The sequence below is a fragment of the Flavobacterium sharifuzzamanii genome (assembly GCF_003254585.1).
Taxonomy (GTDB): domain Bacteria; phylum Bacteroidota; class Bacteroidia; order Flavobacteriales; family Flavobacteriaceae; genus Flavobacterium; species Flavobacterium sharifuzzamanii.
Map to the genome: position 1 here is coordinate 1 of NZ_QJGZ01000037.1, position 115,343 is coordinate 115,343.

The 115,343-nt window shown below is 33.0% G+C and carries 115 protein-coding genes and 1 tRNA gene (1 of these 116 running past the window's edge); 75 read left to right on the top strand and 41 right to left on the bottom strand.

All coding sequences use genetic code 11. From position 1 onward, the window contains the following. The first annotated feature begins 296 nt into the window (after window positions 1–296). The 3 genes from DMA14_RS08540 (at window position 297) to DMA14_RS08550 (ending at window position 2,341) form a co-directional block, all read left to right on the top strand. The gene (locus DMA14_RS08540; protein ID WP_111424324.1) at window positions 297–860 is read left to right on the top strand and encodes a Crp/Fnr family transcriptional regulator; all 564 of its coding nucleotides are present in this window, start codon (window positions 297–299) and stop codon (window positions 858–860) included. Between the two features lie 65 nt (window positions 861–925). Further along, on the top strand, window positions 926–1,699 hold the full coding sequence (lpxA, locus tag DMA14_RS08545; RefSeq protein WP_111424325.1) for an acyl-ACP--UDP-N-acetylglucosamine O-acyltransferase: 774 nt from the start codon (window positions 926–928) through the stop codon (window positions 1,697–1,699). A gap of 48 nt (window positions 1,700–1,747) precedes the next feature. Further along, on the top strand, window positions 1,748–2,341 hold the full coding sequence (locus tag DMA14_RS08550) for a YdeI/OmpD-associated family protein (protein WP_111424326.1): 594 nt from the start codon (window positions 1,748–1,750) through the stop codon (window positions 2,339–2,341). A gap of 59 nt (window positions 2,342–2,400) precedes the next feature. Here the strand turns inward: DMA14_RS08550 and DMA14_RS08555 are convergent, their stop codons facing one another. After that, window positions 2,401–3,291 (bottom strand): DMT family transporter, encoded by an 891-nt coding sequence (locus tag DMA14_RS08555; RefSeq protein ID WP_111424327.1) that lies wholly within the window; start codon window positions 3,289–3,291, stop codon window positions 2,401–2,403. Between the two features lie 344 nt (window positions 3,292–3,635). Here DMA14_RS08555 and DMA14_RS08560 point away from each other — a divergent pair, with 344 nt between their 5' ends. The 4 genes from DMA14_RS08560 to DMA14_RS08575 all read left to right on the top strand — a co-directional run bounded on the left by DMA14_RS08560 (window position 3,636) and on the right by DMA14_RS08575 (window position 8,660). Beyond that, the gene (locus DMA14_RS08560; protein ID WP_111424328.1) at window positions 3,636–4,721 is read left to right on the top strand and encodes an acyltransferase family protein; all 1,086 of its coding nucleotides are present in this window, start codon (window positions 3,636–3,638) and stop codon (window positions 4,719–4,721) included. Window positions 4,722–4,855: 134 nt separating this feature from the next. Next, window positions 4,856–6,232, top strand: a complete 1,377-nt coding sequence (locus DMA14_RS08565) for a hypothetical protein (RefSeq protein ID WP_238989934.1) — start codon at window positions 4,856–4,858, stop codon at window positions 6,230–6,232. A 66-nt stretch (window positions 6,233–6,298) separates the two neighbouring features. Next, on the top strand, window positions 6,299–7,438 hold the full coding sequence (locus DMA14_RS08570) for a helix-turn-helix domain-containing protein (protein ID WP_111424329.1): 1,140 nt from the start codon (window positions 6,299–6,301) through the stop codon (window positions 7,436–7,438). A gap of 136 nt (window positions 7,439–7,574) precedes the next feature. Next, entirely contained in the window at window positions 7,575–8,660 is a 1,086-nt protein-coding gene (locus DMA14_RS08575) for a serine hydrolase domain-containing protein (protein WP_111424330.1), read from the top strand. Between the two features lie 58 nt (window positions 8,661–8,718). Here DMA14_RS08575 and DMA14_RS08580 read toward each other — a convergent pair whose 3' ends face one another. Both DMA14_RS08580 and DMA14_RS08585 read right to left on the bottom strand, forming a co-directional pair. Then, a complete protein-coding gene (locus tag DMA14_RS08580) occupies window positions 8,719–9,282 on the bottom strand; it encodes an adenylate kinase family protein (protein WP_111424331.1) in 564 nt (187 codons plus the stop codon). A 166-nt stretch (window positions 9,283–9,448) separates the two neighbouring features. After that, window positions 9,449–10,576, bottom strand: coding sequence for a DUF4932 domain-containing protein (locus tag DMA14_RS08585; protein WP_111424332.1), 1,128 nt, complete (start codon window positions 10,574–10,576; stop codon window positions 9,449–9,451). 315 nt (window positions 10,577–10,891) lie between these two features. Between DMA14_RS08585 and DMA14_RS08590 the strand changes: the two genes are divergently transcribed. The 3 genes from DMA14_RS08590 (at window position 10,892) to DMA14_RS08600 (ending at window position 13,407) form a co-directional block, all read left to right on the top strand. After that, entirely contained in the window at window positions 10,892–11,947 is a 1,056-nt protein-coding gene (locus DMA14_RS08590) for a hypothetical protein (RefSeq protein ID WP_111424333.1), read from the top strand. A gap of 170 nt (window positions 11,948–12,117) precedes the next feature. Beyond that, a complete protein-coding gene (locus DMA14_RS08595; RefSeq protein ID WP_111424642.1) occupies window positions 12,118–12,480 on the top strand; it encodes a MerR family transcriptional regulator in 363 nt (120 codons plus the stop codon). 219 nt (window positions 12,481–12,699) lie between these two features. After that, window positions 12,700–13,407 carry a DUF6090 family protein gene (locus tag DMA14_RS08600; RefSeq protein ID WP_111424334.1) on the top strand — a complete coding sequence of 236 codons (708 nt, stop codon included), beginning with the start codon at window positions 12,700–12,702 and terminating at the stop codon, window positions 13,405–13,407. A gap of 50 nt (window positions 13,408–13,457) precedes the next feature. On the opposite strand, the gene DMA14_RS08605 is transcribed toward DMA14_RS08600, so the two are convergent. From DMA14_RS08605 to DMA14_RS08615, 3 genes are all read right to left on the bottom strand, one after another. After that, entirely contained in the window at window positions 13,458–13,853 is a 396-nt protein-coding gene (locus DMA14_RS08605) for a helix-turn-helix domain-containing protein (protein ID WP_111424335.1), read from the bottom strand. Window positions 13,854–14,184: 331 nt separating this feature from the next. After that, window positions 14,185–14,262, bottom strand: a tRNA-Val gene (locus DMA14_RS08610). 178 nt (window positions 14,263–14,440) lie between these two features. After that, complete coding sequence (locus tag DMA14_RS08615; RefSeq protein ID WP_111424643.1) at window positions 14,441–15,667, bottom strand: bifunctional folylpolyglutamate synthase/dihydrofolate synthase; 1,227 nt, start codon at window positions 15,665–15,667, stop codon at window positions 14,441–14,443. Window positions 15,668–15,797: 130 nt separating this feature from the next. On the opposite strand from DMA14_RS08615, the gene DMA14_RS08620 reads away from it, so the two are divergent. Next, the gene (locus tag DMA14_RS08620; protein WP_008464191.1) at window positions 15,798–16,493 is read left to right on the top strand and encodes a MotA/TolQ/ExbB proton channel family protein; all 696 of its coding nucleotides are present in this window, start codon (window positions 15,798–15,800) and stop codon (window positions 16,491–16,493) included. Between the two features lie 3 nt (window positions 16,494–16,496). Beyond that, entirely contained in the window at window positions 16,497–16,892 is a 396-nt protein-coding gene (locus tag DMA14_RS08625; RefSeq protein ID WP_008464192.1) for an ExbD/TolR family protein, read from the top strand. Window positions 16,893–17,208: 316 nt separating this feature from the next. On the opposite strand, the gene DMA14_RS08630 is transcribed toward DMA14_RS08625, so the two are convergent. The 3 genes from DMA14_RS08630 to DMA14_RS08640 all read right to left on the bottom strand — a co-directional run bounded on the left by DMA14_RS08630 (window position 17,209) and on the right by DMA14_RS08640 (window position 20,599). Further along, window positions 17,209–18,114, bottom strand: a complete 906-nt coding sequence (locus DMA14_RS08630; RefSeq protein ID WP_111424336.1) for an energy transducer TonB — start codon at window positions 18,112–18,114, stop codon at window positions 17,209–17,211. A gap of 540 nt (window positions 18,115–18,654) precedes the next feature. Beyond that, window positions 18,655–19,881, bottom strand: a complete 1,227-nt coding sequence (locus DMA14_RS08635) for a Glu/Leu/Phe/Val dehydrogenase dimerization domain-containing protein (RefSeq protein WP_111379674.1) — start codon at window positions 19,879–19,881, stop codon at window positions 18,655–18,657. A gap of 142 nt (window positions 19,882–20,023) precedes the next feature. Continuing rightward, the gene (locus tag DMA14_RS08640; protein WP_111424337.1) at window positions 20,024–20,599 is read right to left on the bottom strand and encodes a chalcone isomerase family protein; all 576 of its coding nucleotides are present in this window, start codon (window positions 20,597–20,599) and stop codon (window positions 20,024–20,026) included. Between the two features lie 496 nt (window positions 20,600–21,095). On the opposite strand from DMA14_RS08640, the gene DMA14_RS08645 reads away from it, so the two are divergent. The 5 genes from DMA14_RS08645 to DMA14_RS08665 all read left to right on the top strand — a co-directional run bounded on the left by DMA14_RS08645 (window position 21,096) and on the right by DMA14_RS08665 (window position 25,065). Beyond that, window positions 21,096–22,238, top strand: a complete 1,143-nt coding sequence (locus DMA14_RS08645; RefSeq protein ID WP_111424338.1) for an acyl-CoA dehydrogenase — start codon at window positions 21,096–21,098, stop codon at window positions 22,236–22,238. A 131-nt stretch (window positions 22,239–22,369) separates the two neighbouring features. Then, complete coding sequence (locus tag DMA14_RS08650; RefSeq protein ID WP_111424339.1) at window positions 22,370–23,347, top strand: M20/M25/M40 family metallo-hydrolase; 978 nt, start codon at window positions 22,370–22,372, stop codon at window positions 23,345–23,347. Between the two features lie 35 nt (window positions 23,348–23,382). Next, entirely contained in the window at window positions 23,383–24,060 is a 678-nt protein-coding gene (locus tag DMA14_RS08655) for an SDR family NAD(P)-dependent oxidoreductase (RefSeq protein ID WP_111424340.1), read from the top strand. A 27-nt stretch (window positions 24,061–24,087) separates the two neighbouring features. Beyond that, window positions 24,088–24,456, top strand: a complete 369-nt coding sequence (locus tag DMA14_RS08660; protein WP_111424341.1) for a four helix bundle protein — start codon at window positions 24,088–24,090, stop codon at window positions 24,454–24,456. 12 nt (window positions 24,457–24,468) lie between these two features. Then, window positions 24,469–25,065: a SprT-like domain-containing protein gene (locus tag DMA14_RS08665; RefSeq protein ID WP_111424342.1), complete on the top strand. Its 597-nt coding sequence runs from the start codon at window positions 24,469–24,471 to the stop codon at window positions 25,063–25,065. A 108-nt stretch (window positions 25,066–25,173) separates the two neighbouring features. Here DMA14_RS08665 and DMA14_RS08670 read toward each other — a convergent pair whose 3' ends face one another. From DMA14_RS08670 to gcvP, 6 genes are all read right to left on the bottom strand, one after another. Continuing rightward, window positions 25,174–25,938 (bottom strand): ABC transporter ATP-binding protein, encoded by a 765-nt coding sequence (locus DMA14_RS08670; protein WP_111364526.1) that lies wholly within the window; start codon window positions 25,936–25,938, stop codon window positions 25,174–25,176. Next, complete coding sequence (locus DMA14_RS08675; protein ID WP_008464210.1) at window positions 25,938–26,684, bottom strand: MlaE family ABC transporter permease; 747 nt, start codon at window positions 26,682–26,684, stop codon at window positions 25,938–25,940. Before DMA14_RS08675 ends, DMA14_RS08670 begins: the two co-directional genes overlap by 1 nt. A gap of 79 nt (window positions 26,685–26,763) precedes the next feature. Continuing rightward, window positions 26,764–27,612 (bottom strand): glycosyltransferase, encoded by an 849-nt coding sequence (locus tag DMA14_RS08680; protein WP_111424644.1) that lies wholly within the window; start codon window positions 27,610–27,612, stop codon window positions 26,764–26,766. 120 nt (window positions 27,613–27,732) lie between these two features. Then, entirely contained in the window at window positions 27,733–28,257 is a 525-nt protein-coding gene (locus DMA14_RS08685) for a methyltransferase (RefSeq protein WP_111424343.1), read from the bottom strand. 289 nt (window positions 28,258–28,546) lie between these two features. Next, window positions 28,547–29,605, bottom strand: coding sequence for a 3-oxoacyl-ACP synthase III family protein (locus DMA14_RS08690; RefSeq protein ID WP_111424344.1), 1,059 nt, complete (start codon window positions 29,603–29,605; stop codon window positions 28,547–28,549). Window positions 29,606–30,026: 421 nt separating this feature from the next. After that, window positions 30,027–32,876, bottom strand: a complete 2,850-nt coding sequence (gene gcvP / locus DMA14_RS08695; protein WP_111424345.1) for an aminomethyl-transferring glycine dehydrogenase — start codon at window positions 32,874–32,876, stop codon at window positions 30,027–30,029. 196 nt (window positions 32,877–33,072) lie between these two features. Here gcvP and DMA14_RS08700 point away from each other — a divergent pair, with 196 nt between their 5' ends. Continuing rightward, on the top strand, window positions 33,073–33,885 hold the full coding sequence (locus tag DMA14_RS08700) for a UbiA prenyltransferase family protein (protein WP_111424346.1): 813 nt from the start codon (window positions 33,073–33,075) through the stop codon (window positions 33,883–33,885). A gap of 160 nt (window positions 33,886–34,045) precedes the next feature. On the opposite strand, the gene DMA14_RS08705 is transcribed toward DMA14_RS08700, so the two are convergent. The 6 genes from DMA14_RS08705 to DMA14_RS08730 all read right to left on the bottom strand — a co-directional run bounded on the left by DMA14_RS08705 (window position 34,046) and on the right by DMA14_RS08730 (window position 37,201). After that, a complete protein-coding gene (locus DMA14_RS08705; protein WP_111424645.1) occupies window positions 34,046–34,501 on the bottom strand; it encodes an SRPBCC family protein in 456 nt (151 codons plus the stop codon). A 142-nt stretch (window positions 34,502–34,643) separates the two neighbouring features. Next, on the bottom strand, window positions 34,644–35,552 hold the full coding sequence (locus tag DMA14_RS08710) for a TIGR01777 family oxidoreductase (RefSeq protein WP_111424347.1): 909 nt from the start codon (window positions 35,550–35,552) through the stop codon (window positions 34,644–34,646). A gap of 59 nt (window positions 35,553–35,611) precedes the next feature. Then, window positions 35,612–35,998 (bottom strand): hypothetical protein, encoded by a 387-nt coding sequence (locus tag DMA14_RS08715; protein ID WP_111424348.1) that lies wholly within the window; start codon window positions 35,996–35,998, stop codon window positions 35,612–35,614. Window positions 35,999–36,010: 12 nt separating this feature from the next. After that, window positions 36,011–36,364: a hypothetical protein gene (locus tag DMA14_RS08720; protein WP_111424349.1), complete on the bottom strand. Its 354-nt coding sequence runs from the start codon at window positions 36,362–36,364 to the stop codon at window positions 36,011–36,013. Then, window positions 36,361–36,642 carry a hypothetical protein gene (locus tag DMA14_RS08725; protein WP_111424350.1) on the bottom strand — a complete coding sequence of 94 codons (282 nt, stop codon included), beginning with the start codon at window positions 36,640–36,642 and terminating at the stop codon, window positions 36,361–36,363. The genes DMA14_RS08720 and DMA14_RS08725 overlap by 4 nt, the downstream gene beginning before the upstream one ends. 55 nt (window positions 36,643–36,697) lie before the next feature. Continuing rightward, the gene (locus DMA14_RS08730; RefSeq protein ID WP_035650528.1) at window positions 36,698–37,201 is read right to left on the bottom strand and encodes a GbsR/MarR family transcriptional regulator; all 504 of its coding nucleotides are present in this window, start codon (window positions 37,199–37,201) and stop codon (window positions 36,698–36,700) included. Window positions 37,202–37,339: 138 nt separating this feature from the next. Here DMA14_RS08730 and DMA14_RS08735 point away from each other — a divergent pair, with 138 nt between their 5' ends. Then, window positions 37,340–38,602: a cation:proton antiporter gene (locus DMA14_RS08735; RefSeq protein WP_111424351.1), complete on the top strand. Its 1,263-nt coding sequence runs from the start codon at window positions 37,340–37,342 to the stop codon at window positions 38,600–38,602. 101 nt (window positions 38,603–38,703) lie between these two features. On the opposite strand, the gene DMA14_RS08740 is transcribed toward DMA14_RS08735, so the two are convergent. From DMA14_RS08740 to DMA14_RS08770, 7 genes are all read right to left on the bottom strand, one after another. Beyond that, the gene (locus DMA14_RS08740; protein ID WP_111424352.1) at window positions 38,704–39,363 is read right to left on the bottom strand and encodes a SanA/YdcF family protein; all 660 of its coding nucleotides are present in this window, start codon (window positions 39,361–39,363) and stop codon (window positions 38,704–38,706) included. 144 nt (window positions 39,364–39,507) lie between these two features. Further along, a complete protein-coding gene (locus tag DMA14_RS08745) occupies window positions 39,508–41,535 on the bottom strand; it encodes a M3 family metallopeptidase (protein ID WP_111424353.1) in 2,028 nt (675 codons plus the stop codon). Between the two features lie 101 nt (window positions 41,536–41,636). Beyond that, the gene (gene purE, locus DMA14_RS08750; RefSeq protein ID WP_111424354.1) at window positions 41,637–42,122 is read right to left on the bottom strand and encodes a 5-(carboxyamino)imidazole ribonucleotide mutase; all 486 of its coding nucleotides are present in this window, start codon (window positions 42,120–42,122) and stop codon (window positions 41,637–41,639) included. 100 nt (window positions 42,123–42,222) lie between these two features. Beyond that, on the bottom strand, window positions 42,223–43,383 hold the full coding sequence (locus DMA14_RS08755; RefSeq protein WP_111424355.1) for a 5-(carboxyamino)imidazole ribonucleotide synthase: 1,161 nt from the start codon (window positions 43,381–43,383) through the stop codon (window positions 42,223–42,225). A gap of 273 nt (window positions 43,384–43,656) precedes the next feature. Further along, on the bottom strand, window positions 43,657–44,208 hold the full coding sequence (locus tag DMA14_RS08760) for a hypothetical protein (RefSeq protein ID WP_111424356.1): 552 nt from the start codon (window positions 44,206–44,208) through the stop codon (window positions 43,657–43,659). 23 nt (window positions 44,209–44,231) lie between these two features. Then, window positions 44,232–46,334, bottom strand: a complete 2,103-nt coding sequence (locus DMA14_RS08765; RefSeq protein WP_111424646.1) for a TonB-dependent receptor — start codon at window positions 46,332–46,334, stop codon at window positions 44,232–44,234. A gap of 196 nt (window positions 46,335–46,530) precedes the next feature. Next, window positions 46,531–47,805: a PQQ-dependent sugar dehydrogenase gene (locus DMA14_RS08770; protein WP_111424357.1), complete on the bottom strand. Its 1,275-nt coding sequence runs from the start codon at window positions 47,803–47,805 to the stop codon at window positions 46,531–46,533. Window positions 47,806–47,989: 184 nt separating this feature from the next. Here DMA14_RS08770 and hpt point away from each other — a divergent pair, with 184 nt between their 5' ends. The 4 genes from hpt (at window position 47,990) to obgE (ending at window position 51,740) form a co-directional block, all read left to right on the top strand. After that, window positions 47,990–48,520 carry a hypoxanthine phosphoribosyltransferase gene (gene hpt, locus DMA14_RS08775; RefSeq protein WP_111379706.1) on the top strand — a complete coding sequence of 177 codons (531 nt, stop codon included), beginning with the start codon at window positions 47,990–47,992 and terminating at the stop codon, window positions 48,518–48,520. A gap of 66 nt (window positions 48,521–48,586) precedes the next feature. Continuing rightward, window positions 48,587–49,159 carry an adenylate kinase gene (locus tag DMA14_RS08780; protein WP_111424358.1) on the top strand — a complete coding sequence of 191 codons (573 nt, stop codon included), beginning with the start codon at window positions 48,587–48,589 and terminating at the stop codon, window positions 49,157–49,159. A 202-nt stretch (window positions 49,160–49,361) separates the two neighbouring features. Beyond that, window positions 49,362–50,636, top strand: coding sequence for a hemolysin family protein (locus tag DMA14_RS08785; RefSeq protein ID WP_111379710.1), 1,275 nt, complete (start codon window positions 49,362–49,364; stop codon window positions 50,634–50,636). Between the two features lie 102 nt (window positions 50,637–50,738). Further along, entirely contained in the window at window positions 50,739–51,740 is a 1,002-nt protein-coding gene (gene obgE / locus DMA14_RS08790) for a GTPase ObgE (RefSeq protein WP_111424359.1), read from the top strand. A 114-nt stretch (window positions 51,741–51,854) separates the two neighbouring features. On the opposite strand, the gene DMA14_RS08795 is transcribed toward obgE, so the two are convergent. Continuing rightward, a complete protein-coding gene (locus DMA14_RS08795; protein ID WP_111424647.1) occupies window positions 51,855–52,385 on the bottom strand; it encodes an outer membrane beta-barrel protein in 531 nt (176 codons plus the stop codon). Between the two features lie 315 nt (window positions 52,386–52,700). Here DMA14_RS08795 and DMA14_RS08800 point away from each other — a divergent pair, with 315 nt between their 5' ends. Continuing rightward, window positions 52,701–54,845, top strand: coding sequence for a S46 family peptidase (locus DMA14_RS08800; protein ID WP_111424360.1), 2,145 nt, complete (start codon window positions 52,701–52,703; stop codon window positions 54,843–54,845). Window positions 54,846–54,984: 139 nt separating this feature from the next. On the opposite strand, the gene DMA14_RS08805 is transcribed toward DMA14_RS08800, so the two are convergent. Then, complete coding sequence (locus DMA14_RS08805; protein ID WP_111424361.1) at window positions 54,985–61,266, bottom strand: alpha-2-macroglobulin family protein; 6,282 nt, start codon at window positions 61,264–61,266, stop codon at window positions 54,985–54,987. Between the two features lie 214 nt (window positions 61,267–61,480). Between DMA14_RS08805 and DMA14_RS08810 the strand changes: the two genes are divergently transcribed. The 4 genes from DMA14_RS08810 to DMA14_RS08825 all read left to right on the top strand — a co-directional run bounded on the left by DMA14_RS08810 (window position 61,481) and on the right by DMA14_RS08825 (window position 65,099). Then, a complete protein-coding gene (locus tag DMA14_RS08810; RefSeq protein ID WP_111424362.1) occupies window positions 61,481–62,836 on the top strand; it encodes a UDP-N-acetylmuramate--L-alanine ligase in 1,356 nt (451 codons plus the stop codon). A 122-nt stretch (window positions 62,837–62,958) separates the two neighbouring features. Further along, the gene (gene radC / locus DMA14_RS08815) at window positions 62,959–63,648 is read left to right on the top strand and encodes a RadC family protein (RefSeq protein ID WP_111424363.1); all 690 of its coding nucleotides are present in this window, start codon (window positions 62,959–62,961) and stop codon (window positions 63,646–63,648) included. A gap of 3 nt (window positions 63,649–63,651) precedes the next feature. Further along, a complete protein-coding gene (locus tag DMA14_RS08820; RefSeq protein WP_111424364.1) occupies window positions 63,652–64,338 on the top strand; it encodes a YjjG family noncanonical pyrimidine nucleotidase in 687 nt (228 codons plus the stop codon). Next, window positions 64,338–65,099 carry a hypothetical protein gene (locus DMA14_RS08825; protein ID WP_111424365.1) on the top strand — a complete coding sequence of 254 codons (762 nt, stop codon included), beginning with the start codon at window positions 64,338–64,340 and terminating at the stop codon, window positions 65,097–65,099. Before DMA14_RS08820 ends, DMA14_RS08825 begins: the two co-directional genes overlap by 1 nt. A 14-nt stretch (window positions 65,100–65,113) precedes the next feature. Here the strand turns inward: DMA14_RS08825 and DMA14_RS08830 are convergent, their stop codons facing one another. Next, a complete protein-coding gene (locus DMA14_RS08830) occupies window positions 65,114–66,391 on the bottom strand; it encodes a replication-associated recombination protein A (protein WP_111424366.1) in 1,278 nt (425 codons plus the stop codon). A gap of 173 nt (window positions 66,392–66,564) precedes the next feature. Between DMA14_RS08830 and DMA14_RS08835 the strand changes: the two genes are divergently transcribed. Both DMA14_RS08835 and DMA14_RS08840 read left to right on the top strand, forming a co-directional pair. Further along, window positions 66,565–67,329 carry a rhomboid family intramembrane serine protease gene (locus DMA14_RS08835; RefSeq protein WP_111424367.1) on the top strand — a complete coding sequence of 255 codons (765 nt, stop codon included), beginning with the start codon at window positions 66,565–66,567 and terminating at the stop codon, window positions 67,327–67,329. A gap of 63 nt (window positions 67,330–67,392) precedes the next feature. Next, window positions 67,393–67,899: a hypothetical protein gene (locus DMA14_RS08840; protein ID WP_238989936.1), complete on the top strand. Its 507-nt coding sequence runs from the start codon at window positions 67,393–67,395 to the stop codon at window positions 67,897–67,899. Between the two features lies 1 nt (window position 67,900). Here the strand turns inward: DMA14_RS08840 and DMA14_RS08845 are convergent, their stop codons facing one another. From DMA14_RS08845 to DMA14_RS08885, 9 genes are all read right to left on the bottom strand, one after another. Then, window positions 67,901–68,704: a DUF2490 domain-containing protein gene (locus tag DMA14_RS08845; protein WP_111424368.1), complete on the bottom strand. Its 804-nt coding sequence runs from the start codon at window positions 68,702–68,704 to the stop codon at window positions 67,901–67,903. Window positions 68,705–68,755: 51 nt separating this feature from the next. Further along, entirely contained in the window at window positions 68,756–69,490 is a 735-nt protein-coding gene (gene rlmB, locus DMA14_RS08850; protein ID WP_111424369.1) for a 23S rRNA (guanosine(2251)-2'-O)-methyltransferase RlmB, read from the bottom strand. Between the two features lie 89 nt (window positions 69,491–69,579). Beyond that, window positions 69,580–70,077 carry a lipid-binding protein gene (locus DMA14_RS08855; protein ID WP_111424370.1) on the bottom strand — a complete coding sequence of 166 codons (498 nt, stop codon included), beginning with the start codon at window positions 70,075–70,077 and terminating at the stop codon, window positions 69,580–69,582. Between the two features lie 15 nt (window positions 70,078–70,092). Beyond that, the gene (locus tag DMA14_RS08860; RefSeq protein WP_111424371.1) at window positions 70,093–70,728 is read right to left on the bottom strand and encodes a DUF5011 domain-containing protein; all 636 of its coding nucleotides are present in this window, start codon (window positions 70,726–70,728) and stop codon (window positions 70,093–70,095) included. A gap of 13 nt (window positions 70,729–70,741) precedes the next feature. Then, the gene (locus DMA14_RS08865; protein ID WP_111424372.1) at window positions 70,742–72,178 is read right to left on the bottom strand and encodes a SusD/RagB family nutrient-binding outer membrane lipoprotein; all 1,437 of its coding nucleotides are present in this window, start codon (window positions 72,176–72,178) and stop codon (window positions 70,742–70,744) included. A 16-nt stretch (window positions 72,179–72,194) separates the two neighbouring features. Then, window positions 72,195–75,386: a SusC/RagA family TonB-linked outer membrane protein gene (locus DMA14_RS08870; protein WP_111424373.1), complete on the bottom strand. Its 3,192-nt coding sequence runs from the start codon at window positions 75,384–75,386 to the stop codon at window positions 72,195–72,197. A gap of 552 nt (window positions 75,387–75,938) precedes the next feature. Next, window positions 75,939–77,399 (bottom strand): SusD/RagB family nutrient-binding outer membrane lipoprotein, encoded by a 1,461-nt coding sequence (locus DMA14_RS08875; RefSeq protein WP_111424374.1) that lies wholly within the window; start codon window positions 77,397–77,399, stop codon window positions 75,939–75,941. A gap of 11 nt (window positions 77,400–77,410) precedes the next feature. Further along, the gene (locus DMA14_RS08880) at window positions 77,411–80,689 is read right to left on the bottom strand and encodes a SusC/RagA family TonB-linked outer membrane protein (protein WP_111424375.1); all 3,279 of its coding nucleotides are present in this window, start codon (window positions 80,687–80,689) and stop codon (window positions 77,411–77,413) included. A gap of 87 nt (window positions 80,690–80,776) precedes the next feature. After that, window positions 80,777–82,408 carry a BamA/TamA family outer membrane protein gene (locus tag DMA14_RS08885; protein WP_238989937.1) on the bottom strand — a complete coding sequence of 544 codons (1,632 nt, stop codon included), beginning with the start codon at window positions 82,406–82,408 and terminating at the stop codon, window positions 80,777–80,779. A gap of 248 nt (window positions 82,409–82,656) precedes the next feature. Between DMA14_RS08885 and rpsL the strand changes: the two genes are divergently transcribed. From rpsL to ctlX, 37 genes are all read left to right on the top strand, one after another. Continuing rightward, entirely contained in the window at window positions 82,657–83,040 is a 384-nt protein-coding gene (gene rpsL, locus DMA14_RS08890) for a 30S ribosomal protein S12 (protein WP_007136570.1), read from the top strand. A gap of 24 nt (window positions 83,041–83,064) precedes the next feature. After that, window positions 83,065–83,541 carry a 30S ribosomal protein S7 gene (gene rpsG / locus DMA14_RS08895; RefSeq protein ID WP_026727879.1) on the top strand — a complete coding sequence of 159 codons (477 nt, stop codon included), beginning with the start codon at window positions 83,065–83,067 and terminating at the stop codon, window positions 83,539–83,541. A gap of 10 nt (window positions 83,542–83,551) precedes the next feature. After that, the gene (gene fusA, locus DMA14_RS08900) at window positions 83,552–85,708 is read left to right on the top strand and encodes an elongation factor G (protein WP_111364460.1); all 2,157 of its coding nucleotides are present in this window, start codon (window positions 83,552–83,554) and stop codon (window positions 85,706–85,708) included. 10 nt (window positions 85,709–85,718) lie between these two features. Next, window positions 85,719–86,024, top strand: a complete 306-nt coding sequence (gene rpsJ, locus DMA14_RS08905) for a 30S ribosomal protein S10 (protein WP_007803605.1) — start codon at window positions 85,719–85,721, stop codon at window positions 86,022–86,024. 405 nt (window positions 86,025–86,429) lie between these two features. After that, the gene (gene rplC, locus DMA14_RS08910) at window positions 86,430–87,047 is read left to right on the top strand and encodes a 50S ribosomal protein L3 (RefSeq protein WP_008464284.1); all 618 of its coding nucleotides are present in this window, start codon (window positions 86,430–86,432) and stop codon (window positions 87,045–87,047) included. Continuing rightward, window positions 87,047–87,676, top strand: a complete 630-nt coding sequence (gene rplD / locus DMA14_RS08915) for a 50S ribosomal protein L4 (protein WP_111424376.1) — start codon at window positions 87,047–87,049, stop codon at window positions 87,674–87,676. The genes rplC and rplD overlap by 1 nt, the downstream gene beginning before the upstream one ends. Window positions 87,677–87,683: 7 nt before the next feature. Further along, the gene (rplW, locus tag DMA14_RS08920; RefSeq protein ID WP_008464286.1) at window positions 87,684–87,974 is read left to right on the top strand and encodes a 50S ribosomal protein L23; all 291 of its coding nucleotides are present in this window, start codon (window positions 87,684–87,686) and stop codon (window positions 87,972–87,974) included. Between the two features lie 9 nt (window positions 87,975–87,983). Beyond that, window positions 87,984–88,808, top strand: coding sequence for a 50S ribosomal protein L2 (rplB, locus tag DMA14_RS08925; protein WP_008464287.1), 825 nt, complete (start codon window positions 87,984–87,986; stop codon window positions 88,806–88,808). A 6-nt stretch (window positions 88,809–88,814) separates the two neighbouring features. Then, window positions 88,815–89,093 carry a 30S ribosomal protein S19 gene (gene rpsS / locus DMA14_RS08930; RefSeq protein WP_008464288.1) on the top strand — a complete coding sequence of 93 codons (279 nt, stop codon included), beginning with the start codon at window positions 88,815–88,817 and terminating at the stop codon, window positions 89,091–89,093. An 8-nt stretch (window positions 89,094–89,101) separates the two neighbouring features. Further along, window positions 89,102–89,515, top strand: coding sequence for a 50S ribosomal protein L22 (gene rplV / locus DMA14_RS08935; RefSeq protein ID WP_007803631.1), 414 nt, complete (start codon window positions 89,102–89,104; stop codon window positions 89,513–89,515). A gap of 5 nt (window positions 89,516–89,520) precedes the next feature. After that, a complete protein-coding gene (gene rpsC, locus DMA14_RS08940) occupies window positions 89,521–90,279 on the top strand; it encodes a 30S ribosomal protein S3 (protein ID WP_008464292.1) in 759 nt (252 codons plus the stop codon). Window positions 90,280–90,298: 19 nt separating this feature from the next. Beyond that, entirely contained in the window at window positions 90,299–90,724 is a 426-nt protein-coding gene (gene rplP, locus DMA14_RS08945) for a 50S ribosomal protein L16 (RefSeq protein ID WP_008464295.1), read from the top strand. A 12-nt stretch (window positions 90,725–90,736) separates the two neighbouring features. Continuing rightward, window positions 90,737–90,928, top strand: a complete 192-nt coding sequence (gene rpmC, locus DMA14_RS08950; protein ID WP_008464297.1) for a 50S ribosomal protein L29 — start codon at window positions 90,737–90,739, stop codon at window positions 90,926–90,928. A 17-nt stretch (window positions 90,929–90,945) separates the two neighbouring features. Beyond that, window positions 90,946–91,206 (top strand): 30S ribosomal protein S17, encoded by a 261-nt coding sequence (rpsQ, locus tag DMA14_RS08955; protein ID WP_012022485.1) that lies wholly within the window; start codon window positions 90,946–90,948, stop codon window positions 91,204–91,206. A 2-nt stretch (window positions 91,207–91,208) separates the two neighbouring features. Further along, complete coding sequence (rplN, locus tag DMA14_RS08960; protein WP_007803649.1) at window positions 91,209–91,577, top strand: 50S ribosomal protein L14; 369 nt, start codon at window positions 91,209–91,211, stop codon at window positions 91,575–91,577. Between the two features lie 12 nt (window positions 91,578–91,589). Next, window positions 91,590–91,904: a 50S ribosomal protein L24 gene (gene rplX, locus DMA14_RS08965; protein ID WP_007803650.1), complete on the top strand. Its 315-nt coding sequence runs from the start codon at window positions 91,590–91,592 to the stop codon at window positions 91,902–91,904. 2 nt (window positions 91,905–91,906) lie between these two features. Further along, the gene (gene rplE, locus DMA14_RS08970; RefSeq protein ID WP_017495015.1) at window positions 91,907–92,458 is read left to right on the top strand and encodes a 50S ribosomal protein L5; all 552 of its coding nucleotides are present in this window, start codon (window positions 91,907–91,909) and stop codon (window positions 92,456–92,458) included. 3 nt (window positions 92,459–92,461) lie between these two features. Then, window positions 92,462–92,731 carry a 30S ribosomal protein S14 gene (rpsN, locus tag DMA14_RS08975; RefSeq protein WP_008464305.1) on the top strand — a complete coding sequence of 90 codons (270 nt, stop codon included), beginning with the start codon at window positions 92,462–92,464 and terminating at the stop codon, window positions 92,729–92,731. A 104-nt stretch (window positions 92,732–92,835) separates the two neighbouring features. Continuing rightward, the gene (gene rpsH / locus DMA14_RS08980; RefSeq protein WP_008464306.1) at window positions 92,836–93,234 is read left to right on the top strand and encodes a 30S ribosomal protein S8; all 399 of its coding nucleotides are present in this window, start codon (window positions 92,836–92,838) and stop codon (window positions 93,232–93,234) included. Between the two features lie 18 nt (window positions 93,235–93,252). Further along, on the top strand, window positions 93,253–93,795 hold the full coding sequence (gene rplF / locus DMA14_RS08985; protein WP_111424377.1) for a 50S ribosomal protein L6: 543 nt from the start codon (window positions 93,253–93,255) through the stop codon (window positions 93,793–93,795). A gap of 11 nt (window positions 93,796–93,806) precedes the next feature. Further along, complete coding sequence (rplR, locus tag DMA14_RS08990; protein ID WP_008464310.1) at window positions 93,807–94,157, top strand: 50S ribosomal protein L18; 351 nt, start codon at window positions 93,807–93,809, stop codon at window positions 94,155–94,157. Window positions 94,158–94,160: 3 nt separating this feature from the next. Then, window positions 94,161–94,685: a 30S ribosomal protein S5 gene (gene rpsE, locus DMA14_RS08995; protein WP_085949269.1), complete on the top strand. Its 525-nt coding sequence runs from the start codon at window positions 94,161–94,163 to the stop codon at window positions 94,683–94,685. Between the two features lie 11 nt (window positions 94,686–94,696). Beyond that, window positions 94,697–94,879: a 50S ribosomal protein L30 gene (gene rpmD / locus DMA14_RS09000; protein WP_008464315.1), complete on the top strand. Its 183-nt coding sequence runs from the start codon at window positions 94,697–94,699 to the stop codon at window positions 94,877–94,879. Window positions 94,880–94,890: 11 nt separating this feature from the next. Beyond that, the gene (rplO, locus tag DMA14_RS09005) at window positions 94,891–95,343 is read left to right on the top strand and encodes a 50S ribosomal protein L15 (RefSeq protein ID WP_109190654.1); all 453 of its coding nucleotides are present in this window, start codon (window positions 94,891–94,893) and stop codon (window positions 95,341–95,343) included. Between the two features lie 13 nt (window positions 95,344–95,356). Next, on the top strand, window positions 95,357–96,703 hold the full coding sequence (gene secY, locus DMA14_RS09010; protein ID WP_007803669.1) for a preprotein translocase subunit SecY: 1,347 nt from the start codon (window positions 95,357–95,359) through the stop codon (window positions 96,701–96,703). Window positions 96,704–96,710: 7 nt separating this feature from the next. Next, entirely contained in the window at window positions 96,711–96,926 is a 216-nt protein-coding gene (gene infA / locus DMA14_RS09015; RefSeq protein WP_007136545.1) for a translation initiation factor IF-1, read from the top strand. Window positions 96,927–96,938: 12 nt separating this feature from the next. Further along, window positions 96,939–97,055 (top strand): type B 50S ribosomal protein L36, encoded by a 117-nt coding sequence (gene ykgO, locus DMA14_RS09020; protein WP_002987490.1) that lies wholly within the window; start codon window positions 96,939–96,941, stop codon window positions 97,053–97,055. Window positions 97,056–97,057: 2 nt separating this feature from the next. After that, window positions 97,058–97,432 (top strand): 30S ribosomal protein S13, encoded by a 375-nt coding sequence (rpsM, locus tag DMA14_RS09025; protein ID WP_008464322.1) that lies wholly within the window; start codon window positions 97,058–97,060, stop codon window positions 97,430–97,432. 8 nt (window positions 97,433–97,440) lie between these two features. Next, window positions 97,441–97,824: a 30S ribosomal protein S11 gene (gene rpsK, locus DMA14_RS09030; RefSeq protein WP_026727866.1), complete on the top strand. Its 384-nt coding sequence runs from the start codon at window positions 97,441–97,443 to the stop codon at window positions 97,822–97,824. Window positions 97,825–97,915: 91 nt separating this feature from the next. Then, a complete protein-coding gene (gene rpsD / locus DMA14_RS09035; RefSeq protein WP_095931494.1) occupies window positions 97,916–98,521 on the top strand; it encodes a 30S ribosomal protein S4 in 606 nt (201 codons plus the stop codon). A gap of 21 nt (window positions 98,522–98,542) precedes the next feature. Further along, complete coding sequence (locus DMA14_RS09040) at window positions 98,543–99,535, top strand: DNA-directed RNA polymerase subunit alpha (protein ID WP_008464329.1); 993 nt, start codon at window positions 98,543–98,545, stop codon at window positions 99,533–99,535. A gap of 62 nt (window positions 99,536–99,597) precedes the next feature. Then, window positions 99,598–100,089, top strand: a complete 492-nt coding sequence (rplQ, locus tag DMA14_RS09045; RefSeq protein WP_008464331.1) for a 50S ribosomal protein L17 — start codon at window positions 99,598–99,600, stop codon at window positions 100,087–100,089. A 247-nt stretch (window positions 100,090–100,336) separates the two neighbouring features. Continuing rightward, window positions 100,337–101,446 carry a glutamine-hydrolyzing carbamoyl-phosphate synthase small subunit gene (carA, locus tag DMA14_RS09050; RefSeq protein ID WP_111424378.1) on the top strand — a complete coding sequence of 370 codons (1,110 nt, stop codon included), beginning with the start codon at window positions 100,337–100,339 and terminating at the stop codon, window positions 101,444–101,446. Between the two features lie 111 nt (window positions 101,447–101,557). After that, a complete protein-coding gene (eno, locus tag DMA14_RS09055) occupies window positions 101,558–102,850 on the top strand; it encodes a phosphopyruvate hydratase (RefSeq protein WP_008464336.1) in 1,293 nt (430 codons plus the stop codon). Window positions 102,851–103,003: 153 nt separating this feature from the next. After that, window positions 103,004–104,281, top strand: a complete 1,278-nt coding sequence (locus DMA14_RS09060; RefSeq protein WP_111424379.1) for a citrate synthase — start codon at window positions 103,004–103,006, stop codon at window positions 104,279–104,281. A gap of 63 nt (window positions 104,282–104,344) precedes the next feature. After that, the gene (locus DMA14_RS09065; RefSeq protein WP_111424380.1) at window positions 104,345–105,259 is read left to right on the top strand and encodes a dimethylarginine dimethylaminohydrolase family protein; all 915 of its coding nucleotides are present in this window, start codon (window positions 104,345–104,347) and stop codon (window positions 105,257–105,259) included. 91 nt (window positions 105,260–105,350) lie between these two features. Beyond that, window positions 105,351–106,286, top strand: coding sequence for a citrulline utilization hydrolase CtlX (gene ctlX / locus DMA14_RS09070; protein ID WP_111424381.1), 936 nt, complete (start codon window positions 105,351–105,353; stop codon window positions 106,284–106,286). Between the two features lie 82 nt (window positions 106,287–106,368). Here the strand turns inward: ctlX and DMA14_RS09075 are convergent, their stop codons facing one another. Beyond that, on the bottom strand, window positions 106,369–106,995 hold the full coding sequence (locus DMA14_RS09075; protein ID WP_111424382.1) for a MarC family NAAT transporter: 627 nt from the start codon (window positions 106,993–106,995) through the stop codon (window positions 106,369–106,371). A 152-nt stretch (window positions 106,996–107,147) separates the two neighbouring features. On the opposite strand from DMA14_RS09075, the gene DMA14_RS09080 reads away from it, so the two are divergent. The 8 genes from DMA14_RS09080 to DMA14_RS09115 all read left to right on the top strand — a co-directional run. After that, the gene (locus tag DMA14_RS09080) at window positions 107,148–107,513 is read left to right on the top strand and encodes a CoA-binding protein (RefSeq protein WP_111424383.1); all 366 of its coding nucleotides are present in this window, start codon (window positions 107,148–107,150) and stop codon (window positions 107,511–107,513) included. A 130-nt stretch (window positions 107,514–107,643) separates the two neighbouring features. Beyond that, window positions 107,644–108,264, top strand: coding sequence for a recombination mediator RecR (recR, locus tag DMA14_RS09085; RefSeq protein WP_111424384.1), 621 nt, complete (start codon window positions 107,644–107,646; stop codon window positions 108,262–108,264). Between the two features lie 71 nt (window positions 108,265–108,335). After that, complete coding sequence (locus tag DMA14_RS09090) at window positions 108,336–109,127, top strand: polysaccharide biosynthesis/export family protein (protein WP_111424385.1); 792 nt, start codon at window positions 108,336–108,338, stop codon at window positions 109,125–109,127. Window positions 109,128–109,142: 15 nt separating this feature from the next. Next, window positions 109,143–111,590, top strand: a complete 2,448-nt coding sequence (locus tag DMA14_RS09095; protein ID WP_111424386.1) for a polysaccharide biosynthesis tyrosine autokinase — start codon at window positions 109,143–109,145, stop codon at window positions 111,588–111,590. A gap of 10 nt (window positions 111,591–111,600) precedes the next feature. Beyond that, entirely contained in the window at window positions 111,601–112,584 is a 984-nt protein-coding gene (locus tag DMA14_RS09100) for an SDR family oxidoreductase (protein ID WP_111424387.1), read from the top strand. A gap of 24 nt (window positions 112,585–112,608) precedes the next feature. Then, window positions 112,609–114,000, top strand: coding sequence for a UDP-glucose 6-dehydrogenase (locus DMA14_RS09105; protein WP_111424388.1), 1,392 nt, complete (start codon window positions 112,609–112,611; stop codon window positions 113,998–114,000). A gap of 75 nt (window positions 114,001–114,075) precedes the next feature. Further along, on the top strand, window positions 114,076–114,540 hold the full coding sequence (locus DMA14_RS09110) for a UpxY family transcription antiterminator (RefSeq protein ID WP_111424389.1): 465 nt from the start codon (window positions 114,076–114,078) through the stop codon (window positions 114,538–114,540). Window positions 114,541–114,822: 282 nt separating this feature from the next. Then, window positions 114,823–115,343, top strand: the 5' end (the start) of a protein-coding gene (locus DMA14_RS09115; protein WP_111424390.1) for a nucleotide sugar dehydrogenase. It continues 769 nt past the right edge of the window; the window shows 521 of its 1,290 coding nt (coding positions 1–521); its start codon is at window positions 114,823–114,825; its stop codon lies off the right edge, out of view.

The window sequence follows — 115,343 nt, forward strand, 5'->3', positions numbered from 1 at the left end:
CTTTCTTTTGAAAAACCCTATCCAATTCGGATAGGGTTTTTCTGTTTTGTAGAATTTTGAATGCTGGATTGAAATTAATTTTAAGATACTTAAAAGATTCTCTTTGGGAAAACCTCTTAAAAATAATGTCTTTTTATAGCGATATTTTATTTTGTGATCGAGACGTCGTAATTTTAATAATTTAGCTTCAAAAAGCAGAAAAAGAGGCTTTGAACAGATATTTTTATTTACGGGTTATATTGCTTTATAATTTTCAAATTAAAACTTTAAATTTGAAAATATAATATACAAAATATATGGTAGAGCTAATTCAAGTCATTAATAGTTTTCAGGAATTGGATTCGGAGACAGAACTTGCGCTGAAAAAGTATTTTGTAGAAGAAAGTTTTAAAAAGAATGATTTTATTATTAAAGGTGGAAAAATCTGTGATAAGATTTATTTTATAAAATCTGGTGCAGTAAGACGATTTTGCATTGAAGATGATATAGAAGTTACGAAGTGGATTTATACCGATAATCAGTTTATAACTTCGATGAGTAGTTTTTTTGAACAAAAACCATCTTTTGAGAATTTTCAAACTTGTGAAGAAACAGTTGTTTATTCGTTATCTTATTTGGATGAACAGGCTTTGCTAGAATATCCTTTATTTGTGAAGTTTCATATTAAACAGCTTCGACATTATCTTTCCAAAATAAACGAATTCAATCATTTATTTCGTTTAATGACTGCTGAGAAAAAATATTTATTTCTGTTAGAATCATTTCCTCAAATTATTAAAAAAGCCAAATTGAAACACGTTGCATCATTAATCGGCGTAAGCCAAGAAACATTGAGCAGGATTCGGGCATCAATTATTTGATATTGCATCAAAAAAAATGATTTAAATTTTTTCAACTTTTGTGTTTTACTTTAAAATACTAAAAATTGAAAAATACTTTCATTCATAAACAAGCTGTAATTGGGGTTAATGTCAATATTGGAAACTGCGTTACTATAGAAGACGACGTAATAATTGGTAAAAACTGTCAAATTGGAAATAACGTTTCAATTTTAAGAGGAACAAGAATCGGACAAAATTGCCAGATACATTCTAATGCCGTTTTAGGTGGAATTCCGCAAGATCTTAAATACAAGGGAGAATATACCTTTTTAGAAATAGGTCATAACAATATAATCAGAGAATTTGTTACGATAAACAAGGGAACCATTTCCAAAGGCACAACTAGTATCGGAAATTCTAATTTGATTATGTCCAATGCCCATATTGGTCATGATTGCGTTATTGGCAGTAATTGTATAATTGGCTTTAGCGTTGGAATGGCAGGTGAAGTAACTGTCGAAGATTGGTCTAATATTAGCGGATTAACAGCTATTCATCAGTTTTCATCGATTGGTGAAAATACTATGATTAGTGGTTTAAGTCGGGTTGTAAAAGATATTCCTCCTTATATTATGGTTGCGCACGAACCTTTACGTTTTGCTGGGTTAAATACAGTAGGATTAAAAAGACGTGAATTTGACTCTTGTAAAATTGATGAGCTAAAAGCCATTTATAAAATTATATTTCAAGAAAAAAGAAATACAAAATTTGCGTTAGAATTAGTGAAAAGAGAATTTAAGCAGACTTTGGAAAGAGATAAAATCATAAATTTTATTCATAACTCAAAAAGAGGAATTCTTAAAGGGGTTGAATTTTAATTAAATGATTTATTATCTTTAGTAAACTATTTTTTAATGAAATTGTATATGACAAAATATAGTACAAACTCTAAAGTTGATTTTTATTTTGAAAAAGCAGAAAAATGGAAAGCAGAAATAGAACAAATGAGAGAAATTGTTTTAGACTGTCATTTATCTGAAGAATTGAAATGGGGATCTCCTTGTTATACTTTTGAAAAAGCAAATATTGTATTGATCCATTATTTTAAAGAATATTGCGCTTTTTTGTTTTTTAAAGGCGCTTTAATGAAAGATCCAGATAATATTCTGATTCAACAATCAGATAATGTTCAGGCAGCGCGTCAAGTTCGATTTACGAATGTTCAAGATATTTTGGCTAAGAAAGAAATTTTGAAAAAGTATATTTTTGAAGCGGCTGAAATTGAAAAATCAGGAAGGAAGGTAGAGTTGAAAAAAGTTTCTGAGTTTGAAATTGCAGAAGAGCTTAAATATAAATTTGATTCTGATGCTGATTTTAAAACGGCTTTTTATGCTTTAACTCCTGGAAGACAACGAGCATATTTACTTCATTTTTCTCAGCCTAAACAATCTAAAACAAGAGAAGCGAGAGTGGAAAAAAATATTCCGCGAATTTTAGATGGAAAGGGATTGAATGATTAAAAAATATCAATAAATAGAAAAACTCCTTTTGTACAAAGGAGTTTTTTTGTTTTATACTACTAATAGATTGGTTGTTCTACCGTGCTTTTCTTTCGGATAGAAATTATAGATTGCAGTAGAACGGAAATCATAACCAAACTTATTCCAATGTAAAATGAGAAATTGACTGATTGGCCTTCATTAAAAAATAAAAAAGCTAATATTATTGAATAAATTGGCTCTAGGTTAAAAGTTAGATTTATGGTGAAAGCCGGAATTTTTTTAAGTGATTCTGCAAACATAACATAAAGCGCAACGGTACAACATGACGCTAAGATTAATAAATAAAAAGTATCTGTTAAGCTTGGAATGAAAGTTTGGTCTGGAAAATTATAAAAATAAAATGGTAGAATTAGTCCTAACAATAAAGTTCCGCCGAGCATCTGATAAAAATTAATGAGTTTACTGTCATAAGATTGTACAAGTCTTTCATTGTAAATGGTATACAAAGCAGCAAATGCTGAAGAAATTACTCCAAGTAAAATTCCGAGCTGATAAGAAGAATCAAAATGGAAAATTAAACTTATCCCTAATAGAGTTAGCATACTTAATAAAACCTGAACAAGATTGAATCTTTTTTTATTGAGTATAGGTTCAAAAAAAGCTGTAAAAAAACTAGTTAGACAATAACAGACCACACCAATTGATATGTTAGAATATTTAATGCTGGCATAGAAGAAAATCCAGTGAATGGTTATCAATACTCCAGCTTTAGAAATTTTTACTGCTTCAGAAAAAGATTTCAGCGTTTCGAGCTTATATATTTTTAGAATAAAAAATAGAATAAGAGAAGCAAATAATACTCTATACCAAACTAAAGTAATTTCGTTAAGAGAAATAAGTTTTCCGAAAACGCCAGTAAAACCAGCCAATAAAACTGCAGTATGCAGTATCAAATAAGATTTTTTCATAAGAAGTTGTCTATCCTTTTTTGGAGGATATATTTTTGAATATTAATAATGTGATTGAGGTAAAGACACAAAGCATCAGACTGAAGATTCAGTCAAGTGCCAATACTAAAGAAGTGTATTAATATTATGGAGGAGGAAGACAACCTTTAAAAGTCATAATAAAATTTGATTTTCAACAAAATTAAAAAAAAAGCATTCTTAGAAAAAATGTAAAAAGTTATTTAAATGTGAAACTTCAAACATTTTAACAGTTGAATTGAATAAATCTAATTTTGATTTCAGTATTAATTTGTAGAACTTGCAACGATACCAAATTACCTAATTTATAAGTTTATTGCAATCTAATGAGTACAAGCCAGTCAACTACAGCAGTTCTTGAAACAAAACAGCATTTTGAAATTTTAGACGGATTAAGAGGTATCGCAGCTTTTGCTGTTGTTGTTTTTCATTTTATGGAATGGATTTTTACTGATCCAAGTAAGAATTTTATTGGACACGGATTTTTGGCTGTAGATTTTTTCTTTTGCCTTTCGGGATTTGTTATAGGATATGCGTACGATGATCGTATTGCAAAAATGGGACTTCGCAATTTCTTTATATCGAGAATTATCAGATTACATCCTTTAGTCATAGCAGGATCAATATTAGGATTACTGGCTTTTTTGTTTGATCCGTTTGGGGGACATTTGGAATTGTATAGTACTGGAAAAATTATTTTGACATTTATTTGTTCTCTTTTTCTTATTCCCTTTCCTGTTATTGCTGATCGCGGATTTAATTTATTTAGTTTTAATGCACCTGCTTGGTCATTGTTTTGGGAATATATTGCCAATATCGTTTATGCATTTGTCCTTTATAGAATTAGAAAAAGCTTTCTGTTAATGTTAACTATATTATCTGCAATTGCAATTTGTTATGTTGGATATAATTCGGGAAATTTATTAGGAGGTTGGAGCGGACCAACTTTTTGGGATGGATGTGCTAGAATCTCATATTCTTTTTTAGCAGGATTACTTATTTACAGATCCAATTGGATTATTAAAAATAAGCTCGGTTTTGGCGGGTTAACCTTTTTATTGCTTTTAGTTTTTATTATGCCATTTTCAGAATGGAATTGGATTTCGGAACCATTAGTTGTATTGATTTATTTCCCATTGTTAATTTCTTTGGGAGCTGGAGCTGTCTTAAGACCTGGATTAAAAAAAGCCTGTGTTTTTTCTGGAAAAATATCTTATCCATTGTATATGACGCATTATGCAGTCTTATGGATGTTTGGAAATTATTATACCAAATATAAACCAGATACAACACAATTGACTTTAATTGTAGTAACTTCTGTGATTTTGCTGGTTGGATTTGCATATTTAGTAATGGTTATATATGATATTCCTTTACGAAATTATTTGAACGATAAAAGAAAGAAAAGGTAACAGTAAATTCTTAAATATAAATGTTCAATATAAGCTTCTTGTTATTTCTGTTAATTACGATATCAGAATTAATAAACATAGTATATTAGCTTTATAATCTTACAAATGGTTTAACAACTTAAAAATAAGTCAGCTTGAAAATTAATATTGTAACAAAGTATTTGTTTCTTCTTTTAGCAGTACAGGCGTTTGGGCAAAATGCCACTTTTAAAATTAAATATTCAGAACAGCTGGCTGTTTTCGTTTTTTTAGAAAATTTATCTGATTATTATCCAGACAATACTTTTAAAACAGAATTTCAAAACTCAAAATACAATATTGAGAAGTATAAAAATATAATCTCAAAATTTGATCAATTGTCTATTTCTTATAGTTTTCGATTTGAAGATTTTCCGTACGGATCGAAGAAAACAATGCAGACGCAGGATATTTTGAAAAAGAATTTGATTGAAACTGACAATTTAAATGATTTCAAAGTTCGTTCTATGGGAATGATTCCTAATAAAACTTTGAGCGATTTAGGAGAATGTATTTCAGAATTTACCCCGATTTACAATGAATTGATCTATAATCCGAATAGAGAAAAGTTCGAAAAGCAGCTGGATGAAATTAAAAAATATTCTGAAGAACATCAGATAGAAAATTATTTTAAAACAGGATTAGTATTTTATAATTCCAGTTGGGATAATTCAATTCCGTTTGAGGCTGCTTTTTATCCGTTGCCCAATTCAAAAGGATTTACGGCTTCTGCGTTTTGTAATAATTTCGTGAGTGCTATTCAAACGGATTTAAAATCGCATAAAGATTTGTTTAGTGTAATGATGCATGAAACTTATCATATTGTTTATGACGAAGAATCACTCGAAGTTAAAAGAGAAATTGATACTTATTTCAAGGAAAACAAATCAAAATGCAGCAATTATGCTTATCAATTATTGAATGAAGTTTTGGCGACCGTATTGGGAAACGGATATGTTTATGAAAAATTGGATGGAAAAGTAGATGCTGGAGAATGGTACAATAATAATTATATCAATTTGATGGCAAAACAAATTTATCCATTAACCAAAGAATATATTGAACAAAAGAAGCCAATTGATAAAAATTTCATAGATCAGTACATTCAGCTTTATGAAACCAATTTTCCAGATTGGATAAGTGAATTAAGTAATATCATGACGTATCGTTATGTGATTACAGAAAATGAAAAAGATTTTAGTACTATAAACAAGATGTTCCGCTATCGTTCTAGGACAGAATACGAAGATCAAATTACGGAAAATAGTATCGAAAAAATGAAGCAGACACCATTAACTAAAATGGTAATTATTTCAAAAGACAGCAAGGAAAAAATTAAAATGCTAAAGAATAAGTTTAATGAATTGAAAAATTGGAAAGCAAATCCTGATAAAGAATTTGCAGACAAGATTTTTTTGGCTGATAAAAGTCAGTTGATAATCGTGAATCAGAAAAAATCTGATTTACAAGTATTAATTAATTCTATAAAATAAGCACGGCGATAATATTTCTTATATTCGTCTGATTAAAAAAAATAAAACCAAAAAATAAAATAGTGAATGGATAAGATTAATGTATTAATTATTGCAACCGTAATTACTTTGTTCATTTCATTATTGCTAATATTTTTTCTGCTTACTGTTAAAACAAAAGACAAAACAAGTAATATTCTTTTTGCTGTTTTTCTTTTTATAAATGCAATAGATTTAACAGATCCTCTCTTGGGATTAATGTTTGATGGGCCTTCAAATCTGGGAATGTTCAAAACTACAATTGCTTTTTTTCAGATTCCAGTATTTTACCTTTATGTATTATCGGTTTCTTATTCTGACTTTAAATTTAAGCCGAAATATTTCATACATGCAATTCCTTTTTTAATAGTAAATGCTGTTTTAGTGCCACGCTTTTATGCCGTAGACGCCGCAGCAAAAATGGATTTTATTATAAATCGCAGAAATATGATCGAACTGCAGTTTACTCATATTTTAATACATATTCAGATCATTGTTTATTTTACAGCCATTTTTATGCTACTAAAAAAAGCGAAAAAGCTGTATCTCGAGAATAATGCTGGTACTAATATTAATTCCTATAATTGGTTATTTCAGTTTACAACCGTTCTCGCGATTCTGTATTTGATTGTCATTGTAAAAAATATTTTCAAATTTTCAGAATATCCATATATCTCAGAATGGATAAAAGTTGGAATTATGGTATTACAGCTCTTTATAATTTGCTGGTATTTATTTAAAGCTTTAAATAATCCTGATCTATTCAGGAATATCGATTCAAAACTTAAACTGGTAAAAGATATCGTTTCTGAAGAAAAAACTAATACACCTACAGTAGTAGGCGAAAAAGAGTACAATGAGGAGCTATTGAAACTGCAGCGTTATATGAATGAAAAAAAGCCATTTCTTAATCCTTCTCTAACAATTCAAGATGTCTCAAATGAAATTCAAATTCCTGTTCGAGATTTATCTCTTTTGATCAATCATAAACTAGAGCAGCACTTTTATGATTTTATTAATGCCTATCGCATAGAAGATGCAAAGAATATTTTAAAAGATATTACAAAAAGTAAAGTAACTATTTTAGAAATTTTGTACGAAGTAGGCTTTAATTCGAAATCTTCTTTCAATACTGCTTTTAAAAAGCATACTGGTTTTACCCCTACTGATTTTCGTAAATCATTGTAGATTATGGTTTTGTAATTATTCGTACTTGTTTTTTTTTTTAAGAAATGCGTACGAGTAGTTTTATTCGGTCGCGTACCATAAGTTTCTTTCGCAAGTTTGTATCGAAATAAATTTATAACCATAAAAAAACGATACGATGAAAACTTCAGTAAAACTTTTAGCAGCACTTTTATTAGTAACTAATTTTTCTTTTGGACAAGGAATTTCTCAAAAGATTGATTCGATAATAAAAGATAATCACCAAAAAAATCCCAATGTAGGCATTAGTGTAGGCTTTGTTTTAAACAATGAAGAATATTATACAGCATACGGAAATTTGAATGCTGAGAGTCAAATTAAAATTGACAAAAATTCAATATTTGAAATTGCATCTATTACTAAAATTTTAACCTCGAACTTAATTGCACAAGCTGTTATTGAGAAAAAATTAAAACTAGAAGATTATATAGACAGCTATCTGCCAAAAGAATATGTGCTGCAAAACAATCTTAAAAACAAAATTAAAATTTCAGACTTAGCATCTCATCAATCAGGTCTGCCAGATATAGACTTTGGGAAATTAATAGAACTAAATCCACAACAGCCCGTAAGTAGTGTAACTAAAGAATCATTGGCTGCAATTGTAAATAACTGCACAGAATTAAAAGATTATGGAAAATACCGTTATTCTACAATCGGATATACTTTGCTTGGACAAATACTGGAGAAAGTGTATAATAAGAGTTATGATGAAATTATAACAAGCAAAATCATTAAACCGTTAAAACTGACCAATACTTTAACTAAGGATTTTAATGTGAAAAACTGTACAGTTGGCCATAATCCTGAAGGAGGCATTCAAGAGTTTTTTAATTGGAATGTTACGGCAGCTGCAGGATTAGTAAAATCTGATGCCTCTGATATGATCGCATTTTTAAGAGCGGTTTTAAACAAAGAAACCAAAGTCGGCAAAGCTGCTACAATTACAGAGAAAATATTCTATAAAGATGAAAAGAGAGAATTGGGGCTAGGAATCAATATTGTGACAGATGATAAAAATACAATTTATATGAAATCTGGCGATTCAATGGGGCAGTCTTCAATAATATGTTATGACAGAACTAAAAATTGGGGAATTATAATATTGTTAAATTATAGAAATTCAAAAATGAGACAAAACATGTTGAATGAAATTTATGAAACAGTTTTGAAAAATTCAGAATTAGATAAGGCAGATTTATAATATTTGCAAGAAGCTCCAAAATCAAATGACTTTGGAGCTTTTTTAAATTTAACCTCTTTTACAAATTATCCTTAATACGTTTTGTTATTTCTTCAATTGTCCCCATTCCGTCAAAAGTCAAAACTTTAATTTTTGACTTCATGTATTCGATTGCTGGTCTGGTAGAACTTTCAAAAACATCAATTCTTTTAAGATGAATATTAACATCTTTATCATCTTTTCTGTTAGAAGTTTCAGCTCTTTTTTGTGCTCTTTTTAAAAGTTCTTCTTTGGGAACATCAATATTGATTACTTTTCCAATTTCTAGATTTTTAGATTTTACGAGTTCCAATAAATCATTTACTTGCGGTTTAGTTCTTGGGTAACCATCAAGAATAATTCCTTTAGCATTTCTGTTTTCATCCAATATTTTACTGAAAAGATCTTTCATTATAGAATCAGGAACCAAATCTCCTTTTTCTTCATATTGAGACATGATTTTTCCAATCTCGGTTTCATTTTGTTTTTCCAAACGGCATCTGTCTCCAGTTGAAATATGCTCAAATTTAAGTTCGTCTTTTAAAATCTCGCACTGTGTGCCTTTTCCTGAGTATGGAGGTCCTGTAATTATTAATATTTCCATTTATTTGTGATGTTTATAATTCTATAACGTTCATCAAGATTATGAATGTTTTTTTTCTTTCTCATAGAAGTAACTAATTTACAAGAAAAACTATAGCTTCTTTCAAAGTCTAAAAAATAAAAAACTCCATTTAACAAAATGGAGTTTTTTATTCAAATATTTGCAATTACTGTAAACTGCACCATTTGATTAATTCAGGATACAACTGATCTATTTTCTTTTTCTTGTTTTTGTTTCTAAGACTTTTCAATTCTTCATTGAATTCTTTCATTTTTATAAACCCTCTTTCAATCATTACAGAATTTACCTCATTGTTGATTTCTTGAAGGAGTTTTGTGTCGCTTTTGTAAATTTCTTCAGCATATAATATAAAGACACCATAAGTCATATATTCATTAAAAACTTTAAAACCATCAGGATAATATTCAGTTCCATATGTTTTTGTATTCACCCATTTTTCTCTTTCTCTTAGCGCTATATTTAATTCTTCCTTATACTTTACACTTGGTTTTTCGACATAATTATGATCAATTTCGGTAAACATACTTCGTGTATTAAAAGCTTCGCTATTTTTTTCTGATCGGCCTTCTACTTTTTGTATAGTTGGTAAAACCATTTCTATAAGATGAAAATTGTTGTTTTCATAGCCTCCAGTATAATTAAGGCCATTTATTAATGCAGAAGTATAGACAATATAACTATTGATTTTTGTGTCGAAATTCTTTTCTAGCCAATTCCATTGTTTGCGAAGATTTGAATATTTTTCATAATCAGAAATTATCTTGTCATAAAAAGGTTTTTCAGATTTATAGAATTCAATAAAATGAGATTTTTTAGCAAAATCTTCAATCTCTTTTTTATAAGTCGTAATCGGATTTACTTCAATCTTAACATTGGCTACTTTATTAGCGGGTAAAATGTAAGCATTGTTTGGAACAAGAACATCATTTTTTAAAAAATAGGTTTGAGCATTTCCAGTAAAGAAAATATACTCAAGCGGATTTTTCATTAAAAGAGAATTCATCGTTTTGATAATTTCTTCCTCTTTATAAGGTTTGAAATGTTTTAGAACTCGTTGGTAATAATCACCTTTTTGTTCAAACATATCGTCGTTTTCCAAACCAAAATCAGTAATAGCCAACATGATTGTTAGAAGCTCTTTTACTTCGTTGATTTCAACAGTAGACTTTCCTTGGTTTTCTTTCTTGAATTCTTCTGTGAAATTTACTTTTTCTTGAGCGAATGCGGTAATTGATAAAATTAAAAAGAAGGCAGATAAAATTTTTGTTTTCATAAAATGGTATTTTGTTTTTTGGATTCAATTAATTTACATTTTTAATGATGTTAATCAAAAGGATAAAAAAATAGTGCTGTAAATGTCTTATAAAAACTGGTGTTATTCAATATATTTTTTGTGTTTTTGATGTGAGATTTGTAAGTTTTTGATTTTAAGTGGTTTTGTTTGTTTCTTCGAAAAATGAATTCCATTATTTTTTAAAACCTAAAACAATTCATCTATTAGAAACAACAATTCGGTCAATAAAAATTGAATGTTGTATTGAATAAAAATACTTTTACATCAAAATCAAAACAACCATAATTCAAAACCATGAAGAAAATTTTAAAATTTATCAAAATCACATTTGTAAGCCTTTTGAGTATTATTTTACTTTTTATGGCCTATTTATTTATCAGCAACAAATTATTTTTAGAATCTAAAGATGATAATAATGTAAAGTATTTGGCAGAAAATAATGTTCAGATTGGAGCTTCTATCAACGAAAAGTTGTTTGATTCAGATTTTTATAAGTCACAAGTTTTTTTACTAGGAGAAATTCATGGTTATGCAGATAATCAGAAAATAGATCAGGAAATGCTTTTTTTCTTGAATAAGAAAGTGGGAATCAAATATTATATTGCCGAAATGGATAGTTTGACAGCTAAAAAGTTGAATGTTTTTTTGTCTGAGAAGCAAAAGAATAAAGCAATTTTGAAAGAAGTTGTTGAGTCTATTAAGAGAAGAATTCCGCAGCAAGCCAGCCAGGAATTATTTGATAAATGGAGCGCGGTGCATGATTACAATCGAAATTTGGCTGATTCTCTTAAAATTACGGTAATCGGAGTTGATAAAAATTTTGATGATGAATCTAAAGGTTCTAGAGATGAAGCAATGGTGAGTAATTTTAAAAATGCAATTCAGAAGAAGCATCTTGAAAATGAAAAATTCTATGGACTTTTCGGATATTTTCATACGTTGCAAAAGAAAACAGAATCGGGCAGAGCAACTTTTGCTGCAGGATTAAAAGACTCGGGAGTAAAAGTGACAAGTTTTGTAAGTTATACAATTGACAGCGAAATGTATCTTCCAAAAAATCCTCAATTTCCAACTCCTAAAGATGAAAAAGTAAATTGGATAAATGCCGACGGACCATTAATGCTTGTAAAAGGTATTAATGATATAAAAGAATTGAGCAAACCAGAATCAATCACACTTTTTAAACTTAACTCAAAAAATTCGCCTTACTTGAAATCGCAAAATTTGATAACAGTAAAATCTAGAGCTTTTGGAGAGAATATTGTGCCTCTAAAAGATGCTTCTGCAACGGATTATTTTCAATATGTGTTTTTACTGAGAAATTCTAAAGCGTTGACGAAATTGAAATAAAAAACCTCTCAATAAAAAAAGCTCCATTATTTCTAATGGAGCTTTTTTTATTTAAAATCTCATTTCTCGTCTTTTAAAACTTTAAAAGTAAAAACAATTAGTATATTTGCAACTAAAAAGTATAGACTATACTCTACGCTTTATTGTTTTTTCATCAAAAAAATAAAATTATGCTTGTAAACGAATTGTCAAAAAAAACCGGATTGTCAATCCACACTATTAGATATTATGAGAATTTAGGAATGATCAAGGGGGAGACTGATGAAAATGTGACTTCTAATAATTATAAGCATTACGATGCTAATACTATTGAGCGTTTAGAAATTATTATAGAAGCAAGAGAAGTTGGATTTACTTTAGCAGAAATAAAAAAAATATTGATAAGCTGGTTCGAGACAACTGACTCTAAACCAGAAACACTAGAACTTTTTCAAGCGAAAATAAAAGAGATCGATGATAAAATGAAATATTTTAAACAAACCAAAAGTCTTCTTGAAAAAGTATGCGAGAAAATACAAAGTAATAATGATTGATTATTAAAGCTTAAAAGCGTGTAGAGGACTCCTTAAGAAATTAAGGAGTTTTTTTATGATTCTTATTTTAACTATTTAAGAAAAGTTTTATGTGGAATTTAAGAAATTAACAAGAGATTTTACAAATAGTCTTATATTCGCTTTTGAACTTATAGAATTAAATACCGCAATAAAAGAAACTACAAATAACAACCAGAATTAAAATTTCAAAATTAAATTATGCAAGAAGAAATAACCAAGCATTCAAACAAAATTTATAAAACTGTGAAAAATTCAGAACATACATTAGGAGAGAAAGTAAAAGAAATCATAATAGAAATATTCATAATCGTTTTTGCAGTGACGCTTTCAATATGGCTACACGGATGGAGTGAGCATAGACACCAACAAGAAGAAGTATCTGTTTTTCTTGCTAATATGAAGAATGATTTAAAGAATGATATAGAAAGTATCGACAGAGAAATACACGCATACCAAAAGACAAACGCAGATTACGAAAAAATTTTGGCATTAACGCCTTCTCAACTAGATAGTATTTATAAATCTAAAGGCAAAGTAAACTTTCCAATTCATTCGCACGGACAAACATTGACTATAGGTAACTATGAAAGTTTTAAATCAAGCGGTAAACTTGGCTACATTGAAGACGAAAAATTAAAACAGAAAATCTTAAACTATTATCAAATATTTGTTCCGGCAGCTAACGAAGTTGATAAAATGTACACTGAATTTTTGTTTAAGTGTTTTGATAAAGAAATAGAAAATGCAGATAAGCCAGAGAAAGAATTATATTCTGATCCAAAATATAAAAAGACACTTTCATATCTTGTTAAACTAGGTAAAAATAACATAAGGGTTTATAAAGAAAACACAAAACCACTTGCAGTTGAACTTATTAAAGAAATTGAAAAAGAGTTAGGCAAATAAAAAGAAAAACTCCATTAGAAATAATGGAGTTTTTTTTATGCTTTAAAAGGTTATTTACCTTTTGCTATTTTTTCGAGATATTCAACTTTGTCTTTTTCGGCTTGAACCAAACGCTCATAAAGTTCTACAATTTTATCAAGTGGATTAAAAGTAGGTTGAAAATTGACGGCATTTAATGTTGAACTGTCGTGACTATTGAATGTATTGTTAATGATGCTTAGTATGTTTTCGTCGCTATAATTTTTAATACCTTCGGCTGTAACCCCAAGTGCTTTTGCAACTGCTATAAGTTTTTCTTCATCAATAGTTTCACTATTTTCCATCACGGAAATAGCTTGTTGATTTGTTCCTAAAGCTTGTGCCAAAGCTTCTTGTTTCATGTCACGAAGTTCACGAATACGGCTAATATTTCTTCCGATATGTTTTGGTCTTGATAGTGTGCTCATAATTCAAAGATAATAATTAAGTGAATAAACCAGAACTGTAAAAAACAGATTTTAAATGTATGTTACAGATTTTCTTGGGGAGCGGTAAACAAAAATACAATTTTTATGGAAAGAATTTTGAATTCTGTTCTCAGGCTTAATTTTAGGCGAAGATTTGTCATCCTGAGGAACGAAGGATCACACTAGAAATTCCGTAAAGTATATCGCCAATCTTTGTCGATTACCGAATGTGATCCTTCGTTCCTCAGGATGACAATACTTTACGTTTATAAAAAGTTATGATGATAAAAATAGACATAAAAAAAACTCCTTAATTTCTTAAGGAGTTTCTTGGTGGGCGATGAGGGGTTCGAACCCCCGACCCCCTCGGTGTAAACGAGGTGCTCTGAACCAGCTGAGCTAATCGCCCTATTTTACTACGTTGCTATCGTTTGTGATTGCGAGTGCAAATATACGCTAGTTTTTGAGTTCTGCAAAGAAATTCGAATAAAAAATAAAACTTTTTTAAAAATAGTTTATATCTCCTTGTTTATGAATTTGTTATTAAAATGATTTTTTTGAAGTTTTTTCTACATCAAAAGTATATTTTAGTTCAAAGGCAATTCGGCAACAACAAAAGTGCTTCCGCCAACGTAAATAAAATCATTTTCCAACGCATTTTTCTTCGCTTCCGCGAAAGCGATAACAACAGAATCGTATTTTTCTCCTATTAAACTGAATTTTTCAGCCGCATTTTTTAAAGTTTCAGTAGGCAAAGCTCGTGACGAATCTGGATTGCAGAAATAATATTGCGCATCTTTTGGGAAAAGTGGCAAGATAGAATCCAGATCTTTATCATTCACAACGCCCAAAACAATATGAAGTTTCTCGTATTTTTCGTTTTTAAGCTGATTCATTACAACCGATAATCCATGTTTATTGTGAGCCGTGTCGCAAATGATTTTTGGATTTTCTCCCAATTGTTGCCATCTGCCTTGTAAACCCGTATTTTTTACAACATGCAATAAACCTTCTTTTAACTGTTCAGTCGAAATCTTAAAATCGGTTTCATTATTCAAAATTGAAATCGTTTGTTGAACCGTTTTTTTATTGTGAAACTGATAATCTCCAATCAAATCAGACAAATAAATCTGATCGATTAAATCTGAAGCAAAATAAATAGGCGCGTTGTTTTCTTCGGCTTTAGCCAAAAATACAGGTTTAGTTTCATCGGTATATTCGCCAATTACTACAGGAACGTTTGGTTTTATAATTCCCGCTTTTTCACTAGCAATTGCTTCTAGAGTATTTCCTAAAAATTGAGTATGGTCTAAACCAATATTGGTAATCACCGAAACCAAAGGCGTGATAATATTAGTAGCGTCCAATCTTCCGCCCAAACCAACTTCGATAACGGCAATGTCTACTTTTTCTGCAGCAAAATAATCAAACGCCAAACCAACCGACATTTCGAAGAAACTCATATCATTAGCTTCAAAAAAAGATTTATGTTTGGCAATGAATTCGATCACAAACTCTTCTGAGATTTCTTTTCCATTTATTTTAATTCTTTCTCTAAAATCTTTTAAGTGCGGAGAAGTATATAAACCTACTTTGTAACCCGCTTCTTGAAGAACAGAAGAAAGCATGTGAGAAGTAGAACCTTTTCCGTTTGTTCCCGCAACATGAATGCATCGTAATCTGTCTTGCGGATTATCAAGATGAGCTGCCAACAATTTGATATTCGTTAAATCTTCTTTATAAGCAGAAGCACCTTGCAATTGGTACATTGGAAGCTGATTAAACATCCAATTGGTAGTCTCTTGATAGTTCATTTGTTTAGATAAAATGGTTGTTGATTGAAATAAATTTCGATTTTTGTAGTTTAATATTACAGCGAAAATTATCTTTATTGCAAATTTCAAATATTTTTTAGAATTAATTATTAAAAACCAGAATTAATATATGTTTACTTTTATTCAGTTACAAACAGATACAATCGCAAATGCTTCAAATGTAGTGGTCGAGAAGATCGCAGCACCGCAAAATGAAATTTCAATGTTTGGTTTCATTATGAAAGGGGGAGTGTTCTTAATTCCAATCGCGTTGTTGTTGTTTTATACTATCTACCTGATTTTTGAACGTTATATGTACATTAGCCGCGCGTCTAAAATTGACAGCAGATTAATGCAAGATATTGGTGAAAAATTACATTCTGGAAATATCGAATTGGCAAGAACAATTGTAGAAAGAAACAATACTGCAGCCGGAAATATTTTAAAAGAAGGTGTTTTGGTAATTGGAAGACCAATTGCAGAAATTGAAGCCAACATGGACCGTGCTGCCGATATCGAGATTGGTGAAATGGAAAGACATTTAGGTCACCTTGGACTTATTGCTGGTATCGCGCCAACTTTAGGTTTCATCGGAACGATTTCTGGAGTTATCAAGATTTTCTACAGTATTTCGGTTACTGAAAACATCAGTATCGGAAATATTTCTGGAGGTTTATACGAAAAAATGATCAGTTCAGGATCTGGATTAATTGTGGGTATTATTGCTTATAGCGCGTACCACTTATTAAACGGAAAGATTGATAATTTTGCTTTAAAAATTCAGAAGCAGATTTTAGAATTTGTCAATATAATTCAAAGAGCATAAGCCATGTCTATTAAAAGAAAAAGAAGATTTCACGCCGAAGTTGCGACTTCATCTTTGAGCGATATCATGTTTTTCCTGCTGTTGTTTTTCTTGATTATCTCAACACTGGCAAATCCGAACGTGATTAAGATGACATTGCCAAAAGCTAAAGCGAATGAAAAAACCAATAAACAGCTAATTAGTTTATCGGTTACAGAAGATAAAAAGTTTTACATTGACAAACAGGAAGTAGATTTCGAAAATCTAGAAACCAGTTTAATGTCTAAAATAGGAACAGATAAAGAACAAACTGTCGTAGTTCGAATTCCGTTTAATCTGCAAGTTCAAGACTTAGTAGATGTTTTACAGATAGGAGTGAAGAACAATTTGAAGTTTGTTATTGCAACTAGTCCGAAGTAGATTTTATATTAGGGCGTGACCACAATAAAAAAATGGGACAATCAGCATAACGTTGATTTGCCCATTTTTTTATTGCGGTCGTCCCGATAGCTATCGGGAGCGCTACTTCGGTAGCCAGCTCCTATCCCTCACGCGAAAAACGTTATATTGTGTCATTCTGAGGAACGAAGAATCACACTAGAAACTCGCCAAAGATTGGAGACTTAGTGTGCGGAATTACTTGTGTGATTCTTCGTTCCTCAGAATGACAAACTGGACGGAAATAAAAAAAGGCTTTCAGAATTTCTGAAAGCCTTTTTTTATGTGTTTTAAGTTTTTAATCCAAACTAAAATTATAAATAATTTTCCCAACTTGTTTTGCAGGAGCATCGCTGTCAGATTCCCATTTGGTATTCATTGCTGCAATTCTTGCTTGATCTAGCAAACATTTTGCAGTATTGGTAGTTCCTTTAATTCCAGCTGTTGCGCTTATCGTTTTTCCGTTTTGGTCAACGGTAACTTCAACCACAACTTTACCTTCTTCATTACAAGTGTATTTTGGAGCTGGTTTAGATAATGCTTTTCTGTTTCCTAGAGAATATCCAGTTCCTCCACCAGAACCTCCACCAGTTCCTGCTCCGTAACCGCTTCCGGTTCCTATGCCATTTCCAGTTCCGTTACCGCCTCCAGTTCCTCCTCCAGAACCACCACTTCCGTAGTAACCGTTAGAGTTTAAGCTTCCGTTAGATTTTCCTTTATTTCCTGCTGCTTTATCGTCTCCGTCTCCACCTTTGTTCGAACCTTTCATAATGCTTGCTAATGCATCATTTGTTGAGTTAGAAACTTTTGGTTTTTCTGGTACAGGTTTTTGTATAGGTTTTTCAACAGGCACAGGTTTCTTCGGTTTCTCTTTGGTCGGAATAACAACATCATTATCGGCAGTTGTATTTTCCTGTGTAATTATGGCTTCTTCTTCTGGAGTTGCTTTTGCTGACGCTTGTTTTACATTGTTTTTTACATCCAGAACTTCGCTTTTATAATTGGCGCCAGAGCCTAAATCGCTATCTCCAAAATTTATGGTCACGCCTCCACCGCCACCTCCGCCATCAGCAAGAGCTACGTTATTTTCTGGATTGTATGGTGGCCAGAAACGTATAAAGAACAGCAATAGAATTATTACTGCATATATAGCTGTTGTGAATAGCAATGATTTCTTTTGATCTGAAGAAATAGAGGAACTCATTTAAATTCTGAATTTTGAAATGTATTATTTTAAAAACGTTTAAAAGTAGTAAAAATTGTTTAGAATGAAAGAGAGAATTTAACCGCAAAGGGCGCTAAGTTTTTTTTTAATTTTTAACGCAAAGTACGCTAAGATTTACGCAAAGAAACGCAAAGTTTCAATTGACTTAAATTTGAGTGAATCTTAAGATTAAAAGTTCGCAAAGCATGATCTAGGCAAAGCTTTGCGAACTTAATATTTAGATATTGCTTGCGTTTCAAATTAAAATGCCTTAGCGTACTTTGCGTTAAAAAAATGCTTGTAATTATAACGCAAAGATTTACGCAAAGAAACGCAAAGTTTTATTTGTCTTAAATTTGAGTGAATCTTAAGATTAAAAGTTCACAAAGCATGGTCTAGGCAAAGCTTTGCGAACTTAATATTTAGATATTGCTTGCGTTTCAAATTAAAATACCTTAGCGTACTTTGCGTTAAAAAATCTATGACAAAAAAAACGAGCCAAACAATAATGTGGCTCGTTTAGAATAAAGTATAAAAAAATTACACTAACTGTTTCAATGCAATCTCAAAAGCAGTTGCACTAATATTTGTTTTAGACGAACTCAAAGCATGAGCTTTAACGATTGCATTTTTAATCGTGTCTGATGTATCATTAAAAATAGCCTCGTCTGTCATTTGAACTTTTTTCTCCATGAAATAAGCAAAAACTCTTGCCATTCCGCAGTTTGAAATAAAATCAGGAATCAAACTTACTTTGCTATCTACTTCTTCCATAATAGAACCAAAGAAAATTTCTTTGTCAGCAAAAGGAACATTCGCTCCACAAGAGATTACTTCTAATCCGTTTGCAACTAAACTGTCAATTTGAGCTTGTGTTACCAATCTTGAAGCGGCACAAGGAGTGAAGATCTCAGCACCAATAGTCCAGATTTTAGAATTGATTTCCTCAAACGGAATCATGTTATCGGCAACCAATTTATTTCCGTCTTTATTTAAGAACAAAGTTCTGATTTCTTCAAAAGAAAAACCTTCTTCTTTTATTAATCCGCCATCACGGTCAATAATTCCGATTACTTTCGCACCCATTTCGGCTAAATAGAAAGCAGCAGCAGAACCTACGTTTCCAAAACCTTGCACGATTGCTTTTTTACCTTTAATGTCTCCGCCATAAGTTGCATAAAAATGACGAACTGCTTCTGCTACACCATATCCGGTAATCATATCAGCAACAGTATATTTTCTAGTAACGTCTGGTGAGAATTTTGGGTTTTCGATAACCTTAATAACACCTTGACGCAATTGCCCGATTCTATTAATTTTATCAGCTTCTGTTGGTTTAAAGTGTCCGTTGAAAACACCTTCCTGCGGATGCCAAACACCACATTCTTCTGTCATTGGAATTACTTCGTGAATCTCATCAACATTCAAATCTCCCCCAGTTCCATAGTAGCTTTTCAATAACGGAGAAACGGCTTTGTACCAACGCTGCAAAACACCTTTTTTGCGAGGATCGTTCGGATCAAAATTTATTCCAGATTTAGCTCCTCCAATTGCAGGACCAGAAACTGAGAATTTAACTTCCATAGTTTTAGCCAAAGACAAAACTTCATTCATGTCTAAGCCTTTTCTCATTCTTGTTCCTCCACCTGCAGCTCCTCCACGAAGTGAATTAATAACAGTCCACCCTTCGGCTTCTGTTTCTGAATCTTTCCAATTGAAAACAATTTCAGGTGCTTTGTTTTCAAATTGTTGTAATAAATCTTTCATTTTGTTGTGATATGTTTATTTTGCGTAAATGTATAAAATAGAATAATGCGAATAATGTATTTTGCATCAAATTTATAAAACAAAAAAGAAAAGCCGAAAACTATTTGGTTTTCGGCTTTCAGAATATTTAAAAAATTAAGATTTATTGTCCTAATAAGTGTTTTTTCAAAGTTTCGTCAACTGGTTTGTCAGAAAGCCAGATTCCGAATAATGCTTTTTTGAAATCGAATCCAGGAATTTTTCCTTTTAGAACTTCATTTTTACTCACGTAAACATTTTGGTCTAACGGATTGTATGCTAAAATGAAAACATCTTTTTCTGTAATGGCATCACTTAGATAACTTTTTAACTGCTCAATTCTTGGACGCAATTGCTCAAGATTTGCTCCCGCAGATTTTTCAAAACCTGTGTTCATTGCTTTTGTCAGTTTACTTGAAGAAACCATAGAAGAAGTAATTTCAATTCTAACAGCCATCTCAGTATCACTATCAATAATGAATTGCGGATCTTGAGTTAATTGCGATAAATAAAGTGCTTGAACATAAACTTCCAACCACATTTTTGATCTTCCGCCTGCTCCGTTTAATTGTAATGGTTTGCCTTGAAATTCTATTTTTCTAGGAACTGTAACACCATTAACATCAATTTGAGTTTGGGCTGAAACAGTAGAAAATTGCAAGCTTAAAAGGAATGCCAGTAAAAGTAAAATCTTTTTCATATTCTATCAAATTTTTATTTTTAAGGCAAAAATAATAGTAATTTATTAATATTTAGGTCATATTGGAAATGTTTTTTTACTAAAATTTTCATGTTTAATAGTTGTATTGCATTAACAATCAATTTAGTAAGAGTAGGTTTACGTACTTTTACTGATTTTAAGAATTGTCTAACGTTTTAGGTGATTTAAAATGGTTTTTTTTGGATTTAAAAAACACTTTCAGCCCTAATTTTTCAATCAAAACTTTTATAGAAATTGTTATCAAATTAATGCTCTTTTCAAAAAAAAGTTAAATAATAACGAAAACGTTATCGTAATCTTTGCTGATCTATTAATTTTGTATGCGCGCATTGTAATTTAAACATTTAAAAAGTATCTTTGGAAGCCTTTGCATAAAAAAATAAGGCAACGAAAAATCACAAAAAAACATAAAAAATCATCAACTAAAGAAATCTGTTTGAAATCTGGTTGAGAAAAACATTTAAAGTAAACTACTATGGATTTTAATCTTACCGAAGAACATTTAATGATTCAGCAGGCAGCAAGAGATTTTGCTCAAAATGAATTATTGCCGGGAGTTATTGAACGTGACGAAAAACAAATTTTTCCAACTGAGCAAATCAAGAAAATGGGTGAGCTTGGATTTCTTGGAATGATGGTTGATCCTAAATATGGAGGAAGCGGTCTTGACGCTATTTCTTATGTTATTGCAATGGAAGAAATTTCTAAAGTTGATGCTTCTGCTTCTGTTGTTATGTCAGTAAACAATTCATTAGTTTGCTGGGGATTGCAAGAGTTTGGAACTGAAGAGCAAAAACAAAAATACTTGCCAGGTTTAGCTTCTGGAGAAATTCACGGAGCGTTTTGTTTAAGCGAGCCTGAAGCAGGAAGTGATGCAACTTCACAAAAAACGACAGCAATTGATATGGGAGACCATTATTTAGTTAATGGTACAAAAAACTGGATTACAAACGGAAATACAGCATCTGTATATTTAGTAATTGCACAAACTCATCCAGAATTGAAGCATAAAGGAATCAATGCTTTGATTATGACGAAAGATATGCCAGGTTTCTCAGTTGGTCCAAAAGAGCAAAAAATGGGAATTCGCGGTTCTGATACGCACTCTTTAATGTTTTCTGATGTAAAAGTTCCAAAAGAAAATAGAATTGGTGAGGATGGTTTCGGATTTAAATTTGCAATGAAAACTCTTGCTGGAGGTAGAATCGGTATTGCATCTCAAGCTTTAGGAATTGCTTCTGGAGCTTATGAGTTGGCTCTAAAATATTCAAAAGAGCGTAAAGCTTTTGGAACTGAAATCTGCAATCATCAGGCAATTGCTTTTAAATTGGCAGATATGGCTGTTAATATTGAAGCAGCGCGTCATTTGTGTATGAAAGCAGCTTGGGATAAAGACAATCATAAAAATTACGACGTGAGCGGTGCGATGGCAAAATTATTTGCTTCGCAAGTTGCCATGGACACTGCAGTTGAAGCGGTTCAAATTCACGGAGGTAACGGATACGTAAAAGAATATCATGTAGAGCGTTTAATGCGTGATGCAAAAATTACTCAGATTTACGAAGGAACTTCTGAAATTCAGAAAATCGTAATTTCTAGAGCGGTTATTGCTGGATAAATAATCTTAGAATTTTTTTTATACCCTTTCGGCTTTTAGTTGAAAGGGTTTTTTTATGAATATTCTATTACTTTTCATAAGTTTATGCTCCAATAAATTTTATTATCAATCATCAATAAAAACAGAAAACCATGAGAAAGCTATACTTTTTGCTTCCAGTTATTTTTTTAGCCTGTAAATCGGGAACTTCAACGACAAAGGAAAATGAAGTAAAAATAAATGCAAAGCCACTAGAAATCAGTTATAAAGTAAGAGAAAATGAAATCTCAGATTTCCTGAAGTATCTTTCTTCTGATGAATTGGAAGGACGTGAAACTGGAACAAAAGGAATTGAAAAAGCGGCTGTTTTCTTGGAGGATTTTTTAAAGAAAAATAAAATCAAACCATATTTTAAGACCTATCGTGATACTTTAACCAATTTTGAGTCTCCAGCTTTTAATATTGTTGGAGTTATTGAAGGAACTGATCCTCAATTAAAAAAAGAATTTGTCGTATTAAGTGCACATTATGATCATATTGGTTTGGAGAAAAAAGAACAAGCCGATAAAATAAATAATGGTGCGAATGATGATGCTTCGGGGGTAACTTCTGTTGCGGCGATGGCAAAATATTTTAGCGAAACAAAATCGAATAAGAGAAGTATTTTGATAGTATTCTTTGCTGGAGAAGAAAAAGGATTATTAGGGTCTAAAAGTTTAGTAGAGAAATTAAAAAAACAAAACTTCAACCTTTATACACAATTAAATATCGAAATGATTGGTGTGCCAATGAAGCGTGATTATTTAGCATACATTACAGGTTTTGATAAATCGAACATGGCGCAAAAAATAAACGAATATACAGGGAAAAAGACTATCGGATTTTTGCCAAAAGAAGCAGAATATCAATTGTTCTATCGTTCAGATAATTATTCGTTCTTTCAAGCTTTTGGCAAACCATGTCAATCTGTAAGTACTTTTGACTTTGAAAATTTTGATTTTTATCACCATGTTTCAGATGAATTTAAAGTAATGGATATTCCGCATATCACTGCATTCACTCAGGAATTATTGCCAGCCGTGACAAAAATTGCTGTTTCGCCTACGCAAGAAATAACCATGAATAAATAAGAGGCTGTTTTACAGCATTTGATTATTTTTGCTCCATGAAAAATATTATTGTTACAGGAACAAGCAGAGGAATTGGTTATGAATTAGCCTTGAAATTTGCTGAAGCTGGCCATCAGGTTTTGGCCATTTCCAGAAAAATACCGCAAGCACTTTTAGAACATCAAAACATAACTTGTCTGTCTGTTGATTTGGCAGATGAAACGGCTTTAGGTCAAGTCGAAAATTTCCTTTCTTCAACTTGGAAAAAAGTTGATGCAGTAGTTCATAATGCAGGAGCTTTGCTTTTAAAACCTTTTGCAGAAACTACTCAGGCAGATTTTGAAAGTATTTATAAAGTGAATGTTTTTGCAGTAGCGAATTTGACTCGTATCTGTATTCCGTATTTAGAAAAAGGAAGCCATGTTGTTACTATAAGTTCGATTGGCGGAGTTCGCGGAAGTTTGAAGTTTGCCGGATTGGCGGCGTATAGTTCGAGTAAAGGCGCTGTGATTACTTTAAGCGAATTATTAGCAGAAGAATATAAAGAAAAAGGAATTTCATTTAATGTTCTGGCTTTAGGATCTGTTCAGACCGAAATGCTAAACGAAGCTTTCCCTGGATACCAAGCGCCAATTTCAGCAGAAGGAATGGCAACTTATATTTATGATTTCACATTAAACGGAAATAAATATTTTAACGGAAAAGTGTTAGAAGTTTCTTCAACGAATCCGTAAATAGTTATGAATTATGAGTTTTGAATTATGAGTGAGAGTATTGTGAAAACTAAAAGTTTTGAGTTAGCTGTAAGAGGAGTTAATTTTTATAAATGGCTAGTTTCAGAAAGGAAAGAATTTGTAATGAGTAAGCAGTTTTTGCGTTCGGTTACTTCAGTTGGTGCCAATGTTCGGGAAGCTGTGAATGCTCAAAGCAAACCTGATTTTATTCATAAATTATCGATTTCTCAAAAAGAATGTGATGAATCAATGTATTGGTTGGAAATATTGATTGCTACGAATTATATTTCTAATGCGGAATTTGAATCAATGCACAAGCAATTTGAAGAAGTGCTAAAAATCATAAAAAGTATAATTTTAACAACAAAGAAAAAACTCATAACTCAAAACTCATAATTCATAATTAAATTGAGCGAAACTTTAGCTAAATATATTCCAGAACATGCGGTAAAACCCGTTTTTGATTTGATAGTGGCCAATCAGGTTCATTTGAAAATCGTAAACGAACGTCAGACGCGTCATGGAGATTATAGACGCGGACCAAGCGGGAAGCACGAAATTACGGTTAATGCAAGTTTGAATAAGTACAGGTTTTTAATCACGTTGATTCATGAAATTGCACATTTGGTTGCTTTTGAGAAGTTTGGACGAAATATAAAACCGCATGGAAATGAATGGAAATATACTTTTCAGCGTTTGATGGTTCCGTTTATTCGGCCAGAAATATTTCCTGGACAGATTTTGCCTTTGCTTGCGAGGCATTTTAAAAATCCTTCAGCGAGTAGTGATACCGATACGACTTTATCTTTGGCTTTAAAACAATATGACAAAGACAGCGATAAGAATTATGTTTTTGAGATTCCGTATGGAAGTGTTTTTAGAATCAAAAACGGTAAAGTATTCAAGAAATTGGCTGTTAGAACCAAACGTTTTGAATGCATCGAAATTAGCTCTGGAAAAACCTATCTTTTTAATCCAAATGCTGAGGTTGAGTTAATTCATTGAAAATTCCAATATCTAAATTCCAAATTCCAAAAACCAATAAAGAAATCCCAAATTCCTAAGTGTACTACAATTGGAATTTGGGATTTTACTATTTTGAAATTAAAAATTCTAAAGCCCTTTCAAATAAGCTTCACGTACTTTCTTGAATAAGTTTGAAGAATAGACAAATTTAACGATTGCTTCATTATCGGTTCTAAAGATTTCTTCTTTAGTTCCCTGCCAAGCTTTTAGTCCTTTTTTTAAGAAAACAATATTTTCACCGATTTCCATTACAGAATTCATATCGTGTGTATTGATTACGGTCGTGATATTGTATTCTTTTGTAATTTCCTGAATCAAGTTATCAATCAAAATCGAAGTATTCGGATCTAAACCTGAGTTTGGTTCGTCACAAAACAAATATTTCGGATTGTTTACAATAGCACGTGCAATTGCCACACGTTTCTGCATACCTCCAGAAATTTCAGAAGGTAATTTTTTATGTGCGTCAACCAGATTTACTCTTTCTAAAACAAAATCAACACGTTCTTTGATTTGTGCTTTACTATTGTTAGTAAACATTTTTAATGGGAAAGCCACATTTTCTTCAACAGTCATAGAGTCAAATAAAGCACTTCCTTGAAATACCATTCCGATTTCAGTTCTCAAGTCACGTTTTTCGTCTTTGTCCAAATCAGAATAAACTCTTCCGTCAAATTCAATTGTTCCTGAGTCTGGTGTGTGAATTCCTAACAATGTCTTTAGTAAAACTGTTTTTCCAGATCCACTTTGTCCAATAATCAAGTTGGTTTTTCCAGTTTCAAATACGGTCGATACGCCTTTTAAAACCTTGCTGTCGCCAAATGATTTTTCTATATTTTTTACTTCTATCATTATCCTAGTAATAATTGAGTTAATATATAATTTAGAAGGATAATAGTAACAGATGTCCATACAAACGATGTTGTACTTGCTTTACCAACTTCTAATGCGCCACCTTTCATGTAATAACCATGAAAAGATGGGATTGTTGCCAATAACATGGCGAAGATTAAAGTTTTGATAAAGGCATACGTAATATGAAATGGTATGAAATCTTTCTGAGCTCCCATAATAAAATCTGCGCCTGTCGAGAATCCTCCGTAAGCACAAGCAAGCCATCCTCCAAAAATTCCTAAAAACATACTAATTCCGATTACAAAAGGGTACATTAATAAAGCTATAATTTTTGGGAAAACAAGGTAGTTTACTGAGTTAACTCCCATAACTTCTAAAGCATCAATTTGCTCCGTAACACGCATTGTTCCGATACTTGAAGTAATGTAAGATCCCATTTTTCCAGCCATAATTACTGAAATAAAAGTAGGGGCAAACTCCAAAACTACAGATTGACGTGTTGCAAAACCAATTAAATATTTTGGGATTAATGGATTAGTTAAGTTTAAAGCTGTTTGAATGGCAACAACTCCTCCAATGAAAAAAGATATAAAGCAGACAATTCCAAGGGAATCAATAATCAAATCATCAATTTCTTTGAAAATTAAATTTTTCATAACCGACCATTTGGTCTGTTTATTGAAAATTTCTTTCAGCATTAAAAAATATTTTCCTATTTGGGATAAATAACGAATTAGCATCATAAGTTTTAAATATTGGCTAAGGTAAAAAGAAGTTATGAGTTATGAGTTATGAGTTCAGTTTTTTCGAGTGTTTTACTACTCAAATTAACTTTTCTTTCATTTTTTTTAAACGATAATTTCTAATAAACTTAGCTTGTTCGGGAGTTACTAATAAAGGAGTTTTGGCGCTTTTAGCTTTCATAAATCCTTTAATGTAATCTAAAAATAGAAATGGTTTTTTCTTCATCATTGCCAGTTTTGCTGAAGCAATAGCAGTAATCCAAAAACCATAACCTAAAGTGTAAAAAGCTTCGCCTTGTTTATAACGAGCTGTCTTGTTATAGTTTGCGCCAGTTGGTTTTAGATGTTTTACATGCAAAGATTGGTCAGTAACTATTTTCCAATCGTAATATTTACAAAGTAATTCATCAACTGTGTCCCAACCCATCGCTGGTCGTAAGCCACCAATTTGTTGAAACGTTTCTTTTCTATAGGCTTTTAAGGCGCCTCGAATATGATCTTTATCGGTTAGATTTTCCAGAACCCATTCGCCGTTTTTATCAATATAGCAGAATCCGCCAGCCATTCCGATTTTAGCATCAGATTCGAAATGTTTAATTATAGTTTCGAAATAGTTTGGAGGAAAAATTAAATCGCCGTCTATTTTTACAATAATATCATAATCAGAATCCAGAGTTTCAAAACCTTTCTGAAAAGCCTGAATTACTTTGCTTCCCGGTAAATGAATTGCATCTGAAGTTTTGTTTACAACAGAAATGTATGGGTTTTCTTTTGCGAATCCCAAAACAACTTCTTCAGTTTTATCTGTAGAATTATCATTTACAACCACAACTTTAGAAGGCAGGACAGTTTGAGTAACTAGAGACTGTAATGTTAAGCCAATTAGATTTTCTTCGTTGTGTGCGGGAATGACGATGTAGTACTTCATATTAAATTCCAATTTTTTAAATTCCAAATCTTGGGAATTAATCCCAATTTTCTAAAATTCCAAATTCCAATCTTACCGTTAAGGTTAAAGTTGGAATTTGGAATTTATATATTGGAATTTTTATTTTATCCTTTCCGCTACCACGATATAATATCTTGGAGTAAAATATCTCAATAATGGTCTGATTCCAAGCTTTTTTACTGGATGCGTAAATTGAAGGCGGTCAGTTATTTTCCAACCTGTTTTTTCCAAAAGCCAATCCAACTGCCAATCCTCAAATTCGTGGTAATGTCTATCCCACATATCTGTTTTAGAACGATAAGCTGGCGAAAACCATAAACGTAACGGAATTGAAATTAACAATTTATCACATTTTACATTTTGTAAAATTGTGTATGGATTTAGTAAATGTTCGAAAATTTCAAAAGCTGTAAAAACGGTATAATCTTCTGTTTGTAAAGCTGTTTGATCGTTATCTAAATCTTCGCCTTTTGTGTTTTTTACAGTATAGCCGTTTTCTTCCATTATTTTTGAAAACGGATTTGGCACGCCAAAATCAAAAATAGTTTCAGATGTGCTAACATGTTTTTTTAAAAACTCTAAAGTAAGTTTGAATCTTTTATTCGGAAACGTTTTTTCGTACATAGTCATTGCGAACGAACTAATCTCTCGTTCATGAATTGTTAATTAGGTCGCAAATATACTAAAAAAGTAATCAGTGTTCAGTTTTTAGTATTCAGTTGAGGTGCTAAGTTTTAAAATGAATTTCTTGCAATCCCGATAGCTATCGGGAGTGAAGTCGCAAAGTTTTGATAAAAAAATAAACCATATAAGTAATACAAGTTCAATTAAGAGAAAACTTAATATATCTTATATTACTTATATGGTTAAAAAACTTTCGCAACTTCGCGAGATTATTTCCTCGACTTTAAATTTAATATCTATAGACAAAAGCATTAATGTTCATTCCAGCTCCAACTGAAGCAAAAATAAGAACATCACCTTTATTGATTTCGTGACCTTCAACTTTTTTCTGAAGAATTAAATCGTACAAAGTAGGAACGGTTGCAACACTGCTGTTTCCTAAATCATGAATGCTCATTGGCATAATGTCTTTAGGAGCTGTTTTGTCGTATAATTTGTAGAAACGTTCGATAATCGCTTCATCCATTTTTTCGTTTGCTTGATGGATAAGGATTTTTTTCACTTCGTCAATTCCGATGCCGCTTTTATCCAAACAGCTTTTCATTGCGCAAGGAACATTGCTTAAAGCGAATTCGTAGATTTTACGTCCATACATTTTAATATATTTCGTATCTGGATCTAAATCTTTGTTATATGATTTTCCGAAGAAAAGGTAGCCAGCTTCGTCAGTTGCATAAGTTGCACTTTCGTAAGCTAATAATCCTGTTTCGTCAGTTGAAGCTTCTAAGATTGAAGCACCTGCACCATCAGAATAAATCATCGAATCACGATCGTGATCATCAACAACTCTTGATAGCGTTTCAGCTCCAATTACCATTACTCTTTTTGCCATTCCAGATTTGATGAAAGCATTGGCTTGCAAAACGCCTTCGATCCATCCTGGACATCCAAAAATAATATCATAAGCCACACACTTAGGGTTTTTAATTCCTAGTTTGTTTTTCACTCGTGTTGCTAAACTCGGTAAAATATCAGACTGAGTAGTTCCTGGTTTTACATCTCCAAAATTATGAGCGATGATAATATAGTCTAAAGTTTCAGCATCAATTTCAGCATTTGCAATTGCTTTTTCAGCAGCAAAGAAAGCTAAATCAGAGGCATTGTATTGTGGTTCGGCATAACGGCGATTTTCAATTCCCGTAATGCCTTTGAATTTTTTAATAACAACTTCGTTCGGATAACCAAAAGGAGTTCCATCCTCATTTAAAAAAACATGTTTATCAAAATCTGTGTTTTTTACTTCTAGATTAGGAATATAGCTCCCAATGCCAATAATTTTTATTTTCATTTTTCCCTTAATTATCCGATAAATTTAGTGCTAATGTATAAATAATATTATGATAACAATCATAAAAAATAGTATGCATGCATATAATTATGAAATAACTATTTTTCGCTTGATATATTGTTTTTCTTCTAATGATTTTTTAATATTTCCTAGATTTCAAACGATTGAAGACGATTTTGAACGTAAAGTTTTTTTGCTTTAATTTTAATTTAGCGACAATAATTTCACAAAAGATTAGCAGAAAGTTATGTTTCTTTAAATCAGATTTCTTCTTTGGTGTTTTTGTTTGATAAAAGTTTCAAGTTTCAGGTTTCAAGTTATGTTAGAACCTGAAACCTGAAACTTGAAACCTGAAATAAAAAATAAAACCCGACAAATTTTAAAATCTGTCGGGTTTGGATATTTATAAGAAAACTAAATTTTAGCTTTCCATATAAGCTTCGATTGGAGCACAGCTACAAACTAAATTTCTGTCACCGTAAGCATCATCTACACGACGAACTGATGGCCAGAATTTATTGTCAGCGATGTAATCTAATGGATAAGCTGCTTTTTCTCTTGAATAAGGGAAATCCCAAGAATCAGAAGTTAACATAGCTAATGTATGAGGTGCATTTTTTAATACATTGTTTGTGTCATCAGCTGTCGCAGTTTCGATCTCTTTTCTAATTGAGATAAGAGCATCGCAGAAACGATCTAATTCAGCTAAATCCTCAGATTCCGTAGGTTCGATCATTAAAGTTCCTGCTACTGGGAAAGAAACCGTAGGAGCGTGGAAACCGTAATCCATCAAACGTTTAGCGATATCACCAACTTCGATTCCGTTTTCTTTAAATGAACGGCAATCTAAAATCATTTCGTGAGCAGCTCTTCCGCATTCTCCTGTATAAAGAATTGGGTAGTGCCCTTCGAAACGCGCTTTCATGTAGTTAGCATTCAAGATTGCGTGTTCTGTAGCACTTTTTAATCCTTCAGCACCCATCATTGTGATGTAACCGTAAGAGATTAAACATACTAAAGCAGATCCGTAAGGTGCAGATGAAATAGCAGTAATTGCTTGTTCACCACCAACTTTTAAGATTGGATTTGTTGGCAAGAACGGAACTAATTTTTCGTTCACACAAATTGGTCCAACTCCAGGTCCACCACCTCCGTGAGGAATAGCAAATGTTTTGTGTAAGTTTAAGTGACAAACGTCAGCACCAATAGTAGCAGGATTTGTTAATCCAACTTGTGCATTCATGTTTGCACCATCCATATATACTAATCCGCCGTTTTCGTGGATTAATTTAGTGATTTCAATAATTGAAGATTCGTAAACTCCGTGAGTAGAAGGATATGTTACCATTAAACAAGATAAGTCATCTTTGTGTTCAATAGCTTTTGCTCTTAAATCTTCTACGTCGATATTTCCTTCTGGAGTTGTTTTAGTAACAATGATTTTCATTCCAGCCATAGCAGCAGAAGCAGGATTTGTTCCGTGAGCTGATGAAGGAATTAAACATACATTACGGTGACCTTCGTTTCTTGACATGTGGTAAGCACGAATAGCCATTAAACCAGCGTATTCTCCTTGAGCTCCTGAGTTTGGCTGTAAAGTTGTTCCAGCAAATCCAGTGATAACATTTAATTGCTGCTCTAATTTTTTAAGCATCGTGATGTAACCTTCAGCTTGTTCAACTGGTGCAAACGGGTGAATGCTGTTCCAGTTTGGCATTGAAAGAGGCAACATTTCAGAAGCAGCGTTTAATTTCATTGTACAAGAACCTAATGAAATCATTGAGTGATTCAACGATAAATCTTTACGCTCTAATTTTTTGATGTAACGCATTAACTGGCTTTCTGAATGATGATTATTAAATACATCATGTGTTAAGAAAGAAGATGTTCTTTCTAACGAAGCTGGTAATTGACTAGTTTCAGTTAATTCAGAAACTGTGAAAGTTTCTTTTCCTAAAGCTTCAGCAAAAATCGCAATGATTTGGTTGATGTCAGCAATCGAAGTCGTTTCGTTGAATGAAATTGAAACTGATTCAGCATCTGGATAGAAGAAGTTTACTTCGTTTTTCTCAGCAACTGCTTTTACTTTTTGAGCGTCTGCTTTTACTAAGATTGTATCAAAGTAAGCTGAGTTAGTTTGGTAAACTCCAATTTTATTTAAAGCTTCAGCAGTAGTAACCGCCGATGCATGAACTTTGTTTGCAATGTATTTCAAACCTTCTGGTCCGTGGTAAACAGCGTACATTCCAGCCATAACTGCTAGTAAAACCTGAGCAGTACAAATGTTTGAAGTAGCTTTTTCACGTTTGATGTGCTGTTCACGAGTTCCTAAAGCCATACGTAAAGCACGGTTTCCATTTGTGTCAACAGAAACTCCGATAATACGACCCGGCATAGAACGTTTGTATTCGTCTTTAGTTGCAAAGTAAGCCGCGTGAGGACCACCGTAACCCATTGGTACGCCAAAACGTTGAGTAGTTCCAACAACAACTGCAGCTCCCATTTCTCCTGGAGAAGTTAAAGTTGCTAACGATAAAATATCAGCTGCAAAGGCAACTTTGATTTCATTTTCTTTTGCTTTAGCAACAAAAGCGCTGTAATCATTTACCTGACCATATTTTCCTGGGTACTGTAAAATAGCACCAAAGAATTCATTTGAAAAATCAAAAGTTTCATGATTTCCAACAACTAATTCAATTCCGATTGGAGTTGAACGTGTTTGAAGTACAGATAAAGTTTGTGGTAAAATTTCTTCAGAAACGAAGAATTTATGTGTATTGTTTTTCTTTTGATCTCTTGTACGAACATCAAATAATAAAGCCATCGCTTCTGCAGCAGCAGTTCCTTCATCAAGTAAAGATGCGTTTGCAATTTCCATTCCTGTTAATTCGATAACCGTAGTTTGGAAATTTAAGATAGCTTCTAGACGACCTTGAGCAATTTCTGCCTGATAAGGTGTGTAAGCTGTGTACCATCCTGGGTTTTCAAAAATATTTCTTTGAATTGGAGCAGGAACGATAGTTGGGTGATAACCCAAACCAATGTAAGATTTGAATACTTTATTTTTCTTTCCTAATTCCTGAATGTGATTTGCGAATTCATATTCAGTCATCGCAGGATCTAAATTCAAAGGTGCTTTTAAACGAATGTCGTCTGGAAGGGTTTCATAAATAAGTCGCTCGATAGAGTCAACTCCAATAGTTTTCAGCATATGCTGAAGATCAGTTTCTCTTGGACCAATGTGTCTTAAAGCAAAAGCATCTGTTTTCATGTAGCTATCTAAGTTTTTTTAATTAATGTGTTCGTACACCATTTTATGGTACGAATCACATTTAAAAGTAAATGTGTTGTTTTTTTGTGGCGCAAAATTAAGTATTATTAATAATTTAATAGGTATTTTTAACTTCATTTTTTATCAAATTTATAATCAAAGACTTGGTTTGTTAATAAATGATTAGATTTGAGGTATGATAGTATCAAAACGCATCTTAGATTTTTATCTAAATAGCAGTATTCATGTGGCTTTATCGTGTTACGCTCTTGTGCGAATCACGTTTCATGTATTTCATATTCAGTATGATGAGCCAATGGCGCTTTTTGTTTTTTTTGGCACAATTGTAGGATATAATTTTGTAAAATATGATGCTTTAGTTCGTGTTAAGAAAAATCCAATTGGAATTCAGCTAAAAATTATCGCTGTTTTGAGTTTTATTTCGCTGATTTTGGTTGGGTATTATTTTTTCCATTTAAAGCGAGTCACCCAAATTGTTTCGGTAGTAATTTTTCTGATAACGGCACTTTACACGCTTCCATTTTTCCCAAACCGAAGAAATGCCAGAAACTGGGCAGGCGTAAAAATTTATATTGTTGCACTTTGCTGGGTTGGTGCCACTTTGGTATTGCCTTTAATAAATGCCGAAATTCCGTTTACAACAGATTTCTTTATCAAATGCATTCAGCGATTTATATTGGTTTTCGTATTGATTTTGGTTTTCGAAATTTTAGATTTAGCCAACGACGATCCACATTTACAAACCGTTCCGCAGACAATAGGAGTAAAGAAGACCAAACTTTTGGGGTTTCTATTATTGATTCCGTTTTGGTTTTTAGAAGTTTTTATCACAACTTTCAATTATCATGATGCCATAATAAATTTGATTATGGTTGTCATGCTGATGCTGTTTATCGCTTTTGCGAATCCAAATCGTTCCAAATATTATACTTCGTTTTGGGTAGAAAGTGTTCCGATTTTTTGGTGGCTAATGGTGGTTTTTCTTTAGGGTAAATTATGTCCAAGTATGTAAATGATTTGGGCGTGCCCCTCCGGGTCGGGCTATCCGTTACAAGTCCTCGCTCTTCCTTCGTCAGGCTGTGGGCTTTCCACTTCTATCCCTCACGCAAAACGTAAAAGAGGAAAATTTATTTTTAAAAGAGATCTTATTAATTATAACTTTCAGATACTTCTTTCAAAACTTTATTTCTTTCCAAAAGGAAATTAGTAAGATGCTTTTCCAAAAACAAAATATCAAGAAGTTCTCCTAAAATCCCAAACGGAGTTTCATATTGCAATTTGTCTTTCATGATAGTTACTCTATTTTCTTCCTCAAAAAAATGTTCATGTTTAAACGATTTGAATTTGCCATTTTCCATTTCATCTACAAAGTAATCATAGAAATTCATTGCAGTAATTCGGCTTTTGTGAGTGAGATAAAATCCAAAATGCTTTCCTCGCCAGGTTACCGTTTCGTCTAAATTAATTAAACCAGAAGTTACGCCAGCAATTGCTTTTTCTTTTGAAGGACTTGCAGATTTTTGATGAATGTCAATGTTTCTTGAGGCATCGAAAACGATTTGTTTTGGTGCTTTTATTTTGGTTGTGAGGTTTATTGTTGTCATTGGTTTAAATTTTTCTTTACGTAATCTTGTCATTTCGACGAAGGAGAAATCTCCACAAGCAGCTCCGCAATCAAAATCGTCAATCTTTGTCAATTCTCTAGTGTGATCCCTCGTTCCTCGGGATGACAAAAATGACGTAATATTATTTTAATAAATCTTCAAAAGCATCATCAATCTCCTCAAACTTAAATTGAAACCCATTTTCCAAAAGTCGTTTTGGAACTACATTCCTGCTTTTTAAAACCAATTCTGTTTCTGTGCGAATAACAAAAGAACCAATTTCAAGGAAGAATTTATTTAATGGAATCCCAAAAGGAAAACCAATAGATTTTCTCAGTCCTTGCATAAAATCACTATTTCGGATTGGCGTTGGAGAAACAATATTGATAACGCCTGTAATTTCTTTTTCAATAATAAAATCAACTGCACTTGCAAAATCCTCTTCATGGATCCAACTTACAAACTGATTGCCACTTCCTTGTTTTCCTCCAAAACCCATTTTTGCCAAAGTTTTTAAGGGAACAAATGCACCGCCATTTTTTCCAAAAACGATAGAAGTTCGCAAAGCAGTTTTTAAAGTTTTAGGAGTTTCGGTTTTAAAAAATGCTTTTTCCCAAGAAAGCGCCACATTTATAGAGAAATCATTCCCGATTTCGCCATCAACTTCATCCATTTGCTTGTCTAAAGAAAACCGATAGATAGTTGCTGTTGATGAATTCAACCAATGTTTCGGCGGATTTTTGCAACTCAAAACTGCTTTATTTAAGATTTTTGTGCTTTCAATTCTAGACCAAAGAATTTCTTTTTTATTAGCTTTCGTATATCGGCAATCAACAGATTTTCCTGCAAGATTTATTAGAATAGAAGCATTTTCTAATTCTTTTTCCCAGCCTGTAAAAGTTCGGGCATTCCAGTTTACATATTTAATTCCGTCAATTGTTTGAGATTTTCCACGAGTCAGAATTACAATTTCTTCAAATTTATTTTTGAAATGATTCACTAAAACTTGTCCAAGAAAACCTGTTCCGGCTGCGATTATAAGTTTTTTCATTTGTTTTCAAGTATTAAACCCTACAGGTTTTTAAAACCTGTAGGGTTTCGTTAGGTTGATTAAGCTTTAAAAACTAATCTCTCTTCTCGCTGAGCTTCTTTAGCTTTTCTTTTTCCTCTAAAAAAGAAATATAAATTGAAGAATAGCATTATACCAAGATAAATAGAAAATCCGCCAATTTTATAACTTAGTCTTTCAATTAATTCCTGATAGCTGTCATTGCTTAATTGCAGTTCCAAAATCATTAATGCAAAACCAATATTTAAAAGATAAAATCCGGTTTCAAAAAGTTTGTTGGTTGCTTCAGCTATTTCTTCGCGTCCTTTAAAAATGTCAAGCATAAATATTTTTCCATTTTTGAAAAGCGTTTTAGAAACATAGTAAGTTAGAAATAAAGCAACTGGTAAATAAATTCCATAACCGATTAAGATTTTTGTAGTTTCCATGATATTTGAATTTTAGTTGTTGTGAATTAATTTTTGAACGTATTTGGTTATAATTAAAATGTTGAGGTAATGCAGAATTGAAATAATAAAAACGATGACAGCTGTTTTTACACAAATTGTTTCGATCAATTGAGTTGATGAAACGATTTTTTGCCAGGAGATTAAAGTCATCGCACAATAGCCAATGTTTAAAAGATAATAGGCCAAAAGCAAAACCTGATTAATTTTCTGGCAGAGATCGGTGTGGTTTGGAATTAATTCTAAAACAAAAATGTTTCCGTTTCTGTAGCAGATTTTGCCAACTTTTAGGATAATGAAAGTTGTAATGCCGAGATACATTAAATATCCAATAATGTTGAGGTTCATAATTTCTTTTTTTGATTATAGATAATAAACGTTAGAAAGAATATTAAGGAAATTGGTAATAAGAAAAGCCAAGTAAATTCTCCGTCCCAGATCAAAAAGAAAAAAATTACCAATGAGAAATAAATGTATATGAATTTGTTTTTCGGAAATAAAACAAGAAATAGAAATGCAGCTAAAACCTGCAATGCTCCTGTAATTGCTATTCCGTAAGCCCCTGCCAGTAAAAACGTTAATGCACAAATATTGATGATTTCCAGTATTTTAAAAGTTGTTTTCATAATTACTGTTATTTTTAAACTTTCAGAAAAAAATGAAAGTTTTGATTAAATTTTTTTATTTCATCATTTTGATAACCAATTTTCCTAGCCAGTTTTCGTTGAATTCAGTCATTTTGTCCAACATATTGTCAGCTTTTAAAACGAAATCATACAATTTAGTTGTTTGATCTACAAAATGTTTTTCTTCTGCAGAATCTTTAGCTTCGATTGTCGAAACTTCTTTTAAGATTTTAAGAGCTGGTTTTATTTCTCTTTTGCTTCTTTCTCTGGAGATTTTTGCAGCCAATTCGTCTAAATCTTTTTCAGCTGTGAAAAATTCTTTTCTTTCTCCAGCTTTAAATTCTTTATAAACAATTCCCCAATCCATTAATGCACGTAGGTTCATGCTGGCGTTTCCGCGAGAAATTTGCAATTCTTCCATAATGTCTTCCATAGAAACAGCCTCGTTTGAGACCATTAATAAAGCGTGGATCTGTGCCATCGTTTTATTAATTCCCCACTGAGAACCTAATGCTCCCCAGGTTTGTACAAACTTATTTTTTGCTTCTTTGAATTCCATGGATCAAATGTAAGTAAAAGTTTTTAAACTTTCAAAAATAATTGAAACATATTTAGCAAATTATAAAGTTGTGTTAATTCGACCCTTGAAATTTTTGATTAAATAATGATGCAGCTATTTTTGTAAAAATCACATTTTATGGAATTATACTACACATTTTCGGTGCTAATTGTATTGGCATCATTCTTCGCCTATTTGAATTTAAGATTTTTAAAACTTCCTGGAACCATCGGAATCATGATCATTGCAATGTTGGTTTCAGTAGGAATTCGTCTTTTGGGAGATTCTTATTTTCCTGCAACGACAAAACACTTTTTTGACCTGATAAAAGAATTTGATTTCAACGAAATCCTAATGGGAGCGATGCTAAATTTCCTTTTATTCGCGGGAGCTTTACACGTAAACATGTTTGACCTAAAGGAGCAAAAGGTTCCAATTATGATTTATTCGACAGTGAGTGTCGTTTTATCAGCCTTAATTATTTCTGTTCTACTTTATTATATCGCGCCGCTTCTCGGAATTACTATTCCTTATATATTTTGCTTGGTTTTCGGAACCTTAATTTCTCCGACCGATCCAATTGTGGTTTTGGGAGTTTTAAAAGAAGCTAAAGTTCCTAAAAGAATCGAAACAAAAATTGTTGGTGAATCCTTGTTTAATGATGGAGTTGCGGTTGTAATGTTTGCGGTTGTCCTAAAAATGGCAACAGACCCAACATTTGATGCTACTTTTAGTTCAATTAGCTGGTTATTTATCAAAGAAGGAATTGGTGGACTTTTATTAGGAGCTGTTTTCGGATTTACAGCATCTAAGGTGATGAAGAAAATAGACGATTATAAAGTTTCTGTTCTTATAACACTTTCTATAGTTATGGGAGGATTTTTGATTGCTCAAAGCCTGCACGTTTCTAGTCCGTTGGCAATGGTAGTAGCTGGATTGATTATTGGTAATTATGGTAAAAAAGTCGCAATGAGTGAAGTAACCAAAGATTATCTAGGAAAGTTTTGGGAACTTATCGATGAGATCTTAAATGCTATTCTGTTCTTATTTATTGGTTTCGAATTATTATTACTGCCAGATTTGAACAAACAATTGCTTACAGGTTTTGTAGCTATTTTTATTGTACTTTTTTCAAGACTAACCTCGATCGTTTTACCATGGAAATTCTTCGATATATTTAAGTTCTTCGGAATCAAATCAGCTTACAACAAAGGTTCTCTGATGGTTTTAGTTTGGGGCGGAATTCGTGGTGGAGTTTCTATTGCCTTGGTGCTTTCTATGCCTGAAGGAGAATATAAAAACCTGCTTTTGGAAGTAACTTATATTGTAGTTTTATTTTCTATTGTGGTTCAAGGATTGACAGTTGGGAAATTAGCGAATAGAGTTTTGGAGAAAGAGTAAAGATTTAGAAATAGATACAAGAGCAAAGAAACAAGACTTATGTTCTTTGTCATTAAATTTTTAATTAAAAACCCTGCAAGTTCTTTGCAGGGTTTTGTTTTTTATCGTTTATCCTCTTTAGAATAATTAGATTCTCCATTAATATTAATTTCTCCACCTAAAAAGCGAGGTTCTCGATTTCTTAAAACATCGAAAAAAGATTTAAAAATCGAACCATATTCTCTAAAGCGAACATAATTATATCCAAGATATTCTCCTTTATTGGCAGAATATCCAGAAGATTTAATGCCAAGTTTTTGTCCAATATAAATCGCTCGATTTAAATGATATTCTTGCGAAATTAAAGTTGCTTTTTTAATCTTAAAAATATGTTTTGCACGATACATGGTTGAGTAAGTGTCGAAACCGGCATAATCAATGAAGATTTTTGTGGTGTCAACACCATGATTATAACAGTAGTTTTTCATTACCGTTAATTCGTCATATTCATCGCGACCATTATCACCCGAAAGTAAAATTTTATTAATTCGTTTTGCTTTCCAAAGCATAATTCCTGCATCTAGACGATCCTTTAAATATTTGCTTGGCTGATTTCCATTAATGCCTGCACCAAAAATAATTCCGACATCATTTTTAGGAAACTTCTTTATTGAATAATAAATATACTTTTTGGTCGAAGATTTGACGTAATAATTTACAGAAACAACAGAAATCAATCCGATGATTGCAAGATAAAGCGCTATTTTAAAATATTTTTTCACGGCTTGTATTTGTAAGATTAAGATTTAATATCGCTAAGATAGCTAAAGTAGAATCAAATAAAAAACCGAAGCATCTCTACTTCGGTTTTAAAATTTAATTCTCTAAGAAGCTTAGCAACTTAGAACCTTAGTATCTTAGAATCTTTACAACAATCCCGCTCTTTTCAATAAAGCTTCAGGTTTTGGTTCTTGCCCTCTAAAACGTTTGTATAAAGTCATTGGATGTTCTGTTCCTCCTTTTGAAAGTACATTGTCTTTGAATTTTTTCGCAATTTCTTCATTGAAGATTCCATTTTCATGGAAATATTCGAAAGCATCAGCATCCAGAACTTCAGCCCATTTGTAGCTGTAATATCCAGAAGAATACCCGCCTTGGAAAATATGAGAAAAAGCGGTACTCATAGCATTTTCTTTTACATCTGGATACAATTGTGTATTAGCAAATTGTTCTGTTTCGAAAGCTTTAAGATCTGTAATATTGGTTGGATCTTGTCCGTGCCAAGCCATATCTAATAATCCGAAACTTAATTGGCGTAATGTTGCCAAACCTTCTTGAAAACTTGCACTTTCTTTAATTTTCTGAACATATTCAATCGGAATAATTTCTCCCGTTTCATAGTGATTTGCAAACAAAGCCAAAGCTTCCGGCTCATAACACCAGTTTTCCATAATCTGACTTGGCAATTCTACAAAATCCCAATAAACAGAAGTTCCAGATAAACTTGGATAAACTGTATCAGCTAGCATTCCGTGTAATCCGTGACCGAATTCGTGGAATAAAGTCGTAACTTCATTAAAAGTTAATAATGAAGGTTTTGTTTCTGTTGGTTTTGTAAAATTACAAACGTTCGAAATATGTGGTCTTTCGTTTACGCCGTCTTTTACATATTGTGATTTGAATGAAGTCATCCATGCACCATTTCTTTTTCCTTTTCTTGGGAAGAAATCAGCGTAGAAAATCGAAACTAAATTGCCATCATTATCTTTTACTTCATAAGTGGTAACTTCTTCGTGGTATTTATCGATATCGAAAACTTCGGTAAAAGTTAAACCGTAAAGTTTTTTAGCCACTGTAAAAGCACCGTCTAAAACTTTTTCTAATTGAAAATATGGTTTCAGTTTTTCATCATCTAAATTAAAAAGCTGTTGTTTTAATTTCTCAGAATAATAAGCGCCATCCCATTTTTCCAATTGTTCGATTCCGTCTAGTTCTTTTGCGAAAGCAGTCAATTCAGCAAATTCTTTTTTAGCTGCAGGTTTTGCTTTTGCCAATAAATCATTCAAGAAAGAAAATACTTTTTCTGGACTTTCGGCCATTCTTTCTTCCAGAACAAAATGAGCATGCGTTTTATAACCTAATAAATTGGCTCTTTCGTGACGAAGTTTCGCAATTTTTAGAACGTTTTCTTCATTATTGAATTCGTTTTTTTGGAAACCTTTTGCTCCAAAAGCAATTGCCATTTTTTTACGCAATTCACGATTATCAGCATAAGTCAGAAACGGAACATAACTTGGATGATCTAAAGTGAAAATCCAGCCTTCTTTTTCCTGATTTTTAGCTAATAATCTAGCTGCCTCGATTGTTCCTTCTGGAAGACCAGACAAATCTTTTTCGTCAGTCAAATGCAATTCGAAGTTATTAGTTTCTGCCAAAACATTTTCGCCAAACTGTAAACTCAATTTAGATAATTCTTTGTCAATTTCTCTCAATTGGTTTTTCTTTTCTTCTGGCAAATTAGCTCCGTTTCGTGAAAAACTTTTGTATTTTTTATCTAATAAAGTTGTTTGTTCTGGGTTTAGATTCAAACTTTCTTTTTGATCATAAACGGCTTTTACTTTCGCAAACAATTCTGTATTTAAGCGAATGTCATTTCCTAGTTCTGAAAGCCAAGGCGAAACTTCCTGAGCAATTTTCTGCATTTCGTCATTCGTTTCAGCCGAATTCAAATTGAAGAAAATACTTGAAAGACGATCTAAAATATCACCCGAAAAATCCATCGCGACAATTGTGTTTTCAAAAGTTGGCTCGTCTGGATTATTTACAATTGCATCAATTTCGGCTTTAGCCAAAGCAATTCCTTCTGTAAAAGCAGGAACGTAATCTTCGATTTTGATTTGCGAAAAAGGTGCAGTGTTATGTTTGGTGTTGAAATATTGTGTTAATACGCTCATAAGTAGAGTTTTTTAAAAGTAGTCAGTGGTCAGTTTTTTAGTGTTCAGTAGTTGTCTTTATGAGAACTGAACACTAAAAAACTGACCACTGATCACTAAATTTATTTATTAAGACCTTCAGCCGCTTTATTAACTGCAGCTTTCAATTCTTCTTTATAAGAAATAATAGTATCTAAAACTTTTTTATCGTGGCTTCCGATGATTTGTGCAGCTAAGATTCCAGCATTTTTTGCGCCGTTTAAAGCGACAGTTGCCACAGGAACTCCACCTGGCATTTGTAGAATTGATAAAACAGAATCCCAGCCATCAATAGAATTGCTAGATTTTACAGGAACTCCAATTACTGGAAGCGGAGACATAGAAGCTACCATTCCCGGTAAATGTGCCGCACCGCCCGCACCAGCAATAATTACAGAGATTCCACGGTTGTGTGCATTTTTGCTGAAATCGAATAATTTTTCTGGCGTTCTGTGCGCAGAAACGATATCTACTTCAACTTCTACATTAAATTGTTTTAATATGTCGATTGCATCCTGCATAACTGGCATGTCTGAGATGCTTCCCATTATAATAGCTACTTTGCTCATGTTTTTTATTTGTTTCAAGTTTTAAGTTTCAGGCTTCAAGTTATTCCTGAAACTTAAAAAAATATTATAGTTTTAAACTGTGACTGCGACTGAAAACTGATTACTGAGAAATAACTTTAATAGTTTCCTTCACTTCTTGCGCAATTCTTCTCGCCTCAGCCATATCTTCATTTACGATAGTAACGTGACCCATTTTTCTGAACGGACGCGTTTGTTTTTTTCCGTAAATATGAGGCGTAACGCCGTCCCATCCTAAAATGGTTTCAATGTTTTCATAAACCACATTTCCAGAATGACCTTCGGCACCTACTAAATTTACCATAATTCCGGCAACTTTGCTGTCTGTGTTTCCTAACGGAAGATCTAAAATAGCACGTAAATGATTTTCAAATTGTGAAGTATAACTTGCTTCGATAGAATAATGTCCAGAATTGTGTGGGCGAGGAGCAACTTCATTAACTAAAATTTCGTCGTCCTGAGTTTGGAACATTTCAACAGCCAAAAGACCAACGTGGTTGAAATTCTCTGAAACTTGCAAAGCAACTGCTCTTGCTTTTTCAGCTACTTTATGATCGATTCTTGCTGGGCAGATTACGTATTCAACTTGGTTTGCTTCTGGATGAAATTCCATTTCTACAACAGGATACGTTTTCATTTCTCCCGATGGATTTCTTACCACAATTACTGCCAATTCATTTTTGAACGGAACCATAGTTTCTGCAATGCATTCTACATTTGGCAATGTATCTAAATCTGAAATTTGGCGAACTATTTTTACTCCGTTTCCATCATAACCAAATTCAGTGCATTTCCATACAAAAGGCAATTTGATTGCTGATTGTTGATTAATGATTTCTGATTTTAGATTTTCAAGGTTCTCAAATCTTTTGAAAGGTGCGGTTGGGATATTATTTTTAGCGTAAAAATCTTTTTGAACACCTTTATTCTGAATTCCTTTTAAGGTTTTTGGAGATGGATATACTTTTAAACCTTCGTTTTCTAATTGCGTTAAAGCTTCAAGATTTACGAGCTCGATTTCAAAAGTCAAAACATCGACTTGTTTTCCGAAATTGTAAACTGTTTCATAATCCATTAGATCGCCTTGAAAGAATTTGTTGCAGGCGATTTTACTAGGCGCTTCGTCGCTTGGATCTAGAACGTAAGTTTGTATATCAAATTTTCTGGTGTCAAACAAAAGCATTTTGCCTAATTGTCCGCCACCTAATATTCCTAATTTAAAATCAGAAGAAAAATAATTCATTTTGTGTTGTGTTTTTGCAAAGATACTTTTTAATCTTTTTTTAGCCAAAATTTAGTTTTTCCGCTATGAATTCATAAAGTTTTGCCACAGATTAAAAGGATTAGAAAGATTTTTCTCTGTGTGTGTTTTTGGTTGCCACGAATTACACAAATTTTCACGAATTATTTTTTTTAAATTCAGCATAAAAAATTAGTGTGAATTTGTGTAATTAGTGGCAAAAATGACAAAAGAGAAAATCCTTTCTAATCCTTTTAATCTGTGGCTAACCAAAAACTATTTTATTTTCTTCAAAACTTCTTTGGCGACGGCTTTATATGCTGCTGAATGATCTCCGAAATCTTTATCAATAATCACTTTTAGTTCAGGATGTATCCAGTCGTAATGATTTCCTAGAATATATAGAGTTCTTATGGAATAGGCTTTTGTAGCGACTTTGGTGTCATTAATAAGCCAGTCGAAAGAAGCTTCAATGCAGTCTTGTAGATTTTCTTCAGAAAGTTGAATCCCGTTTTCGCTTTTCTTGTAGTGCGATTTTACCAAAAGTTGTGTCACTTTTGCAATCGGACGCATGGCACTTTCGTCTTTTAAAATTTTTAAATTCGAACAGAAAAAATTAAGATGTGGCTGTAGCCAATTTAATTCTTCGTACGAAACAAATTCTAAAATCCAGCAGGCTTTATGATTGTTTTTATCTTCGGGTGAAAAGCAAATAGAAATCAATTCGCTAAAAAGCGAGGGGTTTTCAAGAACATCTTGCGCAGCTTTTAGACGGTTTTCTCTATAAGCATTTACGTAATCCAGTTTTTTCTGCAGTTCGGAAAGCATTGTTTTTGAGATTTAAGATCGCGCTAAAATAAATAATTTAATGAGATAATTCCGTAATAGTTTATGGGTAGTCCTGGATAATAAAATCTTGGTTGCGCATTTCCAATTCCTGTTGCGTTAGTCAGAATCATTGAAGCGTATTTTTCATTTGTTACATTATTTATTCCTGCGTCCAAATGTGCTTTTAATCTAGATAAAATTTCAAACTGATAACCCGTTTTCAAATTCAAAAGTGAATAAGAATCTGAAAAATCAGCGTTCGAATCATTCATCGGGATTTTATCAGTGAATTGAAAATCGGCTGAAAAATAAAATCCTGAATTTGTGTTTAAATTAAAACCTGCGCTTGCTGTATTGGCAGGAACTCCGGTTAATTTGTTTCCTGAATAATCATTTCCGTTATCGACAAATTCTTTGAATTCATAATTTCCAATCGAAGCTCCAACATACGAGTTCAAAGTAAAAATTCGATTTATTATCCAATTGTGGTTTAATGAAATTTCGATTCCTTCATGAAATGTTTCCCCTGCATTTACGCCTTCGTATTGATCGTCTCCGATTCTTTTGGCAACTAATAAATCTTTAATTTCCATTCGGTAAACCGAAATTTCAGTGTATAGCTTTTTGTTGAAAAAATGTAATTTTCCTTCCAATTCAAAATTATAGCCTGTTTCTGGTTTTATGTCCTGATTGATGTTTCCTGTTGAGGTTAAAGTTTCTTCGGTTGCAGGAAGAGAAAACCCTCGGCTTACAGAAAAATAAAATGTTTGAACTTCATTCGGCTTGAACAAAAAAGAAAGTTGTGGAGAAAAAATGCCATCATAACTATAATGTTCCGTTGAATTATTCGCGGAAGAAGGGAAATTATTCTGCAATTCAAATTTAGTTTTGTTGTAGTTTAAACCTGCCTGAATTTCAAAACGATCAGAAAGCAAAATTCTGATTTGCGAAAAAATATTATAAAAATGCCTTTTCTGATCGGTTGCCGTAAGCTGATCGCCTTGCAAGCTTCCGTTTCCATTATTCTGCTGATATAGATTTTCAAAGGTATTTCCGCTATAATTATCTCTGAAATATTCCAGTCCAGCAATAAATTGATTTTTGATTTTTCCGATATTGAAATTTCCAGAAAATTGAGATCTCACGCCCGAAGCAAAAGTATATTGGCGCAAAATATCAAAAGGACGCGGTTCGTTGCTGTCTTTATAATTGATAAAAACTGAAGTCGAGTTGTTAAGTTGATCGTTTATTCTAAAATCATAAGCCAATCCGCCCAAAGTCGATTTATATTCTTTAAATCCTTTTGAAGCTACCCAAGTCGGCGCTCCAGATTCTGGATTATTTTCGAAAGTAGTTTTGTTGATTGAACTCGGAATGTACGCTTTCAAATAAGTGTAATTAGAAAAATACGTTAGTTTGCTGTTTTTCTTTCTAAATAATTCCCCGCCGAGAGTAATTCCTTCGCGATTGTAAGCGCTGTTTTCTCGCCAGCCGTCTGTTTTTAAATTGTGATAACTTAGATTTAAAGAAGCACTTTTTTCATTCAAATTAAAACCGACTCTGTTTTTCAATAATCCAAAAGAACCAAAAACAGAACTTATTTCAGTTTGATAGTTGGATTTATTAAATGTTTCTGGCGAAATCAAAATTGCTCCGCCCAAACCCGCGCCATAAATACTAGAAAGCGGTCCTTTTATAACTTCAATTTGATTAATGTTTTGAAGATCGATATCATCAATTACCGTTTCGCTATTTCCAGAAGTCAGTGGAATACTGCCATAGAATGCTCTTATTTTATTGGTTCCGTATGGAGTTCTCGCGCCAATTCCGCGAATCGAAATTCGGGTTGTGGTAATATTCGACGATTGCATAAAAACACCTGGAATCGTATTAATGACGTTACTGATGTCTGTGGTATTATTTCGAAGTAATTCTTTCTCAGATAAAATGCCAATAGAAGCAGGACTGTTTTGTAAATCTCGATTAATATGGAGCGGACTTATTAAAACTTCGTTTAGTTTTTGAGTTTTAACCGAATCAATATTTTGGACTTCGCTTTCTTGTGCTGAAATATTTTTAGAAATAAAAAGAACAAAAAGAAGAAGAAAATATTTTTTGAAAGGCATAAATGGAGTTGGGTTAAATGCAGTTTTATTTAACACATAGAAACATAGTATTGATTGAGGCAAAAAAGGCGTTTCACTAATTTAAATTCACATAATGAACTATGCGAAAAAACGAGATTTTTTTAATAACATCTTTTTAAACAAAAATCTATGTCTCTATGTGTTTAAAATCTTTTTATAGTTGGAATTTGGAATTTTATTTAGCAGTAACTTTCCAAATCGTATTTCCGCTATCATCATTTACCAAAAGCGATCCGTCATTCATAACCGTTACTGCAACTGGGCGACCGTAAACTTCAGCTTTATTTTCATTAGAAATAAAACCGGTTAAAAAATCTTCTGGTTGTCCTGAAGGTTTTCCATCTTTAAAAGGAACAAATAAGACTTTATAACCTGAAATTTTAGAACGGTTCCAAGAGCCATGTTGTCCAACAAAAGCTCCATTTTTATATTTGGCAGGAAATGCATCTTTTGTATAAAAAGCCAATCCCAAAGAAGCAGTATGTGCACCAACTGGAACATCTGGAACAATTGCTTTTTCTACCAAATCTTTGCGCTCTCCTTTTAATCTTGGATCAGGAATACTTCCAAAATACGAATAAGGCCATCCATAAAAACCGCCTCTTTTTACACTCGTGATATAATCTGGAACTAAATCGTCGCCAAGTTCATCTCTTTCATTTACCGCAGTCCAAAGTTCTTTTTTGTTGGCAGGATTCCAATCCATTCCCATTGGATTTCTAAGTCCGTAAGCATAGATTTTTTCGCCAGTTCCATCAGGGTTAATTTCTAAAATTGCGGCACGGCGAACTTCTTTATCCATTCCGTTTTCTCCAACATTACTTCCAGAACCAACACCAATGTAAATTTTTGTTCCTTCAGGATTAACTAGCAAACTTCTCGTCCAATGATTGTTATATCCGCCAGCAGGGAGTTCAACAATTTTTGTTCCTTTAGTTTCTAGTTTTAATGGCGCGTTTTTATATGGATATCGATAGAGCCCATCAGTATTTGCAACATAAAAAAAGTCTTTTAAAATTAACATTCCCAAAGGTCGATTTAGACCTTTTAGAAAGACTTCGCGAGTTTCATAAGTTCCGTCTCTATCTTTGTCTCGAAGAATTATGATCTGGTTTTTGCTCGTTCTGGTTCCGCTTTCAACCACAAAAATATCTTGGTTTGGCGCAATATAAGTCCATCGCGGATTTTCAAATCCGTCAGCAAATTTCGTAACTGTAAAACCTTCAGGAGCTTTTGGCGTTTTTCCTTCAGGCCAGCCAATAACTTTACTATTATTGGTTTTAGATTCTGTTGCGTAGGGTGCAGGAAGCGTAATGTCTCCAATGGCAGTTTTTACAACATTTCCAGACTGTTTGGCAAGAGCTTCTTTTTCTTCTTTTTTCACTTGCCCATTGCAGCCAGTCATTAAGGCTAATAGCGCTATATAAAATAGGGTTAAGGGTTTTTTCATTATTTTTATGGTTAAACGGTTAGGGTACAGCAATTTAATTAAATTTGAAATAGGGTTAAAAAATATTTTGTAAACATTAACTGATATTTAACATTCTTAAAAAATATCTCGATACAGTTTATTTTGATAGAAGCAGTTAAGTTGTAATTCTGTATCTTTGTCCATTATTTTAAAAAGAAAAATAATGATACAACTTCACGATAAACAATTTGTTCCGTTTATTTCGGCTAAAGAAATTGATTTTGCTTTAACTAAAATAGTTGCTCAGGTAGAAGACGATTTTGGAGATGATACGCCAATTTTTATTGGAGTTTTGAATGGTGCTTTTATGGTCGTGTCAGATTTTCTAAAAAAATATAAAAAGCCATGCGAGGTTTCGTTTATAAAAATGGCATCGTATGAAGGAACTGAAACAACAAATGCTGTTAAGGAATTAATCGGAATCAATCAGGATCTTTCAGGAAGAACCGTAATTATCATCGAAGATATTATTGATACCGGAAATACAATTGAAGAATTAAAGCACTTGTTTAAAGCACAAAATGTAAAGCATTTTAAAATTGCAACATTATTCTTTAAGCCAGAAGCATACAAAAAAGACATAAAAATAGATTACATCGGAATTCGAATTCCGAATAAATTTATTGTAGGTTATGGTCTGGACTATGATGGTTTAGGAAGAAACTTAACCGAGATTTACAAATTAGCAGAATAACAAAACACAACTAAATATTCATTTAAAGACTTCTGAAAGACAGAAGTAACAACACTCATTTCAATTATGATTAACATCGTTTTATTTGGAAAGCCTGGTGCAGGAAAAGGAACTCAGGCAGAATTTTTAAAAGAGAAATACAATTTAACACACCTTTCAACAGGAGATATTTTTCGTTTCAATTTAAAAAATGATACTGAACTAGGAAAACAAGCAAGAGTCTTTATGGACAATGGAGAATTGGTTCCTTGCGAAGTAACAACTGCAATGTTAATTGATGAGGTGAAAAAACACCCAGATACAGCAGGATTTTTGTTTGACGGTTACCCAAGAACAATCAATCAGGCTGAAGCTTTAGACAAATTTTTACCAACAATCGGATCTAGCGTAACAGCAACAATCGCTTTAGAAGCTGATGACGAAATCTTGGTAAAACGTCTATTAGAAAGAGGAAAAACAAGCGGAAGAGCTGATGATCAAGACGAAGAAAAAATCCGTGTGAGATATCAGGAATACAATGAGAAGACTGCTCCTCTAATTGGATATTACAAAGAACAAAATAAGTTTCATGCCGTAGATGGTATCGGAACTATCGAACAAATTACAGAGCGCTTAACGTCAGTTATAGATAATTTGTAGAAGCTTTTTCCAGCTGTACGTTACGAGTCCTCGCTAAAAAAACTATTTTTCTATACCATAAAACGAGCTTCCTTCGGGCGCTGTTTTCTGGCAAGAAAAATTAGTTTTTTTAGCTCCGGGCTCTTCTCTTCCATCTGGGCTATTTTAGATTACGATTACAAATTACATTAACGAGACTATTTTATAACGAATCCCCTATCAATTGGAAATACTAATAATATTTTTTCTAATTCTATTAAACGGAGTTTTCTCCATGTCTGAAATCGCTTTGATTTCGGCCCGTAAAAACAGGCTCGAAACAGCAGCAAAAAAAGGCAATAAAAGTGCTAAGACGGCACTCGATTTAGCCAACTCCCCAAATAAGTTTTTGTCTACAGTACAAATCGGAATTACCTTAATCGGAATTTTAACCGGTATTTATTCTGGAGATAAAATCACGGCAGATGTTGAACTTTTTGTTGCAGGAATTGCCGTTCTTAAACCTTACGCACATTCAATCGCTGTTGGAATTGTAGTGGTAGTTTTAACTTTTTTCTCATTGGTTTTGGGAGAATTGCTTCCAAAACGAATTGGATTAAATTATCCAGAAGCTATTGCTAAAATGGTGGCGATGCCAATGAAAGTGATTTCGATTATTACGGCACCATTTATTTGGTTGCTAACTTCTTCAACAGATTTTTTACTGAATGTTCTTCAGATAAAACCAACTGCTGATGGAAAAGTTACAGAAGAAGAAATTAAAGCCATTATTAAAGAAGGAACTGAAGTTGGGGAAGTTCAAGAAATAGAACAAGACATTGTAGAGCGTGTTTTTCATATTGGAGATAGAAAAGTAAACTCTCTAATGACACACCGCAAGTCAGTAGATATGCTGCCATTAAAAGCAGATAAAGAAAAAATTAAAGAATTAGTAGTTCAGGATTTGCATGCAGTTTATCCTGTTTACAATGATAATTATGATGATATTGTTGGAGTTGTAACACTTAAAAATATTTTTGCGAATATTGAAAAAGATAATTTCGATTTAGCAGCCATAATGTCTGATGCTCCTTATTTAATGGAACAAACTACAGCATACAAAGCATTAGAGAATTTCAAAAAAACAGGTGTTCACTATGCTTTAGTTTCAGATGAATATGGAGTTTTTCAGGGAATGATTACTCTTAATGATATTTTGGAAGCTTTAGTTGGCGATGCTGCAGAATTCTATAAAGATGAATTTCAGCTAATAGAAAGAGAGGATGGTTCATGGCTGGTTGATGGACATTATTCGTTGCACGATTTCTTAACATATTTCGAATTAGACGAATTAACAAACGATTACGAAGTAAACACCGTAAGCGGAATGATTATGACTGAGTTGTCTCATATTCCAAAAGAAGGTGAGAAATTGGTTTGGCAGAAATTCGTTTTAGAGGTAATCGATATGGACGGTGTTAAAATTGACAAAGTGCTTGTAAGAGCATTAAAAGAGTAGAGAGAAAATTTGTTTCAGGTTTCAGGTTTCAAGTTTCAAGTTGCGTAACGCATAACCTGAAACTTGAAACCTGAAACTTGAAACTTTACATAAACAAAGAAAATGACAGAAGGAAATTTTGTAGATTACGTTAAGATATATGTTTCTTCCGGAAAAGGCGGAAAAGGATCTACGCATTTACATAGAGAGAAATTTATTGAAAAAGGCGGTCCCGACGGAGGAGATGGAGGTCGCGGAGGACATGTGTATTTAGTTGGGAATAAAGGACTCTGGACATTATTTCATTTAAAATTTGCACGTCACATTAAAGCAGGTCACGGTGGAGATGGTGGTTCTGACAGAAGTACAGGAGCAGATGGAGAAGATAAAGTAATTGAAGTGCCACTAGGAACTGTTGTAAAAGACAAAGAAACTGGAGAAACACTTTTTGAAATTACAGAACACGGAGAGAAACAAATCCTTGCAAGAGGAGGAAAGGGAGGTTTAGGAAACTGGCATTTTAGAAGTTCTACAAACCAAACGCCTCGTTATGCACAGCCAGGTTTACTTGGTGTAGAAATGGATGTTATTCTAGAACTTAAAGTTTTGGCAGATGTTGGTTTAGTTGGTTTCCCGAATGCTGGAAAATCTACTTTGCTTTCCGTTTTAACTTCAGCAAAACCAAAAATTGCCGATTATCCGTTTACGACTTTAAAGCCAAATTTAGGAATTGTAGCTTACAGAGATTTTCAATCTTTTGTAATTGCCGATATTCCTGGGATTATTGAAGGTGCTGCAGAAGGAAAAGGTTTAGGGCATTATTTCTTGCGTCATATTGAACGTAACTCAACTTTGTTGTTTTTGGTTCCTGTTGATACGCCAGACATCAAAGCAGAATATGATATTTTGGTTAATGAACTAACGAAATACAATCCTGAAATGTTAGACAAAGAGCGTCTTGTTGTTATTTCAAAATGTGATATGCTGGATGATGAATTGAAAGCAGAATTGAAAGCAGAATTAGATGTTTCTTTCAAAGGTGTTCCTTACATGTTTATTTCATCTGTTGCTCAGCAAGGTTTAACAGATTTGAAAGATAGGCTTTGGAAAATGCTTAACGAGTAAAACATTATCAGATATAAATAAAAAACCCGACAATGAAAATAGTCGGGTTTTTCTTTTTTGTACAGAAAAAAACAAAAGGATTAAAGATGGCTAAATCTTACTTGTTAATTTCAACTACAGTCCGAAGTTCTTAGAAATTCCGATGCTTAGGGTTTTTCCAAAATTAAACCCTAAACGTTCTTGTCTTGGATCATTCTTACCGTCAAGATTGTCATAGTTAATTCCTCCAATAGAGAAATTTAAACCAAATCCTCTTTTCATATTAATGAATAAAGCAGGAGTAAGACTCGCGTACATTCCTTTTGCATCATTAACATTAGTCGATTGGTACCCAGCTCCTAAATCACCAAAAACAGAAAAGGTGTCTGAAAGAGGTACTGTATAACGTAAAAAACCTCCAATTTTGTATTTTTCAGTTGTATCTTCTCCTGTTGTTTTTACATTCATAATAGAGCCTTCAACTCCAACTGTCCATTGGTCAGCAAACTGATATCCAACTTTTGGAGAGAATTCGAAGTTTTCTAATTTAGAATCACCAATTTTCTCAGAAGAGAATCCAACATTTCCACCTAACAAGATTGAGTTTTTTTGTGCACTTGCCATAGTTGTAAGTAATATTACAACAGCAACTAATAATTTTTTCATTTTTAATTTCATTTTAATTTGGATGGCAAATTTAAACGAAATGATTTTGTAGGAAATACATTATTTGTTAAATATTGTTTAGAGAGTTAATTTTTACAAATAATCTTGCATTTTAATTTTAAAAATAGTTTTATTGGAGATTTTTAATTCTTTTTATGGGTTTAGTTTTAAAAATTTAAAACTTATTCTTCTCTTATTAAAATTATGAATTTCGCAAAATCATGCCTTATTCAATTTATTATGTTTTGTTTTTGAATGTAAAGCTTATTTTTTTTGCTAAAATGGCTTATATTCGCGTCACTTAAACAAAATAACATGAAAAAAGTAATTTTATTCTTGACCATGTGCCTTATGGCTTTCCCAATGAGAGCTGATGAAGGAATGTGGTTTTTGATGTTTATCGAAAGATTGAACCATAGAGATATGGAAAAAATGGGCTTGCAATTGACAGCCGAAGAAATTTACAGCATTAATCACCATAGCTTAAAAGATGCGATTGTACAGTTCAATGGAGGTTGTACTGCAGAAATCGTATCAAACAGCGGTTTGGTATTGACTAACCACCACTGTGGATATAGTGCAATTGCAGAACTTTCAACTGCAGAACAAAATCATTTGAAAAATGGTTTTTGGGCAAAAAGCCGTTCTGAAGAACTAAAACCTAAATCTTTGTTCGTTCGTTTCTTCGTTCGTATGGATGATGTTTCAAAAAGAATTTTGTCAAAAGTAAATGATACTATGACAGAAACTGAGAGAAACAAAGTTATTCAGCAAGAAATTGCTTTGATCGAAAAAGAAAACAGCGAAAACGGAAAATACACAGTTTCTGTTCGTCCTTTCTTTCAAGGAAATGAATATTACTATTTTGTTTACCAAGATTACACAGACGTTCGTTTAGTAGGGACTCCTCCTGAAAGCGTTGGTAAATTTGGTGGAGATACAGACAACTGGGAATGGCCTCGCCAAACTGGAGATTTCTCTATGTTTAGAGTTTACGCAGATAAAGACGGAAATCCGGCTGCATATTCTAAAGACAATGTGCCATTACAGCCAAAACACCACTTACCTGTAAGTTTAAAAGGAGTAAAAGAGAATGATTTTGCTATGATCTTAGGTTATCCAGGAAGAACAAACCGTTGGATGCCAGCTGGAGGAATTGAGCAAAATATTAAATATGCTTATCCTGCATGGGTTGAAGGTGCAAAAACAGGAATGGATGTAATGAAAAAGTATATGGATAAAGATGCAACTGTTCGTTTACAGTATGCTTCTAAATATGCTTCGACTGCAAACTACTGGAAAAACCGTCAAGGTATGATCGATGCTTTAACAAAAGCAGGAACTGTTGATACTAAAACAGAACAAGAAGATAAATTCTACGAGTGGGCTACTAAACCTGCAAACAAAGAGAAGTACGAAAATGTAATTCCGACTATCAACGATTATTACAGAGAAACAAACTTAAAAGCACGTCACGATAATTATTTGACTCAGCTTTTACGTACTTCTGCTTATGCAACTGCACCAGCTAATTTAGGAAATGCATTAATTGCTTATTATAAAGAAAATGATGCGAAGAAAGCAGAAATGCTTCCTAAAATCAATGCAATGGTAGAAAGCATTTATGGAGATTTTTATGCTCCATTAGAAAAAGATGTTCTAACAGCTCAATTGAATCTATATGCTTCTAAAGCTGCTGAGTACGGACTTGCTCCAGAAATTGCAAAAATGAAAACGGCTAACAACGGAGACTTTACTGCTGATGTAGCAAAAGCAACAGAAATTAGTTATTTCACAAGCAAAGAAAAAGTATTGGCATTTTTAGCTGATCCAAAACCATTGGCAATTGTACACGATCCGTTGTATATTGTTTCTAATGATTTGTTGACAAAATACCGTGCTAAAACAGACGATCAGGCAAAAGCAGATGATGGTTTTGCAACCGCTTACCGTAAATTGGTAGAAGGTTTAAGAGAATCTAAATTGAATGCAATTAAATATCCAGATGCAAACTCTACTTTGAGATTGACTTACGGAAAAGTTCGCGCTTTACCTGCAGATCCTCGTAATGATGCAAAAATCAACAACTATACTACAATGGAAAGTATGGTTAAAAAATACAAAGCAGGAGATCAGGAATTTGACTTGCCAGCTCGTTTATTAGAATTGAACAAGAAAAAAGATTTCGGACAATATGCTGATAAAGCGGGATACATGCCAGTAAATTTCTTAACGGATAACGATATTACTGGAGGAAATTCTGGTTCGCCAGTTCTTAACGGAAAAGGAGAATTAATCGGAATTGCTTTTGACGGTAACATCGAAGCAATGGCTGGAGACGTAATTTTCGATTCTAAATTGCAAAGAACTATCAACGTAGATATTCGTTATGTTCTTTGGATTATCGACAAATACGCTGGAGCTAAAAACATTATTGACGAATTGACGATTGCAAAATAATCTTTAATTCTGATTATAAATATCAAGCCCGACAAGTTTTAAAAGCTTGTCGGGTTTTTGATTTTTTTTCCGCCACGAATTCACGAATTTTATTTTCAAAGATTGCCAAAAATAATTCGTGAATTCGTGGCGGAAAAACTTATTGAACTTTCACTCTAATTCCTTTTGTGTGACTTGCAAATTCTGGCGCATACATACTTTGAATTGTTGTAATTCCGTTTGAGAATTCTCCGCTGTTATTTACTCGAATATCATATTCTAAAACATAAGTTCCTTTATTGATTTGGTCAAAGAAGAAATGAGTCGCCACATCTTTTGTGCTCATATAATATCCCAATCTATCAGAATATTGATATTGTGAAAGGACATTTATAGGCTCAAAACAAGAAGCGCGCATATCTTTCAAATGAATGTATTCCACGTCTTCTTTCGAAGTGATAATTAATCGGACTGTAACTAAATCTCCAATTTTTAAAGAATTTCCAGCTGTTATCTTTTGCAATTCGTCACCTTTTAGCGTGTTTTTCTTTAGATACAATTCTTTTGAAACAGATAAAACGGCTCCAGTGTTATTTTTGATTTTATCTAGATCTTCAAAATACTGCCAATAAACACCACCAAAACCTGGAATTTTAGATTTGTTTTGAACGCTGATCGTAGCCATTTCTTTTTTTACTTCTTCCGTTTTCCAGTTTAGTTTGATGTAACCTGTTTCGGCTTCTTTTTCATTTTCGGATAATTTTTTGGTCATGATTTTTTCATCTCCCAATTTTATAACTGTATTGTCTTTTACAGAAAGCCAATCGCTGCCTTGAAGTAATAATGCATAAATTGCTTCACTAGTTGATCTTGTTGTTGGCCAGTTTTTAGTTTGTTTGTTTTTTAGTAGCCAGACTTTCATTGCATCAACAGATTTGGTGTCTTGAGTAACTTCGGCGAAAGCCTCAATTAAAAGAGCTTGAGTTTCTATAGGTGCTTGATACCAGTACCAACCTGGTTTATTGGCAATCCAATACATTCCCCAATCTTCATTGTTAGATGAATTTTCTTTTAAACTTTCAATGATTTTTTTGGCGCTTTCTTTTTCTCCAAAACGATTTAAGACTAAAGCTGTCAATCCTTTTTCATAAATAGAATAATCTAACCAATCTTTTTTTGCTGTTTCGAGATATAATTTGGTTACTTTTTTTAAAGTGTCCGAAAGCGGATATTGTTCTAAATAAAAACTTCTGCTATATAAATAATGCAAATTAGAATATGGCCATCTCCAAATTAAACTGTTCGTCTCCTTATTGAATTTTGCCCTTTTTTGATGTTCTTGTAAAAATTTGCCATCTATAAAAGGAATTGCAGTTTTAGTAATTTCATCAATTTTAAGATTTTGATTTTTAACCAATTTTGACAAATGGCCTAATCCGGCTAAAATATGTCTAGTAATGTAATCGTCTCCCGTACCGCCTTCAAACCATGAAAAACTACCATAAGAATTTTGTTTCTTTTTTAATTTCTCGAAAGTGGTTTCTTGCGAAGTTTTCATTTTTTCTAAATCAAATAAAACGGCAAAACTTTTCCTTTTTTCATCTTCATTTTGATTATCATTTAACCAAGGCGTTTCTGCTAGAATAATTGATTTTAGCTCTTCATTTTCTTCTAATTTTGGTTTGATTTTTCCTTTTTTTCTCCATTCATCAAAAACGGCTGCAATTTTCGGATTGCTTGAAATTACTTCTGTAGCAAGTGCATTCGAATAATATCTGGCAAAAGTTTGTTCTGCGCATTCGTGTTCATATTCCATTAAATAAGGCAAAGATTGAATTGCGATCCATGCTGGATTGGAAGTATATTCAAATGTAAATTGATGATTTTTTAATGTTGTCGAATTATTATTTTTTAAGTTTTCAAAAGTGTATTCTTTCGTCGAATTTTCGCGAACCCAAATCGGAATACTTTCTGTAACGAGCATATTGTTAGTTAAAACAGGAATAATATTTTCTTCTCCATCTGAGAAATCACCTGATTTTGCCACAATTTTATATTGAACGCCTTGTAAACCTTCAGGAATTGTAACGGTCCAACTTGCTGTAGTATTTCCATAAGCCGGAACTGTGAAATTTTTAATGTTATCTGCATTTAGCATTTTAGCATCAATTGGTTCCATTGTTACTGCATCGAAAAGCTGTAAAGCAGCAATTCCAGTTTTCGCTTCGGCGGTAACATTTGAAATTTTCGTCGTGATAACAATCGTATCTTTTTCCCTAAAGAAACGCGGGAAATTTGGCAAAAGCATTAATTCCTTTTGAGTCACAACGTTTTTCTGCAAATAACCAGAAACTGCTTCTTTGTTGTGTGCAAATAAGCGAAGTTTCCAAGCCGTTAAAGCTTCTGGAGATGTAAAAGAGAAACTCACTTTTCCTTGTGAATCTGTTTTTAAATTTGGCAAAAAGAAAGCAGTTTCAGATAAATTTTTTCTTGCTTTCACTTGATTTAATTCTTCTAATGCTTTTTTGTTTACAGAATTTATATCATAAACAGTATTGTCTTCTTCATAAATAACATTTGAGCTAACTGTGGTAATGGCGGCAGATAAGTTTGCTTTTTTCTGAATGCCATATGCAGTTACCACAACTTCTGATAAAGTACTTGAATCATTAGTTAAAACAATATCAATGAATTTTCTGTTTCCTACTAATACAGATTGGGTTTTGTTACCAATATAACTAAACTCAAGTTCTTCATTTTCTTTAGCGTCTATTTCATAATAACCATCAAAATCGCTTTGAGTACTACGTCTTGTACCTTTCACGACAATAGAAGCTCCAGGTAAAGCAAGTCCAGAATTATCAGTTACAATTCCCGAGATCAATTTTGTATTGAAAGGTTTTTTAGCCTTTTTAGCAATCTGCATTTGATACAGTCTCTTTTGATAAATATTATTTTTGCTGTTAAAATCGAATCCAAATGACATTAATTTAGTGTCTTCACTAAATAGTTCAAGTCGGTTTTGAGGCAGATTTAAATACATGATAGAGGTAGAAACCTGACCAAAACCAAATGACGATTTCTTATAGCTTCCGTTATAATTATAGTCGTTTATGGCTAATATATTCCAATCATTTTTTGTAAATTGATCTAAAGAACTATCATACATTGAAGCCAAAATTTCAGCTTCATTTTTGGTGTCTTTTGATTTTAATTTAAATGACCAGTTTTCTGGACTTCCAGGCTGTATTTTACTCCTAAATGTTTCTACATTAAATTCTAATTTAGGTGTAATAGATTTTAATACAACTGCTACATCACTAAAAAAAACTTCGTTTTCAAAAATGCTTTGAAATCCGATTCTTAATATGTTGTAAAACTCGTTCTTTAGCGGAATTTTTATTGTCGTTTCGTTGTTTTCTAAATGAATAATTTTTTCAAAAAAGACTTTACTATCATAATTTCCAATTGTTGTAATATAAAGTTCCGGAACTACAGAGGTTAATTTTAATAATACAAAACCATCTTTTTTTGCATCTTCATTTATCTGCACAACCGAAAATAATACGCTTGGATTGACTTTCTCTTTGCTTTGTTTAATTTGGAATTTAGTTGTGCTTTCGATCAAATTATCAAAACTGTCTTTTGCTGAAAAGACAATTTTATAGTTTCCAGATTTGTAATTTGAGATAAAATCTAATGCGATTTTTTTATCTTTTTCGGTATTTACTTTTTTCGAATACACTAAGATTTCATCTTCGTTGCTATATTCCTGACCGTTTTGTTCGTACGGAAATAGTTTTTCAAAATCTTCATCAGATAATATTTGAATTTCTGGCTTAGGCCATACTCGCTTTTTGAATTTGCTAGGTAAAGGACTTATGAAATATATTTTAATTTCACCTTTCACAGCTAAAAATTCATCATTTAAATTGGTGCTTTTTAGAACAATTTCATTTTTATCTTTTGTATTAATTTGAGGATTTATTACAGTTTCCAGAACCAAATCATGATATCCTACTTTTACATTTGTCTGTGCATCGTGAGTTTCTCCATTTATATCAGTTACTTGTGCTTCTATAAGATAATTGAAAACTGGAAGATCTTTTTTCGAACTTTCCTCAGAAGGAGTAGCAATAAAATCAATCGCAAAATTTCCTGATGCATCTGTTTTGGTTTCGCCCGTAACTAAAACTTCATTTGAATTTGATGAATAATAGTTTCTTGCGTAATAGCCTGCATATCGTGTAACTTTATAAGTAACTTTTGCATCAGAAATGGAACTTCCAGCAAAAGCTTTGGCGCTTCCTTTTACTTTTATGGATTGGTTTACTTTAAAAGTTTCTTTTTTAGGTTCAAAAGTGACTTCAAATTTTGGACGTTTATATTCTTCAACTCTAAAATAGGTTTGAGAATTTTCTAAGTCAACATGATCCCAAAACGGGTGATCGTTTTCTTTTTTATTATAAATAATATCATTTTTCGAATTGTCAGATTCTTTAGCAGAAATTTCAAAAGAACCTGTTAAACCTGATTTTGGTAAAATAAATTCGCCAGAAAAAGAACCAAATTCATTGGTCGTTACATCAAATTTCTTGATTTCATTATAAGATGCATCTCTAAAAACGATTTTAAAAGAAGTTTGCGGAACAACGCTGGTTTTGTTTTTCTTCTTTTTAATAGCAATTCCTTTAAAATAAAGAGTTTGCCCCGGACGATAAATGGCTCGGTCCAAATAAAATTCGACTTTTCCTCTATAATCGTCATCTTCTTCATTTTCTTCATTTTCACTTTTATTATAATCTACGCTATAATTGATGTAATCTTTGTGAATTAGAATACTATCGTTTGAAGTAAACAATTCAAGTGTATCACCCTTGAATTTTACATTTTTAGTATTGTAAAGTGCAATTCCATTTTTTCCTGTTTGAAAGGTGGCGCTATATGTTTTTATGGTAACATTTTCTAGAGGTTTTCCCGTTTTTCGATCTAAAACCTGATATTTTTCGATTTCATTTTCTTGAGAGGCAAGAACACTAATGTTTGATGAAGTTATAGTCTCATACGTATAAGCTTTTGTGTTTTTAATGTCAGAATTGCTTTCAAAATAAACTAAATAAGATCCAGTTTTTATATTAGGCAAAAGTATTTCGGTGGTATATTTAAAATAGTCTTTTTTGTTTATAAGCGAATACTCTTTTGTGTAAGAAGGTGCGTTTTTCAAAACAATGATATCTACCAAACTGTCTTTGTTAAGATTTCTTGTTTTAAAATCAAGAAGCAGTTTATGAGTTATTTTGTAAAATGAAACTTTCAAAGTATCTACATTTTTGTAATGAATAAACGCCCTCGCATTTTGTTCATTGTAAATGTATTTCTCCAGCTGAACATATAAAGATTTGGATAGAATGTTTGCTTTTCTTTGTATCGCAAGTTTATAAGCATTTGATCGATTATTTACTTTTATTATGCTGTCGAGAATTGCTATGGCCTCGATATTATTATTTGGCTTCAATTCTCTTGATGTTTCTCGATCAAGAATTGAGACTTTCTCCAATTGAATTTTTTGAATAAGCGAATTGTCTTTTACCGTTTTTTGAAAGCGAATTATGACATCAAGATATTCTTCATTGGAGAGATTTAATTTATTTTTTAAAAACTGAATGCGTTCCCATTGATTTTCTTGCTTTGGATCTATGGTTTCTTGTTTTTGGTATAATGATAATGCCAAACGTAAATCGTCATAAGCGACAAAGTCCAAATTAAGTTTTATGAAATTGGCAGAGCTTCCTAATAAATCATTTTTGTACTTAATTATATCTTCTTGAGCAAAGCTGGTAGAATAAACTCTTAAACTATAAATGGCGATATTTTCTTTGATGATATAATCAAATAATTTTTCGCTTTTAAATTCTTCTAAAGTCGAATAGTCAAAAATCTGATCGTATTTTGAAAGCGGAGTATTTTTTAAAACAAGTTCATTTTCTAAACTCTTTTTTAAAATTAAATTGATTTGAGACGTAAAATTTACTGCTGTCCAGGTTAAAAAGTCATCATTTAGAATGTTGATATTTGTTCTATTTCGTATAGAATAATTATTTTGAATAAAATATTCATTAAGGCATTTTGCATAAATGAGATTCAAAATTGCTTTTGAAGGTATAGAAACTCGATTTATATCGGTTTTTAGATTATTTAAGATTTTATTCTGAGCATTTTCATCAATAAGAAGCAAGTACTTTGAATGATAGAAAAAACATTTTATCATTTCAGCTTCATCTTTATCTGAAACGGCATCTTTATAGATTTTTTCAACTAATTCATTAGCTGACTTGGTTTTCCCTTCATTTTCAAAATCAATTACTTTTTCCCATTTCTTTTCATTTTGTTGCGCAAATACAGAGGTAGAGATAAATAATAAAACAAATAATATATTTTTCATAAGAGAGTTTTAATCTATAGATGATTAAATTTTAAAAAAGGTTGGGAAGACAGAAATACTTTTAAAAATAATTTTCGTACAAATTAATAATTTATTTCCAAAACCAAATAGAGCATTCTATATTTCATTATTTTTGAAGAATAATTACAGCGTTTTATTAGTTATTTGCTATTTCGATTAACCGATGAAACAGTTTAACGATTAAACATTTTAAATGAAAACACATTTCATCGCCATTGGCGGAAGCGCAATGCACAATCTGGCATTAGCATTACATAATAAAGGATACCAAGTTACAGGAAGTGACGATGCAATTTTTGAACCTTCAAAATCGAGATTGGAGAAAAAGGGAATTCTTCCGGCAGAAATGGGTTGGTTTCCAGAAAAAATCACTTCAGATATTGACGCAATTATTTTAGGAATGCATGCAAAAGCAGATAATCCTGAATTATTAAAAGCGCAGGAATTAGGTTTAAAGATTTATTCATATCCTGAATTTTTATACGAACAATCTAAAAATAAAACGCGTGTTGTAATTGGTGGTTCTCATGGTAAAACAACGATTACTTCAATGATTCTACACGTAATGCATTACCACAATATTGCGGTTGATTATATGGTTGGCGCGCAGTTGGAAGGTTTTGATACTATGGTGCATTTGACTGAAGAAAACGATTTTATGGTTTTGGAAGGAGATGAGTATTTATCTTCACCAATTGACAGACGTCCGAAATTTCATTTGTATCAGCCAAACATCGCTTTGATTTCTGGAATTGCTTGGGATCATATTAATGTTTTTCCAACGTATGAAAACTATGTAGAGCAGTTTGAGATTTTTATCGAGAAAATTACAAACGGCGGAATTTTAGTTTACAACGAAAATGATCCAGAAGTAAAACGTGTTTCTGAGGCAGCAACAAATCCGATTAGAAAAATAGCTTATTCAACTCCAGAATATTCTGTAAACGATGGTGTAACTTTATTAAAAACTCCGGAGGGCGATATGCCAATTGAAGTTTTTGGAGCACACAACTTAAATAATTTGGCTGGAGCAAAATGGATTTGCCAAAATATGGGCGTTGATGAAGCAGATTTCTACGAAGCTATTGCAAGTTTTAAAGGCGCATCTAAACGTTTAGAAAAAATTGCTGAAGGAAAAGGAAAAGTAGCTTATAAGGATTTTGCGCATTCACCAAGTAAAGTGGCTGCAACAACAAAAGCGGTAAAAGAGCAATATCCAAACAGAACTTTAGTCGCTTGTTTAGAATTGCATACTTATAGCAGTTTAAATGCGGAGTTTTTGAAAGAATATGAAGGTGCTTTAGAATATGCAGATGTTGCTGTTGTTTTCTATTCTCCAGATGCTGTTAAAATTAAGCAATTGGAAGAAGTAACTTATGAGCAAATTGCTACTGCATTCAACAGAAAAGATTTAATTATTTATACCAATCCAGCTGAGTTTAAAGAATATTTGTTCAATTTAAATTTAGATAATTCTGCACTTTTATTAATGAGTTCTGGAAATTACGGAGGCTTAAACTTTGATGAGGTAAAAAGTTTGATTAATTAGAATATTAGTCAATTAGATAATTTGCCGATTGTTTTTACAATCGGCTTTTTTATTTAAATCAGTATTTTTTTTGAAAGATTTTTCTTCTTTTTTAAATATCTTCGCTTCTTAAATTTATTATTATGGAAGGAGGACATTTTGCTATAAAAAATTGGTCTGATGATGACAAGCCTCGAGAAAAACTGATGCTCAAAGGAAAAGAGGCTTTGAGTGATGCCGAATTATTAGCAATTTTAATTGGCTCAGGAAGCCGCAATGAGTCTGCGGTTGCATTAAGTCAACGGATTTTGGCTAGCACAAAAAATCTAACTGCCTTAGGAAAGATGTCAATTTCTCAATTGATGAAATTTAAAGGTATAGGTGAAGCAAAAGCTGTTTCAATTGTTTCGGCTTTAGAGTTGGGTAGGAGGCAAAGAATAGAAGATGTTGAAAAAGTTAAAAAAATAACTTCAAGTAAAGCTGTTTTTGATATTATGCAACCCATTATTGGGGAACTTCCACATGAAGAATTTTGGGTGCTTTTTCTTAATAATTCTAATAAAGTAATTTCCAAATCTCAATTAAGCAAGGGAGGTATCGCTGGAACAATTGTAGATATACGTTTAGTTTTTAAATTGGCATTAGAAAATGGTGCTACAGGCTTGATTTTGTGTCATAATCATCCTTCTGGAAGTTTAGTTCCAAGTAGTGCCGATAAACAGATTACGAAGAAAATTAAAACAGCAGGAGAAATTTTAGATGTTAAAGTTTTGGATCATGTTATTATAACTGAATCAAAATATTATAGTTTTGTAGATGAAGGAATTTTTTAATACATGAATACCAATATTACCGACATCTTTTTTGATTTAGATCATACACTTTGGGATTTTGATAAAAACTCAGAAATGGCTTTTGATCGTATTTTTAAAAGTAAATATCAAGAAATCGTTACTCAAGATTTTATTAGAGAATATATTCCGATCAATCAAGAATGTTGGAGATTGTATCAGAATGATAAAATTACGCATCAAGAATTACGTTATAATCGTTTGAAGTTTTCTTTTGATGCTTTGAATTATGTTATTTCCGAAGAGAATATCTTGGAAATTGCCAATGATTATATTGAGTTTTTGACCGATAACAATTATCTCTTTGATGGGGCAATCGAAGTTTTGGAATATTTAAAGCCAAAATATAAACTTCATATCATTACAAATGGATTTGCTCACGTGCAGGAAAAGAAAATTAATAATGCTTCGCTTGGAGGTTATTTCAGCACTATTACAAATTCGGAGCTAGCTGGGGTTAAAAAGCCAAATAGTATTATATTTGATTATGCATTAAAATTGGCTAATACTTCAAAAGAAAACAGCATTATGATTGGAGATGATTTTGAAGCCGATGTAAATGGCGCTTTAAATGCTGGTCTAGATGCTATTTTCTTTAATGAGAAAAAAATCAATGTTTCGGAAAACTATAAACAAATTAACCATTTATTAGAACTAAAAAAATATTTATAATGATGAGAATTAAATTTTTATTTGCTGCACTTTTATGTTCAGTTGTTGGATTTGCACAGTCTATTAATGATTACAAAGCTGTAATTATTCCTTTGAAATATGAGTTTATGAAGACTGATAATCAATATCGTTTGGCAACATTAAGTAAGCAAAATTTGACTAAAGCTGGTTTTGAAGCTTTTTATTCAAATGAGCAGCTTCCTGATGGTTATACTGATCGTTGTCAGGTTTTGTATATTGATGTAGTAAAAGATAATGCTTTCTTGGTAACTAAGCTTATAGTGAACTTCAAAGATTGTTTTGGTCAAGTTGTTTATACTTCAGAAGTAGGAAGAAGTAAAGAGAAAGATTATGATGTAGCTTACAAAGAAGCATTAGATAATGCTTTTAAGTCAGTCTTTACTTTGCATTATAAATATAGCGGTAATCCAATTGCAACTTCAAAAACACCAGCTCCTACAAAAACTGTTGCAGCGACAGCAGTTACTACTGTTGCAGCGACACAAATTGTTACTGCATCTTCGCCAGACTTAAAAGATCCAAATTTACTATATGCTCAACCAACAGAATCAGGTTACCAATTGATCGATAAAACGCCAAAAGTGGTAATGAAACTTTTCAAAACTTCACAACCAAATGTGTACATTGCGAGCAAAGATAATGTTCAGGGTTCTCTAATCTTAAAAGGAGATGGACAATGGTATTTTGAATCTTATCAGAATGATAAATTAGTTTCAGAAAAAATTGTAGTTAAGTTCTAAATATAAAATTTGGTTTAATAACCGTATTTATCTTTCCAACGGTTCTTTAAAAATTCGCGGGTACTGTTCTCTCTAGAATTGTTTCCAGGATTGTAAAGAACCGTTTGTTTTATTGCATCTGGCAAGAATTCCTGTTCTGCAAAATTATTGGCATAATCATGCGAATACTTATATTCATCTCCATATCCTAGTTCTTTCATTAATTTGGTAGGAGCATTTCGTAGATGTAAAGGGACAGGTAAGTCTCCAGTTTGTTTTACCAATTGCTGTGCATTTCCAATTGCCATATATGATGCATTGCTCTTTGGCGAAGTAGCCAAATAAATTGCGCACTGACTTAATATGATTCTGCTTTCTGGATATCCAATAGTCGTAACGGCTTGAAAAGTATTGTTGGCCATTATAAGTGCTGTTGGGTTGGCATTTCCAATATCTTCGCTAGCTAGAATCAGCATTCTTCTAGCAATAAATTTTACATCTTCTCCGCCTTCAATCATTCTTGCTAGCCAGTAAACGGCTCCGTTGGGATCGCTTCCACGTATTGATTTTATAAATGCAGAAATAATATCGTAATGTTGCTCGCCAGTTTTATCATAAAGAACTGTGTTTTGCTGTACAAGCTCTAAAACACGATCATTTGTTATTGTGATTTCGTCTCCTGCAGAAGCATTAACAACAAGTTCAAATACATTTAGGAGTTTTCTTCCGTCACCACCTGAAATTCGTAATAGCGCTTCTGTTTCTTTTAAATTTATCTTTTTTGTCAATAAATAGGAGTCAGTTTTCATTGCACGCTCTAAAAGTGATTCTAAATCGGCTTTTGTAAAGGCATTTAGTATGTAAACCTGGCAACGTGACAATAATGCAGGAATTACTTCGAAACTTGGGTTTTCAGTTGTAGCACCAACCAAAGTTATCCAGCCTTTTTCTACAGCGGCTAAAAGTGAATCTTGTTGTGATTTACTAAATCGATGAATCTCATCAATAAATAGAATAGGGTTTTTAGCAGTAAAAAGTCCGCCGCTTTGTTTTGCCTTATCAATAACATCGCGAATGTCTTTTACGCCAGAGTTTATGGCACTTAAAATGTAAAAAGGTCTTTTTGATTCTTGAGCAATGATTTGAGCCAAAGTTGTTTTTCCTGTGCCAGGAGGCCCCCAGAAAATCAACGAAGGAATTATTCCTTTTGAAATTTGCTGTGTTAAAGAACCAGTTGGTCCAACCAAATGTTGCTGGCTTATATAATCTTCTAATTTCTGCGGACGAATACGCTCTGCTAAAGGTGCTTCCATATTACAAAATTACTATTTTAAGATTTAAATTTCATTCATTCAAAAGTTAAAACAGTTCGTAGAAAGAAGGATTGTTCTGATTTGAGACATTTTTTTATCTTGATATGACAAAATATCAGTAAATTATTTTTGGATAGTTTTTTGAGTTCTATTAGGTGTTATTTTCTAAAAATATGAGCGACACTAATTTTAAGTTTTCAAATTCGGTTATTGGACTTCCATTATTTTTTGTCCTTTTTTTATGGGTTGTATATTGGCTTCAAATACGTTTTGATTTTGATTTTTATCGATACGGAATTTATCCTCGAGATTTTTTAGGACTTCGAGGTGTTTTGTTCAGTCCTTTTATTCATGAAAATTTAGACCATTTATACAATAATAGTATTCCGCTTTTAATATTGCTGGCAGCGATGCAATTTTTTTACCCAAAACAAACTTTTGGAGTTATTAGTTATGGTATTCTATTTTCAGGGTTGATTACTTGGGTTGTAGGAAGAGAAAACTTTCATATTGGTGCCAGCGGATTAATTTATGTCCTAGTAAGCTTTATTTTCTTTAAAGGCATTCAAACTAAATATTATAGACTAGTAGCTTTGTCTTTAACTGTCATTCTACTGTACGGCGGAATGATTTGGTACGTTTTTCCAGATGTTGATCAGTCTATTTCTTGGGAAGGGCATTTAGCTGGACTTATTACGGGTTTTGTGCTTTCATTGTTTTACAAAGCACCCGAATATGCCAAACCAATTGTTTACGATTGGCAGCGTCCAGATTTTGATCCAAACAGTGATCCGTTTATGAAGCATTTTGATGAAAATGGAAATTTTGTTGTTTTTCCTAATGAAGAAGAAGATGATAATTTGGGATATTTTTTGTCTAGCCATCCAGTGAATTACATTATTACCAAAAAAGAAGAACAAGAAGAGGAAGAAAACTGATTAATAATTTCTTTCAGATAAAAAGATTAAATTTGTTAGATAACAAGTTAATTTTTGTGCATTATGAAGAAAATGAAGTTTTTAGTTTTGTTCTTATGTTTTGTTTTTAATGTAAAAGGTATTGCTCAGTGCGAAATAAAAAATAGGGTACAGGCAGATGGGAGTATGGTTTATTTTTTTGAACCTGCCGTATTTTATACTACGAAATCAAAATCGTTAAAAATTAATATTGTTACCGACAAAGAGCATTATTTTGTTGCATTGCAACCTATGCCATTTCCTGAAAAGAAAGTTGGAAAAAAAATAAAAGATGATTTAATAATTCATCTTGCTGATAGCAAAACATATAAGTTGGTTCATTACGATACACAATATCGACGTAATGATTCTATAATGCAAGTTCTTTATTTGATTGATGATAAAGATCTCGATGCTTTTTCTAATTATGAAGCTGTTAGTGCAGAAATCAATATGCAGGGGACCGAATTCATTAGAAGCTATAATTTTAAACTTCACAAAAATGCTATTGTCGAACAGCTTAAATGTTTTATAAAGAAAGAAGAAAATTAAGTTATTCCTCATCTTTAACTTCAGGATGTTTTTTTGCTTCGATTTTCTTTTGAAGATTTCTTAAAAGATTATTGAAAGTTATAGTAAGTGAAGCTGCATTAGTTGTCTGGTTTCCACTATTTCGTGGGAGATATTCATTGCAATAGGTTAATTCTACCTGAAAATCATCCGAAAACAAATAGCCGGCTCCAATATTGAATCGATTCCTGTCAAAGAAACTTTCGCCTGTAACATTTGCTCCAGATTTAAAATAAACTTCATCTGAAGCAATTGCATATACAACACCACTTCTTAATATCTTACTATTGATTGGCTGTATATATTTAATTTGCTGACGATATCTAAAAACATTTTCATAATCATCATCTTTGTTTTTCATATGACGGAATTCAGTACGCATTCTTGTACTTAAAGTATATCCAGTTTTATGAAAATAGTAAATTCCTTGGAGAGCAAATCGTGTTTCGGGAGACTCAAATTGACCTATTTCGGGAACATCCCTATTGTTGAAATACGCTATAAAAGCCGAGAATTTCCATCTTGGAGAAAAGTAATAGTGTCCCCAGCCTCTAATGGATCTTTGTATAGTGTTTTCGAATAAGTTTGGTGAGGATTCAGTGCTGCTGTAAGCTGTGGCGAAATCTATTTCAGTAGCCCATTTTTTGCTAATAGTTTGGTTAAACTGAATTTCATTCCAAAACTGATTATATGTAGTATTTTGTCCGTAGCTGTTTGTAATTAATAAAATTACAAACAGACATCGGAATATTATAATTTTTGATTTTGAATTAGATTTTGAAAGCATTAATTAAAGGTATTTAATTATTTCATTCGCATCTTAATCTTTCAATGTATTTTAAGTTCTTTGTCGAACGGTTTCGTATAGAAAAGCACCACAGGCCACAGATACATTTAAAGATCCAATCGATCCAAACATAGGTAGTTTTGCTTTTTCATCTACTATTTTTAAAACTGAAGGGTTAATTCCTCGATCTTCAGATCCCATAATAATTGCTAATGGTTCTGCCAATGATATATCATATATGTTTTGATCTGTTTTTTCAGTTGCCGCTACTGTTTTGATTCCAGAGCCTTGCAGATAAAAGATCGCATCTTTTATGTGTTCAACTTTGCAGATAGGCACATTAAATACGGCTCCTGCAGATGTTTTAACAGTGTCTCCATTAACTGGGGCAGAACCTGCCTTTTGTATAATGATTCCGTTCACGCCAGTACATTCTGCTGTTCTAATAATAGCACCAAAATTTCTAGCGTCAGATATTTGATCTAAGATAAGAAAAAGCGGTTTTGCACCAGACTCAATTGTAGATTCAACCAGATGTTCTAGATCGATAAAACCAATAGGGGAGATGGTAGCTACAGCACCTTGATGATTGTTTGGAGTTAGACGGTTTAGTTTTTCTACAGGCACATAAGAGAAGTTAATGTTTGCACGTTTCATCACCTTCATTAAATCTTTCATAAGCTCACTAGAAATCTCTTTCTGAATGAAAACTTTGTCTACTTCTTTCCCTGCCTGAATTGCTTCTATTATGGCTCTAATGCCAAATATTTGATGTTCTTTTTCCATTGGACAAATATAGGTATTATGTTATATAAAAAAAAACCACCCCAAATTAATGGGATGGTTTAATATTAAAGTACCTAGATTAAAAAATCTTAGTATTCATCTTCTAAGAAACCTGTTCTTCTGTGACCTTCATAAGAGTAAATAACTCCTGGCTCGTTGCTGAACTCAGCTTTAAAACTGATTTTATCAACTGTGTGACCACCTTGAGATTTAGCAGCATCTTTTTCTACTTTACCAGCTGTAATAGTTACAGTTTTAGCATTGTATGAGTTAGCTGCAGCAGTTGCTGAGAAAGTATTATCACTATTAAAAGTAACTTTAACTTTGAATCTCTTAAGACCAGCAGTGTTATGGTCATCTAACCATAATGTGTTATCATTGGCAGCTGTGTTGTAAGTAGAGAACAAAGCATGATCAATAATTACTGCTCCAGCTGGATTAGTAGTTGAAACATACCAGTCACCTGCTAGAAATTCTGCTGATGTTCCTCCTGGATTTGTGTCTCCCACTTCGTCACAAGCTACGAATGACGTAAGTACAAGGATCGCTACAAGTACACGTGTTATATTTAGTTTTAATTTTTTCATTTTAATATTTTTAAATTATCGTGTAAATATTCTTTCAGCTGTACCAAATACTGCTGAAGCATAAATAACCCATTTCCAGTTGTTTTTGTCTGTTATGGTTCCAATATTACTTTCTGCAGAAATTCCTGATTTAGAAGTATTTTCAGCATAAGGTGCGTAAATCTGTTTGTCATCGATGTTATAGAATTCCAATGTAATGTAGTCATTAGGAACGTTATAACCTGTAGCATTATCACAAATGTACTTTCTGTCAGCTAACTTTTTAACGTTATTAACATTCGCACCTCTAACAAATGTACCTTCTAAATTAATCGTACTAGGTTTGTTGCTTAATACAACAACTGTACGTGTTACAGTAGCTGGAAATCCGTCACTGTTTAAAGCTGAATAGTTAATTTTGTATACAGTTGGTTTACTCGTGTCTACTGAACCGCTAGTCGTTACTTGTAAAGGCTGTCCGTTTGCTTCAGCATCAACACCTTTTTCAGTGTAAGTATCTCCCTGTGTTAGTACAACAAGTGCATCTCCATGCATAGTTAAGTTCGGATAGTAAGTAACTTTTGAAACATTCGCAGTTGAATCACCATCACAAGCAGTAAATAATAATCCTGAAGTTAGGATTACCATTAGTTGTATAAATATTTTTTTCATGATCTAATTTTTATTAGTTAACATCCCACCAAACTTTGTCAGTGATTAGTTTCGCTGCCGGTGCATTTGGATTTCTTGTTGTTACAACGTTTGGTAATACAATTCTTCTTGGGAATACGTTACCAGTTTTAGTTTCAACTGCAATTGCCAATTGTCCAGGAATATATAATTCGCTTGATTGTTTAACAGCAGATTCTTTTGGGAATCCTGTTCTGTTTTGCTCTAAGAATGATTCGTAACCATTTCCAGGGAAACTTGCGATCCATTTTTGAGTAATGATAGCTTCAATTTGAGCATCAGTTCCTGTTGCAGGGAATGCATACGCTCCATTTACGAAACCTGCAGCATCCGTTGCAGTTTGTCCCCATCTTACCAAAGCAGCAGTTACACCAGCGTCATATTTAGCTTTTGCACCAGTACCACCGTAGTATCTTGTAAGAGCTTCAGCTTGAAGGAAGTAGCTTTCTTCTTTGCTGATAAAGAAAACAGGTGTTAATGGGCTTAATTGAACTAAAGATAAGTTTGGAACTGAAGTGTTGTTCCAGTCACCTTGATTATTAGGATTACCAGGTTGTGCATAATATTTAGCTAAACGTGGGTCACTATTAAGAGATAGGTAAGAAAACATAGTTTTACTAGCTCTTAGGTTCAAAGTAGTGTTTAACTGTCTTCTGTCAGACTCATAAAGTGGGTTACTTCTATCAGCAGCATCTTCGAATTGAGTCATAGCAGCATCTACATCTAAGAATTGTGCTCCAGAATTAATTAAAGTAGTGATTCCAGACTGAGCAAGAGTTGGATTAACTGCAGTTAATCTCATGTGTAATTTTAACAATAGAGTATTTCCAAATTTTGTCCATTTTTCCATATCTCCTTTGAAGATGAAATCATCTTTACCTGGTTTGTCTCCTACAGAAGCACTTAAATCTTTTGATAAAGCTAATTTCAAATCAGCAATCATTAAATCATAAGTTTCTTTACCTGTATTAAATTTAGGCTGTAAAATGTTAACATTGTTAGCTTCAGCATAAGGAATGTTATCATACAAATCTGTTAAAACTTGTGAACCTTCAACTTCAAGAATTGTTGCCATTAAGTAATAGTTCCAGTTTCCTTCTTTTAAAGATTGAGCTTTTACAGTTCTGATATCGTTTAAAGCATCATACATAGCAGTATAAGCTGCTCCATAGTTGTTTGCTCCGATACTGTAGCTGTCAATATCTCTATATTGGTTAGAAGTTGGGTTTTGTGTCCAAAATTGAGACCAAAAACCACCTATTATAGCGTAATATGATCCTTGTGCACCTGCAAGTCCTGCAATACCAGCAGGAAATATTGTGCTATTTGCTTGTCCAGGAGGCAATGCATCCGGGTCTCTGTTAATGTCAAATGTTTCATCACATGACACTAATAAGAAAAGAGCTGTTATTAATGTTGCTATCTTTTTCATTTTTCTATATTTATTTTTAGAATGATAATTTTAAAACTCCACCTACTGATCTTTGAGATGGGTTAGCTCCAAACTCTCCTAAGTCTGAAAGTACACCTGTACCGTAAGTACTTACCTCTGGATCTACGTAAGGGTTGTCTCCAGGAGTCCACATAAATAAGTTTCTTCCGTAGATACCAACTGTAATTTTGTTTAGACCCATGTTTTTACTTAGTGAAGAAGGGAAATCATAGTTTAAATTTATCTCTCTTAATCTAACAAAAGTTTTGTCAACAATGTGAGTGTTTTCAATCGCTAAGTTACTTTGAGTGTTGTAGTAGTTAGCAACGTTTTCGAATGAAACTGGTGTAGTGTTTTCTACGTATGATACAGATCCATCAGGAGCAACAATTTCATTTACAGAATTTGGTACAATGAAAGGAGCTCTGTCGTTGTAAGTAGTTTCAATACCATTTCCTACGAAGTGAGACAATCTTTTTGTATAAGAATACATTTCTCCACCTTGTTTCCAGTCTAAAGACATTCCTAAGTTGAAGTTTTTGTATTTAAATGTGTTTTGTAAACCCATCACGAAATCACGTTGTGAGTTTCCAATTCTTTGAACTTGAGTTGTGTTTACATCGATTCCTGTAGTAGCACTTACAATTGGCTGACCAGTTGGAGATGTTTTTGTAACTAAAGAGTAGAATGAACCGATTGGTTGTCCTTTTTCTGCTGAGTAAGTTACACCGTATGCAGGTGCTAAGTCAATTCTGTCAAAACCATCAGCTAACTTAGTAACTTCATTAAGGTTTTTAGTGAATGTGTAAGTTAAGCTCCAAGTAAAGTCTTGGTTTTTAATTGGGCTAGCAGTAATAGAAAGCTCGATACCTTTGTTTACGATATCACCAGCGTTGATTGCTTTTTGTGTAAAACCAGTAGATGGATCTAATGGTAAGTTAACGATTAAGTCAGATGTAGTTTTGTGATATAAAGCGATATCATAACTAATTCTGTTTTTGAAGAATGATCCTTCAGCACCAACTTCATATTCAACAGTACTTTCTGGTTTCAAACTTGAATTTCCTAATCTTCCAGAAGCTTCGTAGAAACTTACCCCACCAATTGGAGATGCAAGAATTCCGAAGTTAGCAGCTGCTGATCCTGTAATGTATGAGTTTTCAGTCACATATGGATTTGTATCATTTGCAATTTTAGAAGCAGCAGCTCTTAATTTCAAGAAAGTGTTTCCGTTGTCAATTGCAATAGCACCTAAAGATAATGCTGGGTAGAAATAAGCATTGTTACCGATTGGCAATGTAGATGTAACATCTTCTCTACCTGTAATTGTAGCAAAATATCTGTTTTTGAAAGCAAATTCAGCAGATGCGTAAACAGCTCCAGTTTTTCTTAAAGTATTAGATTGTGTAAGAACTGGTCTTACAGCAGAGTTAGATAGTTCGTAGTAACCTGGAATTCCTAAGTTAGTGATAGAAGCAATCAATCTGTCGCTTTCTCTTCTGTTGTAGTTGAAACCACCTAAAAGGTTTAATGTCCAGTCTTCTCCTAAGTTTGTGTTGTAATTTAAGTTGAAGAATGTATCGAATTCTGAGTATTCAGATCTTGATTCTGTAACACCTCCCACAGTTAAACTTCCTGCAATATCTTGAGGGCTTCCTGGTAAATAGTCTACAATAGCTCCGTGGCTTTTTAATCTTTCAGTTCTAAAGTTACCACCAACTTGCCATGAAGCAGTTAATTTGTCAGTAATTTTGTAGCTTAAGTTAGCATTTCCAAAAATATTGTTTCCGTATATTTTAGTACTATTTTCGTTAATAGTAAAATATGGATTTGAAGCGTAAGGAGTGAAATAGTAAGAAGGAGAGTTGAAAGGATTATTTTTGTAATCTCTCAAATCTACGATACTAATGTCAGTAGGGATTTGTAATAAATCTTGCTGTAATGTAGAACCTTCTCCAGCGTCATCACCTTGACCAGTGTTTACAACACTTTGATCTTTGTAGATATAGTTTAAAGATGTTCTTAAAGTAAGTCTCTTACCTTTTAATCCTCCATTGAATCCAATAGATTGTTTTTTGTATAAATCAGCATCTGTAGGTACAACCCCGTCACTGTTTACATTAGAAAAGATTAAAGAGAAATCTGAAGTATCTCCACCACCACTAAGGTTTACAGATTGTGTAGATAAAACACCAGTGTTGTAGAAATCTCTAACATTATCTTTTAATCCAACGTAAGGTTTAATTTGTTGGCTGTTTTCATAAACAGTTCCCCAAGGTCTAACTTCACCATTGAATTTTGGTCCCCAAGAACCGTTTTCGTTACTAGGTCCGTTTCCTGTGTAACCATGTCCGTTCCATCCTTGTCCAAATTCAGTTTGTTGGTGAGGAACTCTTGCAACTTCACTTAATTCAGTTGAAGCCAATAAGTCTACTTTTATTCCAGAGTTTGCTTTTCCTTTTTTAGTAGTAATGATGATAACACCACCTCCAGCTCTTGAACCGTATAATGCAGAAGCAGCAGCTCCTTTAAGTACAGTCATGCTTTCAATGTTATTTGGATCTAAATCACTTACACCGTTACCAGCATCATATGATCTACTGCTAGATGCAACACCATTGTTACTAGTACCTGTAGATGTGTTGTTGATTGGAGATCCATCAACTACGTATAAAGGTCCAACGTTACCAGTAATAGAGTTCAAACCACGGATGATAACTTTTGTAGCCGCTCCTGGTTGTGATGGAGCAGTGATATCAACTCCGGCAATTTTACCAGATAGAGTTTCAAATGGGTTAGTGTTTACTACTTGAGTAAGCGCATCTGATTTTAAAGTTGTAGTCGCGTAACCAAGAGATTTTTTCTCTCTTTTAATACCAAAAGCAGTTACAACTACTCCTTCAAGTTCTTGTGCTCCTGCATCCGCTAATTTTACATTTACAGTTGAAGAACTTGCTGCTACCTCTTGAGTTTTCATTCCGATGTAGCTAAATACCAAAATTTGGCTTGGTGATACTTTGATCGAAAATTTACCATCAAAGTCAGTTTGTGTTCCCGTTTTAGTTCCTTTAACTAATACACTAACACCTGGTAAAGGCATTCCTGCATTGTCAGAAACTGTTCCCGAAACAGCTCTTTCTTGCGCAAAAGAAAGTTGCGCAACTAGTACTAATAAAAGCACTAAGAATCCATTGAACTTTAGTTTCATTTTTAAATATTTTGAATTAGTCCGACAAAAATCTTAATAATTTGTTAATCTACCTAATTTAAAAAGCTTTTTTTTTAGTTAAATAATGATTTTAGGATGGGATTTTGCTGTTTTATCGATTAAAATCAACTTAAAATTACAAATCCGTAATTTTTAGTGTTAAATTTGATAATAATTAAAAATTTTGTCAAACCCTTAAATGTTAAATTTATAGATGAAGGCTGTTTAAATGTTTTTTTTATAACTTTTGGCCTCGAAAAACAGACAGGTTTACTTCTGAATTTTGTTAAAAAGACCCTGAATCTTTTAATAGACAGTATTAAGAGGTGTGTAGAGTGTTTGTATGCTGTAATGTTGTTTTGAAAATTATACAAAGTTTTAAGGATATTAAATAAGAGTATAACTGTGATTTTCTTTTTAATAGTTTTTAACGTTTTTTTGTTTTAGGGTTCTTGTTAAAGTAAGTTAAATGTAAATTTAAAGTTAATGGACTTTATAAAAAAAGCGATCGCATTATTTGCAATCGCTTTTCTTTACTTTTAGTTTTTTAATTTAGAATTTATCCCAAAATAACTTAGTTTCTACAGCATCACCACCAATTGCAGCACTTGCGTCTGTATAGCTTGCTTTGTTTAGTGACTGCTCGATAATTGGATAAGTATAACGCATTGGGAAACCTGACACAGCATCAGGCGGCGCCACTAAAACTGGAAAATCTAATCTTCTGTAGAAAGACCAGCCTTCAAACGAATTGTTGTAAAAAGCTATCCAGCTTTGAGTTCCTATTTTTTCTTTCCATGTTCCTGCTGCGGTTGCATAGGCGACATCAGGATTTGCTAAGTAGGTTGTAGCGTCAGATTGTGTTCCTCCCCAATCTAAAATAGAAGCGGTTATTGCTGCATTATAGTGTGTTTCAGCATCGCTAGGTGTTCCGTATAAAGATCTTTCGGCTGCTTCTGCTAAAAGGAATTCAGCTTCAGCATAGTCTAGAATTGTTCCTGGAAAGTCTGGAGCCTGGATTGTTGGAGTAATATGCGTTTTTTGTGCAAATGAATTACTTGAACCATTTTCCCCGCCTATGTATTCAATTTCTGGGGTAGATGGGTCGTCCATATTGTTGTCAAAGTATTTCGCGCGTCTTGGGTCGCTCAAATTATTCATCATATCTATTATAGTGCTTGTTGGAACAAAATCTGAACGTCCACTCGCAACAAGATCGACATACAATGGATTAGTGTTTGGTGTCGCTGTAAGATACTTTAGATCTGCATTGTCAAGATTTGACGTGAAAACAAATGGGGCAGCGCTTGATACCGTTGCTTTAGCCAATGCACTTTCTGCTGGAATATCAGAAATGGTTATGCCCATTCTTAATTTTAGGGTATTTGCAAATTTAATCCATTTCTGTACATCTCCTCCGTATATTCTGTCATTGTCGCCAAAACTTTTACCACCAGTGTTTAGTTTAGCTATTGCATTATTTAATCTAGTAATTAAATCTTTGTAGATTGTTAAGCCATCATCGTATTTTGGTGTTTTGTAGTCAAGATTTATAGCTTGAGAATAAGGTATATTTCCAAATGTCTCGACTAATATTGCATACGTATAAACGTTTAAAATTTCTATGATTGCAAGTTTGTTTTGTTTGTCTAATGGATTTTCAGTTAGGCCAAGTGGTGTGTTGGTAATATTTTTGGCACTTTGGTCTAAGTCTTTTAATACATCTTTATACAAAAACTGCCAGTGTTGTTCTGGGATTGTTCTTGTAACTAAGTCATAGTTACTTTCGTCTGTATAAACAGTCTCTGTGAAATATTGATTGATTAATCTTATGATGTTGTTGTTGACATTTGTGTTTGTCATTTGATCGACCAAACTTTTTTGTGCGCTGGTAAATAAGGCTTCACCTGGTACATTAGAAGGGTCTTTAACATTCACATTTAATTTTTCTATATCATCAGAGCAGGACGAGAACGTAACTGCGGTGAGTATGATTATAAATATTTTTTTCATGATTTCTTGATTTAAAATTGGATTTTAATGTTAAAGCTAACATCTCTTGTTGATGGTAAAGATCCTGTTGAGTAGCCTTGTAGGTTACCAGCTCCTAATCCAGATTCTGGATCTGCGTCTGGCAAGTTTTTGTGTATAATCCAAAGATTTGTTCCAACAACACTAAAAGTCATTCCGTTGATGAATGTGTTTTTTAACACTTTTTCTGGTAAAGCGTATGTAATTGCTGTTTGTCTCAGTTTGATATAGCTTGCATCATATACAAATGCTTCGTCTGGTAAACCTCTTCTGTAACCTTGAGCTCCAAATCGGCTAGCTTCAATTCTAGTAGTGTTTACTTTTCCATCAGGATTTACCCCTGGGTTTATAAAACCTCCACTGTCAGCTCCAGAAGTCAATGGGTTTCTGATAGGGTTTCCTAGTTCATTTATAAAAGCTGTATCATCAGGAAGACCAGTTGCTAAACCATAATAACGGTCTAGTGAGAATATTTGTCCGCCTTTTTGCATATCGATTAAGAATTCAAATGAAAAGTTTTTATAAACGAATTTGTTGTTTAGACCTCCCGTGTAATCAGGATTTGCATTTCCAATTGCATTGTCAGACGTTGAAGTTTTGATATATTGGCCATTACTTGGGTCAACAACTGGTTGTCCATTTAAATAAGTGTATTTTGTACCGTATATAACTCCGTATGGTTGTCCAACGGCAGCATTTATTGTCACACCGCCTTGAAAAGATCCTAATTGTAAGTTGTCAATGCCGTCTAAAAGATTTAGAACTTTGTTTCGATTTCTAGCAAAGTTTAAATTTACTTCCCATGAAAAAGTGTCTGTTTTTATTGGAGTACCATTTAGACTTATTTCAATCCCCTTGTTTTCAATTTCTCCGGCATTAATTAATTCATATAGGTATCCAGTAGAAGCAGTAAGTCTTAATGGAATGATCTGGTCAATTGAGTTTGATTTGTAATAAGAGAAATCAAATCCTAATCTCTTTTTAAAGAAGGAAAGCTCTAAACCTGCTTCGTAACTTTTTGTACGTTCTGGTTTTAGGTTAGGATTGTTCTTAGTGTCTTTTACTGATGCTGATGCTGCTCCAAATGCAGTGTTAACAGCGTAGGTGTCTAAGACTCTGTCAAAGCCAGGGCTGTTTCCAACTTCTGCATAATTAAGTCTGACTTTTCCAAAAGATAGCCAATCTGCCTCGATGAATTTTGAAAACACAAAACTAGAGGAAACGGAAGGGTAGTAATAAGTACTGTTTGCTTCCGGAAGAGTTGAAGAGTGGTCTCTTCTGATTGTTCCTTCAAGGAATAAATAATCTTCGTATCCAAAAGATGCGCTTCCATAGATACCATCTACACCTATAGCTTCATCTCTTTCGATAGGTGCTAGAAGTGGGCTTACAGTATTTTGTAAAGAATATAGTTTTGGAATAGCAAGTCCGCCATTTGTTGCGGCAAATATTGAATTATAATAACTTCTTCGAATGTTTACTCCGACAACACCTTTTAAGTTTAGTTTTTCTGTGATGTCTGTATTGTAGTTTAACATGAAGTCATAATTGTATTCACTAAAGCCTATGTTTTTTCGTGAGTAACCTGATGATGCTGGGTTTCTGTTAAGAGAACCATCACCACCTCCGGTTCCAATTCCAAAATCAACTGGTACACTTCCAATGGCTCTTCTTTCTTCTTGTAGCTCATCGTACGTGTCAACAGAAATTCGGCCAAAGGCGTCCAGCCAGCTTGCAATTTTATAGTTTAAAGATACGTTTCCAATAAATCTGCTTCTGCTGTCTGATTCATAATTTTCATAGCGTTGAAAATAAGGGTTGTCCCAAAATATTGGAGTTGGATTTGTGTATGAATTAGGATTCCATGTTACATTACGTCCTGTAAGTTCATAAGCTTGTCTTAAGCTTTTTAGATCAACGTTGGTTTGCCACCATTGTCTAAAATTACCAGCAATATTGTCATTGTATCCTGTGCTGTTTCTACCAATTGTGCTTGTTTTTGTAAAGTTTCCGTATCCTGCCACGGTTAATCTGTCGTTGATCAGAGTAGATGCGTTCAGTGTAAAAGTGTTTCTTTTTAAGCTGCTATTTGGCATTAAGCCAGTTTGATCAAGATTGTTGGCTCCTAATCTTAAGTAACCATTTTCTAAGCCTTTGTCAATTGAAATAGAATTGGTAAGAGCTACTGGCTTTTGGAAAAAAGTAATAGGGCCATTTTTTGCTGCTACCCAAGGTGTGGCTTTCATGTAATTTGGAGACTCAGGATAAAATGCATCCCATTGATAAACCATTAAATTTGGATCAAAAGCTTGTCCATAAGAAGCGTCCTCTGTTAGTGGAGTTACATTGTCTAAAACACCATCTCCATTAATATCAATGTGGTCTAAATATGAATCTTCATCGGGACCATAGTAAGGTCCATATCCAGCACCATATTGTTTTTGATATTTAATAAAAGTGCTTTTGTCGACAGAACCAATTGTTACGCCTGAATTAACAGTAATTGAATAGCCTTTTGCTTTTTTGTTCCCTTTTTTTGTGGTAATAACAACAACTCCGTTTGCGGCTCTAGATCCATATAATGCACTTGCGGCAGAGCCTTTAAGTACGTTGATAGATTCAATGTCTTCAGGGTTAATGTCTGATGCGGCGCTTCCGTAATCATAACCTGCTCCAGATTGTTCCTGATCTCTCGTATTTGAATTGTTGTTGCTTACTGGAACCCCATCAATAACAAATAGAGCTTGATTGTTTCCTGTTAGGGAAGAATTTCCTCTAATTACAATATTGGTGGAACCGCCAAAGTTTGTTGTTCGTTTTACCTGTACTCCAGAAACTTTTCCTGATATGGCATTTACGAAGTTGTCACTTTTAACTGCAGCAAGGTTTTCACCTTTAACTTCTTGAGTTGCATAACCAAGAGATTTTTTTTCTCTTGATAATCCTAAAGCGGTAACAACTACTCCTTCTAGTTGTTGTGCATCGCTTGATAGTTTAGCGTTAATTTTTGTTGAGCTAGCTGGAAATTCTTGAGATTTCATTCCAATGTAGCTAAAAACTAAAACTTGATTTGGTGATGCTTTGATGGAATATTTTCCATCAAAATCGGTTTGTGTTCCAGTTTTTGCTCCTTTTATTAATACACTTACACCTGGTAGAGGCATATTTGCATCATCGGTAACAATACCTGAAACAGTTCTTTCTTGCGCAAAGGTTAGTTGCGCCATTAGTGCTAATAAAAGCACTAAGAATCTGTTTGGTTTTGATTTCATATTGTCAAATATTTTGGATTAGTAGTGTAATATTCGTAAATACTTGTTAAAAATCCTAATATTTTGTTAATGAGTTTTTGTAAAAACCTAAAATTTAACATTGTAACAGATTGTGAGTATACTGTTATAAAATTTTATTTCGGCTTGATTTGTGCTACCATTGGCTATTATTATCTTTAATAAGCCATTTTTAGTTAGTAGTCCTAAACCTACACCGGCACTAATTAAACTCGTGAATTTTTTGCTGTTTTTGGTTGAAACCTGATCTTGGTAAATTCCATAATCAAGTATTGTGTGGATGTATAAATTTGAACTGAGTAAATATCTGTATTCGGTAATGAATAGATTTGCAATGTTTCCTTGTAAGCTATTTTCGGAGAAGCCTCTAATTGAATTTAATCCTCCAAATCTGAAAAGTTCATTTATTATGTAATTGTCGCTTTTTAAATATAAAATTTGAGGGTTGATGTAAATGAAGTTCTTTTTGTTTAATTCGAAATTGTAAGATAGATTTATATTGGTGTAAAATTGATTTGTTTCTGTTGTTTCAGGAGTGTTATTTGTTGTTCTTTTTCCATAGCCAAATAATATGTTTGCATATGATTTTCTTGGAAACAAATAGTTAGAATTGTCGTTTTTTTTGTATTCTAGGGTGGAGGTAAAATAGGAGTTTTTAAAATCACTTATTGTTGAACTGTTGGTGTTTTGTATGTCACTCGATTCTGTTGATTGATATCCTATATATACTTTAGAATTGTAGTTTAGAAAATAGCCTAAATTTATTTCTGTTTTTGTGTTTTGAAATGTACTGTCCTGTTTAAAAATATTTAGTTGGGCTTTTATTCCTAGAGGACTTTTAAAAATGTACGGGATTTCCAGTTTTGTATTAAATGTTGTTTGTTTGTTTCCATCGCTTTTCCAATATAATGAAAATTGTTCTCCTGCATGAAGTGTGTTGATTAAGGAAATGTCTAAATAGCCATTAAGACGTATTTTTTTACTGTCGTCGTTTGAAAAGCCAATATAACCATCAAAAGTGTTTGCTTTTCTCTTATCTATATATGTATAGACTTTCGTCGAGTCTTTAGTAAATAAGATTTCGGGGTATTTGGTTTGAGAAACAAACTCAAAGCTATTAATGTCGTCAGAAATTTTTTTAACGGTTTCTTGGTTAAAAGTTTTATTGATATATTTTTTGTTCAATTGCTTTAACGCTCCTTCAGGGAAAAAGCCTTTCACATAAGGATTGTTGTAATTCAAAACAATTGAATTCAAAGCTCTTTTTTTTTCAGAGTCAAGACTTAGATCTGCATATATTATGGTGTTCTTTTTCTTAAGATTTTTTAGTTTTATTTTGGTGAATGCATAGCCAGCTTTTTCCTTATTTGAAATTTCTTGACTTAAAAAGTTTTCAAGTTCTGTGTAAGGGATAATTATGCTGTCTTTTGAAATTTTATTTGAATCATAAAAGAGACTATTTGTGCCTATATATATATGGATCTCTTTTATTTTGTTTTTTAGGTCTATCAAAACAATATATGAGCTGTCATTGATCTTTTTGTTTTCAATTATTTCAGAGTCTATGTAGCCTTGCTTTGTGAGATGGTTTAAAGTAGTGGAAATTTCATTATTGAGAGATTTTACGTTTATATGTTTTTTTACATATGGAATAGAATCGATTGTTGAGCTTTGCTGTTTATTGATTCCATTTATATTCAAATAAAAAGATTGTGCGAAACAATTTGAGGATAAAAGTAAAATGAGTATGTATTGTAATTGTTTCAAATGCAATTATTTTGTTAGTTAAATGTAAAGCAAATATCTAATGTTTCTCGCTGAAATCATAGATATAAATAATGTTGTTGAAAATTAATGATTTAACGTTTGTATAGTGAAAATTATTTTATACATTTGCAACCCCGTAAAAAGCGGGAATTTAATAAACATAATAATTTTTAGTATTAATTATGCCAACAATTCAACAATTAGTAAGAACAGGAAGAACTCAGATCACTAAGAAGAGTAAATCGGTTGCTTTAGATTCTTGTCCTCAAAGAAGAGGGGTTTGTACGCGTGTTTACACTACTACACCAAAAAAACCAAACTCTGCAATGCGTAAAGTTGCGCGTGTACGTTTGACAAATGGTAATGAGGTGAATGCTTACATCCCTGGAGAAGGACATAATCTACAAGAGCACTCGATAGTATTAGTGCGAGGTGGAAGGGTAAAAGATTTACCAGGTGTTAGATATCATATCGTTCGTGGAGCTCTTGATACGTCAGGTGTTGCAGGAAGAACGCAAAGAAGATCTAAGTACGGTGCTAAACGCCCAAAAGAAGCAAAAAAGTAATTTAAAAACTTTTAAGAAAAAGACATGAGAAAAAGAGCGGCAAAGAAAAGACCACTTTTACCGGATCCAAGGTTTAATGACCAATTAGTTACACGTTTTGTGAACAACTTAATGTGGGATGGTAAGAAATCTACAGCTTTTAAAGTATTTTATGATGCAATTGATATCATCGAAACTAAAAAGCAAAATGATGAGAAGACTTCATTAGAGATCTGGAAAGATGCTTTAACAAACGTTATGCCTCACGTAGAAGTACGTAGCCGTAGAGTTGGTGGAGCTACATTCCAAATCCCAATGCAGATTCGTCCAGACAGAAAAATTTCTATGGCAATGAAGTGGTTAATACTTTATTCTAGAAGAAGAAATGAGAAATCTATGGCACAACGTTTAGCTTCTGAGTGTTTAGCTGCGGCTAAAGAAGAAGGTGCTGCGGTTAAGAAAAGAATGGATACTCACAAAATGGCAGAAGCTAATAAAGCATTCTCTCACTTTAGATTTTAATTCGTAAGAAATGGCTAGAGATTTAAAATATACAAGAAATATCGGAATCGCTGCTCACATTGATGCTGGTAAAACAACAACAACTGAGCGTATTCTTTTTTATACTGGAAAGTCACACAAAATTGGTGAGGTGCACGATGGTGCTGCAACAATGGACTGGATGGCTCAAGAGCAGGAAAGAGGTATTACAATTACTTCTGCTGCTACAACTTGTACTTGGAACTTTCCAACTGTGCAAGGTAAAGTTATTCCTGAATCATTACCATACCACTTTAATATTATTGATACTCCTGGACACGTTGACTTTACTGTAGAGGTAAATCGTTCTTTACGTGTGCTTGATGGTTTAGTTTTCTTATTTAGTGCTGTTGATGGTGTTGAGCCTCAATCAGAAACTAACTGGAGACTTGCTGATCAATATAGAGTTCCTCGTATGGGATTCGTAAATAAAATGGACCGTCAAGGTGCTAACTTTTTAGCTGTATGCGGACAGGTTAAAGATATGTTGAAATCGAATGCGGTTGCAATTACTTTACCTATTGGTGATGAAGCAGATTTTAAAGGTATTGTTGACTTAGTTAAAAATCAAGCTATTGTGTGGCATGATGAAACTCAAGGAGCTACTTTTGATATTGTTGATATCCCAGCTGATATGGTTGATGATGTGAAACACTACCGTTCTATCCTTATCGAAGAGATTGCTACTTATGATGAGAATCTGTTAGATAAATACATGGAAGATGAAAACTCTATTACAGAGGAGGAAATCAATAATGCTTTAAGAGCTGCAACTATTGATATGGCGATCATTCCTATGCTTGCTGGTTCTTCTTTCAAAAACAAAGGAGTTCAATTCATGTTAGATGCTGTTTGTAAGTATTTACCATCTCCATTAGATAAAGAAGGTATTGAAGGAATTCACCCTGACGATGCTGAATTATTAGAGGAAGATCAAACTAAAATCTTACGTCGCCCAGATGTAAAAGAGCCGTTCGCTGCTTTGGCATTTAAAATTGCTACTGACCCATTCGTAGGTCGTTTAGCTTTCTTCCGTGCTTACTCTGGACGTTTAGATGCTGGTTCTTATGTTTTAAATACTCGTTCTGGTAACAAAGAGAGAATCTCTCGTATTTACCAAATGCACGCTAACAAACAAAATCCAATCGAATTTATTGAGGCTGGAGATATTGGAGCTGCTGTAGGATTTAAAGATATTAAAACTGGAGATACTTTGTGTGATGAAAAGAGTCCAATTATCTTGGAATCTATGAAATTCCCAGAGCCAGTAATTGGTATTGCTATTGAGCCTAAAACTAAAGCTGACGTTGATAAAATGGGTATGGCTTTGGCTAAATTAGCTGAAGAGGATCCAACGTTTACTGTAAGAACTGATGAGGCTTCAGGTCAAACTATTATTTCTGGTATGGGTGAGCTTCACTTAGATATCTTAGTTGATCGTATGAAACGTGAGTTTAAAGTAGAGGTTAACCAAGGTGAGCCGCAAGTAGAATACAAAGAGGCGTTTACTAAATCTGCTCAACATAGAGAAACTTACAAGAAACAATCTGGGGGTCGTGGTAAATTCGGTGATATCGTATTTAGAATCGAGCCTGCTGATGAAGTTGATGGTAAAGTTCCAGTTGGATTACAGTTCGTAAATGAGGTAAAAGGTGGTAACGTTCCTAAAGAATATATCCCTGCTGTTGAAAAAGGTTTCCGTGAGGCTATGAAAACAGGTCCGTTAGCTGGATACGCTGTTGATAGTTTAAAAGTAACTTTATTAGACGGATCTTTCCACCCTGTGGATTCTGATGCTCTTTCTTTTGAATTAGCTGCAAGAATGGGTTATAAAGAATCTGGACGTGCTGCTGGAGCTGTTATTCTTGAGCCAATCATGAAAATCGAAGTTATTACTCCAGAAGAAAACATGGGTGATATCGTAGGTGACTTGAACCGTCGTAGAGGTCAGGTTAATGATATGGGTGATAGAAATGGTGCTAAAACTATTAAAGCTGATGTGCCTTTATCAGAAATGTTTGGTTATGTGACTACATTAAGAACATTATCTTCTGGTAGAGCAACTTCAACAATGGAGTTTTCTCACTATGCGGAAACACCTTCTAACATTTCAGAAGAGGTAATCAAAAAAGCAAAAGGTAACGCTTAATTTTAAGAAAATGAGTCAAAAAATCAGAATAAAACTAAAATCTTACGATCACATGTTAGTAGATAAATCTGCTGAAAAGATCGTAAAAACAGTAAAAACTACTGGAGCAGTTGTAACAGGTCCAATTCCGTTGCCAACTCACAAAAAACTTTTCACTGTATTGCGTTCTCCGCACGTTAACAAAAAAGCGAGAGAGCAATTTGAAGTAATGTCATACAAGAGATTGATTGATATTTATTCATCTTCATCTAAAACTATTGATGCTTTAATGAAACTTGAATTGCCAAGTGGAGTTGAAGTAGAAATTAAAGTATAATTTTTTTATATTTTTTTATATAAAAAGCGAGGCATTTTTGTCTCGCTTTTTTTTGTTTTTAAAAGTTGCTTTTGTTTTGGAAAAATTGAGGTTTTGTGTTTTTTTTAAATCTTTTAGCTTTAGGTAAAGTCCTTTGTTTTAGGGCTGTCCGAGTTTTTTCTGTTGTGAATTTATTAGCTAATTGTTAAGTGAAAAATATTTTTAGAGTGAATAAATGAGCTTGAGTTTTGATGTAAATATGGTTTGTTTTTGTGTTGTTTTGATGCTTGGATTTTGATAATGAGCGATTTAATTTTTATAACAGTTTGGTTTATTCAATTTTAATATCTACTTTTGCACTCCCTGTTTGGAAATTTCTGTTATTTTCAAATTGAAGGGAATTTTAGTAATTAATAATTAATATTTATGTCTGGGTTAATTGGTAAGAAAATCGGCATGACTAGTATTTTCGACGAAAACGGGAAAAACATTCCTTGTACAGTAATCGAAGCTGGTCCATGCGTTGTTACCCAAGTCAGAACCAACGAGGTTGACGGGTATGAAGCGTTGCAACTTGGTTTCGATGACAAAAACGAGAAACATTCTACTAAAGCTGCTTTAGGGCACTTTAAAAAAGCTGGAACTGTTGCTAAGAAAAAAGTCGTTGAATTCCAAGATTTTGCAACTGAACAAAAATTAGGAGATCTTATTGATGTTACTATTTTTGAAGAAGGAGAATTTGTAGATGTACAGGGTGTATCTAAAGGTAAAGGTTTCCAAGGTGTTGTTAAACGTCACGGTTTTGGTGGTGTTGGACAGGCTACTCATGGTCAGCACAACCGTTTAAGAGCGCCAGGTTCTGTAGGAGCTTCTTCTTATCCATCTAGAGTATTCAAAGGAATGCGTATGGCTGGAAGAATGGGAGGAGAAAATGTAAAAGTTCAAAACCTTAGAGTTTTAAAAGTAGTTGCTGAAAAGAATCTACTTGTTGTTAAAGGATGTGTTCCTGGGCACAAAAACTCTTATGTAATCATTCAGAAGTAATGGAAGTAAAAGTATTAGATTTCAACGGAAAAGATACTGGAAGAAAAGTTCAACTTTCTGATTCAGTATTCGCAATTGAACCAAACAATCACGCTGTATATCTTGATGTTAAGCAATATCTTGCTAATCAAAGACAAGGTACTCATAAAGCTAAAGAAAGAGCTGAGGTAACAGGAAGTACGCGTAAGATTAAAAAACAAAAAGGAACTGGTACTGCTCGTGCAGGAAGTGTTAAGAGTCCATTGTTTAAAGGTGGTGGAACAGTTTTCGGGCCAAGACCAAGAAGTTATTCATTCAAATTGAATAAAGGCTTAAAGAGGTTAGCTAGAAAATCGGCTTTCTCAATCAAAGCAAAAGAGTCAAATATTGTAGTTTTAGAAGACTTTAATTTTGAGGCGCCAAACACTAAAAATTTCATTAACGTTTTGAAAGCTTTAGGGTTAGAGAATAAAAAATCTTTATTTGTGTTGGGTGAGTCAAATAAAAACGTATATTTGTCGTCACGTAATTTAAAGGCTTCAAACGTCGTAACTAGCTCAGAATTAAGCACTTACGCAATATTAAACGCTAACAATTTAGTGCTTTTGGAAGGTTCTTTAGAGTTAATTGAAGAAAATTTAAGTAAATAATAGGAATATGAGCATTATTATTAGACCTATAGTAACGGAAAAAGTAACCAAAGAAAGTGAAGTTCTAAACCGCTTCGGATTCGTTGTTAACAAAAAAGCAAACAAAGTTGAGATTAAGAAAGCTGTTGAGGCTGCTTATGGAGTAACTATCGTTTCTGTTAATACAATGAATGTGAGACCAGATAGATCTACTAAATACACTAAAAGTGGTTTAATCAGTGGAAAGACAAATGCTTATAAAAAAGCAATTGTACAAGTACAAGAAGGAGAAACAATTGATTTTTACAACAATATCTAAGATAGAAAAATGTCAGTAAGAAAATTAAAACCTATTACCCCGGGTCAGCGATTTAGAGTTGTGAATGGTTATGACGCTATTACAACTGATAAGCCGGAACGCTCTTTGATAGCGCCGATAAAAAACTCAGGAGGTAGAAATAGTCAAGGAAAGATGACCATGCGTTATACGGGTGGTGGTCACAAGCAGAGATATCGTATCATCGATTTCAAAAGAACTAAAGATGGAATTCCAGCTACAGTGAAATCAATCGAATACGATCCAAATCGTACTGCATTTATCGCTTTATTAGCTTACGCTGATGGAGAGAAAACTTATATTATCGCTCAAAACGGATTGAAAGTTGGTCAGAAATTAGTTTCTGGACCAGAGTCTCAACCAGAGATTGGTAATACTTTACCTTTAAGCAGAATTCCTCTTGGAACTGTTATATCTTGTATTGAGTTACGTCCAGGACAAGGAGCTGTTATTGCTCGTTCAGCTGGAACTTTTGCTCAGTTAATGGCAAGAGACGGGAAATACGCAACAATTAAAATGCCATCAGGTGAGACAAGATTAATCTTGTTAACTTGTTCAGCTACAATTGGAGCTGTTTCTAACTCTGACCACCAATTAGTTGTATCTGGAAAAGCAGGTAGAACAAGATGGTTAGGAAGAAGACCTAGAACTAGACCAGTAGCGATGAACCCTGTTGATCACCCTATGGGAGGTGGTGAAGGACGTTCTTCTGGAGGGCACCCACGTTCAAGAAACGGATTGCCAGCTAAAGGTTACAGAACTCGTTCTAAGAAAAACCCGAGTAACAAGTATATCGTAGAACGTAGAAAGAAATAATAAGATATGGCACGTTCATTAAAAAAAGGACCTTTCGTTCATTATAAATTAGACAAGAAAGTTCAAGAAAACGTAGAAAGTGGTAAAAATGCAGTTGTTAAGACTTGGTCTAGAGCTTCAATGATTACACCAGATTTCGTTGGACAAACTATCGCAGTTCATAACGGTCGTCAATTTGTACCAGTTTACGTAACAGAAAACATGGTAGGTCACAAATTAGGAGAGTTTTCACCAACTAGATCTTTTAGAGGTCATGCTGGAGCAAAAAATAAAGGTAAAAAATAAAAGAAGCAATGGGAGTTCGTAAAAGAGAAACAGCAGATGCGAGAAAAGAGGCTAATAAGTCTATCGCTTTCGCAAAATTGAATAACTGCCCTACTTCACCTAGAAAAATGCGCTTAGTAGCGGACTTGGTAAGAGGTCAGAAGGTAGAAAGAGCACTTAACATTTTAAGATTCAGTTCTAAAGAAGCTTCAAGAAAATTAGAAAAACTATTATTATCTGCAATCAATAACTGGGAGCAAAAAAATAGTGAAGGTAATTTAGAAGAAGCTGGATTATTTGTTAAAGAGATCAGAGTAGATGGTGGAATGATGTTGAAAAGACTTCGTCCAGCTCCACAAGGTCGTGCACACAGAATAAGAAAACGTTCTAATCACGTTACAATCGTGCTTGGAGCTATAAATAACACACAAAGCAATTCTTAAGCAGCATGGGACAAAAGACAAATCCAATTGGAAATAGACTTGGTATCATCAGAGGATGGGACTCAAACTGGTATGGTGGAAATGATTACGGCGATAAATTAGCTGAAGATCACAAAATCAGAAAGTATATCCATGCTCGTTTATCAAAAGCTAGTGTATCAAAAGTAATCATTGAGAGAACTTTGAAACTTGTAACCGTTACTATCACTACTGCTAGACCTGGTATCATTATCGGAAAAGGTGGACAAGAGGTAGACAAGTTAAAAGAAGAACTTAAGAAAGTTACTGACAAAGAGGTTCAAATTAACATCTTTGAAATTAAAAGACCTGAGCTAGATGCTTATCTTGTGGCTACAAGCATCGCTCGTCAAATCGAAAGCCGTATTTCTTACAGACGTGCAATCAAAATGGCTATTGCTGCTTCTATGCGTATGAACGCTGAAGGTATCAAAGTTTTGATTTCTGGTCGTTTGAATGGTGCAGAGATGGCGCGTTCAGAAGGTTTCAAAGAAGGTAGAATTCCTCTATCAACTTTCAGAGCTGACATTGATTATGCTTTGGCTGAAGCTCACACTACTTACGGTAGAATGGGTATCAAAGTATGGATCATGAAAGGTGAAGTTTACGGTAAGAGAGAACTTTCTCCACTTGCTGGAATGGATAAAAAACAATCTGGTACAGGTGGTGGAAAAGGTGGAGATGCTCCTAGAGGCAAATCTAACTTTAACAAAGGTGGAAAACCAGACGCTCGTAAAAGAAAGTAAATTTTTAAACTAAAGAAAAATGTTACAGCCTAAAAGAACAAAATACCGTAAGGTACAAAAAGGTAGAATGAAAGGTAACTCTCAAAGAGGGCATGAACTTTCAAATGGAATGTTTGGTATTAAATCTGTACATGAAGATGGAATGTTCTTAACATCTCGTCAAATCGAAGCTGCGCGTATCGCTGCAACTCGTTACATGAAGAGAGAAGGACAATTGTGGATTAAAATTTTCCCAGACAAACCTATCACTAAGAAGCCTCTTGAAGTACGTATGGGTAAAGGTAAAGGAGCAGTTGAATATTGGGCTGCTGTTGTTAAACCAGGAAGAATTATGTTTGAAGTTGGAGGAGTTCCATTGTCAGTTGCAAAAGAGGCTTTACGTCTTGCAGCTCAAAAACTTCCAGTAAAAACTAAGTTCGTCGTTGCTAGAGATTTCGAAGCATAATTTATATTTATTATGAAACAATCAGAAATAAAAGATCTTTCTGCAGCGGAGTTGCAAGAAAAGCTTAGTCAAACTAAGAAAGTATATGCTGACCTAAAAATGGCTCACGCTATTTCTCCAATTGCTAACCCACTTCAAATTAGAAGCGTTAGAAGAACAGTTGCAAGATTGGCTACAGAGTTAACTAAAAGAGAGTTACAATAATTGTATTCTGCTGAAAGATGGAAGAAAAAAGAAATTTAAGAAAAGAAAGAATAGGTGTTGTTACTTCAAATAAGATGGATAAATCTATCGTTATTTCTGAAGTAAGAAAAGTAAAACACCCATTATACGGTAAGTTCGTGTTGAAAACTAAGAAATATGTTGCACACGACGAAACAAACGACTGTAACATTGGAGATACTGTAAGAATTAGCGAAACGCGTCCTTTAAGTAAAACAAAATGTTGGAGATTAGTTGAAATCTTAGAAAGAGCTAAATAATTATGGTACAACAAGAATCAAGACTAAAAGTAGCAGATAACACGGGAGCTAAAGAAGTTTTAACTATTCGTGTTTTAGGAGGTACTAAAAGAAGATATGCCTCTGTTGGTGACAAAATTGTAGTTTCTATCAAAGATGCAACTCCAAACGGAAACGTGAAAAAAGGAGCTGTTTCAACTGCAGTTGTTGTGCGTACTAAAAAAGAAGTGAGAAGAGCTGATGGTTCTTATATCCGTTTCGATGACAATGCATGTGTTCTTTTGAATGCTGCAGGTGAAATGAGAGGAACTCGTGTTTTTGGTCCGGTAGCAAGAGAACTTCGTGAAAAACAATTCATGAAAATTGTATCATTAGCACCAGAAGTGCTTTAATTCGTTTTTAAGATGATAAAGCTAAAAATAAAATCAGGAGATATCGTAAGAGTTATTGCTGGAGACCATAAAGGTGCTGAAGGTAAAGTTTTACGTGTTTACCGTGAGAAAAATAAAGCGATAGTTGAAGGTGTAAACATGGTTTCAAAACATACAAAACCAAGTGCTAAAAACCCTCAAGGTGGTATCGTTAAGAAAGAGGCTTCTATTCAAATTTCTAACATTTCTCTAATTGATCCTAAAACTAAGGAAACAACTAGAGTAGGTATTAGAGTAGAAGGAGATAAGAAAGTAAGATTTTCAAAAAAATCTAATCAAGTACTATAGTAATGGCATATACACCTAGACTAAAAGAAGAATATAAGAGTAGAGTAATCTCTGCTCTTAAAGAAGAGTTCGGATATACAAACGTAATGCAAGTTCCTAAACTTGAAAAAATCGTTTTGAGCCGTGGAGTTGGTGCAGCTGTATCTGATAAAAAACTTATTGACTATGCAGTTGATGAGTTAACAAAGATCACTGGACAAAAAGCAGTTTCTACAATCTCTAAAAAAGACGTTGCGTCTTTCAAATTGAGAAAAGGAATGCCTATTGGAGCAAAAGTTACTTTACGTGGAGAAAGAATGTATGAGTTTTTAGATAGACTTATTACTTCTGCTTTGCCACGTGTTAGAGATTTTAGTGGTATTAAAGCTACTGGTTTCGACGGAAGAGGTAACTACAATCTTGGAGTTTTAGAGCAAATCATTTTCCCAGAAATTGATATTGACAAAGTGAACAAAATTTCAGGAATGGATATTACTTTTGTTACTACTGCAAAAACAGACAAGGAAGCAAAGTCATTATTGGCTGAATTAGGATTACCTTTTAAAAAGAATTAAGACATGGCTAAAGAATCAATGAAAGCCCGCGAGGTGAAAAGAGAGAAAACGGTAGCTAAGTATGCTGAGAAGAGAAAAGCTTTATTAGAAGCTGGAGACTACGAAGGTTTGCAAAGATTGCCTAAAAATGCTTCACCAGTTCGTTTACACAACCGTTGTAAATTAACAGGTAGACCAAGAGGTTATATCCGTCAATTCGGTATTTCACGTGTAACTTTCCGTGAAATGGCTAACAATGGATTAATTCCAGGTGTTAAAAAGGCATCTTGGTAATCTCGCAATAAGTTATTACTTTTGCAAACCAAAAAATAATTTTAATTGATTAAAGGTTCGGGAGACGGGTGTCTCCCGAAAACCATAATCGCAATCAAATACATATGTATACAGATCCTATTGCAGATTATTTGACTAGAGTTCGTAACGCTGTGGCTGCAAACCACAAAGTTGTTGAAATTCCGGCATCTAATCTTAAAAAAGAGATAACTAAGATCTTATTTGATCAAGGTTACATCTTAAGTTACAAATTTGAGCAGAACACGGTTCAAGGTTCTATCAAAATTGCTTTAAAGTATGATAAAGATACGAAAGAGCCTGTAATTAAAGATATTCAAAGAATTAGTAAACCTGGTTTACGTAAGTACGCAGGTGCTGCCAAATTACCAAGAATCCTTAACGGATTAGGAATTGCTATCGTTTCTACATCAAAAGGTTTGATGACTGGAAAGCAAGCAAAGCAATTAAATGTAGGTGGTGAGGTAATTTGTTACGTATACTAATTTTAAACACTAGATAAGATGTCAAGAATAGGTAAAAGCCCAATTGTAATTCCTGCTGGTGTAACTGTTGAAGTTAAAGACGGTAGTATTACGGTAAAAGGAAAAAAAGGTCAACTAACTCAGGAGTTTTCGGACGTAACTGTAAAAGTTGAAGGTGATCAAATCATAGTTGAAAGATCATCTGATTATAAAGACCAAAGAGCAAAACACGGATTATACAGAGCATTAATCAGTAATATGATTGTTGGTGTATCTGAAGGTTTTACAAAAGAACTTGAATTAGTTGGAGTTGGTTATAGAGCTTCAAACCAAGGACAAAAGTTAGATTTAGCTCTTGGATATTCTCACAATATTGTTTTAGAAATTGCTCCAGAAGTATCTTTAGAAACAATATCTGAAAAAGGTAAGAACCCAATCGTAAAATTAACATCATTTGATAAACAACTTTTAGGACAAGTTGCTGCGAAAATCAGAGGTTTCCGTAAGCCAGAGCCATACAAAGGAAAAGGTGTTAAATTTGTGGGTGAAGTATTAAGAAGAAAAGCAGGTAAATCAGCTTAAAATATAAGATTATGTCATTAACAAAATCTGAAAGAAGACAGAGAATTAAATTCAGAATTAGAAAATCGGTTAGTGGTACTGCTGCAAGACCTAGACTTTCTGTTTTTAGAAGTAATAAAGAAATTTACGCTCAAATCATTGATGATGTAAATGGAGTTACTATCTTAGCTGCATCTTCTAGAGAAAAAGAAATAGGAAAAGGTACTAACGTTGAAGTAGCTGCTGCTGTTGGAAAACTAGTTGCGGAGAAAGCGTTAAAAGCTGGGATTGATACCATCACTTTTGACAGAGGTGGATATTTATATCACGGTCGTATTAAATCATTAGCAGAAGGCGCAAGAGCCGCTGGACTTAAATTCTAATATATTATGTCTAAATACAAAAATGTAGAATTGGTAAAACCTAGTGGTCTTGAATTAAAAGATCGTCTAGTTAGTGTTAATCGTGTTACTAAAGTTACAAAAGGAGGTAGAGCTTTTGGTTTTTCTGCTATTGTAGTTGTAGGTGATGAAAATGGAGTAGTTGGTCATGGATTAGGTAAATCTAAAGACGTTTCTGAGGCAATTGCGAAAGCAGTAGAAGATGCTAAGAAAAACTTAGTTAGAATTCCTTTGAATGGACAATCTGTTCCTCACGAGCAAAAAGGTAAATTTGGTGGTGCACGTGTATTCTTAATTCCAGCGTCTCATGGTACTGGAGTTATTGCTGGTGGAGCTGTTCGTTCAGTTCTTGAGTCAGTAGGTATTCACGATGTATTGTCTAAATCTCAAGGATCATCAAATCCACATAACGTAGTAAAAGCAACTTTTGATGCTTTATTGCAAATGAGAAGCGCTCATACTGTTGCAAAACAGAGAGGTGTTTCTTTAGAGAAAGTTTTTAAAGGTTAATTCAGGAAATTATGGCTAAATTATTAGTAAAACAAGTAAGAAGCAAAATCAACTGTCCTCTTTCTCAAAAGAGAGGGTTGGAAGCTTTAGGTCTACGTAAAATTGGACAAGTTGTGGAGCATGAGTCAAATCCTGCTATCCTTGGGATGATAAACAAAGTTAAACACTTAGTTTCTGTAGAAGAAGCTAAATAACAAATACTGTTATGAATTTAAGTAACTTACAACCTGCTGAGGGGTCTACACACAATCAAAATAAAAGATTAGGTAGAGGAGAAGGTTCTGGAAAAGGTGGTACCGCTGCACGTGGACACAAAGGAGCAAAATCTCGTTCTGGTTATTCTAAAAAGATTGGTTTTGAAGGAGGGCAGATGCCACTTCAAAGACGTGTACCTAAGTTTGGTTTCAAAAACATCAATCGTAAAGAATACGAAGGTGTTAATTTAGATACTCTTCAATTATTAGTTGATAACGGTGTAATTACTGATTCTGTTTCTATGACAGATTTCGTAGCAAATCGTCTAGCTACTAAAAATGAAATCGTTAAGATTTTAGGTAGAGGAGAATTGAAAGCAAAATTAAAAGTAACTGCCCACAAATTTACTGCTACTGCAAAAGCTGCTATTGAAGCTGCTGGTGGAGAAGCTGTAACTATATAACTTATCTATTAAGATGAAGAAATTTATTGAATCAATAAGTAATGTTTGGAAAATCGAAGAACTAAAAAATAGAATCTTAATTACATTAGGATTACTTTTAGTATATCGTTTTGGAGCACACGTTACGCTTCCTGGAATTGACGCAACGCAATTGACTGGTTTAGCGGGACAAACTAAAAATGGTCTAGGATCTATTCTAGACATGTTCACCGGGGGTGCTTTCTCTAAGGCTTCAGTTTTTGCCTTAGGTATCATGCCTTATATTTCTGCGTCTATTGTTGTTCAGTTGATGGGGATTGCGATTCCATATTTGCAAAAACTTCAAAATGATGGGGAAAGTGGTAGAAAAAAGATTAATCAAATCACTCGTTGGTTGACAATCGCTATCACATTGGTTCAAGGTCCAACTTATATCTATAATTTATACAGAACATTGCCTAGTAATGCATTTTTGCTAGGCTTTAATTCTCCTGAATTTTTGTTCTCGTCTGTTATCATTTTGGTTACTGGTACAATTTTTGCTATGTGGCTGGGTGAGAAAATTACAGATAAAGGTATTGGAAATGGTATTTCATTGTTAATTATGGTTGGTATTTTAGCTCGTTTACCACAAGCTTTTATCCAAGAGTTTACAACTCGTGTTACCAATAACAATGGAGGTCCAATGTTATTAGTTATTGAAATTATTGTGTGGTTATTAGTTATCATTTCTTGTGTATTGCTTACAATGGCAGTACGTAGAATCCCTGTTCAGTATGCTCGTCGTACAACTACAGGAGATTACGAGCAAGATTTGGCAGGAGGTAATAGACAATGGATTCCTCTAAAGCTTAATGCTTCTGGAGTTATGCCAATTATTTTTGCTCAGGCAATTATGTTTATTCCTGCGGCTGTAGCTGGATTGTCTAAATCAGATACATCACAATCTATTGTTGGTGCATTTAGTAATATGTTTGGTTTCTGGTATAATTTTGTTTTTGCAACTTTAATTATTGTATTTACATTCTTTTATACTGCAATCACAGTACCTACTAACAAAATGGCTGATGATTTAAAGAGAAGCGGCGGTTTTATTCCTGGAGTTCGTCCTGGAGCAGAAACTTCTGATTTCCTTGATAAGGTGATGTCTTTAATAACTTTCCCAGGATCTTTATTCCTTGCTTTGATTGCTGTGTTCCCAGCTATTGTTGTAAGTATTATGGATGTACAACAATCTTGGGCAATGTTTTTTGGAGGTACCTCATTAATAATTATGGTTGGTGTTGCAATAGATACTATTCAACAAATCAATTCATACTTGTTAAACAAACATTATGATGGTTTAATGAAGACTGGTAAAAATAGAAAAGCGGTAGCTTAATATATTTATGGCAAAACAATCAGCAATAGAACAAGACGGATCAATCATTGAAGCATTATCAAATGCGATGTTCCGTGTAGAGTTAGAAAATGGACATATTGTAATTGCTCATATTTCTGGTAAAATGCGAATGCATTACATCAAATTATTACCTGGTGATAAAGTGAAACTAGAAATGAGTCCTTACGATTTGTCAAAAGCAAGAATTACTTATCGATATTAAAGGATATTCACTATGAAAGTTAGAGCATCAGTAAAAAAGAGAAGTGCCGAGTGCATTATCGTGCGTAGAAAAGGGAGACTGTACGTAATAAACAAAAAGAATCCTAGATTTAAACAAAGACAAGGATAATTATGGCAAGAATAGCAGGGGTAGATATCCCAAAAAACAAAAGAGGTGTTATCGCACTTACCTACATCTTCGGATTAGGAAAAAGTAGAGCTATTGAGATTTTAGAAAAAGCTCAAGTTAGCCAAGATAAAAAAGTTCAAGATTGGAATGATGATGAGATCGGAGCAATTCGTGAAGCTGTTTCATTTTACAAAATCGAAGGAGAATTACGTTCTGAAATTTCTTTAAACATTAAACGTTTAATGGATATTGGATGTTACAGAGGTATTCGTCATAGATCTGGTCTTCCATTAAGAGGGCAAAGAACTAAAAACAACTCAAGAACAAGAAAAGGTAAAAGAAAAACTGTTGCTAACAAGAAAAAAGCAACTAAATAATAAGTAATATGGCTAAAGCAACTGCAAAAAAACGTAAAGTTATCGTTGAATCAACGGGTGAGGCTCATATTTCTGCCACTTTTAATAACATTATTATTTCTTTGACTAATAAGAAAGGTGAAGTTATCTCTTGGTCTTCAGCTGGTAAAATGGGTTTCAGAGGTTCTAAAAAGAACACTCCTTACGCAGCTCAAATGGCAGCAGAAGATTGCGCTAAAGTAGCACTTGAGGCAGGACTTAAAAAAGTGAAAGTTTATGTAAAAGGACCAGGTAACGGACGTGAGTCTGCTATCCGTTCTATTCATAACGGTGGAATTGAAGTTACTGAAATTATTGATGTTACTCCAATGCCACACAACGGATGTCGTCCTCCAAAAAGACGTAGAGTTTAATTTTTTATTTTTATAGTATAAACAAGGGAGAACATAGATTATCGAAGGATTAGACCTGAATTCATAATTTCTACCTTAAATTTTTTTTAAAATGGCAAGATATACTGGTCCTAAAACCAAAATCGCTCGTAAATTTGGCGAGGCAATCTTCGGAGATGATAAATCTTTCGAAAAAAGAAATTACCCACCTGGACAACACGGGATGGCTAAAAAAAGAGGAAAAAAATCTGAGTACGCTGTTCAGTTAATGGAAAAGCAAAAAGCTAAATATTCTTACGGAATTTTAGAAAAACAATTCAGAAATTTATTCGAAAAAGCATCAGCGACTAAAGGAGTAACTGGTGAAGTTTTATTACAATTATGCGAAGCAAGATTAGATAATGTTGTTTTTAGAATGGGAATTGCTCCATCTAGAAGAGGTGCGCGTCAAATCGTTTCTCACAGACACGTTACTGTAAATGGAGAGGTTGTTAATATTCCTTCTTACCACCTTAAGCCTGGTGATAAAGTTGCAGTTCGTGAAAAATCTAAATCTTTAGAAGCTATCGAACGTTCTTTATCAAATTCAAGTCATGTTTATGAATGGATTACTTGGAACAATGATCTTAAAGAAGGAACTTTCGTTTCTGTACCTGCGAGACTTCAAATTCCAGAAAACATTAAAGAACAATTAATCGTAGAGTTGTACAACAAATAATAATTGACTTAGTCGAAATTTATGGCAATATTTAATTTTCAAAAGCCCGATAAAGTTATCATGATCGATTCAACCGATTTTGAAGGTAAATTTGAGTTTAGACCTTTAGAGCCTGGTTACGGATTGACAGTTGGTAATGCACTTAGAAGAGTTTTGCTTTCAGCGTTAGAAGGTTATGCAATTACATCTGTTCGTATCGAAGGTGTAGATCATGAGTTTTCTACTATTTCAGGTGTTGTTGAGGATGTTACCGAAATTATCCTTAATCTAAAACAAGTACGTTTCAAACGTCAGATTGAAGATATCGATAATGAATCAGTTACTATTTCTGTTTCTGGTAAAGATCAATTAACAGCAGGTGATTTTCAAAAATTTATCTCAGGTTTTCAAGTTTTGAATCCAGACCTTGTTATCTGTAATTTAGATTCTAAAATCAAATTGAACTTCGATTTAACAATCGAGAAAGGTAGAGGATACGTTCCTGCTGAAGAGAACAAAAAACAGAATGCTGCAATTGGAACAATTTTTACAGATTCTATTTTTACTCCGGTAAAAAATGTAAAATATGCAATCGAAAATTTCCGTGTAGAGCAAAAAACAGATTACGAAAAATTAGTTTTTGAAATCAAAACTGATGGATCTATTAATCCAAAAGATGCTCTTACTGAAGCTGCTAAAGTTTTAATTCACCATTTCATGTTATTCTCTGACGAAAGAATTACACTTGAGGCTGACGAAATTGCACAAACAGAATCGTATGATGAAGAGTCATTGCATATGAGACAATTGCTTAAAACTAAGCTTGTTGATATGGATTTATCTGTGAGAGCATTAAATTGCTTGAAAGCGGCTGAAGTTGATACACTTGGTGATTTAGTATCGTTCAATAAAAATGACCTAATGAAATTCCGTAATTTTGGTAAAAAATCTTTAACAGAACTTGATGAACTTGTTGCAGTGAAGAATTTAACTTTCGGAATGGATTTAGCTAAATACAAATTAGATAAAGAATAATTTACTTCATATTTTGCTCTCCATAGTGGATCGTAGCAAGATGAAGATAAAAAAAACACGTCATGAGACACGGAAAAAAATTCAACCACTTAAGCAGACAGACTGGACATAGAAAAGCTATGTTAGCTAATATGGCTTGTTCTCTTATTGAGCACAAACGTATTAACACTACTGTTGCTAAAGCTAAAGCGCTTAAACAATTTGTTGAGCCTTTAATCACAAAGTCAAAAGAGGATACGACTCACAATCGTCGTATTGTTTTTGCTTACTTACGTAACAAATATGCTGTAACTGATTTGTTCAGAGATGTTGCTGCTAAAGTAGGTGACCGTCCAGGTGGATACACTCGTATCATTAAAGTTGGAAATCGTTTGGGAGATAACGCTGATATGGCGATGATCGAACTTGTTGACTTCAATGAACTTTACAACGGAGGTAAAAAAGAAGTTAAAAAAGCGAAAAGCCGTCGTGGTGGTAAAGCTAAAAAAGCTGAAACTGCTGCTCCTGAAGCCCCTGCTGCTGAATCAGAAACGACTACTGAAGCTTCTGAATAATTATGAGAGTAATCATTCTATAATATTAAAGGATAAACTAATTTTTAGTTTATCCTTTTTTTTTGATTTTTTTGAAATGAAAGAAATGTAACTTATTTAAAATGATAGGTTTTATTTTTACGAATGAAAGTTTTAAAAAATCTTGGAAGGGCTATTTTAAAGAAGTAAATTTGCAAAATTCTAATTACACTTAAAACCTATGTTTCGGTTTTATAACTTGATTAAAAAAAACAATACAAATTAAATAATGAAATACACAACACGACAAAGCGCCATTTTATTACTTAGTGACGGAACAATCTTTCACGGAAAATCTATCGGAATCAGCGGTAAAACTTTTGGTGAAGTTTGTTTTAATACTGGAATGACAGGGTATCAGGAAATCTTTACTGACCCTTCTTATTTCGGACAAATTATGGTTGCTACAAATACACATATCGGAAACTATGGTGTTAATGATTCTGAAGTTGAATCTGATAGTATTAAAATTGCCGGTTTAGTTTGTAAAAACTTTAGTTTTAATTATTCTAGAGAAAATGCTTCTGGGAGTTTAGAAGATTATTTCACTAAACAAAATTTGATCTGTATTTCTGATGTTGATACGCGTGCACTTGTAAGCTACATCCGCGATAATGGCGCAATGAATGCTGTTATTTGTACAGATGGTACTTCAATCGAGGATTTGAAAAAAGAATTGGCTAATGTGCCAAATATGGAAGGTTTGGAGTTGGCATCAAAAGTTTCTACTAAAGAGCCATACTTCTTTGGAAACGAAAATGCTACTTATAAAATCTCGGCTTTAGATCTTGGTATCAAAAAGAATATTTTGAGAAATCTTGCCAAAAGAGATTGTTATATTAAGGTGTATCCTTTCGATTCAACTTACAAGGATATGTCTGAGTTTAATCCAGATGGGTATTTCTTGTCAAATGGACCTGGAGATCCAGATCCTTTATTCGGAGCAATTCAGGTTGCAAAAGAAATTTTGGAAGATAATAAACCTTTATTCGGAATCTGTTTAGGGCACCAAGTGATTGGTCTTGCAAATGGTATTGAAACTTATAAAATGTTTAATGGGCACAGAGGAATTAATCACCCAGTTAAGAACATTATTACAGGTAAAGGTGAAATAACTTCTCAGAATCATGGGTTTGCCGTTAGAAAAGAACAATTAGAAAATCATCCAGAGTTAGAAATTACTCACTTGCATTTAAATGATGGTACTGTTGCTGGAATGCGAATGAAGAATAAAAATTGCTTTTCAGTTCAATATCACCCAGAGGCTAGTCCAGGACCACACGATTCGTCATATTTATTTGACCAATTTGTAGAGAATATTAAAAGTAGCAAAGTCTAAAACGATGTAGTTAATAAATAAACGGGTTTAATGACTAGAGCTCGTTTATAGTATTAAATATTTTTATAATTTCGAAAAAAAAATATAATTTATTAATAAAAAACAAAAATAATGAGTATTATAATTAAAGTTCACGCAAGACAAATTCTTGATTCTAGAGGTAATCCTACTATTGAAGTTGATGTAGTAACTGAAAATGGAGTTTTAGGTAGAGCTGCTGTTCCATCTGGAGCATCAACTGGAGAGCACGAAGCTGTTGAATTACGTGATGGTGGTAAAGCTTATCTAGGTAAAGGTGTTTTGAATGCAGTGAATAATGTAAATACTATTATTGCTGAAGAATTAGTTGGAACTTCTGTTTTCGAACAAAACACAATTGACCAATTAATGATTGATTTAGATGGTACACCAAATAAATCTAAATTAGGAGCTAATGCTATTTTAGGAGTTTCTTTAGCTGCTGCAAAAGCTGCTGCTAACGAACTTGGTTTGCCATTATATAGATACGTAGGAGGTGTTTCTGCTAATACGTTGCCTGTTCCGATGATGAACATCATTAATGGTGGTTCTCACTCTGATGCGCCTATCGCATTTCAAGAGTTTATGATTTTCCCTGTAAAAGCAACTTCTTTTACACATGCAATGCAAATGGGAACTGAAATTTTCCACAACTTGAAAAAAGTATTACATGATAGAGGTTTGAGTACTGCTGTAGGTGATGAAGGAGGTTTTGCTCCAAACTTAGCAGGTGGTACTGAAGATGCTTTAGATACTATCAAACTTGCAGTTGAAAAAGCAGGATATTCTTTTGGTGATGAAATTATGATTGCTCTTGACTGCGCTGCTTCTGAATTTTATGTAAACGGAAAATACGATTATACTAAATTTGAAGGTGAAACTGGAAAAATCAGAACTTCTGCTGAGCAAGCTGAATACTTAGCTGAACTTGCTGCTAAATATCCAATTATCTCTATCGAAGACGGTATGTACGAAGATGACTGGGATGGATGGAAAGCTTTAACTGAAAAAATTGGTGATAAAGTACAATTAGTAGGTGATGATTTGTTTGTTACTAATGTTGCTCGCTTGTCAACTGGTATCGAAAAAGGAATTGCTAACTCTATCTTGGTAAAAGTAAACCAAATTGGAACTTTAACTGAAACAATTGCTGCTGTAAACATGGCGAAAAATGCTGGTTATACATCTGTAATGTCTCACCGTTCTGGAGAAACTGAAGATAATACAATTGCTGACTTAGCTGTTGCTTTAAACTGTGGTCAAATTAAAACAGGTTCTGCTTCACGTTCAGATCGTATGGCTAAATACAACCAATTATTGAGAATTGAAGAAGAATTAGGAAGTACAGCTTATTTTCCTGGTTTAAATGCTTTTAAAATCAAATAATTGAATAAATTATATATTGGAAAAAACCATCCGCTGCGGCGGATGGTTTTTTTTTGGACTTTTAACAAATTCATAGCAGTATTCTTTTTTTAATTAGTCTTAAATTCATTAGATTTGATAAATTATTATTTAAAGAATTATTTCCAGTATATTATGTCAAAAATAGCTACATTAGAAATAGATGGTAAAAAGATTGAGCTTCCAGTAATCACAGGGAGTGAAAACGAATCAGCTATCGATATCAACAAATTACGTGATTTAACAGGTTATATTACTCTTGATCCAGGGTATAAGAATTCAGGATCTTGTACAAGTGAAATCACTTTCCTAGATGGAGAAGAAGGAATTTTACGTTACAGAGGATATTCAATCGAAGATCTTGCTGAAAAAGCTAGTTTTTTAGAGGTTTCATACCTTTTGATTTTTGGTGAATTGCCTACGGCTAAACAGTTAGAAGATTTTGAAAATGGTATTAAAAAACATTCTTTGGTAAACGAAGAAATGAAAAATATCATCGATGGCTTCCCTAAAACAGCTCACCCTATGGGAGTGTTATCTGCTTTAACAAGCGCTTTAACGGCTTTTAATCCTAAAGCGGTTAATGTTGATAACGAAAAAGAAATGTATGAAGCTATTTGTAAAACAATGGCGAAATTTTTAGTGATTGCTACATGGACTTACAGAAAATCTATGGGTTATCCTTTAAATTACTATGATAATACAAAGGGTTATGTAGAAAGCTTCATGCAATTAATGTTTAAATTGCCTACAGGGCCTTATGCTGCAAATCCAGTAATTGTAAATGCTTTAGATAAATTATTTATTCTTCATGCAGATCACGAACAAAATTGTTCTACTTCTACGGTTAGAATGGTAGGTTCTTCTCACGCAGGTTTATTTGCTTCAGTTTCTGCAGGAGTTTCTGCTTTATGGGGGCCACTTCATGGTGGTGCAAACCAAGCAGTACTTGAAATGTTAGAAGAAATAAACAAAGACGGTGGGGATACAGATAAGTTTTTAGCGAAAGCAAAAGATAAAAATGATCCATTCCGTTTAATGGGATTCGGACATAGAGTTTACAAAAACTTTGATCCAAGAGCTAAAATCATCAAAAAAGCAGCAACAGAAGTATTGGAAACTTTAGGTGTTGAAGACCCAATTTTAGAGATTGCTAGAAAATTAGAAAAAGCAGCTCTTGAAGATGAATACTTCAAATCAAGAAACTTATATCCAAACGTTGATTTCTACTCTGGAATTATCTACAGAGCTTTAGGGATTCCAACTGATATGTTTACTGTAATGTTTGCAATTGGAAGATTACCAGGTTGGATTGCGCAATGGAAAGAAATGCGTGAAAACAAAGAACCAATCGGAAGACCAAGACAAATTTATACAGGACACCCTTTACGAGAGTTTAAGTCTAATAAATAAAAAAACGAAAGCTTCACTTACATGTGAAGCTTTTTTTATCTTTGCTCAAAATACAATAAGGTTATGTTGCAATTAAATGTAAAGAACGAAACGTCTCGGCTTCGTGCTGTAGTTCTGGGTTCTGCTGTTCATAATGGTCCAACTCCGACTATAGAAGAAGCTTATGATCCTAAATCATTGGAACATATTAAGGCAGGGACTTATCCTGTAGAAAAAGATATGGTTGCTGAAATGGAAGCTTTTAATGCTGTTTTTCAGAAATATGATGTAACTGTTTATCGTCCAGAAATGATCGAAAATTACAATCAGATTTTTGCTCGTGATATTGGATTTGTAATTGATGATGTTTTTGTAAAATCTAATATTCTGCCGGATAGAGAAAGAGAATTAGATGCTATTCAATATGTAATTGATCAGATTGATCCTTTAAAAGTAGTTCGTCCTCCAGAAGAAGTTCATATAGAAGGCGGAGATGTCATGCTTTGGAACGATCATATTTTTATTGGAACTTATAAAGGAAGCGATTATAAAGATTATATTACTGCAAGAACCAATATGCATGGTGTAAACTATATTAAATCATTATTCCCTAATAAGATTGTAAAGGAATTTGATTTAGTAAAATCTAAATTGGAAGCAAGAGATAATGCGCTGCATTTAGATTGTTGTTTTCAACCTGTTGGAAAAGATAAAGGAATTATTTACAAAAGAGGTTTTCGGGAAGAAGCAGATTATCTTTATTTAGTGAAACTTTTTGGAAAAGAAAACCTATTTCACATTGAAAGAAACGAAATGTATAATATGTTTTCGAACGTGTTTTCAATTGATGAAAATGTGGTGGTTTCTGAAAAGAATTTTACGAGATTGAATAACTGGCTTCGTGAAAATGGTTTTACAGTTGAAGAAATTCCGTATGCTGAAATTTCAAAACAAGAAGGTTTGTTGAGATGTTCAACGCTTCCGTTAATTAGAGACTAAAAGAGTTTTTTTGTTTCAAGTTTCAGGTTTCAAGTTTTTATAAGATGTGAAACCTGAAACTTGAAGTTTGAAACTAAAAAATATATAAAAAATGAAACAAACTACTAATGCTATCGTGATGATTCGCCCAGTTGCGTTCAGAATGAATGAACAGACAGCGGTCAATAATTATTATCAAAAGGTATTAGACGGACTTTTGCCAAGTACTGTTAATGCTAAAGCGCAGCAAGAATTTGATGCTTTTGTAGAAAAGCTAAGAGCAGTTGGTGTTGATGTAACCGTTGTTGATGACAATTTAGAGAGTGATACTCCAGATAGTATTTTTCCAAACAATTGGGTTTCATTTCACGAAAATGGAGATGTGGCGCTTTATCCAATGTTCGCTGAAAATCGTCGTCAAGAACGTCGTGAAGATATTTTGGATACTTTGGAAGAAAAAGGATTCGAAATTGCAAATATCATGGATTATACTTCTGCAGAAGAAGATGGCATTTTCTTAGAAGGAACAGGAAGTTTGTTATTAGATAGGGCAAACGGAAAAGCATATTGCGCATTATCACCAAGAGCAGATGAAGAATTGTTTATAGAATTCTGTGAAGATTTTGATTATGCTCCTGTAATTTTCGAAGCTTTTCAAACTGTTGATGGTGAGCGTAAATTAATTTATCATACTAATGTAATGATGTGTTTAGGTGAAACTTTTGCAGTTATTTGCGCAGATTCAATTGATGATAAGAAAGAGCGTAAAATGGTTCTGGATAATCTTAAGCAAGATCAGAAAGAAGTTATTTTAATAACCGAAGATCAAGTGAATAATTTTGCAGGAAACATGCTGGAAGTTAGAGGGAAAGATGATAAGAGATACATTGTAATGAGTGCATCGGCACATCAAAGCTTAACTCCAAAACAAATTTCGCAATTAGAAAATCACGCAGAAATTTTAAGTTCAAGTTTAGATACAATTGAGGCATGTGGCGGAGGAAGCGCCAGATGTATGATGGCAGAAGTTTTCTTGCCAAGAGTTTAATAAACTAAATTGATAAAAAGAGAAGGGATGAAATTACATTAATAATTTCATCCCTTCTCTTTTTTGCAGTAATTAATATTGATTAGAAATTTCCTTTAACAATATTGATGATGGCGCTTACAATATATTGGATGCCTATTGAAATAACGATAAAGCCGACAATTCTTGAAATAGCAACAATTCCTGAAGCTCCTAAAATTCTAGCTAAATAATGGGCGCTTTTTAAAATGGCAAAAATGGCAACAGCAATTGCCAAAATAGCTAATGACGAAATTATAATTTCATTTATTTCGTGATGTTCTTGATAAAAAGCTATTAAAAGAGACATAGATCCAGGGCCAGCAAGCATTGGTATTGCCAATGGCGTAAGCGCGATGTCATTCCTATGTTGTGCTTCATTTTCAATCTTTTTATTAATTCCTCGTTTCTTGTTGAACTTGCCTGAGAGTAAAGAGAATCCGGAGTTTACAATTACAATTCCTCCCGCAATTCTTAAGGCATCGATACTAATACCGAAAAAAGTTAAAACATATTGGCCAATAAAATAAGAAACCAATAATATGATAAAAACATTAATCGCAGTCCAAAGAGAGATTCGGGATCTTTCTTTTTGGGAATCGTGTTGGGTAAGGCCAACAAAAATGGGTACTGTACCGATTGGATTTAATACCGAGAATAAGGCAGCAAATAAGTAAATAAATAATTCCATATAATATTGGTTAGTGAAGTAAATGTAGTTATTTTTTAATGCTTTTGTGTGAAATTATGTTATAATAATGTTTTTTATGGTTGCCGATTCTGTATCAAAGACATAAAGTTAAATCGTTCTTTTTGATTACTTTTGCAGTCTAAATAAAAACCATGAAAAGTAAAAAAACATTAGTTATAGGAGCATCAACAAATCCTGAACGTTATTCATATAGAGCTATAAATATGTTGGTAGGAAAAGGGCATTCAGTGTTAGCAATTGGACAAAAAACAGGTGAAGTAGCTGGAGTAAAAATTCAGACTAAGGCAATGCCAGTTAAAAATATAGACACTATTACTTTGTATTTAAATCCTGTTCGTCAAAGAGATTATTATAATTATATTGTTGAATCGCATCCTAAACGAGTAATTTTTAATCCAGGGACTGAAAATCCACAATTGTATCAATTATTAGAGTCGAATGGTATTGAGGTAGAAGTGGCTTGCACATTAGTTTTATTGGCTACAAATCAGTATTAAACAATAAGTTGGTACTTTTGTTTGAGCCAATAAAAGAAGGAGGTTTCGTAATAAAATTCAAATAGGATTAGGCCTTGAATTTAATGGCTGTAATGTAGGCTAAATCATTAAAAGTATTACTTTTGTCGTCATGGAATTTTCATCAAAATTAATTGAAAAAGCAGTAAACGAAATGTCGCAATTGCCTGGTATAGGTAAGCGTACGGCACTTCGATTAGTTCTTCATTTGCTAAAACAGCCTAAAGAACAAACTGCTTTTTTGTCTCAAGCGTTATTGAATATGCGAGAGGATATTAAGTTTTGTGAAAGCTGTCATAATATTTCTGATACTAAAATTTGTGAGATTTGTGCTAATCCAATTAGAAATCATGAAACAATATGTATCGTAGAAGATATTAGAGATGTGATGGCGATAGAAAATACTGGGCAGTTTAAAGGAATATATCATGTTCTAGGCGGAAAAATTTCGCCAATTGAAGGAGTTGGACCAAATCAGTTGAATATTTCTAGTTTGGTGACAAAAGTGAAATCTGGAAATGTATCTGAGATTATTTTTGCATTAAGTTCAACAATGGAGGGGGATACAACAAATTTTTATATCTATAAACAAATAGCAGATTCTGAAATTATCATCTCAACGATTGCGAGAGGAATATCGGTTGGAGATGAATTGGAATATGCAGACGAAATAACATTAGGACGAAGTATTTTACACAGAGTTCCTTTTGAAAAAACATTTAAAAATAATTAACCAACCCCAAATAACAACTTGGTTTTTCTGGACGCTAAAGGGAAAGCTATATTTGCGATAAAATTGAACGAATGACAAAAAAATTTTTTTTTCTATTCTTATTAATTTCTGTATTATTTACCTCATGTATTCCTATTAAAGATCTAGTTTATCTTCAGGACAAAAATGATTCTGGCGAGCAAACAGCGATTGCAGCGGTAGAATCAAAGCCTTATAGATTACAAGTTAATGATGTTTTAAGTATCAATATAAAAGCAATTGATCCCAAGCTAGTTTCTATTTTTAGTGCTACAGAAAACCAATCAAATCAAACTGGTAAATCTGAAGCAGGATTGTATTTTGATGGTTTTACAGTTGACGATCATGGGAATATCAGGATGCCAATTTTAGGAGAGATAAATGTGATTGGTTATACTCTTGAAGAAGTTCGTGTTAAAATTGAAAAGAAATTACTAGAGGAATATTTTAAAAGCGAAGCTAATATTTTCGTTACCGTTAAGTTAGCTGGTTTTAGATATACTATTAATGGAGAAGTTGGAAGTACGGGGACAAAAACATTATTTAAAAATAATGTAACTATTTTGGAAGCTGTTGCAAATGCGGGAGATATTACAACAGTTGGTAATAGGAAAGAAGTAACAGTAATTCGCCAGACTCCAACAGGTGTGCAAATGCATGATATTGATCTTACAGATGTGAATGTAATGAAATCACCTTATTATTATTTACAGCCAAATGACTATATCTATGTTAAACCATTGAGACAAAAAACTTGGGGAACTGGTCAGACAGGAATACAATCTATTGGGACAATAATTACATTGTTGTCTTTAGCAACTACAGTTTACCTAATTATAAAGTAAAAAGAGATTTTTAAAATGTTAGATATTAAAGACTTCGCTATTTTTGAAAATCATTCTCATTTTGATTTTAAGGGCTTTCTGTTAAAAATCGTAGGCTATTGGAAATGGTTTCTGATAAGTTTGATTATTACTTTCGCAATTGCATATCAGGTGAACATTCGTAAAGAAAAAATTTACGAAATGCAGACTTTGATTTCTATCAAAGAAGAAAACAATCCTTTTTTTACATCGAATACAAGTTTGGTATTCAATTGGGGAGGAATTTCTGATCAAGTAAATGGCATATCTACAATTATTCAATCAAGATCTCATAATGAATTGGTTGTAGATAAACTTCAATTTTATGTTGATTATTTAGAACAAGGAAAATACAATTTAATAGATTCTTACGGAGCTGTTCCATTTTATGTTGCTATTGACAAAACAAAAGGGCAAATTGTAAATACATTAATTAGTATAAAGTTTTTAAGTGAGAATGAATATCAAATTGAGATTCCATTTGAAAGTAATTCTGTTTCGTTAATTACTTATAGCACTAATTCTTATAGTAATACTTCTGTACAGCCTGTAACTTTTGTTAAAAAATATAAAGTAGGGGACAAAGTAATTCTTCCATTTTTAAATTGGAAACTCCAAATAACAGATAATCCAGGTTTTTATAAAGGAAAAGAATATTTTGTCAGATTTAAGGATTTTGATGGGACAGTTTCTCAATATAAAGGTGTAGATGTAGATGCGGGTAAAAGTGGCGGGTCGATATTGACCTTATCAATGCAAGGAACAAATAAAGCCAGAATGGTTGATTATTTGAATTCTACTGTGAAAATGCTTATTAAAATCCAGCTCGATGGCAAAAATCAGTTTGCTGCAAATACTATTAATTTTATTGATAGTACTCTCGTGGCAATGGAATCTCAACTTAAGCAAACGGGGAACGAATTAAAATCTTTTCAAAAAGATAAAAATATCTATGAAATAGAAGGAGGTGGTTCTAAAGTTTCAGAGAAAATAATGGATTTTGATGTTGAAAAGGATCAAATAGCAAGAAAAATAGCCTACTATAATTCGTTAAAAGCATATTTGAACAATAGTGTCGATTATTCTAGATTACCGGCTCCTTCTGTTGCTGGAATTGAAGACCCGAATATTGTAGCTAATGTTTCAAAACTTATTGCACTTTCTACTCAAAGATCTGAAATGGCTTATGCCGTAAAAAGTGAAAAAATATTTAAGGATTTTGATAATCAAATGGCAGCAGTGAAAAATGTTCTGCAAGAGAATATTGTTACCGCCAAAGCTTCTTTATTATATGACTTATCGCTGGTTAATGCAAAAATTGGTCAGGCGGAAAGCACAGTGAGAAGACTACCAGCAGAACAGCAAGAATTATTGAAAATCAAAAGAAAATATGATTTAAACGATAATATTTATACAGAATTTCTTCAGAAGAGAAATGAAGCAGAAATTGTACGAGCGTCTAACCTATCAGATATCCACTTTATTGATCCAGCAAAAGATATCGGAGGAGGTCTGATCGGTCCTAAGACTTCTGTGAATTATGTAATGGCTCTGTTTTTAGGGATTTTAATTCCATTGTTATTTGTATTAGTGATTTTTTTCATTAACAATTCAATTCAGAATAGTGATGATATTAGTAAGCTTACACAAATACCTTTACTGGGCGTTATTGGGTTAAATAAGGATTCGGGTAATTTAGCAGTTTTTGACAAACCTAAATCAGCACTTTCAGAAGCTTTTAGAGGGGTTCGTTCTTCACTTCAGTTTTTGTATAAAAAACAACAAGTCAGCGGATCAAAAACATTAATGATTACTTCTTCGATTAGTGGTGAAGGAAAAACTTTCTGTTCTATTAATATTGCTACCGTTTTTGCTTTAAGTGAAAAGAAAACTGTAATTGTTGGTTTAGATTTACGAAAACCAAGATTAGCAGATGAATTCCAAATAAAATCATCTTTAGGAGTTGTTAATTATTTAATAAGACAAAATAATTTGGAAGAAATTACTAATTCAACACCAATTCCAAATTTAGATGTGATTCTATCTGGGCCAGTTCCTCCAAATCCTTCTGAGTTAATTTTAAGTGAGGCAATGAAAGAATTGATTAATGAGTTGAAGCAGAAATATGATTATATTATTTTAGACACTCCTCCAGTTGGTTTAGTGGCAGATTCATTAGAATTGGTTCAGTATGCAGATGTAACATTGTATATTGTAAGACAGAATTATACTAAGAAAGATATGATAACGGTATTAAATACGAGACTTAAACGTGGAGAATTAAGTAATGTTAGTATTGTTTTAAACGGTTACGAAAATAAAGCAAAATATGGCTCTGGTTATGGCTATGGCTACGGTTACGGAGCATATTCAAATGGTTATCATGAAGAAGAAGTGAAAGTTGGTTTTTGGAAAGCATTTATGAGTCGAATTAGAAAAAGTTAAATTTGGATAAATGGAAAATAAAACAAAAAATACAATTTTAATTACGGGAGGCGCTGGATTCATAGGTTCGAATTTGACTGAGTATTTTTTAGGCTTAGGTTATAAGGTGGTTTGTCTGGATAATTTTTCTACAGGACATCGACATAATTTAAAAGACTTTTTAGAGAATCCAAATTTTAAATTAATTGAAGGTGATATCAGAAATTTAGCAGATTGTAGTTTAGCAGTTGAAGGAGTTAATTATGTCTTGCATCAAGCTGCTTTAGGCTCTGTTCCAAGATCAATAAAAGATCCAATTACAACAAATGATGTAAACGTTTCTGGTTTTTTAAATATGCTTACTGTAGCGCGAGATGCTGGAGTAAAACGGTTTATATATGCAGCAAGTTCTTCTACCTATGGTGACTCTCAAGGACTCCCAAAAGTAGAAGATGTTATAGGGAAACCATTGTCTCCTTATGCAATTACTAAATATGTAAATGAATTGTATGCTGAAATATTTAGTAAATCGTACGGATTAGAAACTATTGGGCTTCGTTATTTTAATGTTTTTGGACGAAAACAAGACCCAAATGGAGCTTATGCCGCTGTGATTCCAAAGTTTGTGAAGCAATTTATGAATCATGAGAGTCCAGTGATTAATGGTGACGGAAATTATTCTCGTGATTTTACATATATAGACAATGTTATTCAAATGAATGAGTTAGCAATGATTTGTCAAAATCCAGAAGCTATTAATACTGTTTATAATACAGCGTTTGGAGATCGAAATACACTGAATGACTTAGTTAAGTATTTAAAGGAATATTTGTCAGATTTTGATCCAAAAATAAAGGATATTCCAGTTATCTATGGCGAAAATCGAGTAGGAGATATTCCTCATTCTTTAGCAAGCATCGAAAAAGCAAAAAGAACTCTTGGTTATAACCCAAAGTATTCTTTGCAAGACGGATTGAAAGAGGCTGTGGGATGGTATTGGAATAATTTAAAATAAACAGATCAAGATAAAATAGATCAAATGAAAATTACAAAAATTTGCTGCATTGGTGCAGGGTATGTAGGTGGACCAACAATGGCGGTTATTGCGCAAAAATGTCCGCATATTCAGGTTACAGTTGTTGATTTAAATGAACAGAGAATAGCAGATTGGAATGATCCGAATCCCGAATACATTCCCATTTATGAACCAGGTCTTTCTGAAATTGTAGCAGAAGCAAGAGGTAGAAATCTCTTTTTTTCTACAGATGTTGATAAGGCAATAGATGAAGCGGAAATGATATTTATTTCAGTTAATACTCCAACCAAAACTTACGGGAAGGGAAAAGGAATGGCAGCTGACTTAAAATACATTGAGTTATGTGCGAGACAAATTGCAAGAGTAGCAAAACAAAATAAAATTGTAGTTGAGAAATCAACTTTGCCAGTTAGAACAGCTGAAGCAATTAAAAGTATATTAGATAATACTGGAAATGGCGTTCAATTTCAAATTTTATCTAACCCAGAGTTTTTGGCAGAGGGTACTGCAGTGTCAGATTTGTTAAATCCAGACCGAATTTTAATTGGTGGAGATACAACGCCAGAGGGAGAAGAGGCAATTAATTCGCTAGTAGATGTCTATTCAAATTGGGTAGGTAAAGATCAAATTTTGACAACAAATGTTTGGTCATCAGAATTGTCTAAACTTACTGCAAATGCATTTTTAGCACAGCGTATTTCCTCTATTAATGCAATGTCAGAGTTATGTGAAAAAACAGGGGCTGATGTAAATGAAGTAGCAAGAGCAATTGGGATGGATAGCAGAATTGGACCGAAATTCTTGAAAGCTTCTGTAGGTTTTGGAGGTTCTTGTTTTCAAAAAGATATTTTAAATTTAGTTTATATAGCAAAGTCATATGGATTGAATGAAGTTGCAGATTATTGGGAGCAAGTTATTATAATGAACGATCATCAAAAAAGGAGATTCTCAAGTAAAATTGTTCAGACATTATACAATACAGTAGCCGATAAGAAAATTACTTTTTTAGGTTGGGCTTTCAAAAAAGATACAAATGACACTAGAGAATCTGCTGCGATTTATGTTGCAGATGATTTAATAAACGAGCAAGCAAAAATCTCTGTTTATGATCCGAAGGTTTCTGAAAATAAAATGTTAAGCGATTTGAATTATTTGGAAACAAGATCTAGTCAAGAAAACACAAAAGCATTAAATGTATTTGAAAATGCTTATGAAGCATGTAAAGATGCTCATGCAATTGCAGTTTTGACAGAATGGGATGAATTTACGACTTATGATTGGCAAAAGATTTACGATTCAATGCATAAACCAGCTTTTGTTTTTGATGGGAGGAATATTTTGAATGCTAAAGAATTGGAGTCTATAGGTTTTGTTTACAATGGTATTGGAGCATAAATGGTTTTTTGTGGAGTAAAATGAGGTTTTTAATGTGAAGTGCAGTTGGTTTTTGCTTCGTGATAAATAAAAAAAATGAATTGGTACGTAGTTTATACAAAACCGAAATGGGAAAAAAAAGTCGCAGATAAACTCAATCAATTGGGAATTGAGTGTTATTGTCCTCTTATTACTCAAGTTAAGCAGTGGTCTGACAGAAAGAAAAAAATTGAGATGCCACTTTTTAATTCTTATGTTTTTGTGCAGTTGCCAGATTCAGAACGAAGCTCGGTTTTTAATGTGGCTGGTGTAGTTAGGTATTTGTTTTGGTTAGGAAAACCAGCAATTGTGAAAAATGAAGAAATCGAAATAATAAAAAAAAGCCTTAAGGCTCCGAATATTAGTGATGTATCAGTTTCCACTATTCAAGTTGGAGACAAAATTAAGTTGGAGTCAGGAGTCTTTAGTAATCAAAATGCAATTGTGCAAGAGGTTTCTAATAATTATTACACTTTAGTTTTAGAAAGTTTAGGATGTATTTTGAAAATAAAATTTAAATAATAGCGTTATCCTAATAAAATTAGCAGAAGAGAAAGTCTTTTTTAGATTTTTTTCTTCTGTTTTTTTTATAAAGTAATTATTTACGGCCTGATTAATAATGTGTTGTAGTTAAGTGTCTTTTAATTAACAATTTGTTTTTGAGTATTACGAGAAACCGTATTGAATAACTAGACTTATTATATTATATTTGCGCGAAAATGATTAATTTAGGCATCTGAGTCAGACTTTGTGACTTGGAACGGCGAAGCCGTGAGTTTTTAGAAGCCTAAAGAAATTAAAAAAATGGAATTGGAAAAAAATGTTAAAATTGCGGTTATTGGTTTAGGCTATGTTGGATTGCCATTAGCACGACTGTTTGCAACAAAATATTCTGTAATTGGTTTTGATATAAATGAATCTAGAGTTAATTCTTTAAAGTCGGGAACCGATACAACTTTAGAAGTTGAAGATGATGTTTTACAAAAAGTATTAATTACAGACACTAATGAGGAAATTGGTTTGTATTGTACAACATTGTTAGCTGATATTAAGAATTGCAATTACTATATTATCACTGTTCCTACTCCAGTTGATAGGAATAATCGACCAGATTTAACGCCTCTTTATAAGTCAAGCGAAGCAATCGGTAAAGTTTTAAAAAAAGGAGATATCGTTATTTATGAATCAACTGTTTATCCTGGAGTTACAGAAGAGCAATGTGTGCCAGTTTTAGAGCAGGTTTCTGGTTTAAAGTTTAATGAAGATTTTTTTGCAGGATATTCCCCAGAGAGAATTAATCCAGGAGACAAAGAACATACAGTTGA

What these genes read in the sequence shown, in the direction of transcription:
- DMA14_RS08540 (WP_111424324.1), top strand. Translation starts at nt 297, where the DNA reads ATGGTAGAGCTAATTCAAGTCATTAATAGTTTTCAGGAATTGGATTCG.
- DMA14_RS08550 (WP_111424326.1), top strand. Translation starts at nt 1,748, where the DNA reads ATGACAAAATATAGTACAAACTCTAAAGTTGATTTTTATTTTGAAAAA.
- DMA14_RS08555 (WP_111424327.1), bottom strand. Translation starts at nt 3,291, where the DNA reads ATGAAAAAATCTTATTTGATACTGCATACTGCAGTTTTATTGGCTGGT.
- DMA14_RS08560 (WP_111424328.1), top strand. Translation starts at nt 3,636, where the DNA reads ATGAGTACAAGCCAGTCAACTACAGCAGTTCTTGAAACAAAACAGCAT.
- DMA14_RS08570 (WP_111424329.1), top strand. Translation starts at nt 6,299, where the DNA reads ATGGATAAGATTAATGTATTAATTATTGCAACCGTAATTACTTTGTTC.
- DMA14_RS08575 (WP_111424330.1), top strand. Translation starts at nt 7,575, where the DNA reads ATGAAAACTTCAGTAAAACTTTTAGCAGCACTTTTATTAGTAACTAAT.
- DMA14_RS08580 (WP_111424331.1), bottom strand. Translation starts at nt 9,282, where the DNA reads ATGGAAATATTAATAATTACAGGACCTCCATACTCAGGAAAAGGCACA.
- DMA14_RS08585 (WP_111424332.1), bottom strand. Translation starts at nt 10,576, where the DNA reads ATGAAAACAAAAATTTTATCTGCCTTCTTTTTAATTTTATCAATTACC.
- DMA14_RS08590 (WP_111424333.1), top strand. Translation starts at nt 10,892, where the DNA reads ATGAAGAAAATTTTAAAATTTATCAAAATCACATTTGTAAGCCTTTTG.
- DMA14_RS08595 (WP_111424642.1), top strand. Translation starts at nt 12,118, where the DNA reads ATGCTTGTAAACGAATTGTCAAAAAAAACCGGATTGTCAATCCACACT.
- DMA14_RS08600 (WP_111424334.1), top strand. Translation starts at nt 12,700, where the DNA reads ATGCAAGAAGAAATAACCAAGCATTCAAACAAAATTTATAAAACTGTG.
- DMA14_RS08605 (WP_111424335.1), bottom strand. Translation starts at nt 13,853, where the DNA reads ATGAGCACACTATCAAGACCAAAACATATCGGAAGAAATATTAGCCGT.
- DMA14_RS08615 (WP_111424643.1), bottom strand. Translation starts at nt 15,667, where the DNA reads ATGAACTATCAAGAGACTACCAATTGGATGTTTAATCAGCTTCCAATG.
- DMA14_RS08620 (WP_008464191.1), top strand. Translation starts at nt 15,798, where the DNA reads ATGTTTACTTTTATTCAGTTACAAACAGATACAATCGCAAATGCTTCA.
- DMA14_RS08625 (WP_008464192.1), top strand. Translation starts at nt 16,497, where the DNA reads ATGTCTATTAAAAGAAAAAGAAGATTTCACGCCGAAGTTGCGACTTCA.
- DMA14_RS08630 (WP_111424336.1), bottom strand. Translation starts at nt 18,114, where the DNA reads ATGAGTTCCTCTATTTCTTCAGATCAAAAGAAATCATTGCTATTCACA.
- DMA14_RS08635 (WP_111379674.1), bottom strand. Translation starts at nt 19,881, where the DNA reads ATGAAAGATTTATTACAACAATTTGAAAACAAAGCACCTGAAATTGTT.
- DMA14_RS08640 (WP_111424337.1), bottom strand. Translation starts at nt 20,599, where the DNA reads ATGAAAAAGATTTTACTTTTACTGGCATTCCTTTTAAGCTTGCAATTT.
- DMA14_RS08645 (WP_111424338.1), top strand. Translation starts at nt 21,096, where the DNA reads ATGGATTTTAATCTTACCGAAGAACATTTAATGATTCAGCAGGCAGCA.
- DMA14_RS08650 (WP_111424339.1), top strand. Translation starts at nt 22,370, where the DNA reads ATGAGAAAGCTATACTTTTTGCTTCCAGTTATTTTTTTAGCCTGTAAA.
- DMA14_RS08655 (WP_111424340.1), top strand. Translation starts at nt 23,383, where the DNA reads ATGAAAAATATTATTGTTACAGGAACAAGCAGAGGAATTGGTTATGAA.
- DMA14_RS08660 (WP_111424341.1), top strand. Translation starts at nt 24,088, where the DNA reads ATGAGTGAGAGTATTGTGAAAACTAAAAGTTTTGAGTTAGCTGTAAGA.
- DMA14_RS08670 (WP_111364526.1), bottom strand. Translation starts at nt 25,938, where the DNA reads ATGATAGAAGTAAAAAATATAGAAAAATCATTTGGCGACAGCAAGGTT.
- DMA14_RS08675 (WP_008464210.1), bottom strand. Translation starts at nt 26,684, where the DNA reads ATGATGCTAATTCGTTATTTATCCCAAATAGGAAAATATTTTTTAATG.
- DMA14_RS08680 (WP_111424644.1), bottom strand. Translation starts at nt 27,612, where the DNA reads ATGAAGTACTACATCGTCATTCCCGCACACAACGAAGAAAATCTAATT.
- DMA14_RS08685 (WP_111424343.1), bottom strand. Translation starts at nt 28,257, where the DNA reads ATGTACGAAAAAACGTTTCCGAATAAAAGATTCAAACTTACTTTAGAG.
- DMA14_RS08690 (WP_111424344.1), bottom strand. Translation starts at nt 29,605, where the DNA reads ATGAAAATAAAAATTATTGGCATTGGGAGCTATATTCCTAATCTAGAA.
- gcvP (WP_111424345.1), bottom strand. Translation starts at nt 32,876, where the DNA reads ATGAAAACAGATGCTTTTGCTTTAAGACACATTGGTCCAAGAGAAACT.
- DMA14_RS08700 (WP_111424346.1), top strand. Translation starts at nt 33,073, where the DNA reads ATGATAGTATCAAAACGCATCTTAGATTTTTATCTAAATAGCAGTATT.
- DMA14_RS08705 (WP_111424645.1), bottom strand. Translation starts at nt 34,501, where the DNA reads ATGACAACAATAAACCTCACAACCAAAATAAAAGCACCAAAACAAATC.
- DMA14_RS08710 (WP_111424347.1), bottom strand. Translation starts at nt 35,552, where the DNA reads ATGAAAAAACTTATAATCGCAGCCGGAACAGGTTTTCTTGGACAAGTT.
- DMA14_RS08715 (WP_111424348.1), bottom strand. Translation starts at nt 35,998, where the DNA reads ATGGAAACTACAAAAATCTTAATCGGTTATGGAATTTATTTACCAGTT.
- DMA14_RS08720 (WP_111424349.1), bottom strand. Translation starts at nt 36,364, where the DNA reads ATGAACCTCAACATTATTGGATATTTAATGTATCTCGGCATTACAACT.
- DMA14_RS08725 (WP_111424350.1), bottom strand. Translation starts at nt 36,642, where the DNA reads ATGAAAACAACTTTTAAAATACTGGAAATCATCAATATTTGTGCATTA.
- DMA14_RS08730 (WP_035650528.1), bottom strand. Translation starts at nt 37,201, where the DNA reads ATGGAATTCAAAGAAGCAAAAAATAAGTTTGTACAAACCTGGGGAGCA.
- DMA14_RS08735 (WP_111424351.1), top strand. Translation starts at nt 37,340, where the DNA reads ATGGAATTATACTACACATTTTCGGTGCTAATTGTATTGGCATCATTC.
- DMA14_RS08745 (WP_111424353.1), bottom strand. Translation starts at nt 41,535, where the DNA reads ATGAGCGTATTAACACAATATTTCAACACCAAACATAACACTGCACCT.
- purE (WP_111424354.1), bottom strand. Translation starts at nt 42,122, where the DNA reads ATGAGCAAAGTAGCTATTATAATGGGAAGCATCTCAGACATGCCAGTT.
- DMA14_RS08755 (WP_111424355.1), bottom strand. Translation starts at nt 43,383, where the DNA reads ATGAATTATTTTTCTTCTGATTTTAAATTAGGAATATTAGGTGGCGGA.
- DMA14_RS08760 (WP_111424356.1), bottom strand. Translation starts at nt 44,208, where the DNA reads ATGCTTTCCGAACTGCAGAAAAAACTGGATTACGTAAATGCTTATAGA.
- DMA14_RS08765 (WP_111424646.1), bottom strand. Translation starts at nt 46,334, where the DNA reads ATGCCTTTCAAAAAATATTTTCTTCTTCTTTTTGTTCTTTTTATTTCT.
- DMA14_RS08770 (WP_111424357.1), bottom strand. Translation starts at nt 47,805, where the DNA reads ATGAAAAAACCCTTAACCCTATTTTATATAGCGCTATTAGCCTTAATG.
- hpt (WP_111379706.1), top strand. Translation starts at nt 47,990, where the DNA reads ATGATACAACTTCACGATAAACAATTTGTTCCGTTTATTTCGGCTAAA.
- DMA14_RS08780 (WP_111424358.1), top strand. Translation starts at nt 48,587, where the DNA reads ATGATTAACATCGTTTTATTTGGAAAGCCTGGTGCAGGAAAAGGAACT.
- obgE (WP_111424359.1), top strand. Translation starts at nt 50,739, where the DNA reads ATGACAGAAGGAAATTTTGTAGATTACGTTAAGATATATGTTTCTTCC.
- DMA14_RS08795 (WP_111424647.1), bottom strand. Translation starts at nt 52,385, where the DNA reads ATGAAAAAATTATTAGTTGCTGTTGTAATATTACTTACAACTATGGCA.
- DMA14_RS08800 (WP_111424360.1), top strand. Translation starts at nt 52,701, where the DNA reads ATGAAAAAAGTAATTTTATTCTTGACCATGTGCCTTATGGCTTTCCCA.
- DMA14_RS08805 (WP_111424361.1), bottom strand. Translation starts at nt 61,266, where the DNA reads ATGAAAAATATATTATTTGTTTTATTATTTATCTCTACCTCTGTATTT.
- DMA14_RS08810 (WP_111424362.1), top strand. Translation starts at nt 61,481, where the DNA reads ATGAAAACACATTTCATCGCCATTGGCGGAAGCGCAATGCACAATCTG.
- radC (WP_111424363.1), top strand. Translation starts at nt 62,959, where the DNA reads ATGGAAGGAGGACATTTTGCTATAAAAAATTGGTCTGATGATGACAAG.
- DMA14_RS08820 (WP_111424364.1), top strand. Translation starts at nt 63,652, where the DNA reads ATGAATACCAATATTACCGACATCTTTTTTGATTTAGATCATACACTT.
- DMA14_RS08825 (WP_111424365.1), top strand. Translation starts at nt 64,338, where the DNA reads ATGATGAGAATTAAATTTTTATTTGCTGCACTTTTATGTTCAGTTGTT.
- DMA14_RS08830 (WP_111424366.1), bottom strand. Translation starts at nt 66,391, where the DNA reads ATGGAAGCACCTTTAGCAGAGCGTATTCGTCCGCAGAAATTAGAAGAT.
- DMA14_RS08835 (WP_111424367.1), top strand. Translation starts at nt 66,565, where the DNA reads ATGAGCGACACTAATTTTAAGTTTTCAAATTCGGTTATTGGACTTCCA.
- DMA14_RS08840 (WP_238989936.1), top strand. Translation starts at nt 67,393, where the DNA reads ATGAAGAAAATGAAGTTTTTAGTTTTGTTCTTATGTTTTGTTTTTAAT.
- DMA14_RS08845 (WP_111424368.1), bottom strand. Translation starts at nt 68,704, where the DNA reads ATGCTTTCAAAATCTAATTCAAAATCAAAAATTATAATATTCCGATGT.
- rlmB (WP_111424369.1), bottom strand. Translation starts at nt 69,490, where the DNA reads ATGGAAAAAGAACATCAAATATTTGGCATTAGAGCCATAATAGAAGCA.
- DMA14_RS08855 (WP_111424370.1), bottom strand. Translation starts at nt 70,077, where the DNA reads ATGAAAAAATTAAAACTAAATATAACACGTGTACTTGTAGCGATCCTT.
- DMA14_RS08860 (WP_111424371.1), bottom strand. Translation starts at nt 70,728, where the DNA reads ATGAAAAAAATATTTATACAACTAATGGTAATCCTAACTTCAGGATTA.
- DMA14_RS08865 (WP_111424372.1), bottom strand. Translation starts at nt 72,178, where the DNA reads ATGAAAAAGATAGCAACATTAATAACAGCTCTTTTCTTATTAGTGTCA.
- DMA14_RS08870 (WP_111424373.1), bottom strand. Translation starts at nt 75,386, where the DNA reads ATGAAACTAAAGTTCAATGGATTCTTAGTGCTTTTATTAGTACTAGTT.
- DMA14_RS08875 (WP_111424374.1), bottom strand. Translation starts at nt 77,399, where the DNA reads ATGAAAAAAATATTTATAATCATACTCACCGCAGTTACGTTCTCGTCC.
- DMA14_RS08880 (WP_111424375.1), bottom strand. Translation starts at nt 80,689, where the DNA reads ATGAAATCAAAACCAAACAGATTCTTAGTGCTTTTATTAGCACTAATG.
- rpsL (WP_007136570.1), top strand. Translation starts at nt 82,657, where the DNA reads ATGCCAACAATTCAACAATTAGTAAGAACAGGAAGAACTCAGATCACT.
- rpsG (WP_026727879.1), top strand. Translation starts at nt 83,065, where the DNA reads ATGAGAAAAAGAGCGGCAAAGAAAAGACCACTTTTACCGGATCCAAGG.
- fusA (WP_111364460.1), top strand. Translation starts at nt 83,552, where the DNA reads ATGGCTAGAGATTTAAAATATACAAGAAATATCGGAATCGCTGCTCAC.
- rpsJ (WP_007803605.1), top strand. Translation starts at nt 85,719, where the DNA reads ATGAGTCAAAAAATCAGAATAAAACTAAAATCTTACGATCACATGTTA.
- rplC (WP_008464284.1), top strand. Translation starts at nt 86,430, where the DNA reads ATGTCTGGGTTAATTGGTAAGAAAATCGGCATGACTAGTATTTTCGAC.
- rplD (WP_111424376.1), top strand. Translation starts at nt 87,047, where the DNA reads ATGGAAGTAAAAGTATTAGATTTCAACGGAAAAGATACTGGAAGAAAA.
- rplW (WP_008464286.1), top strand. Translation starts at nt 87,684, where the DNA reads ATGAGCATTATTATTAGACCTATAGTAACGGAAAAAGTAACCAAAGAA.
- rplB (WP_008464287.1), top strand. Translation starts at nt 87,984, where the DNA reads ATGTCAGTAAGAAAATTAAAACCTATTACCCCGGGTCAGCGATTTAGA.
- rpsS (WP_008464288.1), top strand. Translation starts at nt 88,815, where the DNA reads ATGGCACGTTCATTAAAAAAAGGACCTTTCGTTCATTATAAATTAGAC.
- rplV (WP_007803631.1), top strand. Translation starts at nt 89,102, where the DNA reads ATGGGAGTTCGTAAAAGAGAAACAGCAGATGCGAGAAAAGAGGCTAAT.
- rpsC (WP_008464292.1), top strand. Translation starts at nt 89,521, where the DNA reads ATGGGACAAAAGACAAATCCAATTGGAAATAGACTTGGTATCATCAGA.
- rplP (WP_008464295.1), top strand. Translation starts at nt 90,299, where the DNA reads ATGTTACAGCCTAAAAGAACAAAATACCGTAAGGTACAAAAAGGTAGA.
- rpmC (WP_008464297.1), top strand. Translation starts at nt 90,737, where the DNA reads ATGAAACAATCAGAAATAAAAGATCTTTCTGCAGCGGAGTTGCAAGAA.
- rpsQ (WP_012022485.1), top strand. Translation starts at nt 90,946, where the DNA reads ATGGAAGAAAAAAGAAATTTAAGAAAAGAAAGAATAGGTGTTGTTACT.
- rplN (WP_007803649.1), top strand. Translation starts at nt 91,209, where the DNA reads ATGGTACAACAAGAATCAAGACTAAAAGTAGCAGATAACACGGGAGCT.
- rplX (WP_007803650.1), top strand. Translation starts at nt 91,590, where the DNA reads ATGATAAAGCTAAAAATAAAATCAGGAGATATCGTAAGAGTTATTGCT.
- rplE (WP_017495015.1), top strand. Translation starts at nt 91,907, where the DNA reads ATGGCATATACACCTAGACTAAAAGAAGAATATAAGAGTAGAGTAATC.
- rpsN (WP_008464305.1), top strand. Translation starts at nt 92,462, where the DNA reads ATGGCTAAAGAATCAATGAAAGCCCGCGAGGTGAAAAGAGAGAAAACG.
- rpsH (WP_008464306.1), top strand. Translation starts at nt 92,836, where the DNA reads ATGTATACAGATCCTATTGCAGATTATTTGACTAGAGTTCGTAACGCT.
- rplF (WP_111424377.1), top strand. Translation starts at nt 93,253, where the DNA reads ATGTCAAGAATAGGTAAAAGCCCAATTGTAATTCCTGCTGGTGTAACT.
- rplR (WP_008464310.1), top strand. Translation starts at nt 93,807, where the DNA reads ATGTCATTAACAAAATCTGAAAGAAGACAGAGAATTAAATTCAGAATT.
- rpmD (WP_008464315.1), top strand. Translation starts at nt 94,697, where the DNA reads ATGGCTAAATTATTAGTAAAACAAGTAAGAAGCAAAATCAACTGTCCT.
- rplO (WP_109190654.1), top strand. Translation starts at nt 94,891, where the DNA reads ATGAATTTAAGTAACTTACAACCTGCTGAGGGGTCTACACACAATCAA.
- secY (WP_007803669.1), top strand. Translation starts at nt 95,357, where the DNA reads ATGAAGAAATTTATTGAATCAATAAGTAATGTTTGGAAAATCGAAGAA.
- infA (WP_007136545.1), top strand. Translation starts at nt 96,711, where the DNA reads ATGGCAAAACAATCAGCAATAGAACAAGACGGATCAATCATTGAAGCA.
- ykgO (WP_002987490.1), top strand. Translation starts at nt 96,939, where the DNA reads ATGAAAGTTAGAGCATCAGTAAAAAAGAGAAGTGCCGAGTGCATTATC.
- rpsM (WP_008464322.1), top strand. Translation starts at nt 97,058, where the DNA reads ATGGCAAGAATAGCAGGGGTAGATATCCCAAAAAACAAAAGAGGTGTT.
- rpsK (WP_026727866.1), top strand. Translation starts at nt 97,441, where the DNA reads ATGGCTAAAGCAACTGCAAAAAAACGTAAAGTTATCGTTGAATCAACG.
- rpsD (WP_095931494.1), top strand. Translation starts at nt 97,916, where the DNA reads ATGGCAAGATATACTGGTCCTAAAACCAAAATCGCTCGTAAATTTGGC.
- DMA14_RS09040 (WP_008464329.1), top strand. Translation starts at nt 98,543, where the DNA reads ATGGCAATATTTAATTTTCAAAAGCCCGATAAAGTTATCATGATCGAT.
- rplQ (WP_008464331.1), top strand. Translation starts at nt 99,598, where the DNA reads ATGAGACACGGAAAAAAATTCAACCACTTAAGCAGACAGACTGGACAT.
- carA (WP_111424378.1), top strand. Translation starts at nt 100,337, where the DNA reads ATGAAATACACAACACGACAAAGCGCCATTTTATTACTTAGTGACGGA.
- eno (WP_008464336.1), top strand. Translation starts at nt 101,558, where the DNA reads ATGAGTATTATAATTAAAGTTCACGCAAGACAAATTCTTGATTCTAGA.
- DMA14_RS09060 (WP_111424379.1), top strand. Translation starts at nt 103,004, where the DNA reads ATGTCAAAAATAGCTACATTAGAAATAGATGGTAAAAAGATTGAGCTT.
- DMA14_RS09065 (WP_111424380.1), top strand. Translation starts at nt 104,345, where the DNA reads ATGTTGCAATTAAATGTAAAGAACGAAACGTCTCGGCTTCGTGCTGTA.
- ctlX (WP_111424381.1), top strand. Translation starts at nt 105,351, where the DNA reads ATGAAACAAACTACTAATGCTATCGTGATGATTCGCCCAGTTGCGTTC.
- DMA14_RS09075 (WP_111424382.1), bottom strand. Translation starts at nt 106,995, where the DNA reads ATGGAATTATTTATTTACTTATTTGCTGCCTTATTCTCGGTATTAAAT.
- DMA14_RS09080 (WP_111424383.1), top strand. Translation starts at nt 107,148, where the DNA reads ATGAAAAGTAAAAAAACATTAGTTATAGGAGCATCAACAAATCCTGAA.
- recR (WP_111424384.1), top strand. Translation starts at nt 107,644, where the DNA reads ATGGAATTTTCATCAAAATTAATTGAAAAAGCAGTAAACGAAATGTCG.
- DMA14_RS09090 (WP_111424385.1), top strand. Translation starts at nt 108,336, where the DNA reads ATGACAAAAAAATTTTTTTTTCTATTCTTATTAATTTCTGTATTATTT.
- DMA14_RS09095 (WP_111424386.1), top strand. Translation starts at nt 109,143, where the DNA reads ATGTTAGATATTAAAGACTTCGCTATTTTTGAAAATCATTCTCATTTT.
- DMA14_RS09100 (WP_111424387.1), top strand. Translation starts at nt 111,601, where the DNA reads ATGGAAAATAAAACAAAAAATACAATTTTAATTACGGGAGGCGCTGGA.
- DMA14_RS09105 (WP_111424388.1), top strand. Translation starts at nt 112,609, where the DNA reads ATGAAAATTACAAAAATTTGCTGCATTGGTGCAGGGTATGTAGGTGGA.
- DMA14_RS09110 (WP_111424389.1), top strand. Translation starts at nt 114,076, where the DNA reads ATGAATTGGTACGTAGTTTATACAAAACCGAAATGGGAAAAAAAAGTC.